The sequence below is a fragment of the Bordetella holmesii genome (assembly GCF_020735985.1).
Taxonomy (GTDB): domain Bacteria; phylum Pseudomonadota; class Gammaproteobacteria; order Burkholderiales; family Burkholderiaceae_B; genus Bordetella; species Bordetella holmesii.
In genome coordinates, this window is record NZ_CP085973.1 from 566,790 (window position 1) to 681,045 (window position 114,256).

Annotated in this window: 100 protein-coding genes, 1 tRNA gene, 6 pseudogenes and 2 riboswitches (2 of these 109 only partly in view); of the genes and pseudogenes, 65 read left to right on the top strand and 42 right to left on the bottom strand. The window is 64.2% G+C overall.

The annotated features are described in order from the left end of the window. The 3 genes in view from LK440_RS02645 to LK440_RS02655 are tightly spaced (each overlapping or abutting the next) and all read right to left on the bottom strand, a layout consistent with a single transcriptional unit that may run on beyond the window. On the bottom strand, positions 1-607 hold the 5' portion of the coding sequence (locus LK440_RS02645; protein WP_005015612.1) for a Bug family tripartite tricarboxylate transporter substrate binding protein. It extends 218 nt beyond the left edge of the window; only the first 607 of its 825 coding nucleotides appear in the window; it begins with the start codon at positions 605-607; the stop codon falls past the left edge of the window. Then, positions 604-1,587, bottom strand: a complete 984-nt coding sequence (locus LK440_RS02650; RefSeq protein WP_005015610.1) for a LysR family transcriptional regulator — start codon at positions 1,585-1,587, stop codon at positions 604-606. Before LK440_RS02650 ends, LK440_RS02645 begins: the two co-directional genes overlap by 4 nt. Then, positions 1,584-2,528, bottom strand: coding sequence for a Bug family tripartite tricarboxylate transporter substrate binding protein (locus tag LK440_RS02655; RefSeq protein WP_005015600.1), 945 nt, complete (start codon positions 2,526-2,528; stop codon positions 1,584-1,586). The genes LK440_RS02650 and LK440_RS02655 overlap by 4 nt, the downstream gene beginning before the upstream one ends. Before the next feature lie 177 nt (positions 2,529-2,705). Between LK440_RS02655 and LK440_RS02660 the strand changes: the two genes are divergently transcribed. From LK440_RS02660 to LK440_RS02690, 7 genes are all read left to right on the top strand, one after another. Continuing rightward, entirely contained in the window at positions 2,706-5,015 is a 2,310-nt protein-coding gene (locus LK440_RS02660; RefSeq protein ID WP_005015598.1) for an acyl-CoA dehydrogenase, read from the top strand. A 158-nt stretch (positions 5,016-5,173) separates the two neighbouring features. Continuing rightward, positions 5,174-6,289, top strand: a complete 1,116-nt coding sequence (locus LK440_RS02665) for a porin (RefSeq protein ID WP_005015596.1) — start codon at positions 5,174-5,176, stop codon at positions 6,287-6,289. Next, positions 6,289-6,966 carry an ABC transporter ATP-binding protein gene (locus LK440_RS02670; protein ID WP_005015595.1) on the top strand — a complete coding sequence of 226 codons (678 nt, stop codon included), beginning with the start codon at positions 6,289-6,291 and terminating at the stop codon, positions 6,964-6,966. The genes LK440_RS02665 and LK440_RS02670 overlap by 1 nt, the downstream gene beginning before the upstream one ends. Positions 6,967-7,023: 57 nt before the next feature. Continuing rightward, positions 7,024-7,971, top strand: a complete 948-nt coding sequence (locus LK440_RS02675; RefSeq protein ID WP_005019950.1) for an ABC transporter substrate-binding protein — start codon at positions 7,024-7,026, stop codon at positions 7,969-7,971. A 40-nt stretch (positions 7,972-8,011) separates the two neighbouring features. Further along, entirely contained in the window at positions 8,012-8,428 is a 417-nt protein-coding gene (locus LK440_RS02680; RefSeq protein WP_227944770.1) for a hypothetical protein, read from the top strand. Positions 8,429-8,449: 21 nt separating this feature from the next. Continuing rightward, positions 8,450-9,667 carry an ABC transporter permease gene (locus tag LK440_RS02685; RefSeq protein ID WP_227944771.1) on the top strand — a complete coding sequence of 406 codons (1,218 nt, stop codon included), beginning with the start codon at positions 8,450-8,452 and terminating at the stop codon, positions 9,665-9,667. 108 nt (positions 9,668-9,775) lie between these two features. Next, positions 9,776-10,420, top strand: coding sequence for an FMN-binding negative transcriptional regulator (locus LK440_RS02690; RefSeq protein WP_005015591.1), 645 nt, complete (start codon positions 9,776-9,778; stop codon positions 10,418-10,420). 20 nt (positions 10,421-10,440) lie between these two features. Here LK440_RS02690 and LK440_RS02695 read toward each other — a convergent pair whose 3' ends face one another. Beyond that, entirely contained in the window at positions 10,441-11,202 is a 762-nt protein-coding gene (locus tag LK440_RS02695) for a GntR family transcriptional regulator (RefSeq protein ID WP_005015588.1), read from the bottom strand. Positions 11,203-11,481: 279 nt separating this feature from the next. Between LK440_RS02695 and LK440_RS02700 the strand changes: the two genes are divergently transcribed. The 3 genes from LK440_RS02700 (at position 11,482) to LK440_RS02710 (ending at position 13,861) form a co-directional block, all read left to right on the top strand. Further along, the gene (locus tag LK440_RS02700) at positions 11,482-11,895 is read left to right on the top strand and encodes a carboxymuconolactone decarboxylase family protein (RefSeq protein WP_005015584.1); all 414 of its coding nucleotides are present in this window, start codon (positions 11,482-11,484) and stop codon (positions 11,893-11,895) included. Continuing rightward, positions 11,892-12,797: an NAD(P)-dependent oxidoreductase gene (locus tag LK440_RS02705; RefSeq protein WP_005015582.1), complete on the top strand. Its 906-nt coding sequence runs from the start codon at positions 11,892-11,894 to the stop codon at positions 12,795-12,797. Before LK440_RS02700 ends, LK440_RS02705 begins: the two co-directional genes overlap by 4 nt. 92 nt (positions 12,798-12,889) lie before the next feature. Further along, entirely contained in the window at positions 12,890-13,861 is a 972-nt protein-coding gene (locus LK440_RS02710; protein ID WP_005015580.1) for a Bug family tripartite tricarboxylate transporter substrate binding protein, read from the top strand. Between the two features lie 5 nt (positions 13,862-13,866). Here LK440_RS02710 and LK440_RS02715 read toward each other — a convergent pair whose 3' ends face one another. The 3 genes and pseudogenes from LK440_RS02715 to LK440_RS02725 all read right to left on the bottom strand — a co-directional run. Further along, positions 13,867-14,628: an ABC transporter ATP-binding protein gene (locus LK440_RS02715; protein WP_005015573.1), complete on the bottom strand. Its 762-nt coding sequence runs from the start codon at positions 14,626-14,628 to the stop codon at positions 13,867-13,869. A gap of 7 nt (positions 14,629-14,635) precedes the next feature. Next, positions 14,636-15,085 (bottom strand): azurin, encoded by a 450-nt coding sequence (azu, locus tag LK440_RS02720; protein ID WP_005015571.1) that lies wholly within the window; start codon positions 15,083-15,085, stop codon positions 14,636-14,638. Positions 15,086-15,107: 22 nt separating this feature from the next. Continuing rightward, positions 15,108-15,494 (bottom strand): annotated as a pseudogene (locus LK440_RS02725) (iron chelate uptake ABC transporter family permease subunit); the annotation flags it as partial. A 95-nt stretch (positions 15,495-15,589) separates the two neighbouring features. Here LK440_RS02725 and LK440_RS02730 point away from each other — a divergent pair. Beyond that, positions 15,590-16,540 carry an IS481-like element IS481 family transposase gene (locus tag LK440_RS02730; RefSeq protein ID WP_005012808.1) on the top strand — a complete coding sequence of 317 codons (951 nt, stop codon included), beginning with the start codon at positions 15,590-15,592 and terminating at the stop codon, positions 16,538-16,540. On the opposite strand, the gene LK440_RS02735 is transcribed toward LK440_RS02730, so the two are convergent. Both LK440_RS02735 and LK440_RS02740 read right to left on the bottom strand, forming a co-directional pair. After that, on the bottom strand, positions 16,520-16,768 hold the full coding sequence (locus LK440_RS02735; RefSeq protein ID WP_005015567.1) for a hypothetical protein: 249 nt from the start codon (positions 16,766-16,768) through the stop codon (positions 16,520-16,522). The genes LK440_RS02730 and LK440_RS02735 overlap by 21 nt on opposite strands. A 7-nt stretch (positions 16,769-16,775) precedes the next feature. Further along, positions 16,776-17,870, bottom strand: a complete 1,095-nt coding sequence (locus LK440_RS02740) for an ABC transporter substrate-binding protein (RefSeq protein WP_005015565.1) — start codon at positions 17,868-17,870, stop codon at positions 16,776-16,778. Positions 17,871-18,027: 157 nt separating this feature from the next. On the opposite strand from LK440_RS02740, the gene LK440_RS02745 reads away from it, so the two are divergent. From LK440_RS02745 to rocF, 3 genes are all read left to right on the top strand, one after another. Continuing rightward, positions 18,028-18,711, top strand: coding sequence for a response regulator transcription factor (locus LK440_RS02745; protein ID WP_005015563.1), 684 nt, complete (start codon positions 18,028-18,030; stop codon positions 18,709-18,711). Next, the gene (locus tag LK440_RS02750; RefSeq protein WP_005015559.1) at positions 18,701-19,963 is read left to right on the top strand and encodes a sensor histidine kinase; all 1,263 of its coding nucleotides are present in this window, start codon (positions 18,701-18,703) and stop codon (positions 19,961-19,963) included. The genes LK440_RS02745 and LK440_RS02750 overlap by 11 nt, the downstream gene beginning before the upstream one ends. 66 nt (positions 19,964-20,029) lie before the next feature. Further along, entirely contained in the window at positions 20,030-20,980 is a 951-nt protein-coding gene (gene rocF, locus LK440_RS02755; RefSeq protein ID WP_005015556.1) for an arginase, read from the top strand. On the opposite strand, the gene LK440_RS02760 is transcribed toward rocF, so the two are convergent. Further along, positions 20,971-21,597: a fimbrial protein gene (locus tag LK440_RS02760; protein ID WP_145915635.1), complete on the bottom strand. Its 627-nt coding sequence runs from the start codon at positions 21,595-21,597 to the stop codon at positions 20,971-20,973. The two genes, rocF and LK440_RS02760, sit on opposite strands and share 10 nt — an antisense overlap. Before the next feature lie 142 nt (positions 21,598-21,739). Continuing rightward, entirely contained in the window at positions 21,740-22,522 is a 783-nt protein-coding gene (locus LK440_RS02765; protein ID WP_005015551.1) for a response regulator transcription factor, read from the bottom strand. A 347-nt stretch (positions 22,523-22,869) separates the two neighbouring features. Between LK440_RS02765 and LK440_RS02770 the strand changes: the two genes are divergently transcribed. The 3 genes and pseudogenes from LK440_RS02770 (at position 22,870) to LK440_RS02780 (ending at position 24,736) form a co-directional block, all read left to right on the top strand. Continuing rightward, entirely contained in the window at positions 22,870-23,394 is a 525-nt protein-coding gene (locus tag LK440_RS02770) for an META domain-containing protein (RefSeq protein ID WP_005015550.1), read from the top strand. Between the two features lie 73 nt (positions 23,395-23,467). Next, complete coding sequence (locus LK440_RS02775; protein WP_005015548.1) at positions 23,468-23,962, top strand: META domain-containing protein; 495 nt, start codon at positions 23,468-23,470, stop codon at positions 23,960-23,962. Positions 23,963-24,005: 43 nt separating this feature from the next. Continuing rightward, positions 24,006-24,736: pseudogene (locus LK440_RS02780) on the top strand (sulfurtransferase). A 34-nt stretch (positions 24,737-24,770) separates the two neighbouring features. On the opposite strand, the gene metG reads toward LK440_RS02780, so the two are convergent. Together metG and LK440_RS02790 are read right to left on the bottom strand one after the other, a co-directional pair. Continuing rightward, positions 24,771-26,846, bottom strand: a complete 2,076-nt coding sequence (gene metG / locus LK440_RS02785) for a methionine--tRNA ligase (RefSeq protein ID WP_005015542.1) — start codon at positions 26,844-26,846, stop codon at positions 24,771-24,773. A gap of 198 nt (positions 26,847-27,044) precedes the next feature. Continuing rightward, on the bottom strand, positions 27,045-27,317 hold the full coding sequence (locus LK440_RS02790) for a hypothetical protein (RefSeq protein ID WP_005015540.1): 273 nt from the start codon (positions 27,315-27,317) through the stop codon (positions 27,045-27,047). A 102-nt stretch (positions 27,318-27,419) separates the two neighbouring features. Here LK440_RS02790 and apbC point away from each other — a divergent pair, with 102 nt between their 5' ends. The 4 genes from apbC to dcd all read left to right on the top strand — a co-directional run bounded on the left by apbC (position 27,420) and on the right by dcd (position 34,712). Further along, complete coding sequence (apbC, locus tag LK440_RS02795) at positions 27,420-28,514, top strand: iron-sulfur cluster carrier protein ApbC (protein WP_005015537.1); 1,095 nt, start codon at positions 27,420-27,422, stop codon at positions 28,512-28,514. A gap of 3 nt (positions 28,515-28,517) precedes the next feature. Then, a complete protein-coding gene (locus LK440_RS02800) occupies positions 28,518-30,428 on the top strand; it encodes an autotransporter assembly complex protein TamA (protein WP_005015534.1) in 1,911 nt (636 codons plus the stop codon). Beyond that, positions 30,425-34,078 (top strand): translocation/assembly module TamB domain-containing protein, encoded by a 3,654-nt coding sequence (locus tag LK440_RS02805; RefSeq protein ID WP_005019934.1) that lies wholly within the window; start codon positions 30,425-30,427, stop codon positions 34,076-34,078. The genes LK440_RS02800 and LK440_RS02805 overlap by 4 nt, the downstream gene beginning before the upstream one ends. Positions 34,079-34,148: 70 nt before the next feature. Next, positions 34,149-34,712, top strand: a complete 564-nt coding sequence (gene dcd / locus LK440_RS02810) for a dCTP deaminase (protein ID WP_005015532.1) — start codon at positions 34,149-34,151, stop codon at positions 34,710-34,712. Here dcd and LK440_RS02815 read toward each other — a convergent pair whose 3' ends face one another. Beyond that, on the bottom strand, positions 34,713-35,222 hold the full coding sequence (locus tag LK440_RS02815; RefSeq protein ID WP_005015529.1) for a GNAT family N-acetyltransferase: 510 nt from the start codon (positions 35,220-35,222) through the stop codon (positions 34,713-34,715). Between the two features lie 82 nt (positions 35,223-35,304). Between LK440_RS02815 and LK440_RS02820 the strand changes: the two genes are divergently transcribed. The 6 genes from LK440_RS02820 (at position 35,305) to gcvP (ending at position 44,365) form a co-directional block, all read left to right on the top strand. After that, positions 35,305-35,754, top strand: a complete 450-nt coding sequence (locus LK440_RS02820; protein ID WP_005015528.1) for a hypothetical protein — start codon at positions 35,305-35,307, stop codon at positions 35,752-35,754. A gap of 213 nt (positions 35,755-35,967) precedes the next feature. Then, on the top strand, positions 35,968-38,238 hold the full coding sequence (locus LK440_RS02825; protein WP_005015527.1) for an arginine/lysine/ornithine decarboxylase: 2,271 nt from the start codon (positions 35,968-35,970) through the stop codon (positions 38,236-38,238). Between the two features lie 14 nt (positions 38,239-38,252). Then, positions 38,253-39,446, top strand: coding sequence for a BaiN/RdsA family NAD(P)/FAD-dependent oxidoreductase (locus LK440_RS02830; protein ID WP_025341206.1), 1,194 nt, complete (start codon positions 38,253-38,255; stop codon positions 39,444-39,446). A 128-nt stretch (positions 39,447-39,574) separates the two neighbouring features. Further along, positions 39,575-39,667, top strand: a riboswitch (glycine riboswitch). Between the two features lie 24 nt (positions 39,668-39,691). Further along, positions 39,692-39,804: riboswitch (glycine riboswitch) on the top strand. Positions 39,805-39,875: 71 nt separating this feature from the next. After that, positions 39,876-40,976, top strand: coding sequence for a glycine cleavage system aminomethyltransferase GcvT (gcvT, locus tag LK440_RS02835; RefSeq protein ID WP_005015517.1), 1,101 nt, complete (start codon positions 39,876-39,878; stop codon positions 40,974-40,976). Positions 40,977-41,063: 87 nt separating this feature from the next. Then, complete coding sequence (gene gcvH / locus LK440_RS02840; protein WP_005015515.1) at positions 41,064-41,441, top strand: glycine cleavage system protein GcvH; 378 nt, start codon at positions 41,064-41,066, stop codon at positions 41,439-41,441. Positions 41,442-41,491: 50 nt separating this feature from the next. Further along, entirely contained in the window at positions 41,492-44,365 is a 2,874-nt protein-coding gene (gene gcvP, locus LK440_RS02845) for an aminomethyl-transferring glycine dehydrogenase (RefSeq protein WP_005015512.1), read from the top strand. Between the two features lie 109 nt (positions 44,366-44,474). Here gcvP and LK440_RS02850 read toward each other — a convergent pair whose 3' ends face one another. The 11 genes and pseudogenes from LK440_RS02850 to LK440_RS02895 all read right to left on the bottom strand — a co-directional run bounded on the left by LK440_RS02850 (position 44,475) and on the right by LK440_RS02895 (position 59,311). Continuing rightward, on the bottom strand, positions 44,475-46,373 hold the full coding sequence (locus tag LK440_RS02850; RefSeq protein ID WP_005015508.1) for a DUF945 family protein: 1,899 nt from the start codon (positions 46,371-46,373) through the stop codon (positions 44,475-44,477). A 185-nt stretch (positions 46,374-46,558) separates the two neighbouring features. Further along, positions 46,559-48,001, bottom strand: coding sequence for a YdgA family protein (locus LK440_RS02855; protein WP_005015507.1), 1,443 nt, complete (start codon positions 47,999-48,001; stop codon positions 46,559-46,561). A gap of 98 nt (positions 48,002-48,099) precedes the next feature. Beyond that, positions 48,100-48,642, bottom strand: a complete 543-nt coding sequence (locus tag LK440_RS18040) for an MlrC C-terminal domain-containing protein (protein WP_407651382.1) — start codon at positions 48,640-48,642, stop codon at positions 48,100-48,102. 126 nt (positions 48,643-48,768) lie between these two features. Next, a pseudogene (locus tag LK440_RS18045) lies at positions 48,769-49,616 on the bottom strand (M81 family metallopeptidase); the annotation flags it as partial. 13 nt (positions 49,617-49,629) lie between these two features. Then, on the bottom strand, positions 49,630-51,279 hold the full coding sequence (locus LK440_RS02865) for an ABC transporter ATP-binding protein (protein ID WP_005015500.1): 1,650 nt from the start codon (positions 51,277-51,279) through the stop codon (positions 49,630-49,632). A gap of 2 nt (positions 51,280-51,281) precedes the next feature. Further along, positions 51,282-52,175: an ABC transporter permease gene (locus LK440_RS02870; protein ID WP_005015497.1), complete on the bottom strand. Its 894-nt coding sequence runs from the start codon at positions 52,173-52,175 to the stop codon at positions 51,282-51,284. A 2-nt stretch (positions 52,176-52,177) separates the two neighbouring features. Beyond that, positions 52,178-53,118, bottom strand: a pseudogene (locus LK440_RS02875) (ABC transporter permease). A gap of 78 nt (positions 53,119-53,196) precedes the next feature. After that, a complete protein-coding gene (locus LK440_RS02880; RefSeq protein WP_005019923.1) occupies positions 53,197-54,762 on the bottom strand; it encodes an ABC transporter substrate-binding protein in 1,566 nt (521 codons plus the stop codon). A gap of 148 nt (positions 54,763-54,910) precedes the next feature. Then, the gene (locus tag LK440_RS02885) at positions 54,911-56,347 is read right to left on the bottom strand and encodes a M81 family metallopeptidase (protein WP_005015491.1); all 1,437 of its coding nucleotides are present in this window, start codon (positions 56,345-56,347) and stop codon (positions 54,911-54,913) included. Between the two features lie 112 nt (positions 56,348-56,459). Next, positions 56,460-57,953 (bottom strand): CoA-acylating methylmalonate-semialdehyde dehydrogenase, encoded by a 1,494-nt coding sequence (locus LK440_RS02890; protein ID WP_005015490.1) that lies wholly within the window; start codon positions 57,951-57,953, stop codon positions 56,460-56,462. Positions 57,954-57,985: 32 nt separating this feature from the next. Then, entirely contained in the window at positions 57,986-59,311 is a 1,326-nt protein-coding gene (locus LK440_RS02895) for an aspartate aminotransferase family protein (protein WP_005015488.1), read from the bottom strand. A 158-nt stretch (positions 59,312-59,469) separates the two neighbouring features. On the opposite strand from LK440_RS02895, the gene LK440_RS02900 reads away from it, so the two are divergent. Further along, the gene (locus LK440_RS02900; protein WP_005015480.1) at positions 59,470-60,873 is read left to right on the top strand and encodes an aminotransferase-like domain-containing protein; all 1,404 of its coding nucleotides are present in this window, start codon (positions 59,470-59,472) and stop codon (positions 60,871-60,873) included. A 9-nt stretch (positions 60,874-60,882) separates the two neighbouring features. Here the strand turns inward: LK440_RS02900 and LK440_RS02905 are convergent, their stop codons facing one another. From LK440_RS02905 to LK440_RS02915, 3 genes are read right to left on the bottom strand one after another with little or no spacing between them, the layout of a single operon-like run. Continuing rightward, positions 60,883-61,371 carry a dihydrofolate reductase gene (locus LK440_RS02905; RefSeq protein WP_005015479.1) on the bottom strand — a complete coding sequence of 163 codons (489 nt, stop codon included), beginning with the start codon at positions 61,369-61,371 and terminating at the stop codon, positions 60,883-60,885. After that, positions 61,368-62,339, bottom strand: a complete 972-nt coding sequence (locus LK440_RS02910) for a thymidylate synthase (protein WP_005015478.1) — start codon at positions 62,337-62,339, stop codon at positions 61,368-61,370. Before LK440_RS02910 ends, LK440_RS02905 begins: the two co-directional genes overlap by 4 nt. A 43-nt stretch (positions 62,340-62,382) precedes the next feature. Beyond that, the gene (locus LK440_RS02915; protein WP_005015477.1) at positions 62,383-62,814 is read right to left on the bottom strand and encodes an OsmC family protein; all 432 of its coding nucleotides are present in this window, start codon (positions 62,812-62,814) and stop codon (positions 62,383-62,385) included. Positions 62,815-62,939: 125 nt separating this feature from the next. On the opposite strand from LK440_RS02915, the gene coq7 reads away from it, so the two are divergent. After that, on the top strand, positions 62,940-63,599 hold the full coding sequence (gene coq7, locus LK440_RS02920) for a 2-polyprenyl-3-methyl-6-methoxy-1,4-benzoquinone monooxygenase (protein WP_005019922.1): 660 nt from the start codon (positions 62,940-62,942) through the stop codon (positions 63,597-63,599). A gap of 467 nt (positions 63,600-64,066) precedes the next feature. On the opposite strand, the gene LK440_RS02925 is transcribed toward coq7, so the two are convergent. Continuing rightward, positions 64,067-65,287: an ISL3 family transposase gene (locus LK440_RS02925; protein ID WP_005011985.1), complete on the bottom strand. Its 1,221-nt coding sequence runs from the start codon at positions 65,285-65,287 to the stop codon at positions 64,067-64,069. A 374-nt stretch (positions 65,288-65,661) separates the two neighbouring features. Here LK440_RS02925 and LK440_RS02930 point away from each other — a divergent pair, with 374 nt between their 5' ends. From LK440_RS02930 to LK440_RS02970, 9 genes are all read left to right on the top strand, one after another. Beyond that, positions 65,662-66,765: an MraY family glycosyltransferase gene (locus LK440_RS02930; protein ID WP_005015474.1), complete on the top strand. Its 1,104-nt coding sequence runs from the start codon at positions 65,662-65,664 to the stop codon at positions 66,763-66,765. A 99-nt stretch (positions 66,766-66,864) separates the two neighbouring features. Continuing rightward, positions 66,865-68,139 (top strand): Vi polysaccharide biosynthesis UDP-N-acetylglucosamine C-6 dehydrogenase TviB, encoded by a 1,275-nt coding sequence (tviB, locus tag LK440_RS02935; RefSeq protein ID WP_005015473.1) that lies wholly within the window; start codon positions 66,865-66,867, stop codon positions 68,137-68,139. 26 nt (positions 68,140-68,165) lie between these two features. Beyond that, the gene (locus LK440_RS02940; RefSeq protein ID WP_005015472.1) at positions 68,166-69,191 is read left to right on the top strand and encodes an SDR family oxidoreductase; all 1,026 of its coding nucleotides are present in this window, start codon (positions 68,166-68,168) and stop codon (positions 69,189-69,191) included. After that, a complete protein-coding gene (murJ, locus tag LK440_RS02945; RefSeq protein WP_406564558.1) occupies positions 69,154-70,548 on the top strand; it encodes a murein biosynthesis integral membrane protein MurJ in 1,395 nt (464 codons plus the stop codon). The genes LK440_RS02940 and murJ overlap by 38 nt, the downstream gene beginning before the upstream one ends. Further along, a complete protein-coding gene (locus LK440_RS02950; RefSeq protein ID WP_005015471.1) occupies positions 70,549-71,673 on the top strand; it encodes a glycosyltransferase family 4 protein in 1,125 nt (374 codons plus the stop codon). It abuts the gene before it with no gap. Positions 71,674-71,687: 14 nt separating this feature from the next. Further along, the gene (gene asnB / locus LK440_RS02955; RefSeq protein WP_005015470.1) at positions 71,688-73,607 is read left to right on the top strand and encodes an asparagine synthase (glutamine-hydrolyzing); all 1,920 of its coding nucleotides are present in this window, start codon (positions 71,688-71,690) and stop codon (positions 73,605-73,607) included. Continuing rightward, the gene (locus LK440_RS02960) at positions 73,604-74,704 is read left to right on the top strand and encodes a glycosyltransferase family 4 protein (RefSeq protein ID WP_025341204.1); all 1,101 of its coding nucleotides are present in this window, start codon (positions 73,604-73,606) and stop codon (positions 74,702-74,704) included. The genes asnB and LK440_RS02960 overlap by 4 nt, the downstream gene beginning before the upstream one ends. Then, positions 74,676-75,845 (top strand): glycosyltransferase family 4 protein, encoded by a 1,170-nt coding sequence (locus LK440_RS02965; RefSeq protein WP_005015468.1) that lies wholly within the window; start codon positions 74,676-74,678, stop codon positions 75,843-75,845. The genes LK440_RS02960 and LK440_RS02965 overlap by 29 nt, the downstream gene beginning before the upstream one ends. Further along, a complete protein-coding gene (locus LK440_RS02970) occupies positions 75,845-76,993 on the top strand; it encodes a glycosyltransferase family 4 protein (RefSeq protein WP_005015466.1) in 1,149 nt (382 codons plus the stop codon). Before LK440_RS02965 ends, LK440_RS02970 begins: the two co-directional genes overlap by 1 nt. On the opposite strand, the gene pgi is transcribed toward LK440_RS02970, so the two are convergent. Together pgi and LK440_RS02980 are read right to left on the bottom strand one after the other, a co-directional pair. After that, entirely contained in the window at positions 76,990-78,567 is a 1,578-nt protein-coding gene (gene pgi / locus LK440_RS02975) for a glucose-6-phosphate isomerase (RefSeq protein WP_005015464.1), read from the bottom strand. The two genes, LK440_RS02970 and pgi, sit on opposite strands and share 4 nt — an antisense overlap. An 8-nt stretch (positions 78,568-78,575) precedes the next feature. Beyond that, positions 78,576-79,961, bottom strand: a complete 1,386-nt coding sequence (locus LK440_RS02980) for a phosphomannomutase/phosphoglucomutase (protein WP_005015461.1) — start codon at positions 79,959-79,961, stop codon at positions 78,576-78,578. Positions 79,962-80,165: 204 nt separating this feature from the next. On the opposite strand from LK440_RS02980, the gene LK440_RS02985 reads away from it, so the two are divergent. The 8 genes from LK440_RS02985 (at position 80,166) to LK440_RS03020 (ending at position 89,059) form a co-directional block, all read left to right on the top strand. Continuing rightward, positions 80,166-80,810, top strand: coding sequence for a BPTD_3102 family carboxylase-like protein (locus LK440_RS02985; RefSeq protein WP_005015458.1), 645 nt, complete (start codon positions 80,166-80,168; stop codon positions 80,808-80,810). A gap of 72 nt (positions 80,811-80,882) precedes the next feature. Then, entirely contained in the window at positions 80,883-82,301 is a 1,419-nt protein-coding gene (locus LK440_RS02990; RefSeq protein ID WP_005015455.1) for an FAD-binding oxidoreductase, read from the top strand. A gap of 2 nt (positions 82,302-82,303) precedes the next feature. Next, entirely contained in the window at positions 82,304-82,993 is a 690-nt protein-coding gene (locus LK440_RS02995; RefSeq protein WP_005015452.1) for a response regulator transcription factor, read from the top strand. Continuing rightward, positions 82,990-84,300: a sensor histidine kinase gene (locus LK440_RS03000; protein ID WP_005019920.1), complete on the top strand. Its 1,311-nt coding sequence runs from the start codon at positions 82,990-82,992 to the stop codon at positions 84,298-84,300. The genes LK440_RS02995 and LK440_RS03000 overlap by 4 nt, the downstream gene beginning before the upstream one ends. 92 nt (positions 84,301-84,392) lie before the next feature. After that, a complete protein-coding gene (locus LK440_RS03005) occupies positions 84,393-85,364 on the top strand; it encodes a Bug family tripartite tricarboxylate transporter substrate binding protein (RefSeq protein WP_005015446.1) in 972 nt (323 codons plus the stop codon). After that, positions 85,361-86,296, top strand: coding sequence for a BMP family ABC transporter substrate-binding protein (locus LK440_RS03010; RefSeq protein ID WP_005015444.1), 936 nt, complete (start codon positions 85,361-85,363; stop codon positions 86,294-86,296). Before LK440_RS03005 ends, LK440_RS03010 begins: the two co-directional genes overlap by 4 nt. Positions 86,297-86,347: 51 nt before the next feature. Beyond that, positions 86,348-87,082: a FadR/GntR family transcriptional regulator gene (locus LK440_RS03015; RefSeq protein ID WP_005015441.1), complete on the top strand. Its 735-nt coding sequence runs from the start codon at positions 86,348-86,350 to the stop codon at positions 87,080-87,082. Between the two features lie 78 nt (positions 87,083-87,160). After that, complete coding sequence (locus LK440_RS03020; protein ID WP_005015440.1) at positions 87,161-89,059, top strand: LTA synthase family protein; 1,899 nt, start codon at positions 87,161-87,163, stop codon at positions 89,057-89,059. Between the two features lie 64 nt (positions 89,060-89,123). Here LK440_RS03020 and fahA read toward each other — a convergent pair whose 3' ends face one another. Both fahA and hmgA read right to left on the bottom strand, forming a co-directional pair. Next, on the bottom strand, positions 89,124-90,437 hold the full coding sequence (gene fahA, locus LK440_RS03025) for a fumarylacetoacetase (RefSeq protein ID WP_005015437.1): 1,314 nt from the start codon (positions 90,435-90,437) through the stop codon (positions 89,124-89,126). Between the two features lie 59 nt (positions 90,438-90,496). Further along, on the bottom strand, positions 90,497-91,795 hold the full coding sequence (gene hmgA / locus LK440_RS03030) for a homogentisate 1,2-dioxygenase (RefSeq protein WP_005015435.1): 1,299 nt from the start codon (positions 91,793-91,795) through the stop codon (positions 90,497-90,499). 151 nt (positions 91,796-91,946) lie between these two features. Here hmgA and LK440_RS03035 point away from each other — a divergent pair. Next, a pseudogene (locus LK440_RS03035) lies at positions 91,947-92,855 on the top strand (LysR family transcriptional regulator). Here the strand turns inward: LK440_RS03035 and LK440_RS03040 are convergent. From LK440_RS03040 to mutM, 5 genes and pseudogenes are all read right to left on the bottom strand, one after another. After that, positions 92,852-93,055, bottom strand: coding sequence for a DUF2783 domain-containing protein (locus LK440_RS03040; protein ID WP_005015432.1), 204 nt, complete (start codon positions 93,053-93,055; stop codon positions 92,852-92,854). The pseudogene LK440_RS03035 and the gene LK440_RS03040 sit on opposite strands and share 4 nt — an antisense overlap. Before the next feature lie 12 nt (positions 93,056-93,067). Continuing rightward, the gene (locus LK440_RS18050) at positions 93,068-93,478 is read right to left on the bottom strand and encodes a hypothetical protein (protein ID WP_406564559.1); all 411 of its coding nucleotides are present in this window, start codon (positions 93,476-93,478) and stop codon (positions 93,068-93,070) included. Positions 93,479-93,521: 43 nt separating this feature from the next. Continuing rightward, positions 93,522-93,887: pseudogene (locus LK440_RS18055) on the bottom strand (FAD-dependent oxidoreductase); the annotation flags it as partial. A 90-nt stretch (positions 93,888-93,977) separates the two neighbouring features. Beyond that, a complete protein-coding gene (locus LK440_RS03050; RefSeq protein WP_005015430.1) occupies positions 93,978-94,931 on the bottom strand; it encodes an MBL fold metallo-hydrolase in 954 nt (317 codons plus the stop codon). Positions 94,932-95,048: 117 nt separating this feature from the next. Beyond that, positions 95,049-95,876, bottom strand: coding sequence for a bifunctional DNA-formamidopyrimidine glycosylase/DNA-(apurinic or apyrimidinic site) lyase (gene mutM / locus LK440_RS03055; RefSeq protein ID WP_005015428.1), 828 nt, complete (start codon positions 95,874-95,876; stop codon positions 95,049-95,051). Here mutM and LK440_RS03060 point away from each other — a divergent pair. From LK440_RS03060 to LK440_RS03095, 8 genes are all read left to right on the top strand, one after another. After that, positions 95,875-97,764 carry a tetratricopeptide repeat protein gene (locus LK440_RS03060; protein WP_005015426.1) on the top strand — a complete coding sequence of 630 codons (1,890 nt, stop codon included), beginning with the start codon at positions 95,875-95,877 and terminating at the stop codon, positions 97,762-97,764. The two genes, mutM and LK440_RS03060, sit on opposite strands and share 2 nt — an antisense overlap. After that, positions 97,761-98,348, top strand: coding sequence for a lipoprotein insertase outer membrane protein LolB (gene lolB, locus LK440_RS03065; protein WP_005015423.1), 588 nt, complete (start codon positions 97,761-97,763; stop codon positions 98,346-98,348). The genes LK440_RS03060 and lolB overlap by 4 nt, the downstream gene beginning before the upstream one ends. 11 nt (positions 98,349-98,359) lie before the next feature. Next, the gene (gene ispE / locus LK440_RS03070; RefSeq protein WP_005015422.1) at positions 98,360-99,286 is read left to right on the top strand and encodes a 4-(cytidine 5'-diphospho)-2-C-methyl-D-erythritol kinase; all 927 of its coding nucleotides are present in this window, start codon (positions 98,360-98,362) and stop codon (positions 99,284-99,286) included. A 1-nt stretch (position 99,287) separates the two neighbouring features. After that, positions 99,288-99,364: transfer RNA gene (locus LK440_RS03075), tRNA-Gln, on the top strand. 126 nt (positions 99,365-99,490) lie between these two features. Continuing rightward, complete coding sequence (locus LK440_RS03080) at positions 99,491-100,441, top strand: ribose-phosphate pyrophosphokinase (protein ID WP_005015421.1); 951 nt, start codon at positions 99,491-99,493, stop codon at positions 100,439-100,441. Positions 100,442-100,558: 117 nt separating this feature from the next. Further along, positions 100,559-101,152, top strand: a complete 594-nt coding sequence (locus LK440_RS03085) for a 50S ribosomal protein L25/general stress protein Ctc (RefSeq protein ID WP_005015420.1) — start codon at positions 100,559-100,561, stop codon at positions 101,150-101,152. 90 nt (positions 101,153-101,242) lie between these two features. Continuing rightward, positions 101,243-101,830 (top strand): aminoacyl-tRNA hydrolase, encoded by a 588-nt coding sequence (gene pth, locus LK440_RS03090; protein ID WP_005015417.1) that lies wholly within the window; start codon positions 101,243-101,245, stop codon positions 101,828-101,830. Beyond that, positions 101,830-102,564 (top strand): CPBP family glutamic-type intramembrane protease, encoded by a 735-nt coding sequence (locus tag LK440_RS03095; RefSeq protein WP_005015413.1) that lies wholly within the window; start codon positions 101,830-101,832, stop codon positions 102,562-102,564. The genes pth and LK440_RS03095 overlap by 1 nt, the downstream gene beginning before the upstream one ends. Positions 102,565-102,604: 40 nt before the next feature. Here LK440_RS03095 and LK440_RS17825 read toward each other — a convergent pair whose 3' ends face one another. Beyond that, positions 102,605-102,727, bottom strand: coding sequence for a hypothetical protein (locus tag LK440_RS17825; RefSeq protein ID WP_256374642.1), 123 nt, complete (start codon positions 102,725-102,727; stop codon positions 102,605-102,607). 8 nt (positions 102,728-102,735) lie between these two features. On the opposite strand from LK440_RS17825, the gene ychF reads away from it, so the two are divergent. The 6 genes from ychF to LK440_RS03125 all read left to right on the top strand — a co-directional run bounded on the left by ychF (position 102,736) and on the right by LK440_RS03125 (position 108,288). Continuing rightward, positions 102,736-103,827, top strand: a complete 1,092-nt coding sequence (gene ychF / locus LK440_RS03100; protein ID WP_005015411.1) for a redox-regulated ATPase YchF — start codon at positions 102,736-102,738, stop codon at positions 103,825-103,827. A gap of 299 nt (positions 103,828-104,126) precedes the next feature. Next, positions 104,127-104,657 carry an RNA polymerase sigma factor gene (locus tag LK440_RS03105; RefSeq protein WP_005015407.1) on the top strand — a complete coding sequence of 177 codons (531 nt, stop codon included), beginning with the start codon at positions 104,127-104,129 and terminating at the stop codon, positions 104,655-104,657. A 5-nt stretch (positions 104,658-104,662) separates the two neighbouring features. Further along, positions 104,663-105,133 carry a FecR/PupR family sigma factor regulator gene (locus LK440_RS03110; protein ID WP_005015406.1) on the top strand — a complete coding sequence of 157 codons (471 nt, stop codon included), beginning with the start codon at positions 104,663-104,665 and terminating at the stop codon, positions 105,131-105,133. Further along, positions 105,130-105,798, top strand: coding sequence for a FecR family protein (locus tag LK440_RS03115; protein ID WP_005015405.1), 669 nt, complete (start codon positions 105,130-105,132; stop codon positions 105,796-105,798). The genes LK440_RS03110 and LK440_RS03115 overlap by 4 nt, the downstream gene beginning before the upstream one ends. 102 nt (positions 105,799-105,900) lie before the next feature. Then, positions 105,901-106,470, top strand: coding sequence for an STN domain-containing protein (locus tag LK440_RS03120; protein WP_017685396.1), 570 nt, complete (start codon positions 105,901-105,903; stop codon positions 106,468-106,470). Positions 106,471-106,494: 24 nt separating this feature from the next. Next, entirely contained in the window at positions 106,495-108,288 is a 1,794-nt protein-coding gene (locus LK440_RS03125) for a TonB-dependent siderophore receptor (RefSeq protein WP_227944773.1), read from the top strand. 109 nt (positions 108,289-108,397) lie between these two features. On the opposite strand, the gene LK440_RS03130 is transcribed toward LK440_RS03125, so the two are convergent. Then, positions 108,398-109,324, bottom strand: a complete 927-nt coding sequence (locus LK440_RS03130) for a LysR family transcriptional regulator (protein ID WP_005015404.1) — start codon at positions 109,322-109,324, stop codon at positions 108,398-108,400. Between the two features lie 177 nt (positions 109,325-109,501). Here LK440_RS03130 and LK440_RS03135 point away from each other — a divergent pair, with 177 nt between their 5' ends. Together LK440_RS03135 and LK440_RS03140 are read left to right on the top strand one after the other, a co-directional pair. Next, the gene (locus LK440_RS03135; RefSeq protein ID WP_005015402.1) at positions 109,502-110,359 is read left to right on the top strand and encodes a class II aldolase/adducin family protein; all 858 of its coding nucleotides are present in this window, start codon (positions 109,502-109,504) and stop codon (positions 110,357-110,359) included. Positions 110,360-110,435: 76 nt separating this feature from the next. Then, a complete protein-coding gene (locus tag LK440_RS03140; protein ID WP_005015401.1) occupies positions 110,436-111,764 on the top strand; it encodes an MFS transporter in 1,329 nt (442 codons plus the stop codon). A gap of 19 nt (positions 111,765-111,783) precedes the next feature. Here the strand turns inward: LK440_RS03140 and LK440_RS03145 are convergent, their stop codons facing one another. Both LK440_RS03145 and LK440_RS03150 read right to left on the bottom strand, forming a co-directional pair. Beyond that, positions 111,784-112,734, bottom strand: coding sequence for an IS481-like element IS481 family transposase (locus LK440_RS03145; RefSeq protein WP_005012650.1), 951 nt, complete (start codon positions 112,732-112,734; stop codon positions 111,784-111,786). A gap of 98 nt (positions 112,735-112,832) precedes the next feature. Continuing rightward, the gene (locus tag LK440_RS03150) at positions 112,833-113,498 is read right to left on the bottom strand and encodes a GntR family transcriptional regulator (protein WP_005015398.1); all 666 of its coding nucleotides are present in this window, start codon (positions 113,496-113,498) and stop codon (positions 112,833-112,835) included. Between the two features lie 36 nt (positions 113,499-113,534). On the opposite strand from LK440_RS03150, the gene LK440_RS03155 reads away from it, so the two are divergent. Together LK440_RS03155 and LK440_RS03160 are read left to right on the top strand one after the other, a co-directional pair. Next, on the top strand, positions 113,535-113,912 hold the full coding sequence (locus LK440_RS03155) for a hypothetical protein (protein ID WP_005015396.1): 378 nt from the start codon (positions 113,535-113,537) through the stop codon (positions 113,910-113,912). Between the two features lie 130 nt (positions 113,913-114,042). Next, on the top strand, positions 114,043-114,256 hold the beginning of the coding sequence (locus LK440_RS03160; RefSeq protein WP_005015395.1) for a Rieske 2Fe-2S domain-containing protein. Its footprint extends 1,340 nt past the window's final position; only the first 214 of its 1,554 coding nucleotides appear in the window; its start codon is at positions 114,043-114,045; its stop codon lies beyond the right edge, outside the window.

Below are 114,256 nucleotides of genomic sequence, written 5' to 3' on the forward strand. Positions count from 1 at the left end.
CTACCGTATCGATGGCCAGATCGCCATTGCCGGCCACCAGATCCTTGACTGCCTCGCCCGTGCCTTTGTAGGGCACATGTTGCAGCTTGATGCCCGCCAGGATCTGCAGGAGCTCGCCGTTGAGATGGCTTGACGCGCCAATGCCGGCGGAGACGAAATTCAACTCACCGGGCCGTTTCTTTGCCAGGGCGATGAGTTCGTCCAGTGTCTTGACGCCCAGCTTGTCGTTGACCACGAGCACACTTGGCGCAAGCGATACCTGCGAGACGGGGCGCAAGTCCGCCGGATCGTAAGGCATATTCTTCATGAGATAGGGCAATGTCATTTGCTGCCCCGGCGTCGTGTAGAGCAGGGTATAGCCATCGGGATCCGAGCGAGCCACTGCTCCCGCACCGATGACGCCACCGGCACCGGCCTTGTTCTCGACGATCACGGGCTGGCCGAGACGCTTGCTCAAGCTGTCGGCCACCACGCGCGCAGTCAGGTCCGCGCCGCCTCCAGGGGCAAAGGGCACCACCATTCTGATGGGCTTTTCAGGGTAGGCGGCCTCGACAGGGGTGATCCACGCCGTCAGGGCCAGTAACGCGGCCGGGAAAATGCGTTTCATGAGTGTCTCCTTGTGTACCAGCCCGCTGAGAGGGCGTTTTGTTGTCCCGGTCGAACAGCAAGTCTTGGAGTGGCTTCGAGCGCGAGGTCCCGCAACAGCGCGGCAACTACTTTGACGGCCTGGGTAGGGCGATCGGTCAACATCAGCGAAACAATGCGCAGGACCGAGGGCTCTACGATCTCGGCGGCTTGCAGTTCGCCTCGGCTGACTTCAGCGCTCACCACGTGCCAGGGCAGAACGGTGTAGCCCGCCCGTTTGATGGTCATCTGTTTCTGGATGAAGCCCGAGTCGGCCTCCACCAGCACTCGGATGTCGATGTTGTGGCGGCGCCCCATTTCATCGAGCATCATGCGCACCGACGATGGCTTGCGCGATAACACCAAGGGCAGGCCATGAAGGCGTGCGAAAGGCACCTGTGCCGTCGCAGTGACGCGGTCGCCGGGCGGACCGATGAGGTAGGAGGGCAGGCGCAGCAACACGTCCTCGTCATTGCCCAGAGCGTCGTGGCTGCGATAGGGCAGCCCGATGTCGATTTCCCGGCGGTGCAGCCAACTTTCGATCTGGCCTGCCGCGCTTTCGACGATCTGCAGCTGGATGCCGGGGTGCTCGCGCTGCACGCGCAGAATGAGCGGAATTACCAACTGCTCGCTCAGCGAGGGCAGGGTGCCGATACGCACGAGCCCACTTACGCGGCCTTGCGCGGCGGCCACCACATCGTTGAGGTCGTCGGCACTGGCCAGAACCTGCTCGGCCATGGGCAAGACTTGCTTGCCCAACTCGGTCATGCTGACTCCCCGGCCGTTGCGGGTAAAGAGGTAGCCACCGCACTGCTTTTCCAGCATGGACAGGTAGCGGCTGACTGCCGGCTGGCTAACCCCCAGGTCGATGGCCACCTTGGTGATGCTGCCGTGCCGCGCCACCAAGGAAAAGATACGCAGCGCGCGCAGGTCCCAGCCGGTGCTGTCTTGGCTTGCGCTCATGGTTGCGCCGAGAGGTGCTCGGCCGCGATGATGGCGCCCCAACGCCGGACTTCGCTATCGAAAAAAGCTTGAAAAGCTGCCTGGTCGCGGTAGACGGCGATGGCGCCCATCTCATTGGCCCGCTGTTGAACCGCCGGGTCGGCAACGACCTTGGCCAAGCGCTGCTGCAATGCCTGAACCTCGGCGGGCGGCGTTTTGGCCGACACAAAAATGCCCCACCAGCTCGACGCATGGACGTTGGGGATGCCAAGCTCGTCAAGGGTGGGCACGTCAGGGGCTTGTGGCAGCCGCTGCGGGCCGGCCACGGCAAGTGCGCGGATGCGACCGCTGGCCACGTGGTTCATGGCTTGTGGGGTATCGAAGTAGGCATCCACTTGACCGCCGAGCAGGTCATTGATGGCTGCCGAGGTGCCGCGATAACTCACATGGGTGACCTTAAGCCCCAGTTCGCGAGCAAACAGTGCCGCGGCCAGGTTGGGGCTGGAGCCCACTCCGGAGTTGGCAAACGACAGGCGGCCCGGGGATTGACGCGCGTAATCGATCAGTTCGGGTAACTGGTTGGGCAAACTTGCCCGCACATAGAGCACCAACGGGCTGATGGCGACCTGCGCCACAGGCACCAGATCGTTGGGGTCATAGGGCAGCGCTCGGATCATGGCCGGGTTGGTGGCGGTACCAACGCTGCCCAGCAGCAGCATCCTTCCGTCGCCTGCGCCTTTCGCTACGAAGGCGGTGCCGATGGCCCCCCCTCCGCCGGGGCGGTTGTCCACCAGGATGGGATGGGATTGCCCGGCCTGCAGCTTCTCTGCCAGTACTCGTCCGTACAGATCCGTGATGCCACCGACGGCGTAAGGCACCACGATACGTTCGGGATCGGCGGCATGCGTCAGGGACGCGGCGGCCAGGGCAGCGGCGGCCAGCCAGCACTTCATAAGCTGCATTTGTGTCTCCTCGCCTTTACGGGCGCTTCTTGGTGTAGCTGCATTCTAGGAAGGAAACTTGGCCCGCATCACAGGAATTCGCTAATAGCTGTTCTCAGCGTTGCGTTATGAATCAGCCGCCGTCTCAAACCTAGAATTTTCCCCATTGCAGGCATGGCCTCATGACCAAGGATCACAATGAAGGTTTACGACGCTTATTCGCTGTTCGGGCCGCTGCCGCGGCAGGCAGAGTTCATGGAAGCCGCCGCTGGCATCTTGGCCCGGGTCTCACCCCTGAAGCGATTGCGCGGTCTGCGCGGTAATTCTCCGGGCTGGGAAGCCGACATTTGGCGCCAACTTGCCGAAGCCGGATGGACCTCGGTCACGGTGCCCGAGGCGTTGGGCGGGCTCGGTCTGGGTATCGACGTTTTGGGCGCCATGGCTACGGCGGTGGGTGAGGCACCCCTGCCCGAACCCTACTTAGGTGCGGGCGTTTTGCCCGCGCTTGTGTTGCCTCCGTTTGCCGACCATCCACTGGCTGCAGACCTTCTGCAAAGCGTCGTCAGCGGCCAGGCCGTACTCGGGCTGGTGTGGCAGGAGGAAGCCGGGGAACTGTTGCCCAGTTCCGTGTCTACTTCCGTGGCGCGCGAGGGCGATCGTATTCATCTCATCGGCGTCAAGCGTTGGGTAGCTCCGGTGGGCGCGACGGGTTGGCTGGTGCACTCTCGACTGGGCGAGTCACCGACTTTGGTGTGGGTGCGGCCCGACGATCCGGGCGTACGTGTCGACAATGAACTGCGCGTCGACGGCAGCATGTTGTGTACGCTTCATCTTGATACGATCATCCCCGAGTCGCGCATGATTGGCCAAGGAGCGCGGGTCGATGACATATGCATTACGGCGCTGGAGACTGCCCGCCTGTTGCAGTGCAGCGAACTGTACGGCATCGCGCGGCGCGTATACACGCTGACGTTGGATTATCTGAAGACGCGCGTACAGTTTGGACGCCCCATAGGAGCCAATCAGGCTCTTCAGCATCGCATGGTAGATGCCTACGTGAGTGTGCAAGTTTGCGGTGCGCTATTGGCTGAGAGCTATCATCAGGCGCAGCAGTTTCCGCAGTCTCTCGGTCGCCAGGCCGCCCTGGCCAAAACCAGGATCGCCGACCGGGTGATCGCGTTGTGTCGAGAGGCGGTGCAACTGCACGGCGCGATTGGATATACCGACGAATATGACATCGGCCTCTATCTCAAGCGCGCGCTGCAGACGGCCAGTTGGCTTGGCAGCCCGCGCACCCTGTTGGCACGGTATTACACCTTACGGCCGCAACGCGATGCAGTGCAGGACGAGCCGCTGGCCGAGGGCAAGGATTACAACGCCATGAGCGACGAGGCCTTCCGCCAGCGGGTGCGCGGTTTTCTGCGAGAGCACTATCCTCAGGCTTTGCGTCATGTGCCTCGCCGCCTGCGATTGGCCGAGGTGCGCGAGTGGTATATGACGCTGTCGCGGCATGGGTGGCTGGCGCCTGCCTGGCCGCGGGAGTTCGACGGCATGGCGTTATCGCCGGCCAAACTGCTTATCTTTTTCGAAGAGATGGAGGGCTGGGGGGTGGTGCGTTTGCCCGATCAAGGCATCATCAACCTGGGGCCGGTGCTGATTCAACACGGTAGCGCCGAACAGAAAGCGCGTTATCTGCCCCGTATCCTTTCCGGGCAGGATATCTGGTGCCAGGGGTACTCGGAACCTAACGCCGGATCCGATCTGGCGTCTCTGCGTACAGAGGCGCGGCGTGATGGCAATCATTTTGTGGTCAATGGTCAGAAAATCTGGACGACTCTGGCTCATGATGCCAACCATATTTTTGCCCTCGTGCGCACCGACACCAGTGGCAAGCCTCAGGCCGGCATCAGTTTTCTGTTGATCGATCTGGCCACGCCGGGAGTCACCATCCGGCCCATTACCAATATCGTCGGCGAGCAGGAGTTCTGCGAAGTGTTCTTCGAGAACGTTCGTGTGCCGGCCGAGAATCTCGTGGGTGGATTGAATCAGGGCTGGGCAATCGCCAAAGACTTGTTGGGTTACGAGCGCGTCTTCGCGGGCAGCCCACAGCAATCGCGCCAGGCGTTGCATAATCTAGAGCAATTGGCGCATAGCCAGTCTCTGTTTGAGTTGCCCGAGTTCAGCCAGGCTTACTCGGCGCTGCTGGCCCAGGTTGCGGAGCTCGAGGCCCTGTATTGCTTGTTTGCCGATGTCGTGCGAAGGGGTGAGCTTTTGCCGGCGTCGGTGTCGGGACTGAAAGTCCTGGCCACCGAAACCTATGTCGGCATTGCGAGAGAGATCGTGCGTTGGGCGGATGAAACTGGTGGCACCTGGAGCGGTGTACCCATGACCGATGGTACGCCGTTGATTCCGGCCGCGCCGTTTCTTCAATCGCTGGTGACAACGATCTACGGTGGTTCCAACGAGATCCAACGCAATATCGTCGCCAAGGCAGTTCTCGGCCTCTGAGCCGATTCGGTCCGGCCGGTCGGTTCGTCAACAGGACGTTGTTGCTTGTGGACAGCCCCTGTGTGGGGGCTGCCCGTCTTTGAGGGTTCGTCATGTCGCTGTAGCAGTCGCTACCTAGACTGTGCGCTCCGATTGAATCCCAAAGAGGACACAACCTGATGAAGTTCACTATCCGCAACGCGGCGGCACTCTCCTGCCTGCCTCTCATGAGCCTGATGCACGTGGCTCAGTCCGTCTCTGCCACGTCGGTGCAGCTCTATGGGCTTATCGACGTCGGCGTCCAGCCCCTGACTCACGGCCCCAATGGCGCAAGCAAGACCGGCATGTCCTCGGGCAACCTGAATGGTTCCCGCTGGGGCATGCGCGGCAGCGAAGACCTGGGCGGCGGCACCAAGGCAGTCTTTACGCTGGAATCCGGTTTCGATCCGGCCAATGGCCAATCCCTGCAGGGATCCCGTCTGTTTGGACGTCAAGCCTATGTTGGCTTGTCCGATCGCAGTCTGGGCACGTTGACATTGGGGCGCCACAACACGCTCATGATCGATTGGATGAGCAAGTACAACCCTTTCGAGAACGCCAACTACGGTGGCAAGCGTATCGATGCGGCGTTCTCCGACCGGATGGACAACTCCATCAAGTACATCAACACGTTCGGCGGGCTGAGCGTAGGCGCTTATTACAGCTTCGGTTGGAATAACGACCAGAGCTGGACTGATACCAATACTGGCCGAATGATAGGTGCAGGTCTGCGCTATCAAACCGGCGGCCTGGATGCGGCGGTGCTCTATCACACCAAGCGGGCAGACGCGCCCAAGGCGGGAGCCGACAGTAGTAACCGCGAAGACCGCATCCTCGGTGCGCTCTCTTACGATTTTGGGCTCATCAAGCTCTATGGCGGCTATCGCTGGCTGGAGCAGAAGCTGGTGCAACGTGACTACGTCAGCCGCCTCTACTGGGCCGGCGCCCGGTATCAGGCAGCGCCCGCGACGAATCTTTCGCTGGCGATCTATCACATGCAGGGCACGACGTGCGACAACATGAACGTGGCGAGCTGCCCCACCGCCCAGGGCGCGGGTTCGGATCAGAAGCCGACGCTCTTGGTGCTGGGCGCGGAATATGACCTGTCCAAGCGCACCACGGTGTATGCGCTGAGCTCCTATGCACTCAACGACAACGGATCGTCGGTCAGCGTCATTGGGGGCAAATACGGTGTAAACGTGCAACCCGGCAGCAATCAGCTGGGCGTGGCGCTAGGCATGCGCCATCGCTTCTGATGGTGGCCGGCATCGACGTCGTGCTCGAAGGGGTGCGCCATACCTATCATGGTGTGCCCGTTCTGGCAGGGATCGACCTGGAGGTGCCGGCAGGCACCGTCCTGGCGTTGCTCGGCCCGTCCGGCTGCGGCAAGAGCACCTTGCTCAAGTCGCTGGCCGGCCTGTTGCGACCTTCCGAAGGACGCATCCTGCTGGGTGGGCGCGAAGTCGCCGGCCCAGCCGGTTTTGCGCCGCCCGAAGCGCGCGACCTGGGCATGGTGTTTCAGGACTATGCCTTGTGGCCCCACATGAGCGTGGCCCAGAACGTGGGCTTTCCCCTGCAGATGCGGCGAGTGCCGCGTGGCCAACGCGCCGCGCAAGTGGCCCAGGCCCTGGAGCTTGTGGGCCTGGCCGGCATGCAGACGCGCCGCCCGTCGCAGCTCTCCGGCGGGCAGCAGCAGCGTGTGGCATTGGCTCGGGCCATCGTGGCCCAACCCAGCCTGCTGTTGTTTGACGAGCCGCTGTCGAACCTGGATCGCGCTTTGCGCGAATCCCTGTGCGGCGAGATCGGCCGCCTGCTGCGCCGCCTGGGCACGACCGCCGTCTATGTGACGCATGACCATGATGAGGCCCACGCCTTGGCTCACCGGGTCGTCCGCATGGATGCTGGCCGCATCGCCGCTGTCGTAAATCTTTAACGGAATCTTCATAAAATGATCGCTCCGTTTTCATACAAGAAATTGCTTGGTCTTCTTATGGCATTGACCCTGGGCGTTGCCGCTGACGCCAGTTTTGCTGATGGCCGAGCGCTCACCGTCTATACCGCGGGCCCCGGAACGCTCATCAAGCAACTGGCCGACGGCTTTACCAAACAGACTGGCGTGCGCGTGGATGTTTTTCAGGCCACGACCGGCAAAGTGATGGCCCGGCTAGAAGCCGAGGCCGCCAATCCGCGCGTCGACGTGCTGATCTCGGCCTCCTGGGATACGGCGTTGGACATGGATGCGCGCGGCATGCTGCTGCCCTACGACGGCCCCAATGCGGCCCGGGTCCCTGCAGCCTATCGGGGCAAGACCTACGTGGCTCAAGGCATTTCGGCGTTGGGCATTGTCTGGAACAGCACGTCCAACACGCCCGAGCCCAAAGACTGGGCCGATCTTGCCAACCCGGCCTATAAGGATGCCGTGACCATGCCCGACCCGGCGCTGTCCGGCGCCACGCTGGACCTGCTGCTGGGGCTGCAAAGCGCACAGGGTGCGGGCGTCTGGACGTTGCTGGAGAAGCTGCGCGCCAACGGCATGGCCGTGTCCGGTCCCAATGCGCAAGCGCTGACGCCGGTTCTGCAGGGCGCGCGGGCGGCCGTGTTCGGTGGCGTTGACTACGTGGCCTACGCCAGCGTGCAGAAGGGCGAGCATATCAAGGTGATCTTCCCGACCAGCGGTACCGTGCTCGCGCCGCGTCCCATGATGGTCATGAGATCCAGCAAGTCGCCCGACCAAGCGCGAGCCTTCCTGGATTATGTGCTGTCCGAAGAGGGACAAGCCGCGGTGGCCCATGCCTGGCTGATCCCTGCGCGTGAAGACGTGGCGGCCCGTCACCCCTTGCTACGGGACCTGCATGTCCTGCAAAGCGAGAGCGGGCAGACGGCAGGGGGGCGAGAGGCGGCCCTTGCCCGCTTTGCCAAGATTTTCGGCCAGCACTGACCGAAAAAGGAGCGCGCGCCGCGGCGCGCGCTGCGCACTCATGAAAAGCCTAGCTCTGCTGGCGACCACTACCCTGGTCGCTCTATTGGTGCTCGTCGCTTTGCCGGTGAGCTTTGTCGTATTACAGGCCGTGTTCCCGCATCTTGGCGAGGGGTCGTTTGCCGCGCCATTTTCGACCTGGCGGCAGGTTTTGACCCAGCCAGGCACCTTATCCCTGCTGGGCCAGACCGTGTCGTTGGGCGTGGGGGTGGCCGCCGTCGCTGCCTTGCTCGGTATCCCGCTGGGCACCTTGCGTGGCCTGTGCCGCGTGCCGGCGGCACGCTTCTGGGACCTGATGTTCCTGTTGCCCTTTCTGCTGCCCCCGTATATCGCGGCCCTGTCCTGGACCATGGCGCTACAGCAGCGCGGGTATCTGGTTCAGTTGAGCGGCGTCGATCTCAGTGGCCTGCTGCACTAGCGCGCCGGCGTCATTCTCATCATGGGTCTGAGCATCTTCCCCGTGGTGTACTTTGCCGTCTCGCGCAGCATGGCTGCCAGTGGCGGGCGCCTGGCCCAAGTCGCGCGCGTATGCGGCGCGGGTCCTTATCGCGCCTTTTTGCGCGTGTCGTTACCGCTGGCCTTGCCGGCCATCGCCGCCAGCCTGTTGCTGTCGTTCACCTTGGCGATCGAAGAGTATGGCGTGCCGGCCGCGCTCGGCGGCCAGGCCGGGGTGTCCGTGTTGACCACGGCCATCGAGCGGCGGCTGGCGGATTGGCCCATCGACCTGTCAGGAGCCGCATTGTTGTCGTTGGTGCTGGTGGCGTTGGCGCTGACCGCTTATTGCGTGCAGCGTGCCGTGCTGCGTGGACGCGGTTTTGACACCACCAGCGGCAAGCCGGTGCCGCTTGCCCACGCCGAGTTGGGACCATGGCGTGGACCGGTTGTCGCGGTGTTCGCGGCCGTGGCGGTGCTTGCGGCGGTCGTGCCCCTGGCCAGCATGGCCGCCAGCGCGTTGCAACGTACGATCTCGGGTGGGCTCAGCCCGCATAACCTGACCTTGGCCAACTTCGCGGAAATCGTCGGTGACGCGCAGGGATACGAGTCCTTGCTGACCAGCCTGCTGTTGGCTGCCAGTGCGGCCTTGTTGACGGGCTCGCTGGGCTTCGTGGCGGCCTGGCTGGTGGCCGGCAAACACGTTCGCGGCGCAGCCTGGATCGATGCGCTGGCACTGTTGCCGGCGGCGCTACCCGGGGTGGTGGTGGGAGTGGGTTTGATTCTGGCCTGGAATCAGCCCTTCTGGCCGCTCACGCCCTATGGCACCTGGGCCATTCTGTTGCTGTCGTATTCCTGCCTGCTCTTGCCCTATCCCATGCGCTATGCCGGCGCGGCGCTCACTCAGCTTGGCCCCAGCCTGGAGGCCGCCGCGCGTGTGCACGGCGCCAGCGTGTTGCGCGCGCTCTGGCGCATCACGCTGCCACTGACCGCGCCGAGCGTCATCGCGGCGATGATGATGGTGTTCGCGGTGGCTTCGCGTGAACTGGTCACCTCGTTGCTGCTGGCGCCAGCGGGGATGTCGACCGTCTCGGTCTATGTCTGGCGGCAGTTCGAGCAAGGGTCGGTGGGGGCCGGCATGGCCATGGCCTGCGTGGCCGTCCTCATCAGCCTGACACTGATGCTGGCCGGCCTGCGCCTGCAGGCCCGGGGCGACACTCGCTGAGTGGGGGCGCCAGCCCTGGTCTGGCTCCTGCCAAAAGACCTGGACTGGCCCTATCGTGTGCACGGCTCGCCGCGCACAATACGGGCAGTGCTTTTGAGGATCGCCACCATGTATATCCCTGCCCATTTCAACCATGAGGATCGCGCCGCACTCAACGCCCTGATGCGGGAGTTTCCGCTCGGCGTGTTGATCACCGGAGGCCGCTCGGGGCTCGACGCCAACCACATCCCTTTCGAACTGGATGAGACGGCCGGCGCTTCGGGGGTGCTGACCGCCCATGTGGCGCGCGCCAATCCGGTGTGGCAGGACGTGGCCGACGGCGACGAGGTGCTGGTAGTGTTCCGGGCCGAGCAGGGCTATATCTCGCCGAGCTGGTACCCCAGCAAACATGAAGCGCATCAACAGGTCCCCACGTGGAACTACCGCGTGGTGCATGCGCGCGGGCGCATTACGATCATGGATGACGAGCGCTTCGTGCGCGGCGTCATCGCACGATTGACGCGCAGGCACGAGGCCGGCGAGCCCCGCCCCTGGAAAATGACCGACAGCGCCCCGGACTTCGCCGAAGGCATGCTGCGCGCCATGGTGGGTATTCAGATCGAGATCACCGCGCTCGAAGGCAAGTTCAAACTGAGCCAGAACAAAGAGGTACGCGATATCGAGGGCGCGGCGCAGGCCCTGATCGAGCGCGGCTCCCCTGGACTGGGCCAGCGGATGCAGGCCTGTGCCGATAGCAAGGCGCGCGCTGACTAGCGGCGCACCGCGCCGCGCAGCTATCTGGCGGCGCTTGCATGGCCGCGCGGTGTCGTCGCGCGAAGGTCCGCCGCGCCGTCTCCGGCGTCCTGGTCCTGCCGCTGCAGCACTTCCAGTGCGGTGCGCTCGGCATTGACGATGTGGTCGTGTGCCGCCGCCTGTGCCCCTGCGGGGTCGCGCGCCTGGATGCAGGCGAAGATGCGGTCGATTTCCGTCAGGCTCTGAGGCAGGCGTTGGGGGCTGCCAAACGAGCTGGCGCGCAGCAGATTGATGCGTGACAGCAGCCCCGGCAACATATCGCTGACCAGATCGTTGTCACAGCCGGCCAGCAAAACGTCATAGAACTCGCGTTTGGCAGCCAGCAGGCCGACCCGATCGCCCTTGTCCGCTTGCTCGCGCAACGCGGCTACCGACAGGCGTAAACGCTCCAGATCGTCGTCGCTGGCCAGGCGTGCGAACTCATGCGCGGCATAGCCCTCCAGCAGGGCGCGCAAGGCATACAGGTCGCGCGCGGCCTTGGCGGTAATGCGCACCACGGTCGGGCCGCGGTGTGGCTCGATGGTGATCAGCCGCTCGGCTTCCAAGGTGCGCAAGGCCTCGCGCAAGGTAGGGCGGCTGATGTTTAGTTGCTCGCACAGTTCATGCTCACGCAGCTTGTCGCCGCCTTTGAGCCGCCCCTGCATGATGGCCGTGCGCAGATATTCCTCGACGCGCGAGCGCAACGTGCTTGGCTTTTCGAAAACGGTATCGGACGAGCGGGCCATGGATTCCTCGGCATACATGTCATGGCGGGCCGGGGCTGCGGCCGCGCGCGGATAAGGCCGAACTATATCTTGTCGCACCCGGGTCAACCGCAACCGGGAGGGAGACCGGGGCCCGCCGCTCATCGGCGGCGTGGGCGCGGCGCGCACCTCCACGGTGGCTGCGCCCGTTACGAATTATGGAATTTCTGGGTATTGACTGTCAATAAGGTTGTCTGACAATATGACGTATGTTCCAAAACCCCGAGGCCGAAGACGCCGTTCGCCGGCCGGCCGCCACCCCCCCGAGGAGACATTTCCATGGCAGACAAGCAAAACCCCGTACAGGAACTTTTTGATCAAGGCCTGGAGCTGCGCCGCGAGGTGCTGGGCACGGAGTACGTTGACGGTTCGCTGGCGCGCGCCAATGATTTCATGATGGCATTCCAGCGCATCACCACCGAATGGTGCTGGGGCTATGCCTGGGGCCGTCCCGGCCTGGAGAAGAAGACGCGCAGCATGCTGAACCTGGCCATGCTGACGGCACTGAACCGCCCCGCCGAGATCAAACTGCACGTCAAGGGCGCGCTCAACAACGGCGTCAGCGCCGAAGAGATCAAAGAAATCCTCCTGCACGCCACGGTGTATTGCGGTATTCCGGCAGGATTGGACGCCTTCAAGGTGGCCAATCAAGTGCTCGAAGAAGAGGGCGCTTTCAAGGCGCAACAAGCATGAGCGCGCCCCGCGTAGGTTTCATCGGGGTGGGCAGCATGGGCTGGCCCATGGCGCATCAATTGCACCAGGCCGGCTTTCCGCTGACGGTGTTCGACGCCGCGCCCGGGCAGGCGGGGCGCTTCGCGGCTGAAGTCGGTGGGCAGGCGGCGGCCGACTGCCAGACATTGGCTCGCCAGAGCGACATCATCGTCACCATGCTGCCGACCAGCGCCATCGTCGAGCAGGTCTTGAGCGGCGCCGATGGGGTGCTGGCCGGCCTGCAGCCAGGCACGATCATCGTGGAGATGAGCTCCGGCGTGCCGGCGCATACGCAGAGGCTGGCCGCCCTGGTGGGCGCCGCCGGCGGGGAGCTGGTCGATGCGCCTGTCTCCGGGGGCGTGCCGCGCGCCCGCACGGGTGAGTTGGCCATCATGTTCGGTGGCGAGGCCGCTACCCTCGAGCGCGTGCGCACGCTGTTGCAGACGATGGGTAGCTCCGTCGTGCACACGGGTACGGTCGGCAGTGCCCACGCGATGAAGGCGCTGAACAATCTCGTCTCGGCGGGCGGGTTTCTGATCGGTGTCGAAGCCATGCTGATCGGACAGCAGTTCGGCCTGGATCCGGACGTCATCGTGGATGTACTCAATGCGTCTACGGGCATGAACAACTCGACGCAGAAGAAGTTCAAGCAATTCGTCCTTTCGCGCGCCTTTAATTCCGGCTTTGGTCTGGATCTCATGGTCAAAGACCTCGGCATTGCCCTGGGCATGGCCGATGACACCGGCACGCCCACGCCTTTTGCGGCCTTGTGCCGCCAGATGTGGGCCTCGGCGGGCAAGTCGCTGGGCCAGGGGCAGGATCACACCGCGGTGGCGCGGTTGTCCGAGAGCCTGGCCGGCATCGAGCTCAAGCCAAAAGCCTGACGGCAGGCGGGGCGCAACCCCCGCCCCGTGGTGTTTCCCTAAAACGATATCCGTCCTCAGGATGGAGGGCGTCTTGCGCCCTGGAGACAATGATGAAAGCAATCTGGTTGGCAGCGGCCTGCATGGCCTTCGCATCGACGGGCGCCAGCGCCCAGGACTATCCCACGCGCGCGATCTCCATGGTCGTGCCCTATGCTCCTGGCGGCTCTACGGATGGCCTGGCGCGTATCGTGGCCAATGCCATGGGCAAAAACCTGGGACAAACCGTCGTGGTGGAAAACCTCGGCGGTGGCGGCACGATGATCGGCAATCAGAAGGTCACGCGTGCGGCACCCGACGGCTACACCATCACCTTCGGGAATATGGGCTCGCTGGCGATTGCGCCGTCGCTCTATCCGAAGTCGAATTTCGACCCGCGCCGGGACATGGTGGGCGTAGGCCTGGTGGCCACCGTGCCCATGGTGCTGTCGGTGAGCAAGGCCAGCGGTGTCAAGACGCTGCCTGAGTTCGTGGCCCGCCTGCACGAAAAGCCCAATACGGTAAATGTGGGCAACGCGGGCTCGGGTTCGACCAGCCACATCGCCGCCGCCAACTTCCTGCATGTCACGAAAAGCGAAGGCGTGCAGATTCCTTATCGCGGCGCAGGGTCCGCGATTTCGGACCTGATGGCAGGCACGGTGGATGCGGTGATCGATCAGACGGTGACGATGATTCCCTTGCACGAAGGTGGACGGGTTCGCGCATTGGCCGTGGCCAGTCCTGCCCGTCTGCCGCAGATGCCCGATGTGCCGACGTTTGCCGAAGCGGGTGTGCCGGCGTTCGATATGAGCGTCTGGAACGGCATTGCCGCGCCCGCCGGAACGCCGCCGGAGGTGGTCAAGCGGCTGGAGTCGGCATTGGCCGCCGCATTGAAGGACCCTGCGGTGCGCGAGTCGCTGCAGAAACTCGCCGCGGCCGCACCCACCAAAGAGCAGGAGGGGGCAGCCGCCTTTCAGGCGCTGATTGCGCGCGACGTGCCGCGCTACGAGGAGTTTATCCGCGTGGCCAACGTCACGGTCAACTAAGCGCGTCAGAGCGGCACGCGAGCCAGGCCTTCGATGTAGAGATACGGCTTGGCTTGTCCCTGGACCGTGGTGCGCACGCCGTAGGCGCGCTCGAGCACCTCGGGCCGGATGACCTCCTCGCACCTGCCTTCGGCAATCACCTCGCCGGCGCACAGCATCAAGGCGTGATCGGCGTGCCGCAATGCGATGTTCAGATCGTGCAGCACGACCAGAGTGATGAGCCCATGGGCGCGGGTCTCGCGCTTGAGCAGGTCCATCACATGAAACTGGAAATTCAGGTCCAGCGCGGAGAGTGGCTCATCGAGCAACAGCACGCGGGGCCGGCGCAGCAGCGCCTGGGCCAGGGCCACCAATTGCAACTGGCCGCCCGACAGCGCGTCCAGCGACCGGTCTGCCAGCGAGGCGATGCCCAGGCGGTCCAGCAGCGCTGCCACGCGCTGCGGTGCGTCGGCTGGCCGTCGTTGCCCGCAGGCGATGAGCACCGCTTCGAAGACCGATAGCCGCACCGCCCGAGGCAGGGCCTGAGGCATGTAGGCCAGGCATTGTCGGCGCCGGGCCGGCGGCATCGCTGCCAGGCTCTGCCCGTCCAGGGTCAGCCGACCCTGAGCGGCAAGCAAGCCGGCAAGGGCGCGCAACAGCGTGGATTTGCCGCTGCCATTGGGGCCAAGCAGGGCGTTCAGGCTACCCGGTTTCAGTTCCGCGGCGCTGATGTCACGCAGCACCGTTGTCGCACCATAGCGCGCGCTCAAGCCCTGGATGCACAGCATGTGCGCCTCAGTGGCCCAGCACCAGCGTGCCGCGCATTTTCTCGGCGTGAGCCGGGAACGAGCAGTAATAGGTATAGGACTGGCCTGCGGCCAGGCGCTTGACCGGGAAGGTCACCGTGGCGGTTTCCTGGCCGCCCAGCATGGGCGTCTTGGCCACGACACGAGCATCCCCGGGGGCCAGCCAATCGGTCGAGGCTCCGGCACGCATGCCGTCGAGCATGACGCTGTCGGTATCTTCGCTGCGCGTGAGCACCCAGTTGTGCCCGGCTTTCTCCTTGCTATTGTGGCCCACGTGAACCAGGCGCACCGAGAAAAACTCGCACTGCGCGGGCACGACGATGTGGTCGGGCGAGAACTTCTTGCCCGGGCGGCCTTCGACGTCGATGCTGCACGCATCACCGGCATGCGCGGCGCCGCTTACGCAAATGGCCGTTAGGCCGAGAATCAGTGCTTTCATGTGTGCTCCAGAGGACTCGCCGTCAACCACGCCGCATGGCGCGCACGACGATGGTGAGAAAAAAGGGGATGCCGACCAGCGCGGTCACGATGCCGACCGGCACCAGCACGCCGGGTAGAAGCGTTTTGGAGGCCACCGAGGCCAGGGACATGATTAGCGCGCCGGCCATCGCGCTGGCCGGCAGATAGAAGCGATGGTCCTCCCCGGCCAGAACACGCGCGATGTGCGGCGCCACCAGCCCGACAAAGCCCACTGTGCCCACAAAGGAGACGGCCAGCGCCGCCGCGAAGGCGCACACCGAGACGGTCAGCGCCGCAGGCAGAACGGGCAACTGCCAGTCCAGCGTGATGGCCAGGGCGGCGCCGAATGCGGCGGCCGCCGACACGCCCAGGCACAGGCCGACTAGCTGTGAAGATTCAATAGGTTGTATGCATGGTTCATCCGAACCGGATTTGAGAAACTGGAAATCGCCAACCCCCCAGTTCACTCAAGGAGCCCGGCCGGATGAACACCCATAAGCATGCCCGATTGACCTTCCTACGTCGACTCGAAATGGTCCAGCAATTGATCGCCCATCAAGTTTGTGTGCCTGAAGCGGCCCGCGCCTATGGGGTCACCGCGCCGACTGTGCGCAAATGGCTGGGCCGCTTCCTGGCTCAGGGCCAGGCGGGCTTGGCCGATGCGTCCTCGCGCCCGACGGTCTCGCCCCGAGCGATTGCGCCGGCCAAGGCGCTGGCTATCGTGGAGCTGCGCCGCAAGCGGCTGACCCAAGCGCGCATCGCCCAGGCGCTGGGCGTGTCAGCCAGCACCGTCAGCCGCGTCCTGGCCCGCGCCGGTCTGTCGCACCTGGCCGACCTGGAGCCGGCCGAGCCGGTGGTGCGCTACGAGCATCAGGCCCCCGGCGATCTGCTGCACATCGACATCAAGAAGCTGGGACGTATCCAGCGCCCTGGCCACCGGGTCACGGGCAACCGACGCGATACCGTTGAGGGGGCCGGCTGGGACTTCGTCTTCGTGGCCATCGATGACCACGCCCGCGTGGCCTTCACCGACATCCACCCCGACGAGCGCTTCCCCAGCGCCGTCCAGTTCCTCAAGGACGCAGTGGCCTACTACCAGCGCCTGGGCGTGACCATCCAGCGCTTGCTCACCGACAATGGCTCGGCCTTTCGCAGCCGCGCCTTCGCCGCGCTGTGCCATGAGCTGGGCATCAAGCACCGCTTTACCCGACCTTACCGCCCACAGACCAATGGCAAGGCCGAACGCTTCATCCAGTCGGCCTTGCGTGAGTGGGCTTACGCTCACACCTACCAGAACTCCCAACACCGAGCCGATGCCATGAAATCCTGGCTACACCACTACAACTGGCATCGACCCCACCAAGGCATCGGGCGCGCTGTACCCATCTCCAGACTCAACCTGGACGAATACAACCTATTGACAGTTCACAACTAGCGCGGCCGTCAGGGCATAGGGCAGCCGGAAGTCCCAGACGATGACCCGCGCCGCGGTGCCGGCTTGCCCGGGGTGCAGCAGCGTGCGTATCAGGGTGTCCCAGGTCAAGCCGGACGGGCCGGTAGCCATGTCCAGCACGAGTGCGCCCAGGATGGCCAGCGCCAGCGCCAGAGTCAAGGCAAGTCGGCGTGTCTGGGTGCGCTGATAGTGGGCGATGGTGGCGTGCATCGAAGTCTCAGCGTGTCCAGTAGCTGCCCTGGCCGTCGAGCGATACGAAATCGCGATACAGCCTATCCATGGACGCCTGGGGATTCAGATCGCTTGCCGGATAGAACCATTTGGCCAGCGCCTCGATGGCGATGATGTTGTAGGGCGAGTTGTAGAAGGCGTGCCACAGACCGTGAGCGCGTTGCTCGCGCACGGCGTTGAGGTCCTTGATGCCATCGCGGGACAGGACGGCCTGCAAGCTGCCGTTGACCACGCCCGGTGCCACGCCGGGTCCGGCAACGATGCTTGGCCGACCGGGCTCGTTGCGGCTGCCAGTGGCGATGTAAACGTCGGGTTGCTGCTGAATCAGATATTCCAGACTCACATCGCCGATGGCGCCAGGCACGCGTTCGCTGGCGATATTGCGTCCACCGGCCGCGCTCTCCATATCGCCCAGGCCGCCTGCGCCCGTGGTGTGGCAGCAGGCGGGCCAGACACCGGCCAGCAACTCGACGAAGACCCGAGGGCGTTGCTCCGCGGGCACGCCATCGACGACGGCCTGCACGGCGGCGCGGCGCTGCTGGGCGAAGTCGATGTAGCGCTCGGCTTCGTGTTCGCGGCCCAGTGCCTGCCCCAGCACACGCAGACTGGGAATCGTGTTCTGCAGCGGTTTGGCGCGGAAGTCGATGAACAGGATCGGAATGCCGGCGTGTTGGAGGGCGGCGATCATGGGATTGGCCGGGCCGGGGCCATGGCCACTGAGGCCGAAGATGGCCAGGTCTGGATGCAGGGAAACAATGCGCTCGGGGCTGACGCTGGCCTCGGAGTTTTTGCCGATGAAGGGGATGGCGGCTGCTTGGGGATAGCGGTCCAGCAATTGCTTCCAGGCCTGCGGATCCTGGGCTTTGAGCTCGCCTTGCCAGCCTACGACGCGCTGCACCGGGTTGGCGCGGTCCAGCAATGCCATGGCGAACACAAAACGGCCTTCGCCCAGCAGGATGCGTGTGGGGTGGTCAGGCACGTGCACCTGACGGCCAGCCAGGTCAGTCACTTCGCGCGCCTGCGCCGCCGCGGGCAACAGAAGGGCGGCCAGAGCAACCACTGCGATACGCAGGCTCTTCACGGGTAGTCTCCATTCAGGAATGGCCATCGCAGAAACGTTCTGAATGAAACGTATTCCTGATCGGCGGGCAGTATGCGGGGGGGAGTCTCAAGAATTCGTTAAGACGCTAGGGCAGCCCTACAATGAGCGCCTCAACCGTTTTGAGACCGGCTCCGCCATGCGCATTCTCGTCATCGAAGACGACCCGGATATTCTCGCCAACGTCGCCCATCACCTCGGAGCGCGCGGGTATATCGTGGATTGCGCCTGCGACGGGCAGCAGGGCTACGCCCTGGCGGCGGCCCACGACTTCGACCTGATCGTGCTGGATGTGATGTTGCCCCGCGTCGATGGCCTGCAGCTATGCCGCCGCCTGCGTGGCGAGGACGGCCGCGTCACGCCCATCATCATGGTCACCGCCCGCGACACGCTGGACGAGCGCCTGCAGGGGTTTGACGCCGGCGCCGATGATTACCTGGTCAAACCGTTTGCCTTGAGTGAACTGGCCGCGCGCGTCAAGGCGATTCTGCAGCGTGCGCATCCTGCCGCCATGGCGCGGGTACTGCACGTGGGTGACCTGCGGCTGCAGACCGATACGCTGCAGCTGTCGCGTGCCGGACAGGCCTTGCGCCTGCCCCCGGCGCCGCTGCAGTTGCTGCTCATGCTCATGCGCGCCAGTCCCGCCGTGGTGCCGCGCGCTAGGTTGGAAGAGGCGCTCTGGCGCGATTCGCCGCCCGATAGCGACAGCCTGCGCACCCACATTCACCAGATTCGGCACACGATCGACAAGCCCTATCCCAAGGCCTTGCTGCACACGGTGCATGGCATCGGCTATCGCCTGGCGGACGAAGATGGCAACTGACTCGCGTCTCTCGCGTCATCTGGTGCTGACCTATCTGTGCCTGAGTGTCGCCATCGGTGCCGTGCTCTCGGTCCTGTCATGGTGGACGGTGGTCAAGCTCGAGGAACACCTGCAGCGTATCGATATGGGCATGGCCGTCGAGCGCGTGCGCGGGGATTTTCTTGCGGGCAAGGAGATCGGCCGCGCCGACCGGTTTTTTCATGGCGAGCCGGGCAGCGCCGCATTTCCCGAATGGTTGCGCGGCATCCCGGCCGGTTTTCACAAGCTGCAGCAGGCCGGACGTATCTGGCATGCCATGGCCGACGACCACGGCGGCACGCGGTATGTTCTGCTGCGCGACTACACCGAGTATGAACACAGCCAGGTGCGTTCGCACTGGGTGACCGTTGCCGCGCTGGCGGCCAGCCTGCTGGCCGCGTTCGGACTGGGCGCGTTGGCCAGCCGGCGCTTCGTCAGGCCGCTGCTGACCTTGGCCGAGCAGGTGGGCCTGCGGCCGGAGTTGCCGCCCCGCACCCGGCTGGCCCAGGCCTACCCGCCCAACGAGATCGGCCAGCTGGCCCAGGCGTTCGATGAAACCTACAACCAGCTCGAGCAGGCCCTGGAGCGCGAGCGTCTGTTCACCGCCGACGTCAGCCATGAGTTGCGCACACCGCTCATGGTGATATCCAGCAGCGCCGAGGTGCTCGACGATACCCCCGATCTGCCGCGCGCGGTGCGCGTTCAGACCGTGCGCATCCGCAAGGCGGCCACAGAGATGCAGCAGCATCTGCAGACGCATTTGATGCTGGCGCGCGGCGCCTCGTCGGCCAAGGGGTTTGCGCAAGCCAGCGCTCAAGAGGTCGTTGAGGAAGAATGCCAGCGCTGGTTGCCCCGGGCCGAGGCCCTGGGACTACGGTTGCAATGCCGCCGCAGTCCGGGGCAGACCATGCAATGGCCTGCGGCGTTGTTGCATGTCGTGGTCTCCAACCTGATCCGCAATGCCTTGCAACATGCGAAGGGCGCGACATGGATACACGTGAGCGCCGACGATGACCGCATCACGGTCGAGGACGATGGGCAGGGCATCGCCGCGCAGACGCAGGCCGAGCTGTTTACGCCCTTTGTCAGCGGCCCGGAGAGCACTCGCGAGAACATGGGTCTGGGCCTGTCGTTGGTGCAGCGTATCTGCCAGCATCAGGGCTGGCGTATCGAACTGGATGGTTCGCCTGGGCACGGCTGCCGGTTTCATATCTGGCTATCGCCGTCGTCCTGATCCGTCCGGACGCAGTGCCGCCGTTGGGTCGGACATGCTTGCGCTTGGGCAGGATATTGAATCAAGATGGGCCAAATCGCGTCAGGAGACAGCATGCTGCCCAGGGATATCCGCTTGATCGGCGCGCCCACCGATGTGGGGGCCAGCGCTCGGGGCGCCTCCATGGGGCCCGAGGCCCTGCGCGTGGCCGGCCTGACGGAAAGGCTGCAGCGCCGCGGTCACCGCGTTCACGACAGCGGCAACCTCGCCGGGCCGCCGAATCCATGGCAACCGCCCGTAGAGGGCCTGCGTCACGTGGACGAAGTCATCGCCTGGAACCGGCTCGTGCATGACGCCGTCTATGACGCGCTGCAGTGCGGGCACGTTCCGGTCATGCTGGGCGGGGACCATTGTCTGGCGATTGGCTCGATCAGCGCCGTGGCGCGCCACTGCCGCACCGCCGGGCAAGGCCTGCGCGTGCTCTGGCTCGATGCGCACACTGATTTCAACACCCAGGTTCTGACACCGACGGGCAACCTGCACGGCATGCCCGTGGCCTGTCTGTGCGGGGCCGGCCCCCGGCCCCTGACCCAGTTGTCTGGCGCCAGCCCTGCTCTGCAACCCGCCTGGATCAGGCAGGTAGGAATACGCAGCGTGGACGAGGGCGAGCGCTGCCTGGTCCGGCAGGCGGGGCTGCAGGTTTATGACATGCGTCATATCGACGAGGCAGGGATGCGCGCCACCATGCAGGCGGCGCTGGCAGGCCTGGATGACGACATGCATTTGCATGTTAGTTTCGACGTGGATTTTCTGGATCCGGACGTCGCGCCGGGTGTCGGCACCACGGTGCCTGGCGGCGCGACCTATCGTGAGGCCCAGCTATGCATGGAGATGATCGCCGATACCGGGCGCATGGCATCGCTGGACATTGTCGAACTCAACCCCGCGCTGGATGTGCGCAATAAAACGGCCATCGTCGCCGCCGAATTGGTCGAGAGCCTGTTCGGCAAATCGACGCTGATCCGGCCTCAGGGGTAGACGATGGAGTACTGCACATAACTGACAAGCTTGCCTGCGGTGATGGCCTCCGAGCTGGTCCTGATGTAGCGCGCCAGATAGCGCAGCGTGGCGGCCTTGTTGGTCACCGTGGTGCTTTGCGCGGCTTGCGCGGTCGTGTCCACACCCACCTTGAGCGTCGCGCCATTGGGATTGGCCAACTGGATCTGCACGCTCTTGAAGATGGTGCCGGGTGCGGAGGGGATCGACGATTGGACGGTGGCGGCGGCCGTCGTCGAGTAGGCCTTCAGGTTGCCGGTGCCATAGTCGGTGGTCAGGCCGGGCTCGAAATAGGCCTTGATTGCCTTGGTGTTGAGCGAATCAGGGCATTCGCTGAGCTTGATTTCGAAGGGGGTGGCGCCGGCGGTGTCGTTGACGTTGGGGATGGCCTTGGTGCCGATCTTGGGCAAGGTGACCACCAGGTTGTAAGGCGGCTGGTTGCCGTTGATCTTGCACGTCTGATCGGTGATCTCGCCCGAAATGGTAATCGTGCCATCTACGGCATAGGCCGGTGGTGTGGTCATCATGCCGGCCACCATCAACGTGGCCGTCGCGGCCTTTACACACTCAATCCCGGTTGAAGAATTGCGGTCTTTCATGGCTGTACGCGTCTTGCTAAAGAGCCCTCAGTATGCCGAGGCTGCTTCATCAGACATGCCCGAAATCCGCCTGTTTTGATTGTTACTATAGTAATTACGGCGGATCGGAATCAGACCAACACCTAGTGCGGTGAGGGCGAGTTCAGTTCGGATCCGCCGCTGTCGCGTCGACCTCGCCGGCGAACATATAGCCCCAGCCGTGGACGGCCCGGATGGGCAGCGCCATCTGTTGCAGCGCCGCCTTGCGGCGCAGGCGACTGACCATCACGTCTACAAAACGGCTGCGTTGCGTAGGCGACTCGGCGCCCACATCTTCCGGCTGCAGGGCATCGCGGCTGAGCTTGCGTTCCGGAGCCGTCATCAGCCGCGTCATGAAGGCGCGTTCGCCCGTGGTCAGGCCGATGCCACGGCCGGCGGGATTCACCAGTGTCCAGCCTTGATTGGCCAGCCGCCACTTGGCCACCGTGCCAGGCCAGCCCGCCAAGGAGGCTACCTCGGGCTCGGCGTCGACGGCGGTTTCGGCACGCTCTTCGAGCGGCATGGGCAAAGCGGCCAGGCCCGCGATACGGCGCAATAAAGACTGCAGAACAGCGGCCAGTTCCAGTCCGCTGGCGTCGCGGTCTAAACAGGCGTCGGCCCCGCACAGCAGGGTGCGTACCCGGGCTTCGCTGTCGGCAAAGCGGGCCAGGGCGATGATGCCGACGGACCGATCCGTGGCACGCAGGCGCACGGCCGCAATGTGCAGATCGGCCAGGGGTGCGCACAACGCCACCAAAGGACAGGGCTGTCTGCCGTAATGCTCATAAAGCCCGGCCAGATCATGACAGACGCGCACGCGGAAGCCGAGGCGGCTCAGGCTGTCCAGTTGTTCTTCGTGCGTGGCATCGTCTTTGATCAGAAAGATGACATCCAGCGTTCTGTTCATTCGTTTTTCCGAGTGCTGGGGCGGCGGCTCGCGGCGTGTCTCACGCCGTTGGCGGATCCGGCTCCGCAGTGGGAGCGGGGGCAGGCCTCATCGGCCAGGGATGCCTGCTTCCAATTTAAACATAAATGTGTTTATTTGTGAATATAAGTTTCCTCATGGAAGTGAAACCGGATTTCCGCACCGTTTTGAGCGCTGTTTGTCTCGATTTATCCTGGTTTGTGTTTAATCTAGATACATTATTTTCTGAATGTATCTCGCCTGAGAGAAATTGGCTCCGCTACGGACGGTGGCCGGAATGCGGCCTGCCGGTTACAGTAGACCGATGAGCCTTTGACGGAGAACGTGCGATGTCTGTGATTTCCATCCCTCGAGCCATGGTGTGCGCGGGGGTGCTGGTGGCGGCGGCGGGTTGCGCCACGCACACGGGTCAGGCGCGCCCGGAAGGGGCCGCCGCAGCCAATGCCACGACCAGCGCGGATTCGCTGGCGCAAACCCGCTGGGAGCTCACCAGTTGGGTCGATGCCCTGGGCAACCCGCGTAACCTTGCGCACGGTGACAACGGCGAACCCATCTCGCTGACCTTCCTGGCCGATGGCAAACGTTACGTGGCGCAAGGGTTTGCAGGGTGCAATCGCTACAGCGCGACGTACAAGCTGGAAGCCGGCAAACTGACCATCACCGCGCCGGCCTCCACGCGCATGGCCTGCCCCGACCCGCGCCGGGCCCAGCTCGAGGCCGACTACCTGCGCGCCTTGGCCGATATCCGGTCGTTTACGCTGGACGCCAGCGGGGCGCCGCGGCATCTGACGTTCAATGTGGCATCGGGCGATGTGCTCGATTTCACGCGGCGTAAAGATCCTCCGACGCCCTGAGGCAGACGAGGCTGGGCAGGCCTAAAATAGCGCTTTAGCCGGTTTTTCCGGTCAGCACTCGTTGGAGGCAGTCATGCCCGTTTCCTTGCGCCCGCTGGGGCCGTTGATGCTCGCTCTCAGTCTTGCCGCCTGCGCGTCGCGCCCCGTCGCGCCGCCTATCGTGGGTCAGCAGCCCGGGCAGCAATCCGATGTCCTGGCGCAGACCACCTGGGAGCTGGCGCGCTGGACCCTGCCTGGCGGCGCCTTGCGCCCGGTTCCGCACGCGCACAGCAACGAGCGCCCCATCACGCTGACGTTTACCCGCCAGGCCGACAGAGGGCAGGCGACGGGTTTTTGCGGTTGCAACAACTACTCTGCGCAATACGTCGTCGCCAACGGTTCGCTGTTGCTGCAAGACACTCCGGTGTCGACCCGCATGGCTTGCCCGGCAGCCAATATGGAACTGGAACAGGAGTATCTGGCTGGCCTGACGCGCGTCACAAAAACGCAGTTCGACAATGTGGGCAACCCCGCGCGCATGAGCCTGACCCTGTCGACAGGGGATGTGCTGGACTTTGCCCGCCGTTAATCACCGTTGCCTTCCGATCGTCCGCGTCCCTTCTGCTGTAACCATGTCCATCGTTGATATTGCCGCCTATAAATTCGTCAGCCTGACTGACGCCGCCGAGTTGCGTGAGTCGCTGCTGGCGCAGACGCAGGCTCTGGCCCTCAAGGGCACGATTCTGTTGGCGCCGGAAGGCATTAATCTTTTCCTGGCCGGCACGCAGGCGGCGATCGACAGCTTTCTGGACAGTCTGCGCCAGGATGCGCGCTTTGCCGACCTTGAAGTCAAGTTCAGCCTCTCGCAGACCGTGCCGTTTGGCCGCATGCTGGTCAAGCTCAAGCGCGAGATCATCCGTATGGATCACCCGACCATCCGGCCCGAGGCCGGCCGCGCGCCCAGCGTGGATGCGCCAACGCTGGCGCGCTGGCTGGAACAGGGGCGTGACGATGCCGGCCGCGAAGTCGTCATGCTCGACACCCGTAATGCGTTCGAGGTCGATGTCGGCACGTTTCGCAACGCCATTGACTGGCGTATCGAGCGCTTCACGCAGTTTCCTGATGCGGTGCGTGAGCATCGTGCCGAGTTAGAAGGCAAGACCGTCGTCAGTTTCTGTACCGGTGGCATCCGCTGCGAGAAGGCCGCCATCTTCATGGGCGAGATCGGCATCGAGCATGTCTATCAGCTCGAAGGCGGCATCCTGAAGTACTTTGAAGAAACCGGGGGGCCCGGTTATGACGGGCCTGCTTCGTCTTCGATGAGCGGGTAGCGCTGGATCCGGCGCTCAAGCCGCTGGCCTGAAAAAAAGCGCCGCGAGCTACGGCGCTTGTCGGCATCAGTGGATGCGCATGCCCGGTTGCGCACCGGGCCAGGGCTCCAGCACATAAATGCCGGCATCGACCTTCTCGTCGGCATGGCTGGCGGCCAGCACCATGCCCTCCGAGACGCCGAACTTCATCTTGCGCGGGGCCAGATTGGCCACCAGCACCGTCAGTTTGCCAATGAGGTCTGCCGGCGTGTAGGCGGACTTGATCCCCGAGAACACGTTGCGGTGACGCCCCTCGCCGGCATCCAGTGTCAGGCGCAGCAGCTTGGTCGAGCCTTCGACTTCTTCGCAGTTGATGATCTTGGCGATGCGCAGATCGACCTTGGCGAAGTCGTCGATGGAAATGGTTTCGGCTAGCGCTTCGCCTCCCGGCGTGGCGGCCGGTTCGGGTGGTGCGGCAGGCGCTTCGAATAGCGCATCGAGCATCTTTGGATCGACGCGTTGCATCAAGTGCTTAAAAGGCGCGACCTGCGAGGGCAGTTCGGCCGCGTCGGTCCACACGAAGTCGCGTGGTGCGCCAAACAGCTCGCGCGCCACCCGTGCGGCCAATGCCGGCAGCACCGGCGCCAGCATGACCGACAAGGCCTTGAAACCGGCCAACGCGCGCGAACACACATCCTGCAACTGAGCGCGGCGCGATGCATCGGCGTCGGCGTAATTCTTGGCCAGAACCCAGGGCTGGGCGGCGTCGAAGGCCTGGTTGATGCCGTCGGCATAGGCCATGATTTCGCGGATCGCGCGGTTGTACTCGCGGCCTTCCAGCGCAGCGCGGATGGACTCGGCCTGCTGCGCAAATTCGGCCGACAGCGCCGCGGTATCGCCCACGTAGGCAAGCTTGCCGTCGAAATGGCGTGTGATGAAATTGGCTGCGCGGCTGGCAATGTTGACGTATTTACCGACCAGGTCGCTGTTGACGCGGGCGATGAAGTCTTCCGGATTGAAGTCCATGTCCTCGACGCGGGCGTTGAGCTTGGCGGCCATGTAATAGCGCAGCCATTCGGCATCCATGCCCACTTCCAGGTAGCGCAGCGGCGAAATACCCGTGCCACGGCTTTTGGACATTTTTTCACCGCTTACGGTGATGAAACCATGCACATTCAGCGCGTCGGGCGTCTTGCGGCCGGCGAACTTCAGCATGGCGGGCCAGAACAGCGCATGGAAGTAAATGATGTCCTTGCCGATGAAGTGCACTTGCTCGGTCGGCCCGGCCGGGTCGAGCAGCGCATCGAAGTCCAGACCCGTCTTGGTGCAATACGATTTCAGCGAGGCGAGGTAGCCCACCGGCGCGTCCAGCCACACATAGAAATACTTGCCTGGCGCGTCGGGGATCTCGATGCCGAAATAGGGGGCATCGCGCGAGATGTCCCAATCGCCCAGCTTGGCCTGGCCATCGTCGGTGCCCAGCCATTCGCGCGTCTTGGCCTGGACTTCGCTTTGCAGGTGCTTGGTGCCGTTGCGGTTGCTGCCCGTGGTCCACTGCTGCAGAAACTCCACGCAGCGCGGGTCGGACAGCTTGAAAAAGAAGTGATCCGAGGTCTTGAGTACCGGCGTGGCACCGGTCAGGGCAGAGTAGGGCTGAATCAGTTCGGTCGGAGCGTAGACCGCGCCGCAGACCTCGCAGGAGTCGCCGTACTGATCCTTGGCATGGCAGCGCGGGCATTCGCCCTTGATGTAGCGGTCCGCCAGGAACATGCCCTTGACCGGATCGAAAAACTGTTCGATCGAGCGCGTCTCGATCAAGCCGGCGGCCTTGAGCGCGCCATAGATCTCATGCGAGAGGGCGACGTTTTCGGCCGAGTCGGTCGTGTGCCAATGGTCAAAGCGCACATGGAAGCCGTCCAGGTAGCGGGGCCGCTCGGCGGCGTAGCGGGCGACGAGTTGCTGAGGGCTGATGCCTTCTTTCTCGGCCTTGAGCATGATGGGCGCGCCGTGCGCATCGTCAGCACCCACGAAATGCACGGTATTGCCCGCCATACGCATCGAACGGACCCAGATGTCGGCCTGGATGTACTCCATGATGTGGCCGATGTGAAAGGAACCGTTGGCGTAGGGAAGTGCAGTAGTGACAAATAGCGTGCGTGACATGACGGATTTGACGGTGGGATGAGGGCGGTTGGTCTGCAGGGCAGAAGCTGGCTATTTTAGAGCCAGGCGCCGCAGGCGCGGGCGGGCGGCCAGACCGGCAAGGGTCTGCCGCCAAAAGGGACATAGTAAACGGTACGCGCCAGGCGCAGGCGCGGCGCCGGGCAGCGCCTGCGCGGCGGACCTGGGCCGAGGCGGTGGTTAACGGATCTCGCGGGCCTCGACGTCGATGACGTCGCCGCCGCGAGCCGGTGCCGCGGCAAAGGGCGGCTGGGCCTGAAAGGGTCGGCCGGCCTGGCGCTGGCTCCAGTAGGCGCGCACCCCGAAAGGTTTGCCGCGCACCTTGGCCACCATGTACAGAATGCCCAGGGCGATCGCCGTGGAGGCCATGAAGACCAGCGCCATCAGCATGCCGATCAAGCCCAGCACGATGACGGGAATGGCGCGAAGAAAGCGGATGAGAGCGTTGGTCATGAAATTAGGATGTAAAAACAGGGCAAAAGGTTCCGCCGCATCCGCTATCCTTGTGGGTAACGGCTGACGTATTTCCCGCAGCGCCTCTGAAATCATAGTGACATGAGTATAACGATAGACCAAATCCGCGGCGTCCTGCGCACTGTTTCCGACCCCAACACCGGCCTGCCCCTGGGATCTTCTGTAAAAGATCGTGATATTCAGATCGAAGGCGGTCTGGTCCGCGTCCTGATCGAGCAAGGCTATCCGGGGCGTGAAGCACAGGCGCAATTGGCAGAACTGGCCCGTTCGGCGCTGGCTGGCGCGGGTGTGACCCAGGCCGAGATCGCCGTGGCGGTGCGTGTGCAGCCGCACGCGGTGCAGCGCGGGCTCAAGCCCCTGCCCAACGTGCGCAACATCATTGCCGTGGCGTCGGGCAAAGGCGGCGTGGGCAAAAGCACCACGTCGGTGAACCTGGCCCTGTCGCTGGCTGCCGAAGGCGCCAGCGTCGGCGTGCTCGATGCCGACATTTACGGCCCCAGCATCCCCACCATGCTGGGCATTTCGGGGCGGCCTGAAAGTCTGGACAACAAATCCATGGAGCCGCTCGTCGGCCATGGCATCCAGGCCAATTCCATCGGTTTTCTGATCGACGCCGACTCGCCGGCCATCTGGCGCGGGCCAATGGTCACGCAGGCGCTGGAGCAGTTGCTGCGCCAGACCAATTGGCGCGACCTGGACTATCTCATCGTCGACATGCCGCCGGGCACCGGCGACGTCGCGCTGACCCTGGCGCAGAAAGTGCCGGTGGTCGGGGCGGTCATCGTCACGACACCGCAGGACGTCGCTCTGCTGGATGCGCGCAAGGGTTTGCGCATGTTCCAGAAGGTCGAGGTGCCGATCCTGGGGGTGGTCGAGAACATGGCGATCCACATCTGCACGCAATGTGGCCATGCCGAGCCTATTTTTGGCGAAGGCGGCGGGCAGCGTATGGCGGCGCAGTACGAGGTGCCCTGGCTGGGTAGCCTGCCCCTGACGCTGGCCATCCGTGAACAGACCGACTCGGGCACGCCCACCGTCGTGGCCGACCCGCAAGGCGAGGCGGCCGGCCTGTATCGCGCGATCGCCCGCAAGGTGGCCGCCCAGGTGGCCGCCTTGCCCAAGGATATGGCGGGCAAGATGCCCGGCGTCGTGGTCCAGCCGCAGCGGCCTTCTTAAGGCATGCAGAAGTATCGCGCCGCCCTTGCCCTGGCAGTCCTGGCGTGGTCTGTGCAGGCATATGCCAGCCGTCCGGAGATCATCATCGATCCGGGCGGTGTCACGCCGCAGGCGCTGACGGTGATCACCGAGGCTGTCGATGCCATCGCTCGTCTGGCAGAAGATCAGGATGGCGGCGAAATCACCCGCCTGCGGCGCCGCGCGCGCGACGCGACTGTCGCGGCACTGGCCACGCAAGGCTATTTCACGGCCCAGGTCACGTTGGCGCCGGGCACCGATGTGGGCGGCGACACCTGGGATATCTCCATCCAGGCCGGCCCGCGCGCGGTCATCCGCTCGGTCGACCTGAATTTCACGGGCAGGGTGCTGCGACCCGAGTACGCCGCGCGCGTCGAGCAATGGCGCCAGGCCTGGAGTCTGAAGCCCGGCCAACCCTTCATCAATGGGGACTGGAACAAAGCCAAGGCGCATCTGCTCGATAGCGTGTCTTCGCGGGATTTCCTGCTGGCCACGATGACCGAATCGCAGGCGGAAGTCCAGGCGGATACGGCCGAAGTGGCGCTGTCGGTGACGATCGATAGCGGCCCGCTGGTACGGCTGGGCCAGTTGCAGACCCAGGGCCTGAAGCGGGTGCCGGAAAGCCTCATCACGCGGTATGTCCGTTATAGCGAGGGCGAGCCATACAACCAGGACCAGCTCGACGACTGGCAGCAGGAATTGCAGTCGACGGCGTTTTTCCGGGGGGCGTTCGTGTCGCTGCGCCGCTCGGGCGGCCAGCTTTCCGATGCGCCGGTCGGCAACACGCCTGATGGTGACGTCAAGGCGCGCGCGCCGGGCTCGAGCGGCCTGGCCGCCGTCCAGCCCTCGGGTGATGCCAAGGTCTCGGGCGCGCCCGGCGCCGCGCCTGCGGCGGTCTACGACCCGGATGGCGAGGTGACACTGCCCGTGGACGTTCGCGTGGTCGAGGCACCGGCCAAACGCGCCGCCGTGGCGGTGGGGTTCGACGATACGGCCGGCGCGCGCTTCGAGACGCTCTATCGGCAGAACGTCGTCTTCGGGCAGCCGGTGACGATGGAGACCGGCTTCGGCGTCGACCGTTTGCGCCAGCGCGCGTTTCTGGATTTCAACCTGCCGCCCGACAGCCGGGGCCGGCGCGACGCCGTCGGGGTGTTGGCGCAGCGATCGGACATCCAGGGTCTGGAAGTCACGCGTTACGCGCTAGGCTTTACGCGCACTCAGGAGCGCAAAGGCGCCGGCGACAGCCGCGTCGAGTACGAGACCCGTTGGGGGGCCCTGCTGGCGCACGATCATGTGCAGATCGACGGGGGCGACACGTATGACCTGCCCACCGCCACCGTGACGGCCGACTGGTTGCGGCGTGACGTTGACAGCAAATACGACCCGCGCGAAGGGAATCTGGTCGCCGTGGGTGGCGGCGTCGGCACGGTGCTCGATAGTGGCGACCCGTTTCTGCGATTGCGCCTGCGAGGCCAGAAGTGGTGGCCTGTCGGCGAGCGTGACGTGCTGACCCTGCGTGGCGAGGTGGGCCGGGTCTGGTCCAACGCCAAGACCCGGGTGCCGGATGACTTCGGTTTCCGCACTGGGGGGGCGCGCTCCATTCGTGGATATCGTTACCAGAGCATCGGCCTCAAACAGGATGACGCCACGGTCGGCGCACCCACGTTGGCCGTGGCCAGCGTGGAGTACGACCATTATTTCAATGAGCGCTGGGGCGTGGGCTTTTTCGTCGATGCCGGCGATGCGGCAGAGTCGTTCGGCGGCATGGACATCGCGGTCGGCTATGGGGTGGGAGCGCGCGTGCGCACACCGGCGGGCCCCTTGTTTCTGGACGTGGCCTACGGGCAGCGCGAACATGACCTGCGCCTGCATTTTTCGCTGGGGATCGCGTTTTGACGAAGCTGCGCGCCGTTTTGCGGCATCTGCTTATCTGGTGGTTGCCGGGCCTGGCCATTCTGGCCGCTGTCGTGGCCTCTTTCGTATTCTGGCTGGTGGCGTCGCAGACCGGCAGCCGCGTGTTGCTGAACGCCGCCGTGCAGATGGCCGGTGGCGAGGTCCAGCACATCGAGGGGTCGGTGCTCAAGGGCCTGCGCGTGGGCCGGCTCGACGTGACGGTGGCTGACACCCGTATCGAGGCCAGCAATCTCTGGCTCGATATCGATTGGAGCGAACTGGGTCACCGCCGCGCTTATGTGCGGGCGTTGACCGCGGACCGTCTGGCTGTCGGTTTGCCGCCAACCGCCCCGCAGAGCAGCACCCAGGCTGCTTCGGGCGGCATGCCCGACGCGCTATCCCTGCCCGTGTCCATCGACGTCGACCGGCTGGCCGTGGGCGAGTTCGCGCTGACCCGCGCAGGCCAGCCCCTGCCAGTCAGCCTGCACGATATCGCCTTGGCGCTGCATGTGCAGCGTGAAGCGGCCGCGCGGCTGGATATTCAAAGTTTACGGGTGGATCACCCCGAGGGCCGGGTGCGGCTCACGGGTTTGCTCGATGTGCAGAAACTGGCCGCGCCCTGGCCGTTGGCCGCGCGCCTGGAGGCGCGCATTGCCGCCGCTCGCCCGGACGCCACGTTCTGCATGGAAATTGGCGACCTGAAAGCCAGCCAGAAGACGCAGGACGACGCCGCGCGCGCAGCTCAGCAAGGGGCTTACCTGGTCACCCGTCCCGAGGTGGTACAGGGGGCGGCCAGCGCGCTGGGGGGCAAGGAGCTCGATGCGCTCGAGGCCGACTTGCGGCGCGAGCGCTGGCGGGAGGCGGTGCGGCAGCTTTGCCCGATCTCGCTGTCGCTACAGGCAGAAGGTACGCTGGAACAATTGGCGGTGACGTTGCAAGGCAGCGGCGCGGGCCTGGTGATCGACGCGCAGGCAGCGCTTGAACCCATGGCGAGCTTTCCGCTGCGCGATGCGCGGCTGGAGCTCAAACGTGACGATGGTTCGGGCCTGCGCGCGGTGCTGGATTGGGAGTCGGCCAGCGAGCCAGGCGCGCCCGATCACATCCAGGCGCATGTGGTCTCCGACCGGCTGGATCTCAAGCGGCTGCTGGGAGACTGGCTTCCTGCGGCCGTGTTGAGCGCGCAGGCCGATATTCAGGTTCAGGTGCAGGATCTGAGCGACTTGCGCTCGGCCGATCTGCAACTGCGGATCGCGCCCGATAGCCGCTGGAACAAACAGCCCTTGGCTGGGACGCTGGCGGCGCAGGTGCGCAGCCAGGAGGGCTCGGCCGTTTTCGCGCCGGGCCTGCCGCCGGGGTTGAGCGTGCCCCAACTGGAGATGGATCTCACGCTGGGTAAAAACCGCCTGCATGCGCACGGCGCCTTGCAGGACGTCCGCGCCACGCTGTCGCTCGACGTCCAGGCGCCTGATCTGGCCGCCTTCTGGCCAGATCTGCCAGGAGGCGGTGTGGTACTCAAGGCCGACGTGGATGGCGAATTAAGCCGCCATAAAGGGAAGGTGGACGCGCGCTACACGCCGCCCAAACCGCAGCCACGCCGGCTGGGCGACGCACCGGTTCAGGCCAAGCTGGAGTTCGAGGGCGGCTGGGCTGAACAGGATGGGCTGGCCGGCTGGCGCGGCCGGATCTCTGGTCTGTCGGCGCAGACGGCGGGCTTTACGCTGGCCGTGCCCGGCATGCTCTCACTGGCATATCAGCCTGAAGCCGCTGCCCCGGCATGGCAATGGCAGGTCGGGGCAGCCGACCTGCAGGCCACCTTTCCGGACAAGCAGCGCCTGTCGCTGTCGCACGCGGGCTCGCGCGGGGGGGCAGGTCGCTGGGAGACAGCAGGACGAGCCGACAATTTCGAGCTACGCGCCACCATGCTGCGCCAGCTCATGACCGCCTTGGGTCAGGAGAACAAAAACGCCCAGGCCAACCGGGTCAACGCCGTGATTTCCGATGAGCAGCGGCGGATCGCGCTGGATTTTTCCTGGGATCTGAAATATGCCGGGGCGCTGTCGGGGCGGGCCCGACTGGCGCGGCGCAGCGGCGATCTGCGCATCCCGGGCGACCCTCCCGTGCCGTTGGGCTTGAAGACGCTGCAGCTCGATGTCACCGCTACGGCGGCTCAGGGGGATGCCAGCCGGATCGATGCGACGCTGGACCTGAACACCGAAAAAATGGGCCATCTGACGGCCACCGCCACGACCCAGCTCAAGGGCTTGGCGCTGGAGCCTCGACAGCCCATCCGCGCCGATCTGAGCGCCGATATCGCCGACCTGACCTGGTTAAGCCTGTTCGTGGGCGATACGCTGGAGGTTGGCGGCGCATTGCGGGCCCAGGCTCGCGTCGACGGCAGCCTGGCCGGCGGCTGGAATGCCAACGGCACGATCGACGGCGACAAGCTGCGGGTGGTGCGCATTGACGACGGCGTGCGCCTGGTCGATGGCACGTTGCGTGCCCGCTTGGTGGGCGATCGCCTGGTGTTGGATTCGCTGCGTTTTCCTGCCGTGCTGCGCGTGATGCCCGACGAGTGGCGGACCAAGGAGTGGATCACCACCAACCCCCAAGCCAAAGGCGGATATGCCGAGGCCAAGGGCGAGTGGAACCTGACCAGTATGGCAGGGCGTATCGGCGTCACGTTGTATCGCTTCCCCGCGTTGCAGCGTTCGGATCGCTACGCCATGGTCAGCGGGCGGGTGGACATCGATATCGCCCTGCCGCGCATTACCATCGACGGCGACATTACGGCAGATGCGGGCTGGGTCAGCCTGGAAATTCTTCAGGGGGTACCCTCCCTGGACGATGACGTGCGCGTGGTCCGTCCCGGCCAGGACCAGAAGGCCGGCACGCCCATCCAGGTGCAGATGGACCTGAAGGTCGATATGGGGCCGCGGTTTTACATCACCGGTATGGGGCTGGAAGCGGGGCTGGTCGGCAATATGCAGATCCTCATGCAGGGCGGCCGCCTCACCGGCCTGGGGGCGTTGCACACGCGCGCCGGTGGCATCGAGGCGTACGGGCAGAGGTTGCGCCTGCGGCGGGGGACGCTGACCTTCCAGGGCCGGCTGGACAACCCCATCCTGGACATCGTGGCCTTGCGCACGGGCGAGGCGGTAGAGGCGGGCGTGCGGGTCACCGGTACCGCCCAGCGGCCGCGCATCGATCTGGTCTCTTATCCGGACGTCAGTGACGTCGAAAAGCTTTCCTGGTTGGTGCTCGGGCGTGGTCCTGATGCCGGCGGCGGCGATACCGCGCTGCTGTTGTCTATCGGCACGGCCTTGCTGGGGGGCGGTGAGCCTTTGTATAAGCAGTTCGGTCTGGACGACGTCAGCATGCGCACCGGCGCCATCGGCAGCTCGGGCAGCCTGCTGCCGGATCGCACGGTGGCCAGCTCCGTCAACCGCGACGCCGATGCGGACCTGGCCACGCAATTCCTGGTGGCGAGCAAGAATTTCGCCAACGGCATCACGTTGAGCGTGGAGCAGGCCATGGCCGGCAGCGAGACCGTGGGCCGAGCGAGTTACCGGTTGGCGCAAGGACTGTCTTTGGATCTGAAGGGCGGCTCGGTCAACGGCATCGAACTCATCTACCGGTGGGTGGTGGGTGAGTAAGCCAGGGCCTGCTCCCAGGTCCTGGCGGCGACGCGATAAAATACCGCTCATTGCATAGGGGTACCCGTTCATGAGCATCAAAAGCGACCGCTGGATCCGCCGCGCGGCCGAGGGCGGCATGATAGAACCGTTCGAGGCTGGCCAGGTGCGCACCGCGAACGGCGGCCGCATCGTCAGCTATGGCACGAGCAGCTACGGCTACGACGTGCGTTGCGCCGACGAGTTCAAGATCTTCACCAACATCAATTCCACCATCGTCGATCCCAAGAATTTCGACGAGGGCTCCTTCGTGGACTTCAAGGGCGATGTGTGCATCATCCCGCCCAACTCGTTCGCCCTGGCGCGCACGGTGGAGTATTTCCGTATCCCGCGCAGCATCCTGACCATCTGCCTGGGCAAGAGCACCTACGCGCGTTGCGGCATCATCGTCAATGTCACCCCTCTGGAGCCGGAATGGGAAGGACACGTGACGCTGGAGTTTTCCAACACCACGCCGCTGCCTGCCAAGATCTATGCCGGCGAGGGGTGCGCCCAGATGCTCTTTCTGGAAAGCGACGAGGTCTGCGAAACCTCTTATCGTGACCGGGGCGGCAAGTATCAGGGCCAGCGCGGCGTCACCCTGCCGCGGACCTGATCACAAGCGCTTGATCATCAGCGTCTCATCGAGATAGCGGCCGCCTACCCGCAGCGCGGCCGGTTCGCATCCGTAGGCGGTAAAACCCAGGGATTCGTACAGCCGCAGCGCAGCCGGATTGCCCTGGGCTACCGTCAGCAACACTTGACGGACATCCGTCCAGCCGGCCGCCTGCTGCAGCGCGGCGCCCAGCAGACGGCGTCCCAGCCCATGGTTGCGTTGCGCGGGCGCAACGTATATGCCCCATATCACGGCCTTGTGCATTTGTTTCAGCGTGCCCATGCGCATCAACCCCGCACAGCCCACCAGCCGGCTGCCGTCCCAGGCGCCAAAGACGGTCCGCGCGGCGCTGGGCTCGAGCTTGCGCGCCCAGTCGGGCACCGTGACAAGCTGCTCTTCTTCGTAACTTGATTCAAACGCCTCGGGCGCCTCGCATAGGGCGGCCAGTCGCAGCGACTTGAATTCTGAAGCATCCTGCGGCGTGAGCTGGCGTATCGTGAACGTTTGCATCGATCATCCTTTGCGAGAGGGCAGCGCTGCGCCGCCCTGCGGCTTCCTATAATGGAAGATACCCGAATGCAGGAGTCGCCCGATGTTTGGTTTCTTCAAGAAGCAAGCGCCCGAACCTAATCCGGAAGTTCAAGCCGAGTTCGGCGAGCGCGTCAACGCCGCCGCCGCCGATTTTCTGGCAGCGCTGCCGGATGCCTCCCGTTTCGATTACCTGCCGGCCAGCGTTGCGCTGCTCGACAGTGTTGCCGCTCAGGTGCGCGCCGGTGAATTCAGCCTCACGCCCATGCAGCGCGTGGGCATGGCGGCCTATCTGTACGAAGTTGCCCGGCGCAGCCACGGCGGGCAGTATGAGGTCTGCGACAACGACGACCTCGTCGTGCTGGTTACGGGCCAGCCCGACTTTGACGTCTGCCTATGTGGCATTTCGCGCGTTGAGCGAACGTTAAGCGGCAAGGAGGACGAGCCGCTGTTGGCGTTTTACCGCCGCTACGAGGCTGCTGTGTCAGCGGCTGCTCCGGCGACCCTGCGTTGACGCGGACCTCGCATGTCGGCCGACACGGGCCCCCTGTGGGGCTCCAGTTCGGCGGCGAGGGCCATGCAATTTCGGATCTGTCATCCGTGCTGCTAGGAATCCGTCCTACAATCCCTCCCGAATCGCCGGCCTCGCGCCCGTCTGACTATTTCAGGCGGGTGTCCCGAAGTACACTCGCGTCCGTTTTGCCTTGCCCGCCCCAGGAGCGCCCGCATGAAATTTCGCTTCCCCATATTCATCATCGACGAAGACTACCGCTCCGAGAACGCCTCGGGGTTGGGGGTACGTGCCCTGGCGTCGGCCATCGAGGCCGAGGGCGTGGAAGTCATCGGCGTGACCAGTTATTGCGACCTGAGCTCCTTTGCTCAGCAGCAAAGCCGCGCGAGCGCTTTCATTCTGTCGATCGACGATGAAGAGTTCGATGTGGATTCTCCCGAGGATGTGGCTAGCGCGATCAAGAATCTGCGCACCTTCATCGGTGAGCTGCGGTTTCGCAACGCCGACATCCCTATTTATCTGTACGGCGAGACTCGGACGTCCGAGCACATCCCGAATGACATCCTGCGCGAGCTGCATGGTTTCATTCACATGTTCGAGGACACGCCCGAGTTCGTGGCGCGCCACATCATCCGCGAAGCGCGCAGCTATGTGGACAGCCTGCCGCCGCCGTTTTTTCGCGAGCTGGTCAAGTACGCGCAGGATGGCTCGTACTCATGGCACTGCCCGGGTCACTCCGGCGGCGTGGCCTTTCTGAAAAGTCCGGTGGGGCAGATGTTCCACCAGTTTTTCGGCGAAAACATGCTGCGCGCCGACGTCTGCAACGCCGTGGACGAACTGGGCCAGTTGCTGGACCACACCGGCCCGGTGGCCGAGTCGGAAGTCAATGCGGCGCGCATCTTCCATGCCGACCATTGCTTTTTCGTGACCAACGGCACCTCGACGTCCAACAAGATCGTCTGGCACGCCAACGTGGCCGCCGGCGACGTCGTCGTGGTGGACCGCAATTGTCACAAGTCCATCCTGCACGCGATCACCATGACGGGCGCGATCCCGGTGTTTCTGCGCCCCACGCGCAATCACCTGGGCATCATCGGGCCGATTCCGCTGGCTGAGTTCGACCCCGAGAACATCCGCAAGAAGATCGAGGCCAATCCCTTTGCGCGCGAGGCCGTCAACAAGAATCCGCGCATCCTGACGCTCACGCAGAGCACGTATGACGGCGTGATCTACAACGTCGAGATGATCAAGGAAAAGCTGGGCAGCTACGTGGACACGTTGCATTTTGACGAAGCCTGGCTGCCGCATGCGGCCTTCCACGAGTGCTACCAGGATATGCACGCCATTGGCCAGGATCGTCCGCGCAACCAGGACGCGATGGTCTTTGCCACCCACTCCACGCACAAGCTGTTGGCCGGCATTTCGCAGGCCTCGCAGATCATCGTGCAGGAGTCGGAGTCGCGCAAACTGGACCGGAATGTGTTTAACGAAGCGTATCTGATGCATACCTCGACGTCGCCGCAGTACGCCATCATTGCGTCGTGTGACGTGGCCGCGGCCATGATGGAGCCCCCGGGGGGCACGGCGCTGGTCGAAGAAAGCATCCGCGAGGCGCTGGACTTTCGCCGTGCCATGCGCAAGGTCGAATCCGAGTACGGCAAGAACGATTGGTGGTTCAAGGTCTGGGGCCCGAATCGCCTGGTATCCGAAGGCATCGGCAATCGCAACGAGTGGATTCTGGAAGCCAACGATCACTGGCATGGCTTTGGCGATTTGGCCGAAGACTTCAACATGCTCGATCCGATCAAGGCCACCATCATCACGCCGGGGCTGGACATGTCAGGCAGCTTCGGCGAGACCGGTATACCGGCCGCGCTGGTGTCCAAGTACTTGACCGAGCACGGTGTGGTGGTCGAGAAGACGGGTCTGTATTCCTTCTTCATCCTCTTTACCATCGGCATCACCAAGGGTCGTTGGAACACGCTGCTGACCGCCTTGCAGCAGTTCAAGGACGACTACGACCGCAACCAGCCCTTGTGGCGCATCCTGCCGGATTTCTGCCGTGAACACCGGCAGTACGAACGCCTGGGCCTGCGCGATCTGTGCCAGGTCATCCATGAGGCCTATCGTGCGCGCGATGTGGCGCGTCTGACCACTGAGATGTACCTGAGCGATATGGTCCCGGCGCTCAAGCCCTCGGATGCCTTTGCGCGCATGGCGCATCGCCAGGTCGAGCGTGTCGAGATCGATCAGCTCGAAGGCCGGGTCACCGGCGTGCTGCTCACGCCGTATCCGCCGGGCATCCCGCTGCTGATTCCGGGCGAACGGTTCAATCGCACGATTGTGCAATACCTGCAGTTCGCGCGTGAGTTCAATGAGCGCTTCCCGGGTTTCGAAACCTATATCCACGGTCTGGCCCAGGACGTCGGTCCGGATGGCGCCAAACGCTATTACGTGGATTGCCTCAAAGAGAGCGACGCTGCCTGAGGTCGTCCGCCTGCATGTTTGACGTTGCGATAATAGGCGCCGGGGCGGCCGGCATGATGTGCGCGGCCGTTGCCGGTCAGCGCGGATTGTCGGTCGTGCTGATCGACCACGCCAGTCGCCTGGCCGAGAAGATCCGCATCTCCGGCGGCGGGCGCTGCAACTTCACCAATCTGGGCGCCACCGCGGCCCAGTTCCTGTCCGAAAATCCGCACTTTTGCCGTTCGGCGCTGGCGGGCCATACGCCGCAGGATTTTCTCGGACTCATCCGTGAGCACGGCATTGCCTGGCACGAGAAGCATCGTGGTCAGCTGTTCTGTGACCACAGCAGCGAGGACATCATCGAGATGCTGCGCCGCGAGTGCGATCGCGGCCGGGTCGCCTGGCGCATGCCGTGCGCGGTGCAGGCGATCACCCGCGACGGCCAGGGCTGGGCGCTGGCCACCGATGCCGGCGCGTTGCGCGCGGCGCGGTTGGTCGTTGCCTCCGGCGGCATGGCCATCCCGCAGTTGGGCGCGACGAATTTCGGATTGAAAGTGGCGCGCCAGTTCGGGCTCAAAGTGGTCGAGCCCCGGCCGGCGCTGGTGCCGTTGACCTTCGATGCGAAGCAGTGGCAGCCCTTTGCCGAACTCTCGGGCGTGGCGCTGGAGGTCAGTCTCGGCACCGGGCAAGGCAAGGCGCGCGGCGAGTTCCTGGAGGATCTGCTCTTTACCCATCGCGGCCTGTCGGGGCCGGCCATCTTGCAGATTTCCAGTTACTGGAAACCCGGGACGATCATCGACATCGACCTGGCGCCAGGGAGGGACCTTGCCGGCGAATTGCGGCAGGCCAAATCCGGTGCGCGCCAGCAGATGCATACCGTGCTGGCGGGTCTGTGGCCCAAACGCCTGGCCGATGCGTGGCTGGCCCAATCCGACGACCCCGGCCTGGCGCAGGCGCGCCTGGCCGATGTGCCCGACCGCAAGTTGCTGGATCTGGCCTCCCGGATTCACCATTGGCCGCTCGCGCCTACAGGAACCGCCGGCTACAAAAAGGCCGAAGTCATGCGCGGCGGCGTCGATACCCGCGCGCTGGATCAGCGATCCATGCAGGCGCGGGAGGTGCCGGGCCTGTATTTCATTGGCGAGACGGTCGACGTGACGGGCTGGTTGGGCGGATATAACTTCCAGTGGGCCTGGGCCTCCGCCGTGGCGTGTGGCCGCGCGCTTTGATCCCACCTGCCACCTGCCGGTGGGCAGGGCGCCGCGTGTCTGGCCGGGTGGTGAACCGCCTGGCGCCGCGCCGGGGAGATCCCGGGTTTTGTCGCCCCGCGCTTTCGTTGTATGCTTCGCACGCTGTCATGCATGTCGCGGGAGAGAGCGGGCCGTCGAGCCCGCCGCCGAAGGCGCAATTCGCCCGGAATCGCTCAGGTAACCCATACCGCGCATTGCACGTCCGGCCGCCTGGCGGTTGGATGTAACAGCACTCTGGAGAGACCTGGCGCCGCCTGGCGGTCAGCCCAGGCGCCGAAGGTGCAAACCCGCCATGCTGCGCGGGGCAACTCTCAGGCAAAAGGACAGAGGGGCGGAAACCCGACCGGCTACCGGGCGTTTTCCGCATCCCTGGGGCCGGCATTCTTTATGCCATTGGAGCGCCCCCGCATGTCCGCCTCTTTGAAACGTACTCCCCTGGCCGAAACCCATCTGGCCGCTGGCGCCCGCATGGTCGATTTCGGCGGCTGGGAAATGCCGCTGGCCTATGGCTCGCAGCTCGAGGAGCATCACGCGGTGCGCCAGGATGCCGGCATGTTCGACGTCTCGCACATGCTCAACGTCGATGTCGCCGGTGCGGATGCCACGGCTTTTCTGCGCCACCTGGTGGCCAACGATGTCGCACGCCTGACCACCCCGGGCAAGGCGTTGTACTCGTGCATGCTCAACCCGCAAGGCGGTGTGATCGACGATCTGATCATTTATTTCTTCGCGCCGGACAGCTGGCGCGTGGTGGTCAATGCCGGCACGGCAGAAAAAGACATCGCCTGGATGGCACGCGTGGCCGCGGTCGGCAACTTTACCGTCCGCATCACCCCGCGCCGCGATCTGGCCATGATCGCGGTGCAAGGCCCCAACGCGCGCGCCAAGGTCTGGGCGGCACGCCCGGGCTGGCAGGCCCAGACGGAAGGTCTGACGCCTTTTTGCGCCGCGCGTCTGCCCGAAGACACGTTGGTGGCGCGGACCGGCTATACCGGTGAGGACGGCTTTGAAATCGTACTGCCGGCCAGCGCCGCGGTGGCGTTGTGGCAAGACCTCACCGCTCAGGGGGTGCGTCCCTGCGGCCTGGGCGCGCGCGATACGCTGCGCCTTGAGGCCGGCATGAATCTGTACGGACAGGATATGGATGAACTCATCCATCCCAACCAGGCCGGCTTGACCTGGACGGTGTCGCTCAAGGACACGTCGCGCCGCTTCATCGGCCGCGATGCGTTGGAGCAATTTGCCACGCCCTGCGCCTTTCTGGGCCTGAAGCTCGGCGAGCGCGGCGTAATGCGGGCGCATATGCCGGTGCGCACGCCGCAGGGGCTGGGCGAGATCACCAGTGGCACCATGTCGCCGACCCTGGGCGTGTCGATCGCCTTTGCCCGCCTGCCCCAGGCCGTCAAGCCGGGCGATGCGGTCGAGGTGGACATCCGCGGCAAATGGGTGCCCGCCACCGTGGTCAAACTGCCTTTCGTACGTAACGGCAAAGCCGTCGAACACTCGTAAACTGCAGCCTTGCGCGCGGCCATCCCGCGCGCAAGGCGCGCACATCTTTTCCATACCCCATTCACCCCGATTTCTCCAGAAGCTCCCATGAGTCTGCCTACCGATCGCAAATACACTTCCTCCCACGAGTGGGTCAAGGCTGAAGGCGACGTCTTTGTCGTCGGCATCACCGATAACGCCCAGGATCAACTGGGTGACCTGGTTTTCGTGGGCGACGTCAACGTCGGTGCCACGCTCAAAGCCGGCGAAACGGTTGGTGTGGTCGAGTCCGTCAAAGCGGCCTCCGACATTTACGCCCCGGTCGACGGCGAGATCGTTGCTTTCAATGACGAACTCGAAGCCAACCCGAACCTGATCAATGAATCGGCCTTCACGGCCTGGATTTTCAAGATCAAGCCGGCCAATGCCGCCGACGCCGGCAAGTTGCTGGATGCGGCCGGCTACGAGGCCGTCGCCAACGGCTGACCGGCCGCGCGGGCCGCGGCCCGCGCCTCCCCCGAATTTTCGAGAACACCATGTCGCGCGCCTTAGACACCCACTCCGACTTCATCCCCCGCCACATCGGGCCGTCCGATGCCGACCAGGCAAAAATGCTGGCCGTCGTCGGCTGCTCCAGCCTCGATGCCCTCATCGAGGAAGTCGTTCCGCCTCGCATCCGCAATCAGGCACCGCTGGCGCTGCCGTCCTCGCGCAGCGAGCCCGATGTGCTGGCCGAACTCAAACAGGTGGCCGCACGCAACAAGGTGTTCCGCAACTACATCGGGCAGGGCTATTACGGCACGCACACGCCCAACGTGGTACTGCGCAATGTGCTGGAGAATCCCGCCTGGTACACCGCATACACCCCCTATCAGCCCGAGATTTCGCAAGGCCGGCTGGAGGCATTGCTTAATTACCAGACCATGGTGGCCGACCTGACGGGTCTGGACATCTCCAACGCGTCGCTATTGGATGAAGGTACGGCGGCTGCCGAAGCCATGACGCTGGCCCGCCGAGGCGCCAAATCCAAGAGCCAGGTCTTTTTCATTTCGCAGCACTGCCATCCGCAGACCATCGAGGTCGTGCGCACGCGCGCCGAAGGTCTGGGGATCGACATCCTGATCGGCGATGAGGCAGACGGCCTGCCGGAGTGTTTTGGCGTTCTGCTGCAGTATCCGCACAGTCTGGGCGGTGTGGTCAATTACGCATCGCTTGCCGAGGCCGCCCATGCCCAGGGCACCGTGGTGGCCTGCGCGACCGATCTGCTGGCGCTGGCATTGCTCACACCTCCGGGCGAGTGGGGCGCCGACATCGCCATCGGCACCGCGCAACGTTTTGGCGTGCCGTTTGGATTCGGCGGCCCGCATGCCGGCTTCATGGCCTGCCGCGACGCCTTCAAGCGCAACATGGCCGGTCGTCTGGTCGGAGTCTCCAAGGATGCCCAGGGCAACCCGGCACTGCGCCTGGCCTTGCAGACGCGCGAGCAGCATATCCGCCGCGAGAAGGCCACCTCCAATATCTGCACGGCTCAAGTGCTCCTGGCTGTGATGGCCGGGTTGTACGCCGTCTGGCACGGTCCGGCTGGGATCCGCCGCATTGCCACCCGTGTGCATAGCTTTACCGGTGTGTTGCGCGCGCAACTTCAGGCCTTGGGACTGACGGTCGAAAACGAAAGCTATTTCGACACGCTGTTGATCGACGCCGGTGCTGCGGCAACGGCCATCGTGGCGGCTGCCGAGGACGCCCAGATCAATCTGCGCCGTGTCGATGAGGCGCGCGTGGCGGTGTCGCTGGACGAAACGGTGACGCCCGAGGATGTGCAAGCGCTGGTCAATGTGTTTGCCGCTGCCTTGGGTAAGCCCGCCGGCCAGATCGATGTGCAAGCGCTGACGGCGCAAGCCGGCGCCGGATTGCCGCCTGGGACCGTGCGCACCACGCCCATACTGTCACATCCGATCTTCTCCAGCGTGCAGTCTGAAACCGACATGTTGCGTTATCTGCGCAAGCTGGCGGACAAGGATCTGGCGCTGGATCGCAGCATGATCCCGCTGGGCTCTTGCACCATGAAGCTCAACGCCACCGCCGAGATGATCCCCATCACCTGGCCCGAGTTTGCGTTGATCCATCCGTTTGCCCCGGCTGCACAGACCGTGGGCTACCTCGAGCTCATCGACCGCCTGTCGGCGGCGCTGTGCGAGATTACCGGCTATGACAACATCAGTTTGCAGCCGAACTCTGGCGCTCAGGGCGAGTACGCGGGTCTGCTGGCCATCCGTGGCTATCATCAGGCACGCGGCGAGCATCAGCGCAATGTCTGCCTGATCCCGTCCTCGGCTCATGGCACCAATCCTGCCTCGGCCCAATTGGCCGGCATGGATGTCGTCGTTGTGGCTTCGGACGCGCAGGGCAACGTCGACCTGGGCGACTTGCGCGCCAAGATCGAACAGGTCGGGGATCGCCTGGCCGCGCTCATGATCACCTATCCGTCCACGCACGGCGTGTTCGAGGAGGCCGTCACCGAGATTTGCGAATTGGTGCACGCCGCAGGCGGTCAGGTCTATCTCGATGGCGCCAACATGAATGCCATGGTGGGCGTGGCCAAGCCGGGCAAGTTCGGCTCCGACGTCTCGCACCTGAACCTGCACAAGACGTTCTGCATTCCGCACGGCGGCGGCGGCCCGGGTGTCGGGCCGGTAGCCGTGCGCGCGCATCTGGCGCCGTATCTGCCCGGTGTGCTCAACGAACAGGGCAAGCTGGATGCCCAGGCCAAGGTGGGCCCGGTGTCGGCGGCGCCTTATGGCTCGGCCGGCATTCTGGCCATTCCATACGTCTATATCGCCCTCATGGGCGCCGAAAGCCTGCGCCGTGCAACTGAAGTGGCCATCCTCAACGCCAACTATGTTGCGACACGCTTGCGTGAGCACTATCCGGTGCTTTATGCCGGCCGGCACGGCCGGGTGGCGCACGAGTGCATCCTGGACGTTCGCCCGCTCAAGGACAGCAGTGGCGTGAGCGCCGAGGACATTGCCAAGCGGTTGATGGACTATGGCTTCCACGCACCGACCATGAGTTTCCCGGTGGCCGGTACCCTGATGGTGGAGCCGACGGAATCCGAAGGCCTGGCCGAGCTGGAGCGTTTTATCGACGCCATGGTCGCCATCCGCACCGAGATCGCCCAGATCGAGCGTGGTGAGCGGGACCGCGAGGACAACGTCCTGAAGAACGCCCCGCATACGGCACAGATGCTGCTGGCCGATGAATGGCATCACGACTATCCGCGCCAGCAGGCGGCCTATCCGGTCGCGACGCTGCGTGAGGCAAAGTATTGGCCGCCCGTCGCGCGCGTGGATAACGCCTACGGTGATCGCAACCTGGTATGCGCCTGCCTGCCGATCGAAGCGTATCTCTGATCCGTTTACGCCCGACGGTCTGAGCCAGGCCCCTGCTCGCAAGAGCAGGGGCCTTTTTCATGCGCGGCAGCACCAAAAAAACGCGCCCGAAGGCGCGCGGCTACTGGAGTCAGTGTTCGTCGGGCGGCTCAGGGAAATCGTCGGCCACCGCCAGGAAGCCCTCCAGGAACATCTGGATCATGTCCAGCGACAGGCCTTCGGAGACGTCGACGTCATACTGCAACACCGCCTTGCCCTGTTTGTTCAACGAGGCCTGGCCGAACTCGGCGTACTCGGCATTCCAGTGTTTGATCACGGCAGCCGTGGGAGGCGTCTGGTCGCCGTAGACGGCCGTCATCCGGAGCTTGTCGCAGTCGGGCTCGCAGAGCAGCGCCACGGTGATGTCCGTCGGTGACAGCTCTTCGGCCAGTACGGTGAAGACCTTCTTGCCCTCGTCATAGCCGTACTCGTAGCCGGCCGCATCGATGATGTCGGCGACCGTCTCGGCGTCGAGTTCGTCAACGATGGGGGATTCCGACTCGTCCTCGTCCATGGCGGCCCCGCCGGCGTTGGCAAGCTCGGCCAGCCACTCTTTGACGGGAACCTCCTTGCCATTGAGTTCACCGCGGCCATCGGCATAGCTGAACGTGCTGACGATATTGTCGCCGTCATTGCGGCCCAGGTTCATCATCTCGGCCATGCCCGCGACAGCCTGGATGTTTTCTTCTGCCTCATTCCGGGCTTCGGCCGCATCGGCGCCGCGCAATTGCAGAATCTGTGCCCCCAGGGCGACAGCCATGGGCTTGGAGATCTGCAGGCTCGCATCAATGCGTTTGATGGCTTTTTGCAGGAATTCCGCACCGCTTTGAATGAAGTCCTCGCCGGTGCCGGCGTCACTCTGCGGTTTGGTCAGATCCAGCTTCAGGCTGAAACGGCTTTCACCAGCGGCATTGCGCCAGACGAATTGATCGACAGCGAGACTGGGCTTGGCGGCGAGCAGTTTGCCGCCGTTTTCGATGAGCGAGCCGATCTGCTCGTCGCGCAGGCCTTCGTCGGTACCACGGCCGGCCATCAGGCCCCGCGCCATCTGTTTGTAGGTATCCGAGAAGATCTTCATGGTCGGGCCGTCCAGGTGGGCGACCGACAGCGCCAGTTCTCCGCCTCCGAAGTCCTCTTTGGCCACGCTGATCTTGCCGATCTTGTAGACCGCCTTGCCGGCTACGTAGGCGTCGTCTTCGCTGACATCCAGCGCGTAGCCCAGATCGTTGATCGCCACGGGGGAGTCCAGGCCGGCAGAACCGATTTCCAGTGATTTGATCAGCAGAGCCGACGTGCCGATGGATAGGCCGAACTTGCCCATGCGGCTATCGATGTCCATACCCATGCCGCTGACATGTGCGTGCAGCGGCTCGCCGTCTTCGATGACGTCGAGCAACAGGTCGTCGGATTCGATGCGGCCCTTGATGCTCTGGTCGCGGTTGTCGTAGAGCGAATGCACCGTGGCGCCACTGAAACGGAAAGTGCCCTTGTCGTCCTTGAAGCTCAAGGCAGCGATGCCGCCTGTGCCGTCAGCCTGGCCGTTGTAGCTGAGCACCGAGTCGCTCCACAGCGGCGGCTTGCCCTGCGCCATATCAAAGAAGGGTTTGACCACCTCGTTATTGGCCAGCTCGGAGTGGATGAACGCCAACTGGGGCAGCCATTTGCCGCGCGCGAGGGCGCCGGCCGGGAAGGGGCCATGTTCGATCTCGCTGGTTACGGCCACGATCAGCGGTTTGTTGTCCTCTTCGGTTTTCTCGGTCGTGAACGTGATCGTGTATTGCGCGTGGCTGCTGAAGAAGCCGCGCGCATAGTGATCTTGCTCAATGCGGATGCCTACCCCCGGCACGGCAGCGGCCAGTTTGTCATTGGCCTGGACCAGATACTGCTGCGTCTGCTCCTCAATGCGCTTGCCCGTATACCACGTGGCGCCGAGCCAGACTCCCACTCCCACGATGATCACGCCGGAGGTGATCGCAACGCTTTTCTTCATTTTCTGTGTTCCTGAGTAATGACGCGGCGCGCGAGCAGGTGGCCCGGGCGCGACCCGCGGCGAGTATAGCCAGGGCCGCGCGGCGGCAGTAGCGTGCCCGGTTACCAGCCATTTCTAATTGCAAGGTACGGCGCGCCAGGCCGATGCCGCCGGACGGCGTCCGCGCGGCGTCGGGCACAGGCGGTTCAGTGAGGCAGGGCGCCGAGCACGGCATCGGTGGGCATTTCACGGCCATTCAGGTTGAGCTTGCCATCGCCGTACTGCAAGGTGCTCACGATGTCCTCGCCCTCGGGCTTGCCCAGGTTGAGCATCAGCGCCATACCCGCAATGTTGTTGACCTGGCGTGCCGCCTGCCTGGCCGCTTCTTCGTCGCTTTTGCCTTGCAGCTTAAGCACGGCGGTGCCCACTGCCGTCATCATTGGCTTGTTCAGCACCAGGCGGGCGTCGAGCTTTTTGATGAGCTCGCGCATGAATTCGCTGCCCTGAGCCTGCGGGTCGGCGGGTTGGGCCAGCGTAACGGCCAGATTCAGGCGGCTTTCGCCTTTGTCGTTCTTCCAGGAAAAGGGTTCAAGCGTCAGCGTTGGGTTATCGGCCAGCAGGGGGCCGGCGGCCAGGGCGAGCTGTTGGGCCTGCTCGCTGTTGAACTCACCGCGCGCGCGGCCCTGCTCGGCGGCCTCGTTGGCCAGGCGCAGATAGACCTCGTTGACGGCTTTGAGCTTTTCGCCATCCACCCGCGAGAACGTCATGGTGAGCTGCTGGCTGCCGAGGGCCGCGCCATTGAAGATGAGTTTCTCGGCGGAAAAATCCACTTGGCCATTCAGGAACCGGTCGTCTTCCTTGAGCACGCCTTTGTAGTCGACGTTCTCGCTTAGCCAGGAGCCTGCCTCGCTCTGGGAGCGCAGCTCGACGCGATCGATATGCACGCTGCTGGTGCCGATCTGGTAGCCATACTTGCCGGTCTTGCCGTCGATATCCATACGGCTGTGGCCTAACATGATCTGCGTGGCCGGCTGCTGTTGGTCGCGCGGCAGAAAAATCGCGGTGGGTTCCGCCTGGATGTGGCCTTTGATGCTGCCGAGGTGTTTGCCGATGTCGCCGTCAAAACGGGCGCCACCGAAATCCACCTGGGGATTGCTCCACTGCAGCGCAGCGGCTTCGGCCTTTACCGAGGCGCTGCCGCCGTAGTTCAGTACGACATCCGTGACCAGAGGGTTCTTGTCCTTGGCGACGGTAAAGAAGGGGCGGGCGGCCTCCGTGTCGGCCATGGCAGTGTGCACGAAAGCCATGGAGGGCATCAGGTGCCCCTCGGCCAACGCGCCTGCCGGCAACGGACCATGATCGATGCGGGCGTCGAATTCCAGTCGTTCGCCGGGTTTGAGTGGGCTGCCGGGCAGAGCGGCGGCCACCAGGCCGTAGCGTGCCTCGGTGGAGAAAAACCCGCGGGTAAAGGCAAGCTGCTCGACCTTCAGGCCGGTGCCCGGGTAGGTCGCGGCCAGATAGGCATTGACTTCATCGAGCCGTGCCTGGCTTTCGTCGGCCAGGCGTTCGCCGGTATACCAGGTGCCCCCCAGCCAGGCTCCCACCACCACTACGATCACGCCAGCGCCTATCGCTATGCCTTTTTTCATATTCTTCCTCGTTAGTGTTGTTGACGCCTGCCGCGCCGGCCCCTTGCCGCGCTGCGGCAAGGGTAAACCCGAGAAAGTATAGCGCGGGGGTATGCGGCTTACATCGCGTCGAGGGGATAGATGGGGCGCCTGACGTGCTTGAATTCGATCTGGCTGTAATCCGAAGTGGTGACGCCAACACCGGTGCATTCAATGATGTCGGTGGCCATCTCGGAGAACCCTGCGCGCCAGTGCACGCGCGACTTCAGCACCACATAGCGTTTTTGCAGAGGATCGATTCCCGCCGACAGCAGGCAGTTGATGTCGAATGGCTCCTGGTGGCGCGACACGACGACGATTTCCACCTTGCCGGTATCCAGCACCACGGTGAACCCGGTATCGTTGCGTACGCTTCGGTACATGGGCCCGCGGTTCAGGTAAACCCCGTCGAAGACCAATTTGACGCGTGCGGTCACCGTAAGTGGTGCGCTTTGAACCTTGAGGGCCGGCATGGGCACTTTGCCGCCCAGCTCGACGGTGATGGTCCTGCCCACGCCGGCGGCGGCCGCTTCCTCGGCGGCCTGCGGATCGCAAATGGCGTAGAACGCCAAATTCTCCAGTTCCTGCCGCAGGATCTCGGCCAGCATGGCTGTCGTGTCCATGGTGCCGCCCGAGCCGGTGTTGTCGAAGTGATCCAGCAGAACGACCGGTCCTTCGGTCAACGTCTTGGCATGAGCGACAGTCGGCTCCAGAGGCTGCGGGTGGAATACCCACTGTTCGCGGCGCTGCCAGGCCGCGTCGAGCAACTCATCGCAGTAGCGGGTGGCCGCGGGGGCATTGTCGTCCGTGCACACCACGGCGGACAGACCAGCCTGGTTGATGTCGGCATGAGGGAAGCCAACAAAGACCGACGCGGCCAGCACGGCGCCTTGCTCGAGTTCGATACAGCGGGCCTGCAGCGACTTGTTCGGATCGGCGTGCGTGCCCTGGCACATGATGTGTGGCAGCATGGGAACGTTGCCCCACCGCATGACGGGCTTGACTTCACCCTTTAGCGTGCGAGCGATGATGTTGGCGGCGCGCACGCCGCTTTCGCGGATATCGACGTGGGGATAGGTGTGGAAACCGGTGACGACGTTGGCATTGCGCACGATGTCGTCGTAGATGTTCGCGTGCATGTCCAGCGTCACGCCGATCGGCGTGGCGGGATCGATTTCACGCAGCCGGTGCAGCAAGGCTCCCTCGGCGTCTTCCATGCCCTTGGCGACCATGGCGCCGTGCAGATCCAGCAAGATCGCGTCATAGCCCCCTTTGCGTACCTCGTCCAGGATGAGGTTGCACAGGGTCTCGTAGGTGGTGGCATCCGTGGGCGAGCTCGGCCAGGACTCGGCGGCAACCGGCACCACGATCTGTGTGCCTTCTCGCCGCGCCACTTCGATATACCCCCCAGGCCGCTATCGGTGTTCTCGTACGCGCGGATGGCGCGCTCGCCCCACAGGATTTCCGGGTTGCCGCGAAAAAAACGCGCAAGCGGCGTGGGCACGGGAGAGAATGTATTGGTCTCGTGCTTGATCATTGCCAACAGCCAACGCATGTACTGCTCCTTCAGATGGGGGCCGGCCTGTGGTCCGGCCATACGGTGTGGCGGCTCAGGCGGCCGTCTGCAAAGGGCGGAAATTGCGGAAATCCCAATCGCGTCCTGGTGCGGCGTCGATCAGCGTGCGGGTGTAGGCGTGTTGAGGCCGGGTCAATACGGTGGTGGCGCTGCCGGTTTCCACCACCTGGCCGCGTTGCATCACCATGATGGTGTCGCAGATCTGGGCCGCCACGCGCAGGTCGTGCGTGATGAAGAGCACGCCGACGCCTGTGCGCCGACGCACATCCTCGAGAAGTTCCAGTACTTGTGCCTGCACCGAGACGTCCAGTGCAGATACCGCCTCATCGGCGACCAAAACCTCCGGTTCCATGACCAGTGCACGCGCGATACAGATGCGTTGCCGTTGCCCGCCGGAGAACTGGTGGGGGTAGCGCTGCATGACGTCCGGGCTCAACCCCACCACGCGCAGCATGTCGGCGGCGCGGGCCTGGGCCTGGGCACGAGGCGTGCCGAAGTTAAGCAGCCCCTCAATGATGGATTCGCCCACCGGTCGCCGGGGGTTGAGCGAGCGGTAGGGATCCTGGAAGACGATCTGGATGCGCCGGCGCAGGGGCCGCAGCGCCGAGCCCTGCACACGCGCGACATCCTTGCCTCCCAGGCAGAGAGAGCCTTCGGTTGGCTCTATCAGGCGCATGATGCACCGCGCCACGGTGGATTTCCCCGATCCGGACTCGCCGACGATGCCGAGGATCTCTCCGCGACGCAGCGTGAGATGGACATCGGCAGCCGCCACGACGCTGCGCCCCGGCGTGCCCAACAGCCCACGCTTGCCGACATGGGTACGACCGAGCTTTTGCACGTGCAGCACCGTCTGTCCGTCGGGGGTCGGGCGTTCCGGGGGCACCAGGCTCGGTACGGAAGATACGAGGCGTCTTGTGTACGCCTGTCGCGGGCGCGCCAGGATATCGTCGCGCGTGCCGGACTCGATCAGATCGCCCCGGTTCATCACGACGATGTGATCGGCGATCTCGGCAACGACACCAAAGTCATGGGTGATGAAAAGCACGGCCGTGCCATGCTTGTCCTGCAGTTCTTTGATCAGTGCGAGGATTTGCTTCTGGGTGGTGACGTCCAGCGCGGTGGTCGGTTCGTCGGCAATCAGAAGGCGAGGCTCGAGAATAAGCGCCATGGCGATGACGATGCGCTGGCGTTGGCCTCCCGATAACTGATGGGGGTAGGAGTCATAGACCCGTTCGACATCGGGAAGGTGAACCGAGCGGAACATCTCCAGCACGTGCTCGCGGCGCTGCCTTGCCGACAGTTTCTTGCGGTGCAGCCGCAGTACCTCATCGACCTGACGGCCTACCGTATGTACCGGGTTGAGCGCGGTCATAGGCTCCTGGAACACCATGGCCATGTGTGTGGCGCGCATTTGACGCAGACGGTGTGGCGTGGCCCGCAATACGTCCTCGCCGTCCACCAGGATGGAGCCGCTTTGCACGTTGAGCATGCCCGGCGGCAGCAGTCCCATCGTGGCAAGCGAGGTCACGGACTTGCCCGAGCCCGACTCCCCGACCACGCACACCGTTTGGCCTGCGCGCACCTGCAGGCCTAAGTCGTTGACCACCCGATGGCGGGAGCCGTGGACATGGACCGTGAGGTTCTGGATGGAAAGGACAACATCGCTCAGAGGCGTCTGCATGATCAGCTCCGACGGACCATCTTGGGGTCCAGCGCGTCGCGCAGCGCATCGCCCAGCATATTGACCGACAGCACGGTCAGCGACAGGAAAAGGCCTGGGAAAAGAATCAAGCCCGGCAGCATGCGGAAGTACATGCGGCCTTCGGACATGATGTTCCCCCAGGACGGGATCTCGGGCGGTATGCCCGCGCCCAGAAAACTCAGAATGGCTTCCGTGAGCATGGCCGAGGCGAAAACGTAGGTGCCTTGCACGGTCAGCGGCGCGATGGTGCTGGGGACCATATGACGCCACAGCAGCGAGGGCAAAGGAGTGCCCAGCGCCAGCGCGGCTTCGACATAAGGCTCCTCCCGCACGCTCAGAATCTGGCCTCGCACCAGACGGACCACACGGGGTATCTCAGGGATGGTGATCGCCACCAGTACCGTGGTCAGGCTGGCGCCACTGACTGAGACCAGTGCGATGGCCAGCAGAATGCCGGGGATGGCCATTATGGCATCCATGGTACGCATGATGATGCCGTCAAGGCTGCGAAACCATCCCGCCAGCACGCCTATCACCAGGCCCAGGCCCACGCTGATCAGGGCCGCGCCCAGGCCCGCGACCAGCGAGATACGTGCGCCATACACCACGCGCGACCAGACATCGCGGCCGAAAGCGTCGGTGCCGAAGAGATATTCTCCGAAGGGTGGCTTCAGGCGCGCTGCGGGATGGATGGCGGTGGGATCAACGGTGCCCATCCACGGCGCAAACACGGCAGCGACGACCACCAGCAAGAGGATGACCAGAGAGATCAGCACCGGCCAGCTGCGCAGCTCCATGCGCAGGCGTTGCCAGGCACCTGCGTTGGGGCTGCCACTGCCTGGCAGAGCGGTGTCGTTCAAGGCGTCTGTCTGCATGTTCAGTACCGGATGCGCGGGTCGAACACCGTGTAGGCGAAGTCGACAAGCAGATTGATGAATACATAAACGAAGGCGAAGAACAGCGTCAGTCCCTGAATGACCGGGTAGTCGCGCGCCAGTACCGCTTCGACCACCAGGCGGCCGAGGCAGGGGATATTGAACACAGACTCGGTGACGACCACGCCACTGATCAGCATGGCCACACCCACGCCGACCACCGTGGCGATGGGTACGGCGGCGTTGCGTAACGCGTGACCCAGCAGCACCGCCGTCTCTCCGAGACCCTTGGCACGCGCGGTACGGATATAGTCCTCACCCATGACCTCGATCACGCTGGTACGGGTGATCCGTGCGATAAGGGCGATGTAGACGGTCGACAAGGCCAGTGATGGCAGAATCAGACGGTGCAGGTAGGGCCAAATCCTTGCGCCAGAGGCGTGTATCCCTGCACGTTGAACCAGCCCAGCTTGATGGCGAAGGCCCAGATGAGCAGATAACCGGTCACGAATACCGGCACCGAGAACCCCAGCACGGAAAATCCCATCACGGCACGGTCTAGCAGTTTGCCGCGCCGCCATGCGGCCAGCACGCCCAGCGGGATGGCAATGATTAGGGTAAAGATGAGCGTGATCACCGCCAGGCTGAGCGACGGCTCCAGACGCTGGCCGATGAGTTCCCTTACAGGGACACCTGACATCAGCGATGTGCCCATGTCACCCTGCAGGAGATTGCCGCCCCAGATGAAGAACTGTTTGAGCAGCGGCTGATCCAGGCCCATGGTCTGCCGGATCTGCTCGATGCGCTCTGGTGTGGCGCCATCGCCAGCCATGATGATGGCCGGGTCGCCCGGGCTAAAGCGCAAGATGGAAAAGACGACTACCGCCACCATGATGAGGACCGCAATGGTGGCCAGCAGCCGGCGCAAGACAAAACCCAGCATATTTTTTCCCCATGGTTGAGCTGCCGTGTCGGCCGGCCTGCCCGCGTATCGCCGCACATAGGCCGGATCGAGCCGGAATCAGGGGGCTTTCTTGACGTTCCAGAACGCGAAGGCCGGCGCGTGCACCAGGCCGCTGAGCTTGGTGGAGTACACCGTCGGCACGGACATCTGACCCAGAGGCACATAAAGTCCCTCCTCGACGCCTATCCTCTGCGTTTCGTCGGCGATCTTCTTCTGTTGCTCCGGATCGGAGCTGAGCGCGAACTTGGTGCGCAGTTCTTCGATCTGCGGCAGATCGGGCCATCCAAACCATGCATTGTCGCCATTGGCCGCCGCAGGCGCCGAGCGCACCGGATCCATGATGTCGGTGGCGTACCAGTTGGTGTTAAGAATGCTCCAGCCACCCTCGGCCGGCGCGGCCTTGGACGCGCGGCGCGTGGCCACACTCTGCCAGTCCATGGCCTGAAGGTTGACGTTAAAACCCGCCTTGCGCAGCGCCTGCGCCATGACGACAGGCTGGGCACTGAGCGTGCCGACGTCGGTGGCATGCATGATCAGGATGGGCGTATTGTCGTAGCCTGCCTCTTTGAGCAGGGTCTTGGCCTTGCTGATATCGGAAGGCACGGTCATTTCCTTGCCAATATCGCTTTGCAGCGGCGTGCCGCAACCCCACAGGGAGGCGCAGGTCTGCCAGTACTTGGGATTGCCCACCAGGGCCCGCATGACGTCTTCCTGGCCGATGGCGTACATGGCGGCCTGTCGGATCTTCTTGTTGTCAAAGGGCGGGTGCTTGAAGTTGAAGCGGTACATGTTGAAGTAGCCCACCGGGCTCAGGGTCTCCTCCTTGAGCTCCTGGTGGCCTTCAACCATGGGCAGCAGGTCATAAGGGAACTGCTCCACGAAGTCGATCTCACAGCTCAGCAGCGAATTCGCTGCGGTCAGCGCGTCGGGCATGACCTCCCATTCGACCCGGTCCACATTGACGACTTTGCCTCCGGCCAGGCCGCTGGCCGGCTCTTTGCGAGGCACATAGTCGGCGTTCTTGACGTACACGGTTTTGACGCCGGGTTTGAATTCCGCCACCTTGAACGGACCCGAACCCGTCATGTCGGTAATGGGTTGCCCGATGGGCAGTTCAGCGACGCGTTTGGGCATCATGAACGCGGCCGTGCCTGTGGGCTTGGACAGCGCGCGCAGCACCAGATCGGTGGGTTCCTTCATGACGACACGAAACCGCTTGTCATCCACCTTTTCGATCTTGTCCGTGAACTTGAGCAGGGTGCGGCCCATGCCATCGCCGGCAGCCCAGCGTTTGATCGATGCCACACAATCGTCCGAGGTGACCGGCGTGCCGTCGTGCCATTTGAGGCCGTCGCGCAGGGTCATGGTGTAGGTCTTGCCGTCGGGCGAGACTTCCCATTGTTCGAGCATCTGCGGTTGGATCTTGTTGTCCGCATCGGTGGCCAGCAGCGTGTCGTAGATCATGTAGCCATGCCAGGTCGTGATGTACGCCGTGGTGGCATGCGGGTCGGTCAGCCGCAAGGGCGAGTGCATGACTGCCTTGATGGTGGTGTCGGCGTAAGCGCCGTGCGCCACCATCAATGTTGTGCCTGCAACGAATGCCGCTCGAACGAACTTCAGCATGGATATTCCCCTGATTCTGCAAGCAGGCGCCTGGTGGCCGCCCTTGTTGTGAACGAGCCGCCTGTGGCGGCGATGAGGGTTTTCACGCGGTGGGATGCGTGAATTCCGGACCGCAAGGTGCCATTCTGATGCCGTGTCGAAGCCGTGTCTACGGTTGTTTGGCCGCATCCATGAGCATCGAGCCGGGTGCCGCGCACACGAGAATGCGATCCGCAATTGCGGTGAAGTCGGCGCGAAAATGCGCCGTGCTCTTGAGTACCAGAATCGACGCGCGTTGCGGTTCGACGCCAGCAAAGCGAAACATCTCCTGATCGGCCATCTGCACCTTGACCGACGCCACCACAATGCGCACGTCGTCAATGCGAAGGCAGGCGCAGGGGCCGAGGTCCATATGAAAGCCGCGATAAAAGTCGCCGTGCGTATCGAAGCGGCCGTCGGAGATTTTCTCGACGATGAAGTCGGCTGTCAGGGGTTCGTCATCGGGAATACCCGAGTGTCCACCCAGTGCAACTCGCAGCGTCTTGCCTTCTCCCGCGCGGTGCGCGGCAAGCGCTGCCGGGGGGTCGACGATCAGGCCGATGGCGGCCCGACGCGCACGGTGACGGATCAGTGCGCGCAGAAGGCCCGTGGTGTCCGAACTGCCGCCGGCGCCCGGATTGTCCTGGACATCGGCGATCACCACCGGCTTGCTGGCCGTGGCAGCCCGCCGCATCGCTTCCTGCACCGCTTCATCAGGGTCATAGAGGCGTCCGCCAAAATCCGCTTCGGCATTCAACACCGCTCGGGTCATCTCGTCGGCGCAGGCATCGGCATCGCTTTGGCTATGCGCATACGCCCATACGGAGGGCGCGCAGCCGGGAAAATCGGCCGCCGGAAAGCCCGTGGCAAACGACAGGCTAAAGGCTGTGCGGCCTTCAAGTTCGCCGAGCTGGCGGTACAGACTGCGTGCCGGTTCGATGTCGGTCGACTGCCAGCAAAGCGAAATCAGATACGGCAGACAGCGCCACGCCACATAGGGGCGAGGTAATCCTTGCAGTCGTTTTTGCAGCAAAGCGGCTGCGCGCGCACCGGTTTGAGCCATGTCCACATGCGGATAGGTGCGGTAACAGACGAGCCCGTCGGCGTGGCGCACCATGTCGCGAGTGACGTTGGCATGCAGGTCGAGGCTGGCCACCAGCGGCAGATCGGGGCCGATCAATTCGCGCACGCGACGCAGAAGCTCGCCTTCGCCGTCGTCCAGATGCTCGGCGACCATGGCCCCATGCAGGTCCAGGTAGACGCCATCCAAAGGCATGGATTGACGCAGCCCATCGAGAAGCAGGGCGCAGATTCGCTCGTAGGCGTCGCGGGTGACGGGCCCGGAGGGACTGGCGGCCGTCCAGGTCGTGGGCAGCAGGGTGTGCTCTGCCATGGCTTCGATAAAGCCCGCTATCGGTATGTTGGCCCCCGCCACCGCATCGAACAGGGCAGGGCCGCTGACCAGTTTCGGCCAGCCGCCACCTTTGTCAGCGAAGTCCTCCCAGGTTGCAAGGGAAGGCGCGAAGGTATTGGTTTCGTGTTGAAAACCGCCTATGCCAATGCGCATTGCCAGACCCCTTCGTGAAACCGCTACGCGGCCGGCCTGACTGGGCAGATGCGTTCTGGCCAGGGGCCCCTCAAAAAAGCATGGCGGGCATCGCCCGCCTGTGACAACCGGTTTACTTCGCCACGGGCATGGTGAACTCCGCGCCCTTTGCAATGCTGTCGGGCCAGCGCTGCATCACGCTCTTGTAGCGCGAGTAAAAACGCACGCCCTCTTCGCCGTAGGCATGATGATCACCGAACAGCGAGCGTTTCCAGCCACCGAAGGAGTGCCAGGCCATGGGCACGGGGATGGGTACGTTGATGCCCACCATGCCGACCTTTATCTGGCGCGCGAACGCGCGCGCGATGCCGCCATCCGATGTGAAGCACGACACGCCATTGCCGAACTCGTGTCCGTTGATCAGTTCGACCGCAGACGCAAAGTCGGGCACCCGGACGACGCATAACACCGGCCCGAATATCTCTTCGCGGTAGACGTTCATCTGCGGCGTGACATGGTCAAACAGCGTGCCGCCGAGGAAGAATCCCTGCTCGTTGCCGGTGACCTTGAGGTCGCGGCCATCGGCCACCAGCGTGGCGCCCGCGGCGATGCCGTCTTCGATGTAGCCCAGCACTTTCTTACGGTGTTGCGCGGTGACCAATGGCCCCATCTCAGCATCGGCCTGCATGCCGTCTTTGACGATGAGTGCCGCGACGCGAGGTTTGAGCCGCTCGATGACCTTGTCGGCCACGTCGCCGACGGCCACGGCGACCGATATGGCCATGCAGCGTTCGCCGGCCGAGCCGTATGCCGCGCCCATGAGGGCGTCGGTGACCTGGTCCAGATCGGCGTCGGGCATGACCACCAGATGGTTCTTCGCGCCGCCTAAGGCCTGCACGCGTTTGCCGCGCCGAGTGCCTTCGGCGTAGATGTATTCGGCAATGGGTGTGGAGCCGACAAAGGACAGGGCTTCGACATCGGGATGGGCAATGAGTGCATCGACGGCGATCTTGTCACCCTGCACCACGTTGAAGACGCCGTCGGGCAGCCCGGCTTCCTTGAGCAGCTCAGCCAGGCGCAAGGGTACCGAAGGGTCGCGCTCGGAGGGTTTGAGGATAAAGGTGTTGCCGCAAGCCAGAGCCACCGGGAACATCCAGCAAGGCACCATCATCGGGAAATTGAAGGGCGTGATACCGGCCACGACGCCCAGGGGCTGGCGCATGCTCCAGTTGTCGATGCCGCCACCGATCTGGTCGCTGTACTGCCCTTTGAGCAACTGCGGGATACCGCAGGCGAATTCGACCACCTCGATGCCGCGAGTCACCTCACCTTTGGCGTCGGAGAAGACTTTGCCGTGTTCGCGGGTGATGAGCGCGGCCAGTTCGTCCTGGTGTTTGTCCAGCAGTGCCTTGAAGTTAAACAGAATGCGGGCACGTTTGAGCGCGGGCGTTTCGGCCCAGGCGGGATAGGCGGCCTTGGCCGCCTCCACGGCCGTGCCCACATCATCGGCCGACGCCAGTGCAATGGAGTTGATGATGTCGCCGGTGGCCGGGTTGTAGCCCTCGGTGTAGCGACCGGAGCGGCCTGCGTATGGCTGGCCGTTGATGTAGTGAGTGATCGTGTTCATGGTGACGGTGTGCGTGTTGGAGCCGCGCGGACTCAGGCGATTTCCTTGAGGACTTGCCCGATCGTATCGAAGATTTCTTCGATCTGCGCTTCGTTGATGATGAGCGGTGGCGAGATGGCGAGGATATCCCCGGTGTAACGGACCAGCAGGCCGCGATCAAAGCATTTCTGGAAGGCCTGCGCGGCGCGGGCGCCTGCCGCGCCGTCGCGAGGCGCCAGCTCGATGCCGGCCACCAGCCCGATGTTGCGCACGTCGATGACATGATGGGCGTCGCGCAGACGGTGGGCAGCGCGCTCGAAGGCAGGCGCGAGCTCACGCGCACGCTCGAAGAGCTTTTCGCGCCGGTAGATGTCCAGCGTGGCCAGGATGGCCGCGGTGGCCAGCGGGTGGGCCGAATAGGTGTAGCCGTGGAAAAACTCGATGCCGCCTTGCACACCTTCGATGACAGCGTCGTGCACCTGCCGGCGGACGGCGACTGCACCGGCGGGCACCGCGGCATTGCTCACGCCCTTGGCCATGGTGATGAGGTCGGGCGTCACGCCAAAGAACTCCGCTGCGGTGGCCGAGCCCAGCCGCCCATAGGCGGTGATGACCTCGTCGAAGATCAGCAGAATGCCGTGGCGGGCCGTAATCTCACGCAGGCGTTGCAGATATCCTTTGGGCGGCACCAGCACGCCGGTCGATCCGGCCATGGGTTCGACCACGACCGAGGCGATGGTCGACGCGTCGTGCAGGGCGATCAGGCGCTCAAGATCGTCGGCCAGATGGGCGCCCCATGCCGGCTGGCCTTGCGTGAAGGCGTTTTTCTCCAGGTTATGCGTGTGCGGCAGATGATCGACTGCCGGCAGCAGCGCCCCGGAAAACGCTTTGCGATTGCTCCCGATGCCACCGACCGAAATCCCGCCAAAGCCCACTCCGTGGTAGCCGCGCTCGCGGCCAATCAGGCGTGTGCGCTGTCCTTCGCCACGCGCCCGGTGGTAGGCCAGTGCAATCTTCAGCGCGGTGTCGATCGACTCCGATCCGGAGTTGGTGAAAAAAATCCGGTCCAGGCCTTCGGGCATGAAGCGAGCCACGGCGTTGGCCGCCTCGAAGGCGCCCGGGTGCCCGAGCTGAAAGCCTGGTGCGTAGTCGAGCTCGCCAGCCTGCCGGGCGATGGCGGTGATGATCTCCTCGCGGCCGTGACCGGCATTGACGCACCACAGCCCAGCGGTGCCGTCCAGAATCTGGCGGCCATCGACAGCGGTGTAGTACATGCCTTTGGCGCTGGCCAGCAGGCGGGGCTCGGCCTTGAACTGGCGGTTGGCCGTAAACGGCATCCAAAGGTGGGACAGATCGGGCAGGCCGGCGGGCGCATTCATGACAGAACTCCAGGGGACAAAACTGCACGGCGCTGGCTGCGCCGTGAGTATAGGGAATGTCAGCGATTCTCTGCCGTGGCCAGACGATTGAAAATATACAATCAGGTCAAAAGTCCAAAACCGTAGTGGCGATATGGCATCAACCGTACAGAAAACTCATGGAATTCCAGCCCGTCCGCTCGCGTAAACACGGCCTCACACTGGTGGAGCAGGTCGTGCAGGCATTTGCCCGGGCCATCGAGCAGCAGGTGTTGCGTCCGGGTATGCCCGTAGCCTCGGTGCGTGAGTTTGCCCGCGAGCATGGCCTGAGTACCTTCACGGTGGCCAGCGCCTATAACCGGTTGGTCGCGCAGGGCTGGCTCGCCGCCAGGCCCGGCTCGGGGTACCGCGTGCTGGCGGCGGCCCGTCCGGCGGCGCCCCGGCCTGCGGCGTGGGCGCCGCCGCGGCTCAATACCGATTGGCTGCTGTCGGACATCTATGCGGATCACTCCATTCCCATCAAGGCTGGCTGCGGCTGGCTGCCGGGCGAATGGCTCAACGAGGAAGGCCTGCACCTGGCGTTGCGCCACATGGGACGGGTGCCCGCCTTGCGCATTTCCGGTTACGGCCATCCGCAGGGCTACGCCCCGCTGCGCGAGAGCGTGGCCGCGGCAATGGCTCAGCATGGTTTGCAGGCGGACCCGGATCAGGTCGTCTTGACCCAAGGCGTCACGCACGGACTGGACGTGGTCATCCGCACGCTGCTGCGCCCGGGCGACACGGTGATGGTCGAGCAGCCGTGTTATGCCAATCTGCTGCAGTTGCTGCGCCTGGCAGGCATGCGGACGGTGGCGGTGCCGCGCGGCGAAAGCGGTCTGGATCTCGAGGTACTGGAGGCTGCTGTGCGCGACCATCAGCCGCGCGCGCTATTCGTCAATACGGTGCTGCAGAACCCCTGCGGTATGTCGCTGTCCATGGCCAATGCGTTTCGCCTGCTGCAGTCGGCCAACCGCCACGATTACTGGATCGTCGAGGACGATATCTCGCGCGAGCTGCAGCCTCAGTTGGCCCCGTTGCTGGCCGCGCTGGATGGCGCCGAGCGTGTTGTTTACCTTGGGGGCTATTCCAAAATCATCAGCCCGTCGGTTCGGGTGGGCTATTTGATCGCGCATCACGATCTGGCGCGGGATCTGGCCCGCACCAAGATGGCCGTGGGCCTGACTTCTCCCGAGATCATGGAGCGCGTGGTGCATCAGGTCGTGCGCGAAGGACGCTTGCGCGCCCATATTCTGCGTACGCGCGAGCGCCTGGCCCAGGCGCATGCGCAGGTCATGCGGCAGATGGACGATTGCGGCCTGGAGGTTGCCGCGCGCCCGCAGGCCGGCCTGTTCTTGTGGGCGCGGCTGCCCGGGCATGGTCAGGGGGCGTTGGCCGTTGCCGAGGCGGCGCTGCGTGATGGCATCTGGCTGGCGCCGGGTTGTTATTTCGACGCGGGGCAGGCCGATACCCCATGGCTGCGCTTTAACGTCGCGTACGCCGGGCAGCCCGTCTTGTGGCGCTTCATGCGCCGCGCTTGCGCCTAGGCTCCGGTTTCAGGCGCTTCGGTCGTAGACCACGAAGTCGTAGCGGTAGCCGTTTTCTTCGGGCTGCGCCGCGCGCGAGGTTTCTTTCCAGGCATGTCCAGGCAGCAGCGGAAACCAGGCATCGCCAGGCACATCGGCCTGGATCTCGGTGGCGATGATGCGGCTGGCCAGAGGGATGGCCTGCGCGTAGATCTGCGCGCCGCCTATGACATAGACGTCCTCGGCCTGGGCGGCGTCCAGCGCGGCCTGCAGATCGGGCACGACCACCGCGCCTTCGGCGCGGTAGGCCGGATTGCGGCTGATGACGATGTTCTGGCGGCCAGGCAGCGGGCGGCCCAGCGATTCCCAGGTATTGCGCCCCATCACGATGGGATGGCCCAGCGTCGTGCGCTTGAAGTGCGCCAGATCGCCGGGCAGCCGCCAGGGCAGGGCGTTGTCGCGCCCGATGACGCGGTTGCGGGCGTAGGCGACGACGAGGATCAATTTGGCCATGCTCATACCGCCATGGGCGCGGTCAGCGGCGCGTGGTGGTGATAGCCCTCGAGCGTGAAGTCGCCGGGTTCCACGCGCTCCAGCCATTCGGGCTCATAGCGCCCGGTCTGGTTGAAGTCGGGAATCCGGTCAGACAGCACGAGTCGGGGCGATTCGAAGGGGGCGCGCGTGAGCTGCTCGCGCAGCATATCGAGATGGCTCTCGTAGATGTGCGCGTCGCCAATGAAATACGTGAACCACCGCGGCGTGTAACCGGTCAGGCGGCCCACCAGATGCAGCAGGGCCGCCCCTTCGGTGAGGTTGAACGGCGTGCCTAGCCCGACATCGTTGGAGCGGATGTACAGGCACAGCGAGATTTCTCCCGTGCTGGCGTTGGGCAGGAACTGATAAAGCAGATGGCAGGGCGGCAGCGCCATTTCTTCGATCTGCGCCCAGTTCCAGCCATGAAAGAGGATGCGCCGGTCCGAGGGGTTGCGCTGGATGGTGTCCAGGCACTGGCGCAATTGATCGACTGCCTTGTAGAGCAGCACGTGCGGCACACCGCCCTCGTCGACGTCGGCCACGCGCGCATAGCCGCGTCCGAGTGCATCGTCGATTTGCGCCTGCCGTGTGGTGGGCAGGAGCTTGTAGGCCGGCCACCGGCGCCATTGCACGCCGTAGACCGGGCCGAGATCGTCGGGACCCTCGCGATACGGATTGGCCAGCCATTGGCTGTTCTCGTTGGCGTTTTGGTCCCAGACCTTGCAACCCAAGGCGCGGAATTCGGCGGCGTTGCGTGCGCCACGCATGAAGCCCACGAGTTCGCCAATGGCAGACTTGAAGGCGAGCTTTTTGGTGGTGACCGCCGGAAATCCCTCTTGCAGGTCAAAGCGCAACATGGCGCCCGGTATGGACAGGGTGCGCACACCGGTGCGGTTTTCCTGCCAGGCGCCCTGATCGAGGATGGACTGAACGAGGTCGAGGTACTGTTTCATCGCGGGGGCGGGCGCCAGGCACCCGGGGCAAGTCGGAGAGGGATCAGGCAGCGGCCGTATCGACGATCGTGACCGAGAAGGTCATTTCGGCGGTTTTTTCCAGCATGGCCGAGGCCGAGCAATACTTTTCGTGCGAGAGCTGGACCGCCCGCTCGACGGCGGCCTGCGGCAGTTTGTTGCCGGTCACGGTAAACGCGAAATGGATCCGCGTGAAGACTTTCGGGTCGGTGTCGGCGCGATCGGCCTGCAGCTTGACGCTGCAGCCGGTGACATCGTGACGGCCGCGCTTGAGAATGAGTACGACATCATAGGCCGTGCAGCCGCCGGTGCCGGCCAGCAGCATTTCCATCGGGCGTGGCGCCAGGTTGTGTCCGCCACCTTCGACGGCGCCGTCCATGGCGGTGATATGGCCGCTGCCCGTGCTGGCCATGAAGAGCATGCCCGAGGGGCCGCCCCAGTCGATCGTGCATTCCATCGCGAAAATCCTTGTGCGGGAAAGGGCGCTTTGCGCCCGGTCAAAGGGCGATCATACCCTTTAGCTAGAATACGGACTCGGGTGCCCGGCCGCGTTGATATGGGGGCACATTGAAGGAGCCGTCTATGATTTCCGCCATTCCGCTTTCGCGCCGCGAGGGCCCCCTTGACGCCCTGCTGGTCGAGGTGGACCGCGCGCTGCAGGTCCTGTCGCGCTCGGCTGTGGCCGGGCGAGCCTATCCCGCCCGCGCCGCCGAGTCGGGGCAGACGCTTTCCGAGACCGAAAAGCGCCATGCCGCCGGCTTGATGCGGGTCAACCACGTCGGCGAAGTCTGCGCTCAGGCGCTGTACCGGGGGCAGGCCGCGGTCTGCCGCGACGCGAACACCCGGGAGTTGCTGCGCGAGGCCGCCGCCGAAGAGGTGGATCACTTGGTATGGTGCGATGCGCGGCTCAAGGAGCTGGGCAGCCGTCCGAGTTTGCTCAACCCGCTGTGGTATGCCGGGTCGTTCGCCTTGGGGGTGGCCGCCAGTGTGGCGGGTGTGCCGCGCAATCTGGGCTTCATGGCCGAGACGGAGCGGCAGGTCGAGGCCCATTTGGAAGAGCACCTGCATACGCTGCCGGCGACGGATGAGCGTTCGCGCGAGATCGTGCGCCAAATGAAAGAGGATGAGGCGGGCCACCGCGAAAGCGCCGAGCGCGCCGGCGGCGTGCCCTTACCGGCGCCCGTGCGCGGCATCATGCGCGCGATGTCCAAGGTGATGACCACCACGGCCTACCATCTCTGATTTGCGGAATATGCTTATGGTGCGCTGCCGCATTCGCTGCCGCCCCGGACTGGCGAGGCGCTCGCGAGGGATGGATTTCTAGGGGTTAGTCCCCAAGGGTTTCCCCCTTCCACGGCAGGCCGTAAAAATGGGGTCGTACCACGGCGTGTGGTTGCAAACCCTTGTCAGGCCTCAGCTTTCCGGTGTGTTGCGGCGAGAATCCGACAATTGCACGTCGTGAAAGCAGATTCCGAAAAAAATCTTGCAACGCACAAAAGAATCCTCTACTATTCATTTAACGGATGCCGAAACGCAACGGTGCAAGCACCAAGCGAAGCGGTCCTAGGTAGAGCAAAGAGGCAGTGGTTTTTCCCCTCCCGCGCTCCCTGGATCGTCTGGGTTACCCAGGCATGCCACGGTTGTCTCCTCCACCCTCCTCCTTTGGTGGATTTAGCCCGAGATCGTTAGATCTCGGGCTTTTTTTTGGTTCATCGAGGAATACCGGGGAATGCAGACCGGATCTTGAGGAAGAAGTACTCCTGATCGCGGTAGCCGTAGGCGCGGCGCTTGATGACTTTGATGGTGTTGTTGATGCCCTCGACGATGCTGGTGTTGAGCCGGTGGCGACAGCGAGACAGAATCCCGTGCAGATAGGCTTTTAGCTTGAGCGCGAAGTGAGCCAAGGCGGCGATGCCGCTGCCCTGAGCCTGTTGCAGCCAGTGATCCCATGCCTGGCGGGCGTAGCCGGGGTGTTGGTAGAACCACAGCTGTTTGAGCTCATCGCGCATCAGATAAGCGGTGAGCAAGGGCTGGTTGGCCTGGAGCAACTCGTCCAACTTTACCGATTGGCACGGATCGAGGTTTTTGCGATTGCGCAGCAGTAGCCAGCGACTGGACTTGATCACCCGGCGGGCCGGCTTGTCGTGCCGCAACTGGTTCGCTTGGTCTACACGCACCCGGTCTATCACTTCACGGCCGTACTTGGCCACGACGTGGAACAGGTCGTAGACGATCTCGGCGTTGGGGCAGTTGGCCTGGATCTCCAGCTCATAGGCCGTCGTCATGTCGATCGCTACGGCCCGGATCTGCTGGGCAACCCCAGTTGGCAGTTGTTCGAAGAAGGCTCTGGCCGTCTCGCGCGAGCGGCCATCACCGATCCATAGCACCTGACGGCGGATCGGATCGACAACGACCGTGGCATAACGATGGCCCTTGTGTAGAGCGAACTCGTCCATCGCTAGGTAGTGGATCTGGCTCCAGTCCGGCTCTTGGATCGCCCGTCGCAGCAGGGCCTTGTCCAGCGCCTTGACCGTGTGCCAACCCAGTTGGAAGAAGCGCGCCACGGCCAGAATGTTGCTGGACTCAAGCAACTGGCTGACCGCCTCGGCCAGCCGGTCGGTCACTCGCTGGTAACGGCCCAGCCAGCTCAGCCTCTCCAGATGCGGTCCACCGCACTGCTCGCACCAGACCCGCCGACGCGGCACTACCAGCGTCACTCGCAGCGCCATTAGCGGCAGATCCCGCACCCGGCGCGTGGTCGTCTCATGCACCTGCCGACATCGGTTGCCGCAGTGCTCGCAGTGCATCGTTCGCGCTGAAGGCTTCAGGTAAATCGTGACCGTCCGGCTCTCACCTTCAGGCCACACGACCCGCTCCACCCGATAACCTTCCCACCCACCCAACCTCTCGATCGTCTTGCGGTCCAGCATGATCCCGGCCTTGATCCTTGAAAAATCAAGGATCAAGCGTAACGGCAATCAAGCACGGCTCCACGCTATTCCGCGATGAACCTTTTTTTTGTCCGAAATCGGCGGCAGCGCATGTAACCTTCGCGCCGCGGGTTTGTTAAAAAATGGGACAATCATCTAGGTGTTTTCCCTGGAATTTCTCGGCGCACCCCTCAGGAAAGCTCTACAATCGTTTTGTATCGGACATATCTTCGGCCGATAGGGTGGTGCCCTGTGACCCAGGCGTTACTTTCTGTACTTGCGACTTGCACTTGAATATCTCTCCCATATATGGGCGTTACACCTGCCGCACATAATGGCGGACCTGTTTCGATAGACCAACCAAAGGTGATCATGTGACCTGGCTGTATATCTGCGTGGTCGCGTTCATGGTGGGGGGACTCATCGTCGCGTCGGAGCGTTGGCATGGCGCCTTCACTGGCGACAGCGACCTCAATAAACCCCAGGCATCCCATACGCGCGCCACACCCCGCGTAGGCGGTCTGGCCGTGCTGGCCGGCACGCTGGCGGGCTTGCTGGTGCTTGGCCCCAGCAATATGACCTTGACCTGGCTGTGGCCTGCGCTGTTTGTGGCGGCGATGCCTGTGTTCGTGGCCGGCCTGCTGGAAGACATCACCAAGGACATCGGCGCGAGCAAGCGCCTGTTTGCGGCGTTTGCCTCGGCGGCCATCGCGTGGTGGCTGCTCGGCGGCGTCTCGCGCGTGGGCATCGCTCCGGTGGACTGGGTGCTCTCGTTCTGGCCTGTGTCGCTGCTCTTTACCGTGTTCGCTGTTGGCGGCTGCACGCACGCGCTCAATATCGTCGACGGCATGAATGGGCTGGCCGGGATGATCGCCACGTTGATGGCGGTGTCCATCAGTCTGGTCGCGCTGCAGGTCGGCGATATGCCCATCTTCATGATTTCGGCGGCGCTGGCCTCGGCCACGCTGGGGTTTTTAGTGTGGAACTTCCCCTTCGGGCGGGTCTTTCTGGGCGACGGCGGCGCGTACTTTCTCGGCTTCATGCTGGCTGAACTGGCGGTGCTGCTGGTGGTGCGCAATCCGTCGGTTTCGCCTTTTTATGCGCTGGCCGTGTTGTTTTACCCGGTGTTCGAAACCGGCTTTTCCATCTGGCGGCGCCGCTTCAAGCGCGGCGTGCCCGTGGATCAACCGGACGCCTTGCACCTGCATCAGCTGGTGTTCCGCCGCCTGGTGCGTGTGACCTTCAGTCGCCGCAGCTGGCATGCCGTGCCCGCGTTGTGCAATGCCCTGGCCTCGCCCTATATGTGGGTGCTGGCGCTGATCGGCCTGGTGCCCGCCACCATTTGGTGGGACAACGCATGGGCGTTGTGCGCCAGCCTGGTCGTTTTCGCCCTGGTCTATACCTGGTTCTATATGCGCCTGGTGTCCTGGCGCCGCCCGGGCTGGCTGTTGCTGCCCTCGGTGTTGCGCACCGACTGAAAATCTTGCGCCCGCCGCAACCGCGGCGGGCACGTCCAAACGACTTCCTGAAACTTTTATCGATGCCGTAGCCGTTGTACGGTAACTGGGAGATTTATCTTGCGTATTCAAGATGTGAAACTGGCCATCGTGGGCCTGGGCTATGTCGGTCTGCCGCTGGCGGTGGAGTTCGGCAAGAAGCGCTCCGTCGTCGGGTTTGACATCAACGCGCGCCGCATCGACGAGTTGCGCCGCGGCCATGACCACACGCTGGAAGTGGATGACAAGGAGCTGGCCGAAGCCAAGCACCTGAGCTATACGACCGACCGCGCCGAGCTGGGCCAGGCCAATGTCTTCATCGTGACCGTGCCCACGCCCATCGATGAGTACAAACAGCCGGACCTGACGCCGCTGGTCAAGGCAAGCGAAACCATCGGTGCGGTGCTCAAGCGCGGCGACATTGTGATTTACGAATCCACCGTCTACCCTGGCGCGACCGAGGAAGACTGCGTGCCGGTGCTCGAGCGCGTCTCGGGCTTGAAATTCAATGAGGATTTCTTTGCCGGCTACAGCCCCGAGCGCATCAACCCGGGCGACAAGGCGCATCGTGTCTCGACGATCAAGAAGGTGACTTCCGGCTCGACGGACGAAGTGGCCGAGCTGGTCGACCAGCTCTACAAGGAAATTATCGTCGCCGGCACGCACAAGGCCTCGAGCATCCGGGTGGCCGAAGCCGCCAAGGTCATCGAGAACACGCAGCGCGACGTCAACATTGCGCTGATCAATGAGCTGGCGCTGATCTTCAACAAGATGGGCATCGACACCGAGGCCGTGCTGCAGGCGGCGGGCACGAAGTGGAACTTCCTGCCGTTTCGCCCGGGCCTGGTGGGGGGGCATTGCATTGGCGTGGATCCCTACTACCTGACGCACAAGGCGCAATCCATCGGCTACCACCCGGAAATCATTCTGGCCGGCCGGCGCCTGAACGACTCGATGGGCGGCTACGTGGTGTCGCAGCTGGTCAAGTGCATGACGAAAAAGCGCTTGCACGTGCAGGGCGCGCGCGTGCTGGTGATGGGCCTGACCTTCAAGGAAAACTGCCCGGATCTGCGCAATACCCGCGTGGTCGACATCGTCAAGGAACTGGGCGAGTACAGCGTGGACGTGGATGTCTACGATCCGTGGGTCGACGCCGACGAGGCGCGGCATGAGTACGGCATCACGCCGGTGGCCCAGCCGGCCGAAGGCAGCTATGACGCCATCATCCTGGCGGTGTCGCACCAGCAGTTCGTGGACATGGGCGCCGAGGCCATCCGCAGGCTGGGCAAGCCCGAGCATGTGCTCTATGACCTGAAATACGTGCTGTCGGCCGAAGAGTCGGATCTGCGTCTGTAAGTTTTATCGCTGGAGGAACCGCCATAATGACCAACCGCTACGAAGTCGTCCGTGCCGAATTGCAAGCCCAGCCACGCAAGTGGCTGGTGACCGGTTGCGCCGGATTCATCGGCTCCAACCTGTTGGAAGCCTTGCTGAAACTGGACCAGACTGTGGTGGGTTTGGACAACTTTGCAACCGGCCACCAGCGCAACCTCGACGAGGTGCGAGGCCTGGTGACGCCGCAGCAATGGGCGCGCTTGACCTTCATCGAAGGCGATATCCGCGACCTGGACACCTGCCGCCGTGCTGTCGAAGGTGTGGACAACGTGCTGCACCAGGCGGCGCTGGGCTCGGTGCCCCGGTCGCTGAAGGATCCGATCACCAGTAACGCTGTCAATATCGACGGCTTCCTGAACATGCTCGTGGCCGCGCGCGATGCGGGAGTGGGCGCGTTTGTGTATGCCGCGTCCAGTTCCACCTATGGCGACCATCCGGCGTTGCCTAAGATGGAACCGAACATCGGTCGGCCCTTGTCGCCTTATGCCGTGACCAAGTTCGTCAACGAACTCTACGCCGATGTGTTCGCCCGTTCGTATGGGTTCGAGACCGTGGGTCTGCGCTACTTCAACGTTTTCGGTCGCCGCCAGGATCCCAATGGCGCTTATGCCGCCGTGATTCCCAAGTGGACGGCGGCGATGATCCAGGGCCAGACCGTCGTGATCAACGGTGACGGCCAGACCAGCCGCGACTTCTGCTATGTCGACAATGCGGTGCAGGCCAACATTCTGGCCGCGATGGCGCCCGCGCAGGGCCGCAATCAGGTCTATAACGTGGCCTTTGGCGGACGAACCACCCTGAATCAGCTCTTCGACTTCCTGAAGGAGTCGCTGGGCCGGCAGGGTGTGCGTTACGGAAAGTCGGCCGACCATGCGGAATTCCGTGCCGGCGACGTGCGGCACTCCCAAGCGGATATCTCCAAGGCAGGCGAACTGCTGGGTTATCAGCCCGCCTTCGATATCCTGCGTGGCCTGGATGCGGCCATGCCCTGGTACACGCAATTTCTGCGTTGATTTGAAAGCCCTACTGAGCAAACTCGGCAACATCCACCCGGACCAGCAGCGCATCTTCAGAGGCGCGTTCCGGGTAGCCGTCTTTCTTATCCTTGGCAAGGCTGCCGGCGCCATCAAGGAGATGGCGGTGGCTTATCGTTACGGCATCAGCGACGCCGTGGACGCCTACCAGTTCACGATGACGATGGCGACGTGGCTGCCAGTCACCATCGTGGGCGTGCTGTCCGTGGTGCTGATCCCCGTACTGGTGCGCCTGCGGCGCGAAGGCGGCGACGAGCGTAATGTCTTTGTCAGTGAGCTGCAGGGCTGGACCTTGCTGGCCGGGCTGGCGCTGGCCGGATTGACCTGGGCGGCCTGGCCGTACGTGCTTGCCTGGCTGGGGCCGGGGCTGCCCGCCGCCGTTTCTGCAATGACGCACGCGTTGCTGTGGGCGTTTGTACCCGTCAGCGCCATTTTGCTTATTGCCGGCATCAGCGCGGCGCGCCTGCGTTCGCACGAGCGCCATGTCAACACCTTGCTCGACAGCGTCCCGGCCGTCACTACCCTGGGCTGGGTCATGCTGGCTGGCGCCGGCGGCGATCAGATCGGGCCTTTGCTGTGGGGTACGCTGGTCGGCTATGTGATCCAGGCGGTGTGGTTGGCCTGGCTGGCCGCGCGTGCCGACCAGGGTTTCTGGGGGGCGCCGCGGCTGAGCCTGCAGTCGCCGCACTGGCCTGAACTCATGAGCGCGGCCGGCGTGATGCTCATCGGCCAGGTGGCCATGAGCTTCGTCAATCCACTGGATCAATACGCCGCTGCCAATCTGGGCGGCAATGCCAACGCCACGCTGGGCTACGCCAGCCGACTCTTGTCGCTGGTGCTGGGCATCGGCGCGGTCTCGGTGGGCCGTGCGGCTTTACCCGTACTGGCCGACGTGCAGCATCGCGGCGATGTGCAGCGCGCGCGCAGTATGGCGCTGAAATGGTCTTGGATGATGGTGGGCGCGGGTATCGCCGCGGTGGCTGTCGGCTGGACGCTGGCGCCCTGGGGGGTCGCTGTGCTGTTCGAGCGGGGGGCATTCACCGCTCAGAATACGGAGGCTGTGGCCAGCGTGCTGCGCTGGGGCCTGCTGCAACTGCCATTTTATTTTGGCGTGCTGATTCTCGTGCAGTTGTTGGCCAGCCAGAACCGCTATCGGATCATGTCGTTGATCGCGGTGGCCAACTTCCTGCTCAAGGCAGTGCTCAATGCGGTGCTCGCGCCGCGCATGGGGACCGAGGGCATCATGCTGGCAACCAGCCTGATGTATTTTCTGTCCTTTGTCTGTTATACGGTCGCGGCCATGCGGCCGGCCGAAGACCCCGAGGAGAGCGCCTAGATGCCCGGCCCCCGTACGCTGATCTTCATCCACTCTCTGCACGGCGGCGGCGCCGAGCGCGTGGCGGTAGACCTGGCCGGACATTGGGCTGCTGCCGGGCGCGAGGTGATGATACTGACGCAGGCCGAAGGCGATGCCTATCCGGTGCCGGCTGGCGTGCACCGCCGTGTGCTGGGCACCGACGGGCAAGGCGGCGACGGGCTGCGCGGCATTCTGGACAATCTGCGCCGTGTGCGCGCGCTACGCGCCGTCATCCGCGAGTTCAAGCCCGACATCGTGCTGGGCATGATGACGACGTCTTCCATTCTGGCTGTGCTGGCCGCTTGGGGGCTGCCGGTCAAGGTCATCGCCACCGAGCACACCCATCCGCCGTCTCAGCAGCTCTCGGGAATGTGGCAGCGCTTGCGCCGGCTGACCTACCCGCGGGCGGCGCGCGTGGTGGCGCTGACGGGCGGAACGGCCCAGTGGATCGATCGCCACGTGCCGGGCTCCCGGTTGGCGGTCATTCCCAACCCGGTGCACTGGCCGCTGCCGCGCAGCGAGCCTCGCCTGGCACCTCCCGCAGCCCCTGGCCGGCATTATCTGTTGGCCGTCGGCCGGTTGCATCCGGATAAGGGATTCGATGTGCTGGTCGAGGCCTTCGCCAGTCTTGCCGGCCGCTTCACCGACTGGGATCTGCTTATTCTGGGCGAGGGCGATGAGCGCGCCAGCTTGACCCAGCAGGTCCAGGCCGCTGGCCTGGACGGGCGGGTCCACATGCCCGGGCGTGGCGGCAACGTCGCTGACTGGTATGAGGCCGCCGACCTCTATGTGTTGAGCTCGCGATTCGAGGGCCTGTCGAACACCCTGCTCGAGGCCATGGCCAGCGGGCTGGCGCCGGTGAGCTTTGATTGCGATACTGGCCCCCGGGAAATCATTCGCGAAGGCGTCGATGGGGTGCTCGTGCGGCCCGCCGGCCAGGCGGCGGCGTTGGCCCAAGCGCTGGCTGCCGTAATGAGCGATCCTCCTTTGCGCGCCCGTCTTGGCGCCGAAGCCGTTTCCGTTCGCGAGCGTTTCTCGGCGCGCCACGTACTGAGCCTGTGGCAAAAACTTTTTGACGACGCCCTCGGGCGTTCTTCGACCTAGAGAACAGAGAAAACATGTGCGGAATCGTCGGTCTTTGGGGACCTCTTGAAGGCAAGGCGCAGATCCTGGCGGAAAGCTGCCATCGCATCCGCGAGCGTGGCCCTGACAGCAAGGGTTTCTGGGGAGATCCCCAGGCGGGCGTGGCGTTCGGCCATGTGCGCCTGGTCATCCAGGACCTGACCGAGGCGGGCCACCAGCCCATGGTCTCGGCCTGCGGGCGGTATGTCCTCACCTTCAATGGCGAGGTCTACAACCACATGGAGATGCGCGCAGAGCTGGAGCGAGCCGGCCATGCGCCCGCCTGGCGCGGGCACTCCGATACCGAAACGATTCTGGCGTACGCGGCCACGTTTGGCGTACAGGATATGTTGCGCGCCGCCGTGGGCATGTGGGCGATAGCACTGTGGGACCGCGAGACGCGCACGCTGACCCTCGCGCGAGATCGCATGGGGGAAAAACCCCTCTATTACGGCTACGTCGGCGCGACCCTGGTGTTTTCCTCTCAGCTCAAGGGCCTGTCGCCGGTGCCGGGCTTTGGACGCCAGATAGACCGCAATGCGCTGGCCTCGTTCATGCGGCACAACTATGTGCCGGCGCCCCAGTCCATCTACGAAGGCATCCGCAAGTTGCCCGCGGCCAGCCTGGTTGAAATCACCGAGGCGCAGATGGGCAGGCGCGAGATGCCCGCCCCGCAGACTTATTGGTCCGCCATGGCGGTGGCCGATGCCGGACAGCGTCTGCCGCGCCTGTTCGCCAACGATAACGAAGCCACCGACGCGTTGCAGGATGTGCTCATGCAGGCCGTGCGCGGCCAGATGCTCTCGGACGTGAGCCTGGGTGCATTCTTGTCGGGAGGCATCGATTCGTCGACGATTGCCGCGCTCATGCAGAGCCAGAGCAACGTGCCCGTGCGCACATTTGCCATTGGCTTTCACGAAAAAGAATACGACGAGGCTCCCTACGCCAAAGCCGTGGCCACCCATCTGGGCACTGATCATTCCGAGCTTTATGTCAGTGCCCAGGACGCGCTCGATGTGGTGCCAGGCCTGGCCGACATCTATGACGAGCCCTTTGCCGACTCCTCGCAGATCCCCACGGCACTGGTCACGCGCATGGCGCGCCAGCACGTCACTGTGGCGCTCTCGGGCGACGGCGGCGACGAGCTCTTTGGCGGCTATTCGCGTTATCCGCGCGTGGCCAACTGGTGGGAAAAATGCGCGCGCATGCCGGCGCCCTTGCGCCATATGGTAGGGGGCTTGATGCGCGCGTCGGCCGGCCTGCCGGGAGGGGGCGCATGGCGCGGCAAAGTTGGCAAGATGGGCGATCTGCTGCGCGCCGACTCTGAAGGCGAGTTCTATCGCCTGTTCGTTTCGTATTGGTCCGATCCTGCGCGAGTGGTCAAAGGTGCCACCGAGCCGGCGTCGCCGTTCGAGGCGCCGTTGGCCGGCCCCTTGTACGAGGCCATGATGAAGCTGGATACCATCACGTATCTGCCCGACGACATCCTGGTCAAGGTGGACCGCGCTGCCATGGCCGTGAGCCTGGAGACCCGGGTGCCGCTTATCGACCATCGTGTCTACGAGTTTGCCTGGAGCCTGCCATTCGATTACAAGGTGCGCGGCGGCACGGGGAAGTGGCTGCTGCGGCAGGTGTTGCACCGCCATGTGCCACAAAGTCTGGTCGAGCGGCCCAAACGCGGCTTTGCCGTGCCGTTGGCCGCCTGGCTGCGCGGGCCCTTGCGCGATTGGGCCGAATCCCTGCTCGACCCTGTACGCCTGCGCCAGGAAGGCTGGTTTGAACCTGAGCCGATTCTGCGCAAATGGCGCGAGCATCTGAGCGGCCATCGCAAATGGGACAGCCATCTATGGGGCGTGCTGATGATGCAAGCCTGGCTCGATCGTTACCACCGTAATGGGTCGGACGGCGAGCGATGAAGATTGTGCTGGCGGTCAGCTCCATGAATGCCGGCGGCGCCGAGCGCGTGGCAGCGACGCTGGCCAACGCCTGGGCGCAGCGCGGCGACGCGGTTACCTTGCTGCCGACTTATTCGGGGGGCGGTGATTGCTTTTATCCGCTGGCCTCCGACGTCGAACTGGTATGGCTGGCTAAGGCCGTGCCCGCCCGCGGCGCGCTGGCGCCGCTCAAGCGACTGCTCGGTTTGCGGCGCCTGATCCGCGAGCGCCGCCCCGATGTCGTCGTCTCTTTCCTGACCAACGTGAATGTGGGCGCCATCCTGGCCACGCGAGGGTTGCGCCAGCCGCTTATCGTCTGCGAGCGCACTAACCCCGTGGTCGATACCACGACGGGCAAGACCTGGCGCCGCCTGCGGCGCTGGCTGTATCCACGCGCCGATGTTGTCACCGTCCAGGCGGAAGACACGGTTGCGCCGTTTGCTGCCCAGGTGCCTGGCATACGCCATATGGCAGTCATTCCGAACCCGCTACCCGCTGAACTGCTGCAGGTGCCACTCGCCAGGCTCGAGGCGGATGCGCAAGGACGCCGCCGCCTCATGGCCATGGGCCGCCTGGTGCCGGACAAACAGTTTGGCATGCTGATCGACCTGTTTGCGGGGCTCGCGGAGGCGCACCCCGACTGGGATCTCTGGATCTGGGGGGATGGCCCGCTACGTGAGCGACTCGAAGCCCAGGTCGCGGGCCTTGGCATGCAGAGTCGAATCCAACTGCCCGGGCGGACCAATCAGCCCTGGCAGGCCTTGGACCAATCCAGCGCTTTCGTGCTCAGCTCTGCCGTGGAGGGGTTTCCCAATGTCTTGCTCGAAGCCATGGCCAAAGGCCTGCCGTGCGCGGCGTTCGATTGCCCGAGCGGGCCGCGCGAGATGACCCGCGACGGGGCGGATGCCTTGCTGGTGCGAGAGCCGGCCGTTATGCGCGATGCGCTGGTCCGGCTCATGAGCGACGCCGTGTTGCGCGCTGAACTGGGGCAGCGCGCCGCAGACTCGGTGCGCGAGCGCTACGCGTTGCCGGTCGTGCTGGCGCAATGGGATGAACTCTTCGCGCTTGCGCGCAAGTGAGGCCAGCATGCGTATCGCTCACATCATTACGGGCCTGGGGCAGGGCGGGGCCGAATCGGTGCTCTACCGTCTGGCAAGCTACACCGATACCAGCACCCGGCATGTCGTCATTTCGCTCACCGACGAGGGGGTGTACGGGGCGCGCCTGCGCGCAGCCGGCATCACCGTGCACGCCCTGGGTATGCCACGCGGCCGCGTGACGCTGTCCGGCGTGCTGGCCTTGCGCCGCCTCTTGCTTGCCGAGGCCCCGGACGCGGTGCAGACCTGGATGTACCACGCCGACCTCATCGGCGGCCTGGCCGCTCGGCTGTCGGGTATCAAGGCCGTGGCCTGGGGGATACGCAACTCGGGCAATCATCTCGATCGCAGCAGCCGCTCGGCGCGACTGGTGTTGCGTGCTTGCGCGGCATTGTCGGGCTGGATCCCGCGTGCCATCGTATGCGCGGCGCAGGATGCGGCGCAGCGTCATCAGGCGCTGGGTTACCGCGCCCAGAACATGGTGGTCATCCCCAACGGCTATGACTTGTCGCGTTATGCCCCGGATCCTGACGCCGGCGCTCGCCTGCGTACCCTTTGGGGATTGAGCGCTCAGACGCCGCTGATCGGCTGCGTGGCGCGGTGGGACCCCCTGAAGGACCACCGTAATCTGCTCGCGGCGCTGAGTGGACTCGTGCACCAGGGGCAAGACCTCAAATGCGTGTTGGTCGGGCGTGGAATGACCCCGGGCAACAGCGCCCTGGTGGCCATGATCGAAGCCCAGGGCCTCGAAGGCCGTGTGCTGTTGACCGGACCCAGCGATGATGTCGCCACTGTCATGAACAGTCTCGACCTTCATGTGTTGTCCAGTTGCGCCGAAGGATTCCCCAATGTCGTGGCCGAAGCCATGGCCTGCGGCACCCCTTGCGTGCTGACCGATGTGGGCGATGCGGCCCACATCGTTGGCGACACCGGGGTGGTCGTGCCTGCGGAGCAGCCCGAAGCGCTGGCCCGCGGTATCGCTCAAGCGCTGGAGGATGTGGCCCGGCGCGGGCGTACGGTGGTGGGCGGCGCGGCGCGTGAGCGGGTATTGGCGCTGTTTGACCTCGGCCGCATGGTGCAGGCCTATGAAACGGTGTGGCGACGCATCGCTGGAGAACGCTGATGGCGGTTCTCTCCCGACGTCTGATGTTCGTAGTGAACAATCCGGCCTTCTTCCTCTCGCATCGCGCCACGCTGGCCGAGGCGGCACTGGCTGCGGGGTACGAGGTCCATGTGGCCACCATGGATGACCCCTCCGTGCCGCGGATTCAGGCCATGGGTATCACCCATCACGTCATTCCCATGAGCCGCAGCGGCAAGAACCCTGTGCAGGAGCTCAAGACGCTGTGGGCCTTGTACCGCCTGTTCAAGGCGGCGCGTCCGGACCTGGTGCATCTGGTGACGATCAAACCGGTGCTGTATGGCGGCATCGCCGCGCGCCTGGCCAGGGTGCCAGCCATGGTGGCCGCGATTTCAGGCCTGGGGTATGTCTTCGTGGCCGAGGGCGCGCGCGCCCGTCTGGTGCGCAGCGTCGTACGTGGGTTTTACCGGCTGGCGTTGGGCCATCCCGACAGCCGCGTGATTTTCCAGAACACCAATGACCGTGATGTCTTGCGCAACTTGGGCGTGGTCCGTCCGGCTCAGATGGAGTTGATCCGCGGTTCGGGTGTGGACCTGGCGCAATACCGCTTCCAGCCCGAGCCGCCCGAGCCGCCCGTCGTGGTGTTGATGGTGGCGCGGTTGCTGCGCGACAAAGGCGTGCGCGAGTTTGTCGAGGCGGCCGCCTTGCTGCGGCAACAGGGATTGAATGTGCGCATGCGCCTGGCGGGCGATATCGATCCGGGCAACCCGGCGTCCATCAGCGCCGAAGAGGTGCAGGCCTGGAGCCGCGGCGGTTTGGTCGAACTCCTGGGTGAACGGAAGGACGTGGCCGAGCTCTACGCAGCCGCCCATATCGCCGTTTTGCCTTCTTATCGCGAGGGGCTGTCCAAATCATTGATTGAAGCGGCAGCTTGCGGGCGCGCCGTGGTGACCACGGACGTGCCAGGCTGCCGCGACGCGATCGATCCGGATGAAACCGGCCTGCTGGTGCCGGCGCGGGATGCGACCGCATTGGCCGCAGCGTTGGCGCGTCTGGTCATGGATGCGGCCCAACGCCAGCAGTTGGGCCGCGCCGGCAGGGCCTTGGCCGAGAGAGAGTTCTCGATCGAAGACGTCTGCAATCGGCATCTGGCCATTTATGCCAGTCTGTTGGTGGCCGCGCGTCGTTAAGCGCCGGAGTGGGTGCGAGACAGCACTTCGATCCAGTGCCGCGTCGAGGGGTCTTCCAGTTTGGGTGCGTGCCCGGGCTGGCCGAGTTCGTCGATGATGCGGCGTGCAAGGGCTTTGCCGAACTCCACCCCCCACTGGTCAAAAGGGTTGATCCCCCAGAGGACGCCTTGCGTGAAGACTTTGTGCTCATAGAGCGCCAGCAGGGCTCCCATGGTGCGTGCGGTCAGGCGCGGCAGCACGATGAGCGTGGACGGGCGGCGGCCCGGATGAATGCGATGCTGCGCCAGTACGCGTGCCTCTTGCGGATCATTGGTCAAAGCGCTGCATTCGACCAGCGCTTCATCAAAGGATTTGCCGCGCAACAGCGCCGCACGTTGCGCCAGACAGTTGGCGATGAGCAGACGATGATGCTCTTCGTAGCGGTGGTCCGGGCGCTCACAGAAGATGAAGTCCACCGGTGCGCCGGCCGTGTCCTGATGTAGCCACTGGAAGAAGGTGTGCTGGCAATCGGTGCCCGTCATCCCCCAGACTACGGGGCCCGTGGGCACGCCAGCCGGGCTGCCGTCGCGAGTGGCCACTTTGCCCAGCGACTCCATCTCGAGCTGCTGGGCCCAGGGCACCAGGTGCGTCAGGCGCGAGTCGTACGGCGCCATGGCCAGGGTTTCAAAACCCATCACACTGCGGTTGGCCATGCCGGCCAGCGCCATCTGTACCGGTGCATTTACCGCCAGAGGCGTGCGCAGAAAGTGCTCGTCCATGTCGGCCGCGCCGGCCAGAAGCTGATCGAAGGTGTCGCAACCCAGCGCCAGCGAGATGGGCAACGCGCCGATGGCTGACCACAAGGAATAACGTCCGCCTACCCAGTCCCAGAACTGGAAGATGTGTTCGGGTGCAATGCCGAAGTCGCGCGCAGCCTGGACATTGGCGGTGATGGCCACGACCTGCTTGAGCGGATCGGCCACGCCGGCGTCTTCGAGCCAATGGATCGCGACCTGTGCATTGGCCAGCGGTTCGGTCGTCGTGAAGGACTTCGATGCAATGATGATCAACGTGCTGTGGGGATCGAGCTGATGCATCGAATCCGCCACGGCATGCGAATCCACATTCGATGCGAAGCGGACTTCGCGGTCTATGCCTTGGTGACGCAGGGCACGCAGAATCATGCGCGGCCCCCAGTCGCTGCCGCCGATGCCCAGGTGCAGCACGTACTTGTAGTCGCCATTGGCGTTGGCTGCCGCGACGAAGTCGCGCACCCGTTGACGTTCGGTCAGGATGGCCTGAGCCACGCTGGCCGGAGGTTGCGCCGCGCGCAGTGCCGTATGCCAGGCCGGACGATGCTCGGTCCAGTTCGCCTCGCCCCCGTCGAAGAGCTGCTGGATGGCCCGTGTCAGGCCTTGCTGCTCGCATAGCGCCAGCGCGGCGGCGTCGAGTGAGGCAGAGTAGGCCTGGGCGGTGAGGTCGACGGACAGGCCGGCGGCCTCGAGCACCCGCAGATGGTCGCCGCGGTGCGACGCCTCGTGCACGGCTTGCGCATAAGATCGCCAGGCAGGGCTCGAAGAAAGAGACGCGGTCATGGTGGCGCTCAGAAGGGCAGTCGGGCCTGAGGTGCCAGACGCAGAAGCTCGCGTTTGAAGAGGGTCTGGATGCGGGCTAAGGCGGCGGCGTTCTCGGCCTCGAAGCGCAGCACGACCACCGGTGTGGTGTTGGATGCGCGGGCCAGGCCAAAGCCGTCGGTGAACTCCGCCCTCACCCCATCGATGGTGATGAGTTGCGTGGCGTCGTCAAACCGGCCATGTGCCTGCAGTTCGCGTATCAGCGCGTGCGGCTGGCCTTCTTCCATCTCGAGCTTGAGTTCGGGGGTGGACTCCGCCGTGGGCAGTGCTTCGAGCAGCGCCGAGGGGTCGGATTCGCGCGAGATGATTTCCAGCAAGCGCGCGCCGGTGTAGAGGCCGTCGTCAAAGCCGTACCAGCGTTCCTTGAAGAAAATATGGCCGCTCATCTCTCCGGCGAGCGGCGCGCCTGTTTCGGCCAGTTTGGCCTTGACCAACGAGTGGCCGGTCTGCCACATCAGGGGTTTGCCGCCGGCCTGCTCGACGGCCAGGCCCACGTGACGGCTGCATTTCACGTCATAGATGATGGTCTGGCCGGGGCAGCGTTGCAGCACATCGCGCGCAAACAGGATGAGTTGGCGGTCCGGCCAGATGATCTGCCCGGATTTGGTGACCACGCCCAGGCGGTCGCCGTCTCCGTCGAAGGCCAGTCCGATCTCGCAGTCGGTCGTGGCCAGGCAGTCGATGAGATCCTGCAGATTATGCGGGTCGGCAGAATCCGGATGATGGTTGGGAAAATTGCCGTCGACTTCGCAAAACAGCTCGGTGACGTCGCAGCCCAGCGCGCGAAATAGCTGCGGCGCGACCGCCCCGGCCACGCCATTGCCGCAATCGATGGCGATTTTCATGGGGCGCGCAAGTGTGATGTCCGAGACGACGCGCTTGATGTACTCCGGCACGATGTTGGCCGTGCGGCGCGTGCCGGCGCGGTCAGCCGACAGGCCTTCGGGGGCTTGCATGTCCGCGCGCAGCGCTTGCACATCGTCGCCGTACAGCGCGCGCCCGCCCAGCATCATCTTGAAGCCGTTGTACTTGGGAGGGTTGTGGCTGCCCGTGATGGCCACGCCCGCTCCGAGCTGGCCGCTGTAGGCAGCAAAGTACACCAGCGGTGTGGGCACGCACCCGATGTCGAAGGTGTTCACCCCGCCTTCCAAAATGCCTTCCTGCAGGGCGACCGCGAGGTCTGGGCTGCTCAGGCGGCCGTCATAGCCGACGACAAGCTCGGTATTGCCGCAGGACCTGGCCCGTTTTGCCAGGGCAAAGCCCAGGGAGCGCGCAAACGGCGCGTCGATGAGATCTGGGACGGTGCCACGAATGTCGTAAGCTTTGAATACCGAGGCAGGGTACGTGTTTTTCACTAGGCTTCCTTCAAGCGCGGGCGAACGGAGCTGCCAGCGGCAGCCAAGCAGGAATTATCCCCTATTTCTGTCCGGTGGCGGTCGTGGCGCACGCGTCATTCTTGGCGGTGGTGCGTCGCCGCCAGGCAAGTCCGGACGGCACGAATAATGCGTCTTCGCAGAAGTGCTACGCTTCGCTGTATGAACTTGAACGGGAGGTGGCTCATGGGTGCCAAGGTTTCGTTCGTCACCCCCTCGGCCGGTGTCGTCGATAAACGCCGCCTGCCGCCAGGCGGGCCGGTTGGCGGCGCCGAGCGCAGGCTGGATATTCACGTGCTGGGCCAGGAGGACGGGCATGTCGAGACCGGACGCGCGTGGGAGCGCAGTGTTTGGCGCGACCAGCGCGTCTTGATTGCCGAGTGCCCGGCGCCCCGGCTGTCGGCGCGCATGGAAGCCACGTTGCGCGATGTCGCTTCGTGCATTGCGGTCGATCGCGGCTGGTTGGGCTTGGGCACGGCGGTGTTCGCGCTCGATGACCAGAGCGGGCAGTTCCGCCTGATCGAGGCAACGCTGCAGGGCCGCCGAGGCAAGGCGGCATTGATGGAGCCGATGGCAGCGCATGCCCTGGAGGTCGGGATAGGGGCTTGCGCGGCCTCGGGCCGCCCCGGGACCAGCCTGCTGGTGTGGGGCAGCACGCGCGGCGAGGCGTTGCGCCGCGCCTATCAGGCCATCGGCGATATGCCCGGCCTGGCCGTGCCGGAACGCGCCTTTCTGCTCAACCGCATCGCCTCTCCTGCCTTCTGCTCGGGCCTGACCGGAATGCGGCTGGCCCGGATCGCCGATTGGAGTGACCACCGCGCCGCCAGTTGAGTCGGAAGCTCCTACAATAGGACGCTATCTATCGACCGGGCTGCCCCGGACGCCACTGCGAGCGCGCCTGACATGACTCTGCTGCAAGATCTCCAGTCCTTGCTGGGCCCGGCCCATGTGCTGGTCGGCGACGATGCCGAACCCTATGTTCTGGATTGGCGGCGCCGCTACCGCGGCCGCGCGCTGGCCGTTGCGCGGCCAGGATCCACCGAAGAGGTTGCCGCCGCACTGCGCCTGTGCCGCCAGCATGGCGCGCCGGTGGTGCCGCAGGGAGGCAACACCGGCCTTTGTGGCGGTGCCACCCCAGATGACAGCGGCACGGCCGTGATTCTGTCGACCGCGCGCTTGAATCGCATACGGGCCATCGACACCGCCAATGACACGATCACCGTCGAAGCCGGCTGCGTGCTGCGGGCCGTGCAGGACGCAGCCGAACAGGCTGGCCGGCTTTTCCCGCTGAGTCTGGCGGCCGAGGGCAGTTGCACCATAGGCGGCAACCTCGCCACCAACGCCGGCGGCACGCAGGTGCTGCGCTACGGCAATGCGCGTGAACTGGCTCTGGGTCTGGAGGTCGTTACCGCCGAGGGCGACATCTGGAACGGGCTGCGTGGCTTGCGCAAAGACAACACCGGCTACGATCTGCGCGATTTATATATCGGCAGCGAAGGCACGCTGGGTGTGATCACCGCGGCGACCCTCAAGCTTTACCCGCTGCCGGTGGCCCGTTGTACGGCATTGCTGACGGTCGGCAGTGTGCAAGAGGCGGTCGAGCTGCTGGCTCGCGCCCGCACCGGGTTTGGCGCCGCGTTGACGGGCTTCGAACTCATGGCGGCAGACTGCCTGCACGCCGTCGTGCGGTTGTTTCCGCAGCAGCGTCTGCCCTTTGAGGGCGCATCGCTGCAGGCACCCTGGTTTGCGTTGCTTGAGCTCTCCGATAGCGAAAGCGAAGCCCACGCCCGCGAACGGTTCGAGGCCGTGCTGGGCGCGGCTATCGAGGACGGCCTGGTGGGCGATGCCGCCATCGCGGAAAACCTGGCGCAGAGCCAGGCACTCTGGCACCTGCGCGAAAGCATTCCTCTGGCCGAAGCGGAGTTGGGCAAGGCGATCAAGCATGACGTCTCGCTGCCAATCTCTGCCATTGCGCATTTCGTGCAAGTCACCAATGCGCAGCTGCAGGCCCGGTTTGCCGGGGTGCGTAATGTGATTTTCGGGCATCTTGGCGATGGTAATCTGCACTACAACGTGGCGCGCGGCCCGGGCCAGACCGAGGCAGACCTTCTGGCGCTGCAGCCCGCCGTCTACGAGGTCGTGCATCGCAGCGTACAGGCTCACGGCGGGTCCATCAGTGCCGAGCATGGCGTGGGGCAGCTCAAACGTGACGAATTGCCCCGCTACAAAAGCGCGGTGGAGCTGACGCTGATGAAACGCATCAAGACCGCCCTGGATCCCGAGGGGATGATGAACCCAGGCAAAGTGCTGCAGGCGGATTGAGCATGACGGTCGCGCGAGTACTCATCGTCGAGGACAATCTCACCATTGCGGGCAATCTGTACGATTACCTGCAGATCCATGGGTTTCTGCCCGATGTTGCGTACGATGGGCATGCCGCGTTGAGTATGCTGCAGCGTCAGGAGTTCGATGCCGTGATTCTGGATATCGGCTTGCCCGGCAAGGAAGGCTATGCCGTGCTGCATGCGCTGCGCCAGGAAATGCGCAAGCCGGTCCCCGTGCTGGTGCTCACGGCGCACGATGGCCTGGAGGATAAGCTGGCCGGTTTTTCGCATGGCGCGGACGACTATCTCACCAAACCTTTCGCACTGGCCGAGGTCAAGGCGCGATTGCTGGCGCTGGTCCAACGCTCGCGCCGTTCGGTGGTCGATGCAATCTACCGTTGCGGGCCGCTGGCGTTGGATAGCCGTAGTCGTGAAGTCAGCGTGCAGGGCCGGCCGGTGCATCTGGCGCACAAGTCCGTGATCATCGTCGAGATGCTGTTGCGCGACCCGGGCAATGTCGTCTCGCGCGAGACACTGGAAAATGCGCTGTGGGGCGACGAGCCCCCGGCCTCCGATGCCCTGCGCAGCCAGGTGCATTTGTTGCGCCGGGCTCTGAGCGAAGCAGGTTTTGACGGTATCGAAACCGTGCATGGTATGGGTTGGCGCCTCGTGGCGCCAGACGCCTCGTGAGCGGCAACGGGACACTGACCCAGCGCGTGGTCTGGGCGCTGACCGGCATCGTGTCGGTCTTCGTCACGGTGTTGGCGTTGTTGACCTATCTCACGTTTGATCAGATGGAAGATGATCTGGTCAACGACATCCTCACCACCGAAACCGAGCGGGTCATTCAGCACCTGGCCGTCGAGCCGGCCTATGTGCCCGACCGCGGCTCACGCGAGCTGGGCGGCGCCATGCACGCCTGGCTTCATGTGCCCGGCGAGGTCGATGACGATATGCCGGAGCCGTTGCGCGGCCTGGACAATGGTTTGCATTTGCTCGAACCCGGCGCTGATACCTGGCATGTGATGGTCGCCGATGCCAGCCAGGGCAGGGGGAAGGTCTACGTCATGTATGACGCCACGGACAACGAAGAGCGGGTACAGAATTTTGGGCTGTTCGTGTTGGGCGTGGGGGCGGTGTGTATTGTGGTGGCGTATGGCCTGGCCCGCCGCCTGGCCGGCTATGTGGTGGGCCCGCTGATCGATGTCACCGACCACCTTGCCAACTGGGCGCCCGGCGCACCCGACATGGCTGTCACGCGTGATGATGAGGCCGGACGTCTGGTCGAAGCCTTCAATCGGGTACAGAACCAGGTGGACAGGTCCATCGCGCGCCAGCGCGAGTTCGCCGCCAATTTGAGCCACGAAATCCGAACGCCACTGGCGAGCATACGTTCCGATAGCGAGATGATGCAGATGGACCGGCGTTTGCCGGACGACACGCAGCGCCGGCTGGCGCGCATCGTCGATGACGTCGACAGCATTTCCTCCTCGCTCGAGAGCGCGCGCGCCATGGCGCGCGAAGAACCGCGGGCAGCCGAGAGCGTCAAGCTGGCTGACTGCATGCAGGCGGCCTGGCAGGGGTTTGCCGGCAGTGCCGAACTGGCGGGCTTGAGTTTTGCCAACGACATCGATGAGAACGTGTCCCGCCTCATCGACCGCTATGCCTTGCTGACGGTGTTGCGGAATCTGGTGCGTAATGCCATCGAGCATGCCGCCCCGGCGCAATTGCGCGCCAGCCTGAACGCCGCGGGTAACCTGGTGCTGGCCGACAACGGCCGGGGTATCGCGCCCGACGAACTGCCTTTTGTCTTTCAGCGCTATTACAGCCGCCGCCTGCGCGACACCGGGAGTGCGCTCAATGACAACGAGCTGCCGCATGGCCTGGGTCTGGCCATCGCCAAGCAGGTTTGCGACATGCAGGACTGGACGCTGGCGGTTGACTCCACGCGCGAAGGCCCGCAGCGCGGCACCCGCTTCACGCTTGCCCTGGGTTGAAGGCATAAGCAAACGCCCATAAACAAACGGCTATAAAGTCTTTGTGGCGGTAACCGGGTTTTTCTAGAGTGAGGGCTTTTCGCCGAGCCCTCATGATGCTTTCCCGTCGCCAACTCCTTCTGGCCAGCGCCGCGCTGCCCCTGGTTCGTGTCGCACGCGCCGCCTCGCCGTGGCCACAGCGTCCATTGCGGCTGATCGTGACTTTTCCGCCCGGAGGGGCCAGCGATATTGCCGCCCGTTTGATCGCGCCGGCGTTGGCCGAGCATCTGGGCCAGAGCGTGGTAATCGAGAACAAACCGGGGGCCGGGTCCACGCTGGGTGCATCCCTTGTCGCGCAGGCGCCTGCCGACGGGTACACCTTGCTGATGTCCAATTCGGCTCCTCTTTCGATCTCGCCGGCGTTGATGCCGGCGCGCGCCTACGATCCGATCAAGAGCTTTCGGCATATTGCCTATGTCGGTGCGGTTCCTACCGCGTTCGTGGTGCGTCCCGACGTGCCGGTGAGCACCTTGGCCGAACTCACCGCCTGGATACGCGAGCAGCCGCAAGCGGTGCAGTACGGCAGCGGCGGGCTGGCCTCGGTTGGCCAGATCGTGGGCGAACTCTATGCGCAGCAGGCAAGGCTGCGCCTGCAGCATATTCCCTATAAAGGGTCGGGCGCGATGCGCAACGATTTGCTGGGTGGCCAGATACGCGTGGCAGTGGATGCGTTGCCGCAGAATCTGCCCTTTTTGCGCTCCGGTCAATTGCGCCTGCTGGCGGTGACAACCGCCGGGCGCGTGCCGCAGGCGCCCGACATCCCGTCTGTCGGTGAGCTGGGACTGCCCGAATTGATCGCCGAGAACTTCGTGGGTATTTCGGCGCCTGCCGGGGTGCCGGAAGAGGTCGTGCAGCGGCTGGACCAGGCCACCACGCATGTCCTGGCCGACGCCGAGATCCGGAGCCGGTTACAGGCGCAGGGCTTCGTGCTGGATCGCAAGTCGCCAGCCGAGTTCTCCGCTTTTGTCAGTCGCCAGGCCTTGGCGTGGGAGCCAGTCGTTCGTCAAAGCGGAGCGGGGCTATGAGTGCGCGCCGTTTGCTGGTGTTATTTGGACAACGAGGCGGTTTCAATGAAGCGGCCCTGACCGGGGCCGCGCGGGCAGAGCAGGCCGGGCAGCGTCTGGAGGTGCATTGGATCGCCGATGCCCAGGCGCGGGAGCACGCCTTGCGGGCGTTGTGCGCCAGCTCGCCGGACTTAGTGATCGTGCACGGCGGGCAGGGTGATGTGCCGGTGTCGGCGGTGGCGAAAGACTTTCCCGGCACGCAGTTCGCCATTACCCAGGGCAGCCATGTGGCAGGCAACGTGGCCAGCTATGAAATCCTGCAGGAACACACCGCTTTTCTGGCCGGCATCCTCGCCGCCTTGCGCGCGGGAGACGGCGCGGCAGCGCATCTGTCGGGTGAGCGTGTGCGGCCTGGGCTCAAAGGGCGCGCCGCCTACGCAGACGGTGTCCAGCGCATCAGTGGCCGCGATCCCTTGACGGGATTTTGCGGCAACCAGCATGACCCGGAGCTGGCCGGCAGGTGGGGACAGGCCATGATGGCGCAAGGCGCGCGCGTCATCTTCGCCATGCTGGATGCCGGCAGGCCAGGGTTGAGCGCCGCGTGCAGGCAGGCTGGCGTCTGGCAGATAGGCAATGTTGTCGATTGGGTGGCACGCGATCCGCAGGTTTTTCTGGCCTCGGCGCTGGCCGACTCTGGGCTATGTGTCCAACGGGCAGCCGCAGACCATGCCGCCGCGCGGCTGGCCACGGGGCGGTTGACGACCTTCGGGCTGGAGCACGCTCAGGCGTTGCGGCTCGTGCTGGGCCCTGAGGTGAGTGCGGCCGAGCGTGCCGCGCTTGACGAATGGTCGGCGCGTTTGAGCCAGGGCCGGATAAGCCTCGCGCAGGACTACGTGGGACCCGAATTTTCACCTGTTTCAGAGGCGTTGTCGGAGGAGACCCCGCCGGTATAATGAGGCCGGTTTTTTTTCTCCACCCGGCTGTTGGCTGCCGGGACTCTCTCGATGACTGTTCTCTACGACTCGCAGGCCGTGCTACGGCGCCCGCGCAATCTGGCCCAAGGGCTGGTCGAGAGCTTTACCGAGCGTATACGGGCCGGCGCCATCGCACCCGGCCAGAAACTGCCGACCGAATCTGAAATCATGCGGCAGTTCGGGGTGAGCCGCACGGTCGTGCGTGAAGCCCTTTCGCGCCTGCAGGCCAGCGGCCTGGTCGTCACCCATCATGGCGTAGGGACATACGCCCTGCAACCGGCCGGCGGGACGGATTTTCGCGTCGATCCGGCCGATCTGGGCGCGGTGCGCGGTGTCCTGGTGCTGCTTGAGCTGCGCGTCTGTGTGGAAACCGAGGCTGCGGGTCTGGCGGCGTTGAGGCGCACGCCCGAGCAATTGGCTGCGATGCGGCGCACGCTGGACACCTTTCAGAGCCGGATGCGCGAGCAGGGCGATACGATCACGCCGGATTTCGAGTTTCATCTGCTCGTGGCCCAGGCAACGGGCAATCGTTATTTCGCCGATTTGATGTCGCACTTGGGGTCGGCGGTCATTCCGCATACCCGCATCAACTCGGCCCGACTCGCCTCCGAGGATGACGAGCCCTATCTGGTGCGCGTCAATTTCGAGCACGAAACCATCTACGGCGCGATTCGCCGCCAGGATGCCGAGGCCGCGCGCGCGGCCATGCGCACGCATCTGAGTAACAGCCGCGAGCGTCTGCGCGGTATGGATGCGTCGCGCTGAGTATTTTCATGGCCGGCGGACTGTGTCCGCCGACATCATGTGGACTGGGTCGGAAGCGGCTCGTTTACGGAGCGGATTTTGCGCAGATTGACGTTACGATTCGTGATTGCGGCCTTGTTGTTGCTGACTGCAAGCCGTCTGGGTCTGGCCTGCTGGCAATGGGGGCGAGTGGAGACGGCAGGTGGCCTCTGGCCCGTTGTGTTCGGTGGCTGGCGCATCGACCTGGTGATGGTGGGCATGGTGGTCGCCATCCCGGCGGTTTTCTCCTATTGGTTTGGTCACCGTCCGTGGGGCGTGAGACTGACTGCCTGGTGGTTCCGTATCTGGTGGATGCTGCTGGTGCTGCTGGAGGTCTCCACGCCGCAGTTCATTGCCGAGTACGACACCCGGCCCAACCGGCTCTACTTCGAGTATCTGGTGCATCTGCGCGAGGTGGCCGGCATGCTCTGGGAAGGCTACAAACTGGTATTGCTGGCGGCCTTCCTTGTGCTGGTGCTGGCGGCTTGGGCGGCGCGGCGTCTCTTTCCGGTCGGCCGCACCGACAGACGTATGGCCTGGTGGAAACGCCCCATTGCCTCGCTGGTTACGCTGGCGGTCGTGGTGCTGGCCATACGCGGCACGCTGGAGCATCGGCCCATCAATCCGTCGGTGGTCGCGTTCAGCAGCGATGCGATGGTCAACACCTTGCCCTTGAATTCGCTCTACAACGTGCTCGATGCCGCGTATCGCCTGCGCGATGAACGCTCTTCCGCCGCGCTTTATCCGCCGATGCCGGTAGACCGCATGAACGCCGTGGTGCGTCAGGCCTCAGGCATCGAGGGGCCTGAGCTTGATCCCGGATATCCCAGCGTGCATGCGCAAACGGCCACGGTGCGGCGTCAGAAGCCCCTGAATCTGGTCATCATTCTGCAAGAGAGCCTGGGCGCGCAGTATGTCGGCAGCCTGGGTGGCGCCAACCTGACGCCTGAACTCGACAAGCTGGGCAAGCAGGGGTGGATGTTCCACCGCGCGTACGCCACGGGCACGCGTTCGGTGCGCGGCATCGAAGCCGTGACCGCCGGCTACCTGCCTACGGTGGCCGAGGCCGTGGTGAAGCTGCCTCGCTCGCAGACCAACTTCTTCACGCTGGCGTCTGTGCTCAAAGCGCATGGCTACCATTCGCGCTTTGTCTACGGAGGCGAATCGCACTTTGACAATATGCGCGGATTTTTCCTGGGCAATGGCTTCGATCAGATCGTAGACCGCAAGGATTTCGTCGATCCCGTTTTCGTCGGCTCCTGGGGAGCGTCCGACGAGGACATGTTCACGCAGGTGGATAGGCTGCTGCGGCAGGGCGGCGACCAGCCCGTGTTCACACTGGCGTTTTCGGTGAGCAACCATTCTCCCTGGGAGTACCCGGCAGGGCGCATCACGCTGCAGGGCGAACCCGCATCGGTCGAGAACACGGTACGCTATGCCGATTGGGCGCTGGGTCAGTTTTTCGAGAAGGCGCGCCAGGCACCGTACTGGGACGATACGGTTTTTCTGGTCATTGCTGACCACGATTCGCGGGTTTTCGGGGCCAATCTGGTGCCGGTGCGGCATTTCCAGATTCCTGCGCTGATTCTGGGCGGCAGCATCGCTCCGCGGCAGGACGATCGCCTGGTCAGCCAGATCGACATGGCGCCCGCGCTGCTCTCGCTCATGGGCGTGGACAACGTCAATCCCATGCTGGGCAGTGATTTGATGCAGCGCGATCCTGATCGCGCCATCATGCAGTATGGCGACAACTATGGCTATCTGCGCGGCGACTCGCTGGTGGTCATTGAACCGCGCAAGACGCCAGAGTCATTCCGGTATGTCAGGCTGCCACGGGATCAGCAAGATCGCTTCGAGCCGATAGCGGGCGATCCTGCCCTGACCGAAGAGGCCCTGGCATATGCCTTATGGCCCAGTTGGGCGTATCGCGAGGAACGCTACCGCACACCCGCCCAATAATCGCGGCGAGAAATAAAAAAGGTCTTGCACGGCAGGCGTGCAAGACCTCGGCGCCTGGCGTGCTTTACAGGCGAGCAGGGGTCACCGTGCCGATGCACTGGCCAAAACCGATGCGCGGATAACCCGGTTTGACGCACTCGGCGCGGATGATGATCTGGTCGCCATCTTCCAGGAAGGTGCGCGTCTCGCCCCAGGGCAGTTCGATCGGGGTCTTGCCGCCCTGACTGAGTTCGAGCAGGGAGCCGGCTTCGCTGGCACCGGGACCCGACAGCGTGCCCGTGCCCAACATGTCGCCGGCCTGCAGATTGCACCCATTGACAGTGTGGTGAGCGATGAGCTGGGCCACATTCCAGTAGGCGTCGCGGAAGTTGCTGCTCGATAGCCGCGCCGGTTGGGCCTGCTGAGCACGCGACGCCTCGGTGGTCATCAGCACTTCCATCTGGACGTCAAAGGCGCCTTCTGCGCGGTTCGACGGCGACGCCAGATAAGGCAGAGGCTGGGGCTCGCCTTCCGTGCGCCGCCACGGCGTGCGGAAAGGCGCCAGCGCCTCGAGGGTCACGACCCAGGGCGAAATGGTCGAGGCGAAGTTCTTCGACAGAAACGGCCCGAGGGGCTGGTACTCCCAGGCCTGGATGTCGCGGGCGGACCAGTCATTCAGAATGCCCAGGCCAAAGACATGGCTCTCGGCCGAATCCAGCGGGATGCGTTCGCCTTGTGGATTGCCCTGGCCGACGAAGATGCTCAGTTCGAGTTCGTAGTCCAGCCGCTTGCAGGGGCCGAACAGCGGCGTGTCGCCTTCGGTTGCCGGGCGTTGCTGGCCGACCGGGCGCGCAAAACGCTGTTCCACGCCAATGGACGATGCCCGGCCGTGATAACCGATGGGCACCCATTTGTAGTTGGGCAGCAGGGGGTTGTCCGGACGGAACTGCTTGCCAATGGCGGTGGCGTGATGCAGCGAGATATAGAAGTCGGTGTAGTCGCCAATGCGCGCGGGCGTGGTGAACTCGGCGTCGGCCTGGGCGACCAGCAAGGGTTCGATGACCGTGCGCAGGGCCGCGCCTTCACGCAATGCGCGCGACAGCGCCAGACGCAAGGCGCTCCAGGCCGCCGGGCCCAAATCCATCAGCGTATTCAAGTGCGTATCGGCGCAGGCTTGCAGGGCTTGGGCGGCCGCGCCGTCAAAAGGCTCTGCTGCGCGCAGCGCGTCCAGATCGACGATGTACTGGCCAATGGCCACTCCCGGACGATAGGCCTGCTGCGAACCGCGGCGCCGAAACGACGCGAAGGGCAGATTCTGGATAGGAAAGTCGGTGTCGGCGGTGTTGGCGCTGGCTACCCAGCTCTTGATGGCCGGGTCATGGGTTTCGTTCAAAGTCATTTCGCGTCGGTCTCGGTTGTCCGCCGCTTGACGCGGCGGCGTAGTTGTTCTGGAGCGGCTCAGGCGCGCTCGGGGTTGAAGTGCTTCTTCAGGCCCTGCCAGCACTGATAGTAATCGCCTTGCAATTGGGGCGATTGCAGGGCTTGCTGGGTCGGCCGGATGACGCGGCGCGTCTCGAACATAAAGGCCATGGTGTCTCGGATGTAGTGCGGCTGGCGGGTGTCGGCGGCACTGGCCTTCTCGAAGGTGTCGGCGTCCGGGCCATGGCCGCTCATGCAGTTGTGCAGGCTTGCGCCGCCCGGGGCAAAGCCTTCGGCCTTGGCGTCGTAAACACCCTGGATCAGGCCCATGAACTCGCTGGCGATATTGCGATGAAACCACGGCGGACGGAACGTGTTTTCCATCGTCAGGATGCGCGGCGGGAAGATGGCGAAATCCAGGTTGGCCGTGCCCGGGGTGTCAGACGGCGACGTCAGCACGGTGAAGATCGACGGGTCCGGATGGTCGAAACTGATGGACCCCACGGTATTGAAGTTGCGCAGGTCGTATTTGTAAGGAGTGTGCGTGCCATGCCAGGCCACGACGTCCAGCGGCGAGTGGGTCCACGGGGCACGCCAGAACCCGCCGCTGAACTTGGCGATGAGTTCGACGTCGCCCTCGACGTCCTCATACCAGGCTACAGGCGCGAGGAAGTCGCGCGCGTTGGCCAGGCAGTTGGAGCCGATGGGGCCGAGCTCGGGCAGCCGCAAGGCGGTGCCGAAATTCTCCAGCAGGTAACCGCGCGCCTGCCCATCGGGAAGCTCGACGCGAAAGCGCACTCCCCGTGGGATGACGGCGATTTCCAGCGGCGCCAGTTCGATCAGGCCCATCTCGGTAGCCAGATGCAGGCGGCCCTCCTGGGGCACCAACAGCAGCTCGGCGTCGGCGTTGTAGAAAAAGCGGCCTTGCATGCTCTGGTTGGCGGCGTACAGATGAATGCCAACGCCGTTTTGCTCGTCAGGGCTGCCATTGCCACCCCACGTGTGCACGCCATCGATGAAGTCGGTCGGCTCGGCGGGCAGGGGCAGGGGGCTCCAGCGCAGCTGATTGGGCGTGACCGGTCCGTGGCCGAAGTCGCCCAGCCAAGTGCGCGCGCCTTCGTAAGGCAGAAAAGGCCGGTGCACGACGCCGGGCCGGATGCGATAGAGCCACGAGCGGCGATTCTCGCCGCGCGGCGCGGTGAAGGCCGTGCCGGAGAGTTGCTCGGCATACAGGCCATATGGGCATTGCTGGGGCGAATTGCGGCCGACGGGCAGGGCACCGGGCAGCGCTTCGGTGGCGCAGGCGTTGCCAAAGCCCGATTGGTATTGCAGGGACATGATTTGTCTCCGGTGGGCCGTTCAGGGGCCCGTTTGTTATGGATGCCTGGCGCAGGCCGGGCAAGTGAGGCGATTCTGCGCAAAATTGCCAATGTTGGAAATGGGAATGTATAAATACACACTATAAATTTTATGAATAGTCATCCCCGATATGGATCCGTTGCGGCAGCTCGACCTCAATCTGCTGGTGGTGTTTCAGCACCTGCTGCAGGAGCGCAATATCTCCGCGGTGGCGCGCCGCCTGGATTTGTCCCAGCCAGCGGTCAGCAACGCGCTGCGGCGCTTGCGCGCCGCCTTTGGCGACGAGCTCTTCGTGCGCACTGCACAAGGCATGTTGCCCACCCCCTTGGCCCAGGGCATGGGCGGGCCGGTCGGCGAGGCCTTGTCCTTGCTTGCGCATTTGACGGATGCTGCCCAGCCGTTTGATCCCGCTGGCAGTCAGCGGCGGCTACGCATCGCCATGTCGGATGTCGGCGAGATCCACTTCATGCCTGGCCTGATGGATGCCTGTGCGCGGCACGCCCCGGGCGTCAGGATTGACTCCGTACGTTTGTCAGGCGCCGACCTGTAGCGCGAACTGGAGGCGGGCCGGGTGGATCTCGCCCTGGGGGCATTCGACGGACTGGGTGGTGGCATCGTGCAGCGCATGCTGTTTCGCCAGGGGTATGCGACGCTGTTTCGCCGCGCCCATCCAAGAGCGCATGCGGGCATGGCGGCGCGGGCCTTCCGGGCCGAGCGGCATTTGATCGTCTCGCGTGCCGCGCCCGAAGGGCAGGTGAACCAGGCGCTCGAGCGTGCCGGCGTGTCGCTGGCCGATCAGTTCAGTGTGCCGCACTTTGCCGCCGTGCCCTATATCGTCAGCACGACGGATCTGCTGGCCACCGTGCCGCAAAAGCTGGCTGCCAGCGCGGCGTCGCACTTTGGCCTGCAAATGATGACGCCACCGCTCAAGGTGGCATCGCTGCAAACCAACCTTTACTGGCACCGCCGCTTTCAACGCGACGGCGCCAATCAATGGTTGCGTACCCTCATCATCGAGGTCTTCGCCGATCGGCTCTAGTTGATGGGCTGCACGGACTGGCGCGCCACGGCCAGCGCCTCGTTCAGTACGTCCGTCTCGCCGATGTGGTTGGCCAGAACAAGAATGAGAGCCGCGTTCATTTCGCGGCTCTGCTCGTCGCTCAGGTCCTGATGGGCGTCGATCAGGGCCTGGTAGAACGTGTCCGGGGCGTTGATATTGGCATTCAGATTCAAAGGCATGGAAGGCCTCCTTTACGGGTGACCGGCTGCGCGGCGAAGCGCTGCGCTCAATGCGACGGTATCCGTGTCCCGGCGTCGCGCGGCAATGTGCTGGTCGGGGCGGATCAGGTAGCAGGTTCCTGGCTGCGCGTCATAGCGAGCCGCGAGCATGCCGGCGGTATCCGTCACGCAGCAGGCACCGGGCTCGGCCTGCCAGCGCGCGCCAGCCGGGCGTATCAGGACGATCCGGGGCGCCAGGGGGTGGTCCGCCAGAGCACTCAGATTGGCCAGTGTCTGCCCGTCCGGTGCCTGCTCGCCGCCAAACCAGGCCAGGGTAAAACCGCCGTCGAGCACTTGCAGCCACCATTGGCGGGACAGGTCATCCGTGATGGGGGCGTCGGCTGCCACGCTACCGGGCGACATGGCGGCGGCGAAGGGATCCACGTCGGGGGTATTGAGCGGCGAGTCCGCGTAGCGCGCGGGCAGCGAAAGGCGGCCGCTGATGACCGCTTTCGGGCAGCAGATCAAAACGCCAGACTTCGCCTTCGCGAAAAAACACTTTGCCGACATTCCAGGATACGCCCTTGTCGACCATGCGTTGGCCGACGCCGAGACGATCCCAGATCTCCAGCGTGCGTTTGGAAAAACAGATGGCGCGCGAGCCGCTGGACAGCTTGCAATCGTCGTCCAGCACGATGACGCGGATGCCGCGCCGGGCCAGGTCCAGCGCCGTGGAAAGGCCCACGGGCCCGGCGCCCACGATCACGACGCGGTGCGCGGCGGCGGCGCCGGCCTGCTGGTCGGCGCAGGCCTGGTAGGCGAACTCCAGCGCCTGATAATCGATGTCTCCCACGACGGTCTCCTGCGTGGTTTTTCTTGTGTTGGGGCGTAACGTGGCGCGGCCCGCTCTCTGGGGGCCGGCGCCGGGGAAATCAAGCCGGACTCAGCCTTCGAGCTGCTTCCACATCTCGATGTCGCGCTTGTCGGTCCAGATGCGCGGATCGACGATGCCCTGAGCTTCGTCATACGCGCGCGAGACATCGAACGGCATGCAGTGGTCGAAGATCACCCAGTCGCTGTAGCGCGGCTTCATGAAGTCATAGACCTCGCGGTAGATGGTCTTGAGGTCTTTGCCTTCGGCGACGCCACGATTGACCGCGCCGTACAGGTCGGTCAAAAAGGCGCGCGTGCCCGCCAGCCCGCGGCGCACCTCTTCGGCGTCCTTGAGCGCCGGGCCGCGCCCGGGGACCATTTTCTCGGCGGCAAAGCCGGCCAGCGTATCCAGCGTCGTGGGCCAGTCGCGGAAATAGGCATCGCCGCAATAAGGCGTGGACTGGTACTCGACCAGATCACCCGCAAACAGAATTTTCTGCTCGGGCAGCCAGGCAATGGTGTCGCCTTTCGTGTGGCCACGGTCGACTTGCAGCAGCTTGACCTCCAGATTGCCAAGGTTGACCGTCATCTCGCCCTGGAACGTCATCGTGGGCCACACCAGACCGGGCGGAATCGATTCGGCATTGCGGAACAGGCGCGGGAAACGCCTGATCTCGCTGGCTTTGTCCTGTTCGCCGTGCTCGGCGATCAGATCCCAGGTGTCGCGGCTGGCCAGGATCTCCTGTGCCTGATAGGCCGAGGCGCCAAACACGCGCACGGCGTGATAGTGCGACAGCAGGACGTACTTGATCGGCTTGTCGGTGACTTCGCGGATGCGGCGGATCACGTCCTGGGCCATGACGGGCGTGGCCTGAGTGTCGATCACCATGACCGCCTCGTCGCCGATGATCACACCGGTGTTCGGATCGCCTTCGGCGGTATAGGCGTAGGCGTTGTCGGAAAGCTTCTCGAAGGACACCACTTTGTCCTCGAGATCGGCGTGAGATGCGAATTGCTTGCTCATGGTTGTCTCCGGTTTTGATTCGGTGCGCGCGCTGTGCATGGCGGGCGCGTCTGGCGGAGACTATAGCGACGCGTTAGTTTTTATGCAATACGTTTGTTATAGACGAATTTATAGGGGTCAGCGTTTCTGGCAGTGAGGGCAGAAATAGGTGGCCCGCTGCCCTTGGACGATGCGGCGGATGGGGGTGCCGCAGACCCGGCAGGGCTGGCCGGCGCGCTCGTAGACGGCGGCGTGGATCGCAAAATACGCGCCCGGCTCGCCGCTTGCGCCGACATAGTCGCGCAACGTGCTCCCGCCTGAGGCCAGCGCGTCGGTCAGTGTGGCCCGCACGGCGTGGGCCAGCCGCTCGCAGCGTGGGCCGGAGAGCTTGCCTGCCGGCAGCCTGGGATCGATGCCGGCGCGAAACAGGCTTTCCGAGGCATAGATGTTGCCCACGCCGACCACGGCATGCCCGGCCAACAGTGCCTGTTTGATGGCCACGCGCTTGCCACGGAATTGATCGTGCAGCCATTTGCCGTTGAAGCGCAGGTCAAAGGGTTCTATCCCCAGCCCGATGAGCAGAGGGTGTGTTTCGACGGGGCCGGTTTCGGCCGGATGCCAAAGGACCGCGCCGAAGCGGCGCGGATCGTGCAGCCGGAAAATCGCGTGGTCGAACACCCAGTCGACGTGATCGTGTTTGCGGGGGGCTTCGTCTATCGCCACGCGGCGCAGCGAGCCGGACATGCCTAAATGGATGATCTGCACGCCATGCTCGAAACGCAACAGCAAATACTTGCCACGTCGATCGGTGGCCAGCACCGGGCGGTCGGCCAGCAGCGCGGGAAGGTCGGCGGGAATGGGCCAGCGCATGCGCGGCTCCCGGACCACCAGGCGGCGCAAGGCCTGGCCTTTGATGATGGCGTCGATTCCTCGGCGCGTGGTTTCGACTTCAGGCAGTTCCGGCATGAGCCAGTGTAAGATGGACAATTACGTGTACAAAGATTGTGCCATCAACCGGACGGGCCGCGTGAAGTTGTCGCTCAAACAAATTAATTTCGGATTGGCCTCGTTGGCATTGGCGCTGACGAGTGTGCAGGCGGTCACTGCCCATGCCGCCGAGACGCGCCCCGCGCGGGACGCTACCGGCCCCCGGCTGATCGAGGCGCCGCGGCAACCGGAAACCCAGGTTATCCGCCTGCATCCTGGCCGTTTACCCGATGTCAGCCTGACCGGCGACATCTTCTATCGCATCCTGGCCGCCGAAATCGCGGCCCAGCGCGGGCTGTATGGCCCTGCGGCCACCACTTTGCTCAATCTGTCTCGCGAGACCAGCGACCCGCGCCTGGCGCGGCGCGCGTTCGAATTTCAATTGGCCGGTGGCAACCTGCCCGGCGCGCTGGATGCCTCGCGCGTGTGGGCCCGCCTGTCGCCGGGCGATATCGAAGCCAGCTCCACCGAGCTGGCCCTGGCCGCGGCCAATGGACAGACCAAGGGCCTGGCCCAGGCGTTGCGCCAGCGTATAGATGCGACGCCCGACAAGGTCGCGGGTATCACCCAGGCCATGGGCGTGCTCAGCCGGCTGAATGATCGCCGTCTTGCGCTGCGCATCCTCGATGAGGCGCTCTCGGACAACGTACGCAAGTTACCTGCTGCGCATCTGGCTCTGGCCGATGTGGCGCAGGCCGCGGGGGATTTCCCGCGTGCCGACAGCGAGGCGCGCGCCGCCCTGGCGGCCGACCCGCGCTCGGAAGCGGCCGCGCAGCGCGTGCTCGAATACGGCGCCCGCGTCGATCCAGCGCGCGCCGAAGAGGCCGCGCGCGCGTTCATCGCGCGCAACCCCAATGCGCGCAAACTGCAGTTGATGCTGGCCGGTCTGATGGCCGAGCGTGTCGATTATGATGGTGCCCAGGCAGAGCTGTCGGCCATGGCGCGCCGCTCGCCCGAGGACTTCGACCTTCTGTTCATGCAGGCCCAGTTGGCCTACAAGGCCAATCATCTCGATCAGGCCCGTGCTCTGCTGAACCAATATCTGGATGTCCAGGATCAGCGCAAGCAGGCCACCGTGCCCGGGGCCTCCGATGCCGGCGCGGCCGCCGCCGATGCCCATGTCCTGCTTTCGCGCATCGCCGAGGATCAGGGCCGATACGACGATGCCATCGCCGAGCTTGGCCGCATCGACGATCCCTCCATGCGTTATGGCGCCCATATGCGGCAGGCGACGTTGCGCGCCTGCCAGGGCCGCATCGACGAGGCGTTGGCGCTGGTCGACACCGCTGGCGCCCAGGACGACGAAGAGCGCACGCTGGGTGCGCTCACCAAAGCGCAGATTCTGCGCGACGCCGACCGCGTCGATCAGGCCATCGCGGTGCTTTCCAAGGCTGATCAGGCGCTGCCCGATACCGTTGAGATCAAATACGAGCTGGCCATGCTGCAGGAGCGCCGCGGCCATATCGACCAGCTCGAGAAACTGCTGCGCCAGGTGATCGCGCTCGACCCCGAGCATGCGCACGCCTATAACGCGCTGGGCTATACGCTGGCTGACCGCAAGCAGCGGCTGCCTGAAGCGCTGGACTTGATCACGCAGGCCCTGGAGCTCTCGCCGGATGATCCCTTCATCCTGGACAGCATGGGCTGGGTCAAATTCCGCATGGGGGATCTGCCGGCGGCCGCCGAGTATCTCAAGCGTTCTTATGCCAAACGTCCTGAGCCGGATATCGCCGCGCACCTGGCCGAAGTGCTCCTGGCCCAAGGCCAGCGTCAGGAGGCCGAGAACCTGTTGCGTGAGGCCTATCGCAAGGATCCCAAAAACGGCACCGTGCTCGACACCATGAAGCGTCTCGGGGTGCAGCCGTGAGCACGCGCCGCGACTGGCTGGTGCGCGCCGCGCGCCTGGGGCTGACCCTGTCGCTGGGTGTCGTTGCCGCTTGTTCCAGTCTGCCCAAATCGCAGGGCGTGGCAGGCGATAGCTTCGCGAGGGCCGGTCGCTTTGCCATTACCGCCACCGAAGCCGATGGCCGCCAGCAGGCGGTGCAAGGCGGGTTCCAATGGCAGGACAACGGCCAGGAGTTCGTGCTGGACCTGACCAACCCGCTCGGCTCGACCGAGGCCCGGGTGCAGGGTCGCCCGGGCGCGGCGCAACTGACGCGGGCCAACGGTTCCCGCCTGCAGGCCAACGATCCCGATACCCTGGCCGAAGATGCTCTGGGCAGCCCGGTGCCGGTCTCGGGCCTGCGCGACTGGTTGCGTGGGCGGCTGGCCAGCGAGCCGGCCGCGCAATCCGTGCGGCGCGACGAGGCCGGGCACCTTGCTCGCTTCGATCAGGGCGGCTGGTCCGTGCAGCTTTCGCGCTATGACAGCGCCGGGCCCCAATTGCTCATGCTGGAGCGTCAGGAGGCCGGGCGCCGCATCGTGGTGCGTCTGGTCATCAACCCGGCGTAAGTGCCGCCATCATGACGCTCTACGACGTACCCGCGCCGGCCAAGCTCAACCTCTTTTTGCACATCGTAGGCCGGCGCCCCGATGGCTACCATCTGCTGCAAAGCGTCTTCCGCTTTGTCGATCTGTGCGACACGCTGTCGTTCGAGGCGCGCTCGGACGGCCTGATCGAGCGCGCCTATGATCTGCCCGGCGTCGCGCCCGAGCAGGATCTCATCGTGCGCGCGGCGCGTGCCTTGCAGGCCGCATGCGGCGTGGCGCAGGGCGCGCGCATCGGTCTGGTCAAACGCATTCCGCAAGGCGGCGGGCTGGGGGGCGGATCCAGCGATGCGGCCACCACGCTGATCGCCTTGAACCGCCTGTGGGGCTGCGGACTGTCGCGCCGCGACCTCATGGCGCTGGCCCTGCCGCTGGGCGCCGATGTGCCGGTATTCGTATTCGGTCAACCGGCCTTTGCCGAAGGGGTGGGCGAGGACTTGCAGGCGGTGAGCCTGCCCGAAGCCGCGTATCTGCTCGTGCAGCCCGAGGCGAGCGTGCCCACGGCAGAGATTTTTTCTGCCCCTGATTTGACACGCAATTCAAAACACGTCAGAATTACGGACTTTCTTGCTTTGCCTAATTTCGGCTTTGGTCGAAATGACATGGAAGCGGTGGTTTTCCGGCGGTATCCTCAGATTGAGGCAAGCGTTCGGAGGCTAGGCGAGCTCGGTATACGGGTTCGCATGTCCGGGTCTGGTGCATGTTTATTTGCCGAGTACCCTACATTGTCCGCAGCCAGTCAAGCTCAAGACGTTTTGGCAAAGTTTGAAAATACCGCTACAATGCGCGGCGCTGGCAAAATAGTCAGCGAAACGCAGCCCGAATTTCAGTTGGGTTTTCGCTTGATCAAGGCATGCGCCGGGTTAAACGAGCATCCGCTGCGAAGTTGGATTGCAAGCTAGTTGGGGAGTCGCCAAGCTGGTTAAGGCACCGGATTTTGATTCCGGCATGCGAAGGTTCGAATCCTTCCTCCCCAGCCAAACCAATACATAAAAAAGCTGTTGAACTCCGCCTTCAGACTGGCTCAGGTTCAGCAGCTTTTTTGTTTTGCGGGCTTGGCGGTTTTTCCGCCCCCCGTTCAGTGTTAAACGACCATCATCTGCATCATGGCAAACGACAGCTTCATGATTTTCACGGGCACGGCAAACACCCGCCTGGCCGTGGACGTAGTCAACCACCTGGACATGTCCCTCGGCAAAATGACCGTGGGTCGCTTTTCGGATGGCGAGGTGATGGTCGAAATCAATGAGAACGTCCGCGGCAAGGATGTTTTCGTGCTTCAGCCGACCTGCGCGCCGACCAACGACAACCTGATGGAAATCATGGTGATGGTCGATGCCTTGCGCCGCGCCTCGGCCGGCCGCATCACCGCCGCCATCCCGTATTTCGGCTATGCCCGCCAGGACCGCCGCCCGCGCTCGGCGCGTGTTGCGATCTCGGCCAAGGTCGTGGCCAACATGCTGCAAGTCGCCGGTGTTGACCGCGTCCTGACCATGGACTTGCACGCCGATCAGATTCAAGGCTTTTTCGACATCCCCGTGGACAACATCTACGCGGGTCCGATCCTGCTGGGCGACCTGTGGCGCCGCAATCTGTCCAACCTGGTCGTGGTGTCGCCGGATATCGGCGGCGTCGTGCGCGCTCGTGCGCTGGCCAAGCAGCTCGAAGCCGACCTGGCCATCATCGACAAGCGCCGCCCGCGCGCCAACGTCTCCGAAGTGATGAACATCATCGGTGAGGTGGACGGACGGACCTGTATCATCATGGACGACATGGTCGATACCGCCGGCACGCTGTGCAAGGCCGCTCAAGCCCTCAAGGATCGTGGCGCTGGCGCGGTCTACGCCTATTGCACGCACCCCGTGCTGTCTGGCGGTGCGGTCGAGCGCATCGCGGCGTCCTCGCTGGACGAGCTCGTCGTCACGGATACCATTCCGCTGTCTGAAGAGGCTCAGGGCTGCGGCAAGATCCGCCAGTTGTCCTGCGCCGCACTGCTGGGCGAGACCATTCTGCGTATTTCCAACGCCGAGTCGGTCAGCTCGCTGTTTGCCGACTGATCCTGATTCAAGACTTTGCCCGTCGCTGGTCGCGGCGATGGGCCAATGCCACGCCGGCATGTCGCTTGGCGTGTTTTACACAGGCGGGCTGTTCCGCCAGATTGTTTGGAGTTTTCCATGAAATTCAATGCCACTGCGCGTAGCGTCCAGGGTTCGAGTGCGAGCCGCCGCCTGCGCCGCGCGGGTCGCGTTCCCGCCATCGTTTATGGCGGCACGGCTACCCCGCTGAACATCGAGATGGACCACAACGAAATTTTCCATGCCCTGCGCAAGGAACAATTCCACGCCTCCATCCTGACGATGGCTCTGGAAGGCGGCAAGAGCGAGCAGGTTCTGCTGCGCTCGGTCCAATGGCACCCGTACAAGCAGCAAGTCATGCACGTTGACTTCCAGCGCGTCGACGCCAACCAGGCTCTGCATACCAAGGTGCCCCTGCACTTCATCAATGCCGAGACCTCGCCGGCCGTCAAGCTCAGCGGCGCCATCATCTCCCACGTCGTCACCGAAGTGGAAGTGACCTGCCTGCCCAAGGCTCTGCCGCAGTTCATCGAAGTCGACCTCGGCAATCTGCTGGGTGGCGGTTCGGTGCACCAGAAGGACATCGTCCTGCCCAAGGGCGTGACCTTCACGCACCCCAACGATGAGCAGGTGATTGCCGCTGCCGTCGTCAAGGGCGGTGCTGCCGACGCTGACGAAGCTCCGGCTGCCTGATAGGCCAGTCGGGCGTGTGCCCGCTGCTGCCTCCAACCCTGCGCCTGCGAGTTGCAAGCGCAGGGTTTTTTATGTTCTAAACACGCCATCATGTCCGAACCGATCCGCTTGATCGTCGGGCTGGGCAATCCCGGCCCCGACTACGAAACCACCCGGCACAACGCCGGCTTCTGGCTAGCCGACCATCTGGCCGATGACTTGCGCGCGTCATTCACGCTCGAGAAAGCCTTCATGGGTCAGGTCGCCAAAGCCCGCTTCGAGGGCGAGAACGTACTGCTGCTCAAGCCCATTACCTACATGAACCGCTCCGGCCAGGCCGTGGGCGCACTGGCGCGCTTCTACAAACTCGCGCCCGAACAGGTGCTGGTTCTTCACGACGAGCTCGATCTGTTGCCCGGCCAGGTCAAAATGAAGCAGGGTGGCGGCCATGCCGGCCACAATGGCTTGAAAGACATCCAGGCCGCGTTGGGCACACCGAACTTCTGGCGCCTGCGCATCGGCATCGGCCATCCCCGCACCCTGAATCTGGCCCAGCAGGTGGCCGACTTCGTGCTGCATCCGCCGCGCCGCGACGAGCAGCTCGACATCGAGAAAGTCATCGACCGCTGCCGCGCTATCGTGCCCGTGTTGCTGCGCGGTGATTTCGCGCAGGCCACCCGCCAGTTGCATACCGCCTGATGCCACGCCTGACGCTACGCCAGGAGGTCGGCGACTGGTGGCGCTTTATCCGCCGGCCCACGCTGGCGGCCCGGCTGGGGCCGCGCCACGGTGGCGCCATGGCCGACTGGTGCCTCAATATCCGTGCCTCGCGTTTGCTGGCCTGGGCGAGCCTGCTGTGGTTGTTCAACCTGGTCGTGCTGGGCCCTATCGCCGTGGGGGCTGCCACCCTGGGCGGCGCGCAGCACCGCATGGACCCGGACAACATTCCATGGCTGGCAGCGGTCATCTGGGCCCCGCTGGTCGAAGAGCTCCTGTTTCGCTATGGCTTGCGCCGGCCCTTGCAGGCGCTGTGGGTCATTCCGGTCGTCTTGCCGGCCTTGATCTGGGGGCCCAAATTCTGGACGGGCTGCCTGGTTGCGGCCGTGATCCTGCTAGCCATATCCGGCACGCGGCACATGGGGCGCTTCAAACGCGGCCCGCGGCGCTTTTATCAGCGGCATTTCGGCCTCGTGTTTCATCTGGCCGCGCTAACCTTCGCCGCCGTGCATCTGGGTAATTTCTCGTTTGGCAGCACGGCCTGGTGGCTCTTACCTTTGCTGGTGCTGCCGCAGTGGCTCACCGGGCTGGTGCTGGGATGGATGCGGGTGCGGCGCGGCATCGCCGCGTCCATGGCCCTGCACGCGGTATTCAACGCCGGGCCCATGGTCATGATCTGGCTGCTGCTCAAGCTGGTGCCCGACATGGCGCTCTGAACGAGGCAGACTCGGCCTCGGGCTGGGCAACCGGGTAAAATCACCGTTTTCGCGGATTGATCATGGGCAGCGCGCCAGAGCGGCGCGGCTTGCCCGGATGAGCAAACACAGGCGCAGGCGCAATCGGCCGCGCACCCGGCAGCGCCGGGACATCGTCACTCAAGGATTTCCATGGCTCTGCAATGTGGCATCGTTGGCCTGCCCAACGTCGGCAAATCGACGCTCTTTAACGCCCTGACCCGTGCCGGTATCGCGGCCGAGAACTACCCCTTCTGCACCATCGAACCCAACGTGGGCGTGGTGGAAGTGCCCGATCCCCGCCTGGGCAAGCTGGCTGACATCGTCAACCCCGAGCGAGTCCTGCCGGCCACCGTCGAGTTCGTCGACATCGCAGGCCTGGTGGCGGGCGCCAGCCAGGGCGAAGGCCTGGGCAACCAGTTCCTCTCGCATATCCGCGAAACCGACGCCATCGTCAACGTCGTGCGCTGCTTCGAAGACCCCAACGTCATCCACGTTGCCGGCAAGGTCGATCCCATCGCCGACATCGAAGTCATCGAAACCGAACTCGGGCTGGCCGACCTGCAGACCGCTGAAAAAGCCCTGCACCGTCACTCCAAGACCGCGCGCTCCGGCGACAAGGAAGCCCAGCGCCTGGTCAGCGTGCTGGAAAAATGCATCGCCCATCTGAACGAAGCCAAACCCGTGCGCTCCATGGGCCTGTCCGATGATGACCTGGCCTTGATCAAGCCCCTGTGCTTTATCACCGCCAAGCGCGCCATGTACGTGGGCAACGTCAGCGATGACGGTTTCACCGACAACCCGCTGCTGGACCGCCTCACCGAATTCGCCACCAAGCGCAACGCACCCGTCGTCGCCATCTGCGCCGCCATCGAATCCGAGATCGTCGACCTGGCCGACGAAGACCGCCAAGCCTTCCTGTCCGACATGGGCATGGACGAGCCCGGCCTGAACCGCCTCATCCGCGCCGCCTTCAAACTGCTGGGCCTGCAAACCTACTTCACTGCCGGCGTGAAGGAAGTCCGCGCCTGGACCGTACCGATCGGCGCGACCGCCCCGCAAGCCGCCGGCGTCATCCACACCGACTTCGAACGCGGCTTCATTCGCGCGCAGACCATCGCCTACGACGACTACATCGCGTGCAAGGGCGAACAAGGCGCCAAGGAAGCCGGCAAAATGCGCGCCGAAGGCAAGGAGTACATCGTGCAAGACGGCGACGTGATGAATTTCTTGTTCAACGTCTGATCGGGCGCGTGGTGCCTCCAGGGTCATCCTGAACGCCGCAGCACTGCCCGCGCTGCACAAAGGCCGCATATCGATGCGGCCTTTTTCTTTTGGCGGGTTTGGCGAGGGGCAGTGCGTATGGCCAGCGACGTGATCGGCTAGGAAACGGGCGGGCGCAGCCTCGGAGCTCCTCACGTCACGGCTGGTATGCGGCTCGGGGTGCGGGTTTTAAGAGGTGAGTCGGAGCGCGGCGGTTCGCATCGCATCCAGGGTTTTGCATTCCCCTACCTGATAAGTAATAATTCTTAATTGCATTTAATTTGTGGGCCACCCATGCCCGAGTCGCTGTGGTCGCCCGCTACTATCGAGAACTGCTGAGCTTTTGCCTGCGCGCGTTGCGTGATCGCGAGGCGGCCGCCGATGTGGTGCAGGAAAGTTATGCGCGGTTTCTTGCCGTGGAGCAAAGCCAGGCGGTGGCCGAGCCGCGCGCGCTCTTGTTTCAGACCGCGCGCAATGTGATGGTGGATCAATACCGTCGAGCGCAAGTGCGCGGCAACGAAAGCCTGGAGTTGCTCGACGAGGCGCAGATGCCCGTGGCTGCCGCCGTGGATGCGCCAGAGTCTGCCGTGGCTTCGGCGCAGGCCGTGGCGGCCTACCTGTCGACCATCGAGGCCTTGCCGCCGCGTTGCCGCGAAGCGTTTATGCTTCATGTTTTCGATGATCTGCCCTATGCGCAGATCGCAGCGCGTATGGGCACGTCGGTCAGCATGATAGAAAAGCACATCGCCCGAGGCCGGCTGGCGTGCCGCGCGTGCGAGCGGCAGTTGCAGGGGCAGATCCCTCCCGGATAGCAGCCATGACGCTGCACGTTCCGAGTCATCTCAAGGGCGCGCCCTGCGCGGGGCCGGACGCGGATGAGCGCGAGCTCGAGGACTTCTTGCGAACGACTGACCCGGTCGCTTTCGAGGCGGCGCTGTGGTTGACCCGTCAGCAGGGCGGGCTGAGCGCTGCGGAGCAACAGTGTTTCGAACAGTGGCTGGCGGCCGACAGCGCCAATGCGCGTGCCTACGCCGATCTGGAGCCAGGCCTGGAGGGCCTGCGCGCACTTGCGGCGGCGGCCCGCGCGCGCTTGCCGGCGATAGCGTCATCAACGGCCGCTGCGCCGCCGATGCGGGCCGACACGCCGCGAGCCGGTGGGGCGGCCCACCAGCCTGCTTTGCCCGGGCGACGGGCCTGGCTATTCAATGTGGCGCGGCTGCCGCAGGCATCGCGGCTGCCGTCGTTGGCGGGCATTGGCTGGACTGGGACGGGCCGGCGGGGCGTTTGATCCACACGCGTCGCTACACCACCTCGCGCGGGGAGCTGCGTGAGGTGATGCTCGATGATGGCAGCACGCTGACGTTGGATGCCGGCACCTCGATCTGGGTGGCGCTTTATCAGGGCAGGCGCGAGGTGACGGTGCAACACGGCCAGGTCATGTTTGCCGTCTCGCCGGATGCCGGGCGGCCTTTTGACGTGCTGGCTGGCGCATTGCGGGTGACCGTGGTGGGTACACGTTTTGCCGTGCGGCAGACCGAAACCGGGTTGGACGCAGGCCGCACGGTGGTCGCCGTCGAGTCCGGCCGGGTGCGCGTCGAGCCTCTGCAACGGGGATTTGCGGGTGAGGCGACCTTTCTCGGGGCTGGAGAGCGCGTGAGCGCCGATGCGCAGGGCCGGCTCGACGAAGTCGTTCAGGTGGGGGCCCAGAGCGTGGCCGTGTGGCGCCAGGGCAGGGTCAGTTTCAATGACACGCCGCTATCTCAGGCGTTGGCCGAGTTCGAGCGCTACGGGCCGACGGGCCTGGCGTTAGGCGATCCCGCCGTGGGCCAACTCCGGTTGGGGGGCACCTTCGATCTGCACGCCGCGCAGAGATTTGCGCAAGCGTTACCCCATTTGTTGCCCGTGCGCGTGCAGAAAACGGCGCATGGCATCGTGATCGGCAGCAAGCGCTGAGCCGGCAGGTGAATTTTCTTTTGAACCGGGGTGAGGGTTTGGGCCGTTGATGCGACTCCATTAGTAATGATTCTTGTTGCTACCGTTCGGAGATGGCATTTCATGCGGCATTCCTATCTAGATCTGGCGCCTTTGGCGTTGGCCTTCGCACTGGCCATTGGCGCCCCGACCCGGGTCGCGGCGCAGGCCAGTGACGCCTATGTCAATCGCGTCATCCCATTCTCGATTGCCGCCCAGCCGCTGGGCCAGGCACTCAATGAACTGGCCCGTCAGGCGGGTTTGCAGTTGCTGTTTGCACCGGCCTTGGTGGCCAATAAAACCGCACCCGCCATCGCCGGCAGCCTGACGCCAAGCCAGGCCGCCGAACGGTTGCTCAAAGGCAGCGGTTTGCAGGCGGTGCCGCAGGGCGGGGCCATCGTGGTCAAGCCGTTGGCCGCTGACGCAGGGATGCTGGCTCCCGTGGCGGTGTCGGGCTATCTGCAGACGGGTTCAGGACCGTTGCAAGACTATGTCGCTACGGTCAGCGCCACGGCAACCAAAACCGATACGCCGCTGATGGAGACGCCACAGTCCATCGCCATTGTGGGCGCACAGGAAATTGAAACCATTAAGGCGCAGGATTTGAACGAAGCGCTGGGCTATGTGGCCGGCGTGGGACGCAAGTCCGGGTAGACGCGGTTTAGCGATGAGGTGGTGGTGCGCGGCTTTGAGATCAGCGCCTATACCGGTGGCTTGTATCGCGATGGCGGCAAGTATTCGGTCAACGTCTACAACGGCCAGCAGGAACCCTATGGCCTGGAGCGGGTGGAACTGCTCAAGGGCGCCTCATCCGTGCTTTACGGAGCCAGCGGGCCTGGTGGCATCATCAACACGGTGACTAAGCGGCCAACCACTGAGACCTTGCGTGAGCTGAACCTGGAGTCCGGATCGTTTGATCGCAAGCAGCTCTCCGGCGACTTCGGGGGGGCGTTGAGCGATGACGGCGTCTGGTCGTATCGAACCACGTTCCTGGCTCGCGACAGCAAGACCGCGACGGATTACATCGATGATGATCGGCGCTTTCTCGCCGGCGGCCTGACTTGGCGGCCCAGCGCCCGCACCTCATTGACGCTGTTGGCCGACTATCAGAAAGACAAGGCGGCCGAGAATCTAGGGCTGCCAGCCAAAGGATCGGTCTACAGCACCCGTTACGACCGGATCCCGACCAATCGTTTTACGGGTACGGCAGGGTATGACGGCTATGATGCCGAACGCTACACCGCCGGCTGGTTGTTCGAGCACGCCTTCAACGATACGGTCACTTTGCGCAACAACGTGCGCTACTACGACTTTCGCAGCACGTTTCCGGAGACGCTGACCTATAACCTTGCCGCCGATGAGCGCACATCGACGACGCGTTACGCCTTGGATAGAAGCGACAACTCGCAGGCCGTGGTGGCCGATACCGCTTTGCAGTTCAAGTTCGGGCAAGGGGCGTTGCAACATACTGCCCTCGTGGGCGTGGATTACACGCGCATGCGGCATCAGACGACACGCGAGCAGCGGCGCGCTCAGCCTTTCGATTACTTCGATCCCGATTACGGTATCCCGGTGGGCGATGTATATCGCTCGCAAGGCAAGTCGACAGACCGTACCCACCGCCTGGGCTTGTATGCGCAGGATCAGATAAAGATCGCCGAGAAGCTCGTCGTGTTGCTCGGTGGGCGCTACGATGATGTGGTCTACAGGAGCCACAACAGCATCTACCCTTCGCAAGAGGTCGATGACGAGAAAAGCCATGCGCTGACGGGCCGCGCCGGTCTGGTCTATCTGTTTGACAACGGTGTGGCTCCATTCTTTAGCTACAGCGAATCGTTCGAACCGGAAAGCGGCGCAGATCGCAACGGCAGCCGCTTCAAGCCGGTAACCGGCGAACAGTATGAACTGGGTGTACGCTATCAGCCACCAGGGTCGGATCTGATGCTGTCGGCGGCGGTCTATCAGCTCAAGCGTAAGAATATGTCCGTCAGTGATCCCCTGGATCCGAGCTACAACATCCAGGTCGGAGAGGTGCGATCGCGCGGTTTCGAACTGGAGGCGCGCGGCCGGGTGGGACGCAACACCCATGTGATTGCCGCCTATGCTTACACCGACGCGCGCACGACCAAGGCCAGCCCGCTTGCGCCGGAAGACGAAGGCATGCGGATCGGGCAGGTGCCCTATCACCAGTTTTCGCTGTGGACGGACTACAGTTTCGGTGACTTCGGTCTGGCGGGGCTGACCGTGGGTGCCGGAATGCGCTTTGTCGACAGCACGCATTTCCTGTACGGCACAGGGAAGGTGCCCGCCTACACCCTGGTTGACGCCATGGTGAGCTATAGCACCGGCCCTTGGCGGTTTGCGCTCAATGCCAGCAACCTGACGGACAAGCGTTATGTTGCGGTATGCCAGTCGGCCTGCTTCTACGGAGAGCCTCGCCGCATTATCGGCTCGGTCTCCTATCGCTGGTAAGCGGGGCCTGAAAACGTAGGCAGGAGCACAACGCGGCCGCGATACGCATGCGCGCTGAGGCCGCGTCGTGCCGATAGGTATCCGAAAAATAAGAAGTGCCAGACGGCGTTTACCGCGCCCCACTCCCGGCAGCCCTGCCTGCGTAGTCCGACGCCTGGATTTCTTCCAGCAGCCAGTCCTTGAAGCGGCGGATTTTGTCGACGCGACGTTCGGTGCTGCGTTGCGAGAAGAAGTGGTTCTCGCGGGTGATGCGGGCAAAAGCGAATTTTCCGGCCTCGACGAGCTCGCCGCGCGCCAGTTCGCGCTCGGCAAATCGCGTGGTCTCCAGCGCGACACCCATGCCGTCGACGGCAGCCGAGATGGACAGCGTACCACGGTCAAAGGACGTCCGCGGCCGCGAGGGCAGGCTCAGTCCATTGAGCACGAACCAGTCGTTCCAGCGCACCTGGCTGAGCGCCGAATCGATGAGCGGCGCGGACTCCATGATCTGCTTCCAGGTATGCCTGCGTGTTTTCAGGGCAGGCGCACACATGGGGATGATGTCTTCTTTGCCCAGCGCGGTGACGTCCACGCCCGAGAGCCGCAGGGCCAGGCCGTAGGAGATGGCGACGTCGACTTCGCGCGCCTGGGTGAGGTCCATGGGTTCGGACCCGCTGGACAAGCGGATGGTGATGTCCGGGTTTTTGGTCATGAAGCCCGGCAGGCGCGGGCCCAACCATTTCACGGCAAGGCTGGGCGCGCAATACACCGCTCGCACCTGGCCGGCCGGGGCGAGCTCGACCTCGGCACAGCAGGCTTCGAGCGCGTTGAGGATGCGCGTCAGGCTCTCGAGCAGGCGGCGTCCCTCGGGCGTGGGCTCGACCTGACGGTGGCTGCGCCAGAACAGGGGTTTGCCGAAGAGCTCTTCGAGCTCGCGAACCTGATGGCTGATCGCCGAGGGCGTCAGGTGCAGTTCCTGTGCGGCGAGCGTGAAACTCTGTAGGCGGGCGGCGGCCTCGAAGGCGCGCAACAGCACGAAGTTGGGGATTTTTCTCATCGGTTAAGTCGTGTCTGGGTGCGCCTGGTGTCGGGTCCGGGGATTTCAGATGAATGTGATTCATCTGAACATGAACATCTATCGTTTGTCCTGCGGTCCTTGTGGCGTTGATGATAGTGCCAGCCAACGCTAGGCTCAACCGAGCGTTGGGCCTCATCGCTTACACAAGGAGACGTTATGTCCGCCGTACTGGATCGCCCACGCAGTCATTCGACCGTGCTGCCAAAATTGCCTGATGGACGCGTGTCGATCTATGAGCCGCAGCAGCCCGGGTTGATCTATCCGCAGTTGCCGGAGTTTGCCAATGTGACCGAAGAGCGGCTGCATTTGAAGCAGCGCCTGGTGGCCGCCTGCCGCGCCTTTGGCAAGGAGGGTTTTGATTATGGGTTTGCGGGACATTTGACGGTACGTGACCCGGAGCATCCCGATCTGTACTGGACCAACCCGATGTGCGTGCATTTCAATGATGTCAACGTTTCGAATCTGATTCTGGCCGACCACAAGGGGCGCGTGGTCGAGGGGCGCCACGCGCTCAATCGCGCGGGTTTCGTGCTGCACGCGGCCGTGCATGAGGCCCATCCGGACATCGTGGCCATGTGTCATGCGCATACGGTATATGGCACGGCTTTCTCGGCGCTGGGTATTCCCCTGGCGCCCATCTCTCAGGATGCGGCCGCCTTCTTCGAGGACCATGTGGTCATCAAGAGCGAAGCCGGGCAGGTGGCGGTCGAGGAGCGCGCCGGCCTGGCAGTGTGTGACTGGTTCAAGGGGGTGCGCGCGGCGATTCATCAGAACCACGGGCTGCTGACGGCGAGCCGCTTCAGCATCGAGTCGGCGGCGTTCTGGTTCATCGCGCTGGAGCGTTGCTGCCGGCAGCAACTGATGGTGGAGGCCTCTGGTCACAAGCCTGCGCTCGTGCCGCCGGACAAGTCGCGCTACAGCCGCGAGCATGTGGGTTCGGAGTACATCGGCTGGCTGCATTTCCAGCCGATATACGAGCATCTGGCTGCCACGCAGCCCGACATGTTCGAGTAGTCGAGCACCAGTAGTGCGGCCCCGGCCGTCCAGCGGACCGGGGCATTCCAACACTCATAATATCTGGAGACAACCCATGAACGGCGACATCGCTGCGCAGCCATTCGTCAATACCGATGAGGAATCTGCCACTTACGCCAAGGTGGCCTGGCGTTTACTTCCCTTCTTGTTTCTCTGTTATCTCTGTGCGTATCTGGATCGCATCAATGTCAGTTTCGCCAAGCTGCAGATGGCAAGCGAACTGGCGCTGAGCGATGCGGTCTACGGACTTGGCGCCGGGGTGTTCTTCATCGGTTATCTGATGTTCGAAGTGCCGAGCAATTTGATCCTGATGAAGGTGGGCGCGCGGCGCTGGATTGCGCGCATCATGGTGACCTGGGGATTGATATCGGCGTGCATGATGTTTGTATCGGGGCCGGTCAGTTTCTATGTGCTGCGGTTCTTGCTCGGCGTGGCCGAGGCAGGTTTCATCCCGGCGATTCTGCTGTATCTGACCTACTGGTTTCCGAACAAACGCCGCAGCAAGGCGACCGCGTTGTTTCTGACGGGGATACCCATGTCAGGCGTGGTGGGCGGACCCATATCGGGCTGGATCATGCATTCCATGCATGGCGCGCACGGCTGGTCGGGCTGGCAGTGGCTGTTTCTGCTCGAAGGCCTGCCGACGGTGCTGATCGGCGTGATCGCCTTCTTCTATCTGGACGATCGCGTGGCGGACGCCAAGTGGTTGACCGACGCCGAGAAGGCACGCATCCAGCGCGATCTGGCGGCCGAGCAACAAGGCAACCATCTGCACTCCATTCGCGATGGGTTGACCAATCCGCGCGTGTTGCTGCTGAGCGGGATCTACTTCTTCTTCACCATGGGCCTGTATGGCATCAGTTTCTGGTTGCCCAGTCTGGTCAAAGCCAGCGGGGTGACGGATACCTTGAACATCGGCCTGCTGTCGGCGGTGCCTTATCTGGTCGCGGTCCTGGGCATGATTGTGTTTAGCCGCAGTTCGGATGCGACGGGCGAGCGCCGCTGGCATTTGAGCATCGCCGGTCTGCTGGGCGCCGTGGGCCTGGCCGCCAGCGTCATCTACGCCAAGGACACGACGTTCGCGTTGATCGCGCTGACCATAGGAACGGTCGGCGTCATGGCTACGATCTCGCAATTCTGGGTGCTGCCGCCGGCGATTCTGAGCGGCGGCGCGGCCGCTGCCGGTATCGCGCTGATCAATTCCGTGGGCAGTATCTCGGGCGTGGTCAGCCCCTATGCCATCGGTTGGGCGCAGACGGCGCACAACAGCACCGGGGCGGGCGTGATCGCACTGGTGTGCTGTCTGGTCATCGGCAGCATTCTGGTGTTTACCGTGCCGGCCAGGCTGGTCAATGTGCAGCGGCAGGACGCCGCACGCCGATAAGGAGACGCCGATGGGCCGCCTAGCTGTGAACTGTCAATAGGTTGTATTCGTCCAGGTTGAGTCTGGAGATGGGTACAGCGCGCCCGATGCCGTGGTGGGGTCGATGCCAGTTGTAGTGGTGTAGCCAGGATTTCATGGCATCGGCTCGGTGTTGGGAGTTCTGGTAGGTGTGAGCGTAAGCCCACTCACGCAAGGCCGACTGGATGAAGCGTTCGGCCTTGCCATTGGTCTGTGGGCGGTAAGGTCGGGTAAAGCGGTGCTTGATGCCCAGCTCATGGCACAGCGCGGCGAAGGCGCGGCTGCGAAAGGCCGAGCCATTGTCGGTGAGCAAGCGCTGGATGGTCACGCCCAGGCGCTGGTAGTAGGCCACTGCGTCCTTGAGGAACTGGACGGCGCTGGGGAAGCGCTCGTCGGGGTGGATGTCGGTGAAGGCCACGCGGGCGTGGTCATCGATGGCCACGAAGACGAAGTCCCAGCCGGCCCCCTCAACGGTATCGCGTCGGTTGCCCGTGACCCGGTGGCCAGGGCGCTGGATACGTCCCAGCTTCTTGATGTCGATGTGCAGCAGATCGCCGGGGGCCTGATGCTCGTAGCGCACCACCGGCTCGGCCGGCTCCAGGTCGGCCAGGTGCGACAGACCGGCGCGGGCCAGGACGCGGCTGACGGTGCTGGCTGACACGCCCAGCGCCTGGGCGATGCGCGCTTGGGTCAGCCGCTTGCGGCGCAGCTCCACGATAGCCAGCGCCTTGGCCGGCGCAATCGCTCGGGGCGAGACCGTCGGGCGCGAGGACGCATCGGCCAAGCCCGCCTGGCCCTGAGCCAGAAAGCGGCCCAGCCATTTGCGCACAGTCGGCGCGGTGACCCCATAGGCGCGGGCCGCTTCAGGCACACAAACTTGATGGGCGATCAATTGCTGGACCATTTCGAGGCGACGTAGGAAGGTCAATCGGGCATGCTTATGGGTGTTCATCCGGCCGGGCTCCTTGAGTGAACTGGGGGGTTGGCGATTTCCAGTTTCTCAAATCCGGTTCGGATGAACCATGCATACAACCTATTGAATCTTCACACCTAGCGATCGAGGATGTCCTGCAACTGCCCGACCAGATTCGAACGGGCATGCTCGATATGTTGATCGCTCAGGCGCACGGCGAGTCTGGCGTCGCCGCTGGCGATGGCTTGGGCGATGGCGGCGTGCTCATCCCAGAGGGTGCTGCGATGCGCCGCGCTGCGATGGACCGCTCCCATCACGCGTCGCAGATGCACCCAGTAATGGCGCGCGCTTTCGCCGATCAAGGGGTTGCCGGAGGCGTCGTAAATGGCGTTGTGAAAGGCCAGATCGGATTCGATGTTGGTCTTGAGATCGGCGCTTCGGGCGGCGATGCGACCGCGCTCGATGAGGGTGGGGTCGATGACGGCGCGGGCCTGGGCCGCCAGGCGCGCGGCCAGCGCGTCGAGCGCGCCGCGGACTTCATACAGATGCGCGACCCAGGCGGGGTCGAGCTGGGTGACCTGCACGCCGCGGCCCGGCGCATCTTCGATGAAGCCATCTTTTTTCAGCAGGCGCAGTGCCTGTAGTACCGGTGAGCGCGAGACGTGCAATTGCTCGGCAATCTCTTCCTGGGTGATGCGTTCGCCAGGCGCGAGGGAGCCATCGGTGATCGCGTCCAGCAATACGCGGTAGACGGTGTCGACGAAGTCGGTACGGACAGGGAGCTTTTCAGGATGCAGTTGCATAAGAAAATTCTAGCTTGGATACAGAGCTCGGAATACATGGATATCGATCGCACGCGTTCGGAACGTCGATGGCCGCTGGTCGATCTGCTTGTGATCGCGGCGGTTTGCGTCAATGCCGGCCAGGTGCTCATCCGGGCGTATAGCGCGGCGCCTGCGCCGGTGGCGCAGGCCGGGCCGTGGTACGGCATGGCGGCGGCCTACGGCGGCTTGTGCTGGGTGTCGAGCCGTGTGGCAGGCAGGTGGCAGTGGCTGGCGCGGGCGTTGTTCCTGCTGGTGGGCACGGCCTGCCTGATGTTCATGGTGCAGGGCGAGCCTTTGCCGGCCGGGCCTTCCATGCACTGGTATGACTGGTTTGTGCTTGGCGCCTGTTCCGCGCTGTGCGGCGGGCTGGGGCGCGGGTCGGGTGCGGGCTGACGGACATCCGGTTCATATTCAGAAACACATGGCTAGGGATAACCCCTTGATTCGGCGGGCCAGATTTTCGCTATTCTTTGTATACAGAGTTCAGAGTTCAATATCTGGCCAATTTTTGGAGAGAGACGAGATGAGTTCGAAGATTCAGGATCAGCACGAGCGCGCGGTCAGCACCGGCGGCACGACGGTGAAAAAACTGATCCCTTACGGCGGTTACTTCACCAACAGCGTGCCCGGGCACGATCCCGAATTGACCGAGGTCGGCCCCGGCACGCCGGCCGGCGAATATCTGCGCCGCTTCTGGCATCCGGTCTGTATGTCGATGGAGCTGACCGACACGCCGC

Bases quoted from the DNA above. Each gene is read 5' to 3' on its own strand.
- LK440_RS02650 (WP_005015610.1), bottom strand. From the start codon at position 1,587: ATGAGCGCAAGCCAAGACAGCACCGGCTGGGACCTGCGCGCGCTGCGT.
- LK440_RS02760 (WP_145915635.1), bottom strand. From the start codon at position 21,597: ATGAAAGACCGCAATTCTTCAACCGGGATTGAGTGTGTAAAGGCCGCG.
- LK440_RS02800 (WP_005015534.1), top strand. From the start codon at position 28,518: ATGCAGAAGTATCGCGCCGCCCTTGCCCTGGCAGTCCTGGCGTGGTCT.
- LK440_RS03080 (WP_005015421.1), top strand. From the start codon at position 99,491: ATGGCAAACGACAGCTTCATGATTTTCACGGGCACGGCAAACACCCGC.
- LK440_RS02815 (WP_005015529.1), bottom strand. From the start codon at position 35,222: ATGCAAACGTTCACGATACGCCAGCTCACGCCGCAGGATGCTTCAGAA.
- LK440_RS02950 (WP_005015471.1), top strand. From the start codon at position 70,549: ATGCCCGGCCCCCGTACGCTGATCTTCATCCACTCTCTGCACGGCGGC.
- LK440_RS02690 (WP_005015591.1), top strand. From the start codon at position 9,776: ATGTATATCCCTGCCCATTTCAACCATGAGGATCGCGCCGCACTCAAC.
- LK440_RS02885 (WP_005015491.1), bottom strand. From the start codon at position 56,347: ATGCGCATTGGCATAGGCGGTTTTCAACACGAAACCAATACCTTCGCG.
- LK440_RS02880 (WP_005019923.1), bottom strand. From the start codon at position 54,762: ATGCTGAAGTTCGTTCGAGCGGCATTCGTTGCAGGCACAACATTGATG.
- LK440_RS02900 (WP_005015480.1), top strand. From the start codon at position 59,470: ATGGAATTCCAGCCCGTCCGCTCGCGTAAACACGGCCTCACACTGGTG.
- LK440_RS02735 (WP_005015567.1), bottom strand. From the start codon at position 16,768: ATGCACGCCACCATCGCCCACTATCAGCGCACCCAGACACGCCGACTT.
- LK440_RS03085 (WP_005015420.1), top strand. From the start codon at position 100,559: ATGAAATTCAATGCCACTGCGCGTAGCGTCCAGGGTTCGAGTGCGAGC.
- fahA (WP_005015437.1), bottom strand. From the start codon at position 90,437: ATGACTTTGAACGAAACCCATGACCCGGCCATCAAGAGCTGGGTAGCC.
- LK440_RS03120 (WP_017685396.1), top strand. From the start codon at position 105,901: ATGCGGCATTCCTATCTAGATCTGGCGCCTTTGGCGTTGGCCTTCGCA.
- LK440_RS03145 (WP_005012650.1), bottom strand. From the start codon at position 112,734: ATGAACACCCATAAGCATGCCCGATTGACCTTCCTACGTCGCCTCGAA.
- LK440_RS02665 (WP_005015596.1), top strand. From the start codon at position 5,174: ATGAAGTTCACTATCCGCAACGCGGCGGCACTCTCCTGCCTGCCTCTC.
- apbC (WP_005015537.1), top strand. From the start codon at position 27,420: ATGAGTATAACGATAGACCAAATCCGCGGCGTCCTGCGCACTGTTTCC.
- LK440_RS02655 (WP_005015600.1), bottom strand. From the start codon at position 2,528: ATGCAGCTTATGAAGTGCTGGCTGGCCGCCGCTGCCCTGGCCGCCGCG.
- LK440_RS02685 (WP_227944771.1), top strand. From the start codon at position 8,450: ATGGGTCTGAGCATCTTCCCCGTGGTGTACTTTGCCGTCTCGCGCAGC.
- gcvH (WP_005015515.1), top strand. From the start codon at position 41,064: ATGAGTCTGCCTACCGATCGCAAATACACTTCCTCCCACGAGTGGGTC.
- LK440_RS02865 (WP_005015500.1), bottom strand. From the start codon at position 51,279: ATGCAGACGCCTCTGAGCGATGTTGTCCTTTCCATCCAGAACCTCACG.
- LK440_RS02770 (WP_005015550.1), top strand. From the start codon at position 22,870: ATGTCTGTGATTTCCATCCCTCGAGCCATGGTGTGCGCGGGGGTGCTG.
- LK440_RS02710 (WP_005015580.1), top strand. From the start codon at position 12,890: ATGAAAGCAATCTGGTTGGCAGCGGCCTGCATGGCCTTCGCATCGACG.
- LK440_RS02820 (WP_005015528.1), top strand. From the start codon at position 35,305: ATGTTTGGTTTCTTCAAGAAGCAAGCGCCCGAACCTAATCCGGAAGTT.
- pth (WP_005015417.1), top strand. From the start codon at position 101,243: ATGTCCGAACCGATCCGCTTGATCGTCGGGCTGGGCAATCCCGGCCCC.
- LK440_RS03040 (WP_005015432.1), bottom strand. From the start codon at position 93,055: ATGCCTTTGAATCTGAATGCCAATATCAACGCCCCGGACACGTTCTAC.
- LK440_RS02745 (WP_005015563.1), top strand. From the start codon at position 18,028: ATGCGCATTCTCGTCATCGAAGACGACCCGGATATTCTCGCCAACGTC.
- LK440_RS02960 (WP_025341204.1), top strand. From the start codon at position 73,604: ATGAAGATTGTGCTGGCGGTCAGCTCCATGAATGCCGGCGGCGCCGAG.
- LK440_RS02985 (WP_005015458.1), top strand. From the start codon at position 80,166: ATGGGTGCCAAGGTTTCGTTCGTCACCCCCTCGGCCGGTGTCGTCGAT.
- LK440_RS03060 (WP_005015426.1), top strand. From the start codon at position 95,875: ATGAGCCAGTGTAAGATGGACAATTACGTGTACAAAGATTGTGCCATC.
- LK440_RS03135 (WP_005015402.1), top strand. From the start codon at position 109,502: ATGTCCGCCGTACTGGATCGCCCACGCAGTCATTCGACCGTGCTGCCA.
- ychF (WP_005015411.1), top strand. From the start codon at position 102,736: ATGGCTCTGCAATGTGGCATCGTTGGCCTGCCCAACGTCGGCAAATCG.
- LK440_RS02890 (WP_005015490.1), bottom strand. From the start codon at position 57,953: ATGAACACGATCACTCACTACATCAACGGCCAGCCATACGCAGGCCGC.
- LK440_RS02905 (WP_005015479.1), bottom strand. From the start codon at position 61,371: ATGAGCATGGCCAAATTGATCCTCGTCGTCGCCTACGCCCGCAACCGC.
- gcvP (WP_005015512.1), top strand. From the start codon at position 41,492: ATGTCGCGCGCCTTAGACACCCACTCCGACTTCATCCCCCGCCACATC.
- LK440_RS02680 (WP_227944770.1), top strand. From the start codon at position 8,012: ATGAAAAGCCTAGCTCTGCTGGCGACCACTACCCTGGTCGCTCTATTG.
- LK440_RS02750 (WP_005015559.1), top strand. From the start codon at position 18,701: ATGGCAACTGACTCGCGTCTCTCGCGTCATCTGGTGCTGACCTATCTG.
- metG (WP_005015542.1), bottom strand. From the start codon at position 26,846: ATGTCACGCACGCTATTTGTCACTACTGCACTTCCCTACGCCAACGGT.
- LK440_RS02940 (WP_005015472.1), top strand. From the start codon at position 68,166: ATGACCAACCGCTACGAAGTCGTCCGTGCCGAATTGCAAGCCCAGCCA.
- LK440_RS02675 (WP_005019950.1), top strand. From the start codon at position 7,024: ATGGCATTGACCCTGGGCGTTGCCGCTGACGCCAGTTTTGCTGATGGC.
- dcd (WP_005015532.1), top strand. From the start codon at position 34,149: ATGAGCATCAAAAGCGACCGCTGGATCCGCCGCGCGGCCGAGGGCGGC.
- LK440_RS02730 (WP_005012808.1), top strand. From the start codon at position 15,590: ATGAACACCCATAAGCATGCCCGATTGACCTTCCTACGTCGACTCGAA.
- LK440_RS02660 (WP_005015598.1), top strand. From the start codon at position 2,706: ATGAAGGTTTACGACGCTTATTCGCTGTTCGGGCCGCTGCCGCGGCAG.
- mutM (WP_005015428.1), bottom strand. From the start codon at position 95,876: ATGCCGGAACTGCCTGAAGTCGAAACCACGCGCCGAGGAATCGACGCC.
- LK440_RS02915 (WP_005015477.1), bottom strand. From the start codon at position 62,814: ATGGAATGCACGATCGACTGGGGCGGCCCCTCGGGCATGCTCTTCATG.
- LK440_RS02965 (WP_005015468.1), top strand. From the start codon at position 74,676: ATGAACTCTTCGCGCTTGCGCGCAAGTGAGGCCAGCATGCGTATCGCT.
- ispE (WP_005015422.1), top strand. From the start codon at position 98,360: ATGACGCTCTACGACGTACCCGCGCCGGCCAAGCTCAACCTCTTTTTG.
- LK440_RS02970 (WP_005015466.1), top strand. From the start codon at position 75,845: ATGGCGGTTCTCTCCCGACGTCTGATGTTCGTAGTGAACAATCCGGCC.
- LK440_RS03095 (WP_005015413.1), top strand. From the start codon at position 101,830: ATGCCACGCCTGACGCTACGCCAGGAGGTCGGCGACTGGTGGCGCTTT.
- LK440_RS02925 (WP_005011985.1), bottom strand. From the start codon at position 65,287: ATGCTGGACCGCAAGACGATCGAGAGGTTGGGTGGGTGGGAAGGTTAT.
- murJ (WP_406564558.1), top strand. From the start codon at position 69,154: ATGCGGCCATGCCCTGGTACACGCAATTTCTGCGTTGATTTGAAAGCC.
- LK440_RS02850 (WP_005015508.1), bottom strand. From the start codon at position 46,373: ATGAAGAAAAGCGTTGCGATCACCTCCGGCGTGATCATCGTGGGAGTG.
- LK440_RS02895 (WP_005015488.1), bottom strand. From the start codon at position 59,311: ATGAATGCGCCCGCCGGCCTGCCCGATCTGTCCCACCTTTGGATGCCG.
- LK440_RS03005 (WP_005015446.1), top strand. From the start codon at position 84,393: ATGATGCTTTCCCGTCGCCAACTCCTTCTGGCCAGCGCCGCGCTGCCC.
- LK440_RS02765 (WP_005015551.1), bottom strand. From the start codon at position 22,522: ATGAACAGAACGCTGGATGTCATCTTTCTGATCAAAGACGATGCCACG.
- LK440_RS02870 (WP_005015497.1), bottom strand. From the start codon at position 52,175: ATGCAGACAGACGCCTTGAACGACACCGCTCTGCCAGGCAGTGGCAGC.
- azu (WP_005015571.1), bottom strand. From the start codon at position 15,085: ATGAAAGCACTGATTCTCGGCCTAACGGCCATTTGCGTAAGCGGCGCC.
- rocF (WP_005015556.1), top strand. From the start codon at position 20,030: ATGGGCCAAATCGCGTCAGGAGACAGCATGCTGCCCAGGGATATCCGC.
- coq7 (WP_005019922.1), top strand. From the start codon at position 62,940: ATGATTTCCGCCATTCCGCTTTCGCGCCGCGAGGGCCCCCTTGACGCC.
- gcvT (WP_005015517.1), top strand. From the start codon at position 39,876: ATGTCCGCCTCTTTGAAACGTACTCCCCTGGCCGAAACCCATCTGGCC.
- LK440_RS03015 (WP_005015441.1), top strand. From the start codon at position 86,348: ATGACTGTTCTCTACGACTCGCAGGCCGTGCTACGGCGCCCGCGCAAT.
- hmgA (WP_005015435.1), bottom strand. From the start codon at position 91,795: ATGTCCCTGCAATACCAATCGGGCTTTGGCAACGCCTGCGCCACCGAA.
- pgi (WP_005015464.1), bottom strand. From the start codon at position 78,567: ATGACCGCGTCTCTTTCTTCGAGCCCTGCCTGGCGATCTTATGCGCAA.
- LK440_RS03110 (WP_005015406.1), top strand. From the start codon at position 104,663: ATGACGCTGCACGTTCCGAGTCATCTCAAGGGCGCGCCCTGCGCGGGG.
- LK440_RS03140 (WP_005015401.1), top strand. From the start codon at position 110,436: ATGAACGGCGACATCGCTGCGCAGCCATTCGTCAATACCGATGAGGAA.
- asnB (WP_005015470.1), top strand. From the start codon at position 71,688: ATGTGCGGAATCGTCGGTCTTTGGGGACCTCTTGAAGGCAAGGCGCAG.
- LK440_RS03050 (WP_005015430.1), bottom strand. From the start codon at position 94,931: ATGAGCAAGCAATTCGCATCTCACGCCGATCTCGAGGACAAAGTGGTG.
- LK440_RS02775 (WP_005015548.1), top strand. From the start codon at position 23,468: ATGCCCGTTTCCTTGCGCCCGCTGGGGCCGTTGATGCTCGCTCTCAGT.
- LK440_RS03010 (WP_005015444.1), top strand. From the start codon at position 85,361: ATGAGTGCGCGCCGTTTGCTGGTGTTATTTGGACAACGAGGCGGTTTC.
- LK440_RS02695 (WP_005015588.1), bottom strand. From the start codon at position 11,202: ATGTATGCCGAGGAATCCATGGCCCGCTCGTCCGATACCGTTTTCGAA.
- LK440_RS02705 (WP_005015582.1), top strand. From the start codon at position 11,892: ATGAGCGCGCCCCGCGTAGGTTTCATCGGGGTGGGCAGCATGGGCTGG.
- LK440_RS02715 (WP_005015573.1), bottom strand. From the start codon at position 14,628: ATGCTGTGCATCCAGGGCTTGAGCGCGCGCTATGGTGCGACAACGGTG.
- LK440_RS02825 (WP_005015527.1), top strand. From the start codon at position 35,968: ATGAAATTTCGCTTCCCCATATTCATCATCGACGAAGACTACCGCTCC.
- LK440_RS02790 (WP_005015540.1), bottom strand. From the start codon at position 27,317: ATGACCAACGCTCTCATCCGCTTTCTTCGCGCCATTCCCGTCATCGTG.
- LK440_RS18040 (WP_407651382.1), bottom strand. From the start codon at position 48,642: ATGGACACGACAGCCATGCTGGCCGAGATCCTGCGGCAGGAACTGGAG.
- LK440_RS02995 (WP_005015452.1), top strand. From the start codon at position 82,304: ATGACGGTCGCGCGAGTACTCATCGTCGAGGACAATCTCACCATTGCG.
- LK440_RS03130 (WP_005015404.1), bottom strand. From the start codon at position 109,324: ATGAGAAAAATCCCCAACTTCGTGCTGTTGCGCGCCTTCGAGGCCGCC.
- LK440_RS02910 (WP_005015478.1), bottom strand. From the start codon at position 62,339: ATGAAACAGTACCTCGACCTCGTTCAGTCCATCCTCGATCAGGGCGCC.
- LK440_RS02700 (WP_005015584.1), top strand. From the start codon at position 11,482: ATGGCAGACAAGCAAAACCCCGTACAGGAACTTTTTGATCAAGGCCTG.
- LK440_RS03150 (WP_005015398.1), bottom strand. From the start codon at position 113,498: ATGCAACTGCATCCTGAAAAGCTCCCTGTCCGTACCGACTTCGTCGAC.
- LK440_RS03155 (WP_005015396.1), top strand. From the start codon at position 113,535: ATGGATATCGATCGCACGCGTTCGGAACGTCGATGGCCGCTGGTCGAT.
- LK440_RS02670 (WP_005015595.1), top strand. From the start codon at position 6,289: ATGGTGGCCGGCATCGACGTCGTGCTCGAAGGGGTGCGCCATACCTAT.
- LK440_RS02855 (WP_005015507.1), bottom strand. From the start codon at position 48,001: ATGAAAAAAGGCATAGCGATAGGCGCTGGCGTGATCGTAGTGGTGGTG.
- LK440_RS02990 (WP_005015455.1), top strand. From the start codon at position 80,883: ATGACTCTGCTGCAAGATCTCCAGTCCTTGCTGGGCCCGGCCCATGTG.
- LK440_RS02830 (WP_025341206.1), top strand. From the start codon at position 38,253: ATGTTTGACGTTGCGATAATAGGCGCCGGGGCGGCCGGCATGATGTGC.